The sequence below is a fragment of the Ensifer sp. genome (assembly GCF_035999185.1).
Taxonomy (GTDB): domain Bacteria; phylum Pseudomonadota; class Alphaproteobacteria; order Rhizobiales; family Rhizobiaceae; genus Ensifer.
In genome coordinates this window covers 172,529-287,871 of sequence record NZ_DASYHB010000205.1, presented here as the reverse complement: position 1 = coordinate 287,871, position 115,343 = coordinate 172,529, and the positions used below count along the sequence as shown (strand labels likewise).

Here is a 115,343-nt window from a genome sequence, read left to right as displayed (position 1 = left end):
ATCCAGATGAGGTTGACATACATCATCGGGTTTCCACCAAGGTCATTGGTGAAGAAATTGAAGCCGAGATAACGGTCGAGCGACAGCAGAGCGAGCGTTGCCGTCAGGATCGGGAAGGTCGCAACGATCAGGATGTTGGTGCAGAGCGAGGTCCAGGTGAAGACCGGCATCTTCATGAAGGTCATGCCCGGAGCGCGCATCTTCACGATGGTCGCGATCAGGTTGATGCCTGAGAGCGTCGTTCCGACGCCCGCCACCTGCAGGCCCCAGATGTAATAGTCGACACCGACGCCTGGGCTGTAGTCAGCGCCTGACAGCGGCGGATAGGCCAGCCAGCCGGTGCGCGCGAATTCGCCGACGAACAGCGACATCATGATGATGACGGCGCCGCCGGTGGTCATCCAGAACGAGAAATTGTTGAGGAAGGGGAACGAGACGTCGCGGGCGCCGATCTGCAGCGGCACCACATAGTTCATGAAGCCGGTGACGAAGGGCATCGCGACGAAGAAGATCATGATCACGCCATGGGCGGTGAAGATCTGGTCGTAGTGATGCGGGTTGAGGTAGCCCTCGTTGCCGTTGAACGCGATCGCCTGCTGCAAGCGCATCATCAGGGCGTCGGCAAAGCCGCGCAAGAGCATGATGATCGCCAGGATGATGTACATGATGCCGATCTTCTTGTGATCGACGCTGGTAAACCACTCGTGCCAGAGATAGCCCCAGAGCTTGTACTTCGTGACCAAGGCGAGGATGGCGATACCAACCACCGCCACGACCGCGAAGGTCACAATGAGGATCGGCTCGTGATAAGGGATCGCTTCCCAGGTAAGTCGCCCGAAGATGAGTTGTGTGAGGTTGGTGTCACCGAACATGGTTCGTCCAATATGTCTCGAATTGTGGCCCAAGCGGCCATGGCGCTCGCGGGACGGGAGCCTGCGAGCGCGCGAAATTCCTAGTTCGTCTTGTGCATGTCGTGGTTCATCGGCGCAGGCTGCTCTTCCTTGACGCCCTCGGCCGGTTCCTCGCTCTTGGCGGGATTGCCGGTTTCAGGGAAGGTCGCGGCTGGAGCGGCGGCTTCCGTCGCGCCGCCGACATGGCGGTTGTCATGCTCGAGCTTGGCGCGGTTCTCATGGCTTTCGACGCCTGCTCCGCCCATCATGTCGATGTGCATCATGTCCTTCATGCACATCTGACCGGCCCGTACGCACATGTTGAGCACCGCCTCGTAAAGGCCGTCTTCGACCGAAGCGTAGTAGCGCACCGGCTCCTTGATGCTCGGCTTTTCGAGCTTCAGGTAAGCGTCGCGGTTGAGCATGGTGCCGTTCTGCTTCACGCGGTCGACCCACTGGTCGAAACCAGCCTGGTCGAGGCCGTGGAACTTGAAGCGCATGTGGGAGAAGCCGTCGCCGCTATAGTTCGACGAAAGGCCTTCGTACTCGCCTGGCTTGTTGATGACGGCGTGCAGCTTGGTCTGCATGCCGGGCATGGCGTAGATCATGCCGGCGAGCGCCGGAACGTAGAAGGAGTTCATCACCGAGGATGCCGTGATCTTGAAATTGATCGGGACATCGACAGGTGCAGCCATCTCGTTGACGGTCGCAATCCCGTACTCCGGGTAGAAGAACAGCCATTTCCAATCGAGGGCAACGACCTCGACCGTGATCGGCTTCATCTCCTCGGTCACCGGGCGCGCCGCATCGATCCGGTCGAGCGGCCGATAGGGATCGAGCTTGTGCGTGCTCACCCAGGTGATCGCGCCAAGCGCGATGATAATGGCGAGTGGCGCCGACCAGATGATAACTTCGAGACCGGTGGAATGGTGCCATTCCGGGTCATACTTGGCAGCTGTGTTCGACTGTCGATACCGCCAGGCAAACAGGAAGGTCAGGAAGATCACCGGAACGATGATCAGCAGCATCAGAAGCGTTGAAACAACGATCAGGTCCCGTTGCTGCGCGGCGATATCGCCGGACGGTGACATGACGACCATGTTGCAGCCCGAAAGGGTCAAAAGCAACAGGAGTGATATCGCCGATCGTCCGGCTAGATTAAATGGCTTCGGCATTGCGGCCTCAACTTGCGTTTTGTCTAGTCGCAATTACTCGGGCATGCCTGCGCATGGAAGTGAGGTCGTTCGTCGCAGCGCAGCATTTTGCCGCAGTGCAATGGCGACGACAGGACTATCCGTCCATGCGCATTTGTACTAGCGCAGAAGGCGTTGTCGGCTCATAGGCGATCGTTCTGGCCGCCGAGAGACATCAACTCGAACAAGGCGAATGCGCAAGTACGTGCGCGGCATTCTTGATATCAGACGCCATTTGGTCAACACTCTAACGACACGGCGCTGGTTCGTTGGAGAATTTCATGGTTTCGGTTGCTAACCCAACATCGTCTGGTCTCGAACGAGACGCCCGCCGCATTCACGATGACGACAAGCCTTTGTCGCCTGGTAGCATCGCAATTGGCGTGGTGATCGGCCGAACTTCAGAGTTCTTCGACTTCTTTGTCTACGGTCTCGGCTCGATTCTCGTTTTCCCGAAGCTGATCTTCCCGTTCGCGTCCAATGCAGTGACGGCGACGCTGATGTCTTTCGCGCTGTTCCCGCTGGCCTTTCTTGCCCGGCCGGTCGGCTCTTTCGTATTCATGTGGATCGACCGCAACTACGGACGCGGCACGAAGTTGACCGTGGCTCTGGTCATTCTCGGCGGATCAACGGCGTCCATCGCTTTCTTGCCCGGCTATGACACGATCGGGTACTGGGCTGTCGCGCTGCTGGCGCTCTTCCGTCTCGGACAGGGATTTGCGCTCGGCGGCGCCTGGGACGGGCTTGCGTCGCTGTTGAACCTCAACGCACCACAGAATCACCGCGGCTGGTACGCCATGATTCCGCAGCTCGGTGCTCCCATCGGGTTTGCGCTCGCGAGCATTCTGTTTGGCTATTTCGTCACCAATCTCTCCGAGGCGGATTTCCTTGCCTGGGGTTGGCGTTATCCGTTCTTCGTCGCCTTCGCGATCAACGTCGTGGCGCTGTTTGCACGTCTGCGCATCGTTGCCAGCAAGGAGTTCGGCGCGGCGATGGAGGCGCAGGAGTTGCAGGCGCGGCCGATTTTCGAAATGCTGAGCAAGCACAGCATCGACGTCGTACTTGGCGCCTTCGTGCCGCTCGCAAGCTTCGCGATGTTCCACCTCGTCACCATCTTCCCCTTGAGCTGGGTGACGCTGAACGGTGGCCAATCGGCGTCGGAATTCCTGTGGGTCCAGGTGGCGGGCGCAGCGCTCGGCGCGCTCGGCATCGTGCTTTCGGGCGTGATCGCCGACCGTGTCGGCCGGCGCAACCAGTTGATGATTGGCGCTATCCTCATTGCGATCTTCAGCTTCTCGGCACCCTTCCTGCTTGATGCGGGCGAGAGGGGCCAGGATGCCTACATCCTGATCGGCTTCGCCATCCTCGGGCTTTCCTTCGGGCAATCTTCCGGCGCCGTGTCCTCGCGCTTCACCAAATACTATCGCTACACCGGTGCAGCCTTGACCTCGGACCTGGCGTGGCTCGTCGGTGCGGCCTTCGCGCCGCTGGTAGCGCTCGGCCTTGCCACCAGCTTCGGCATTATCTTTATCGGTGGATATTTGATTTCCGGTGCGATCTGCACGATTGCTGCGCTCAGCCTCACGCGGGCACTCGACCAGCAGTAAGCGCAGTTTAAAGGACGATGTGACCGCTCTGGACGAGCGCGGACCCGAGTGACGGCCGCGCTCGATTGCGACGTCAGAGGCGAACCTCAACCTCGAACCCACTGATCTGACCCCGCGGCGGCGATGCAATCGACAATTGGCCGTGCATTTGCTCGACCAGCCGCTGGACGATCGCCAAACCAAGGCCGGAGCCGGACGCCTCGGTCGGGCCACGGGCAAAGCGCTTCGTGAGGTTCGCAAGAACGTCCGCTTCTATGACCGCGCTTTCGTTTGCCACGCGAATGCCGTTGAGGTCGACATGGACCCTGACCCGGCTACGCGCCGGACTGTGGATCAGGGCGTTTTCCAGGAGATTGCGCAGGACGATCGCAAAGGCATCTGCGCGGATCGGGCGTTCGAGCGTCGTGCCCGCCTCGACGTGCACATCAAGTCTTCCCGCTCCGAGAGAGGATCGCTCCAGATCCTGTGTGACGACCATCAGCACCGGCAACAGGTCCTGGCGCTCGTCCGAAATGGCAATGCCCGCCTCAGCCCGCGACATCTGCAGCAGCTTTTCGGCAAGCCGTCCGAGATGAAGGAGCGCGCGCTCGATTTGCGCGGTTCGCTGGCGGAAACCCGGCGGCACTTCGCTCAACAGCCTCTGCGTTTGCGCGAGCGCGCCGGCGATTGGCGTCCGAAGTTCGTGAGCACTGTTCGATGTGAACTCGCGCTCCGCCTCGAGCGCCGATTTCAGCCTCGCCAGCAACAGGTTGACCGAGCGGGCGATTGCACGCAATTCCTTCGGCAAGGCGCTTTCGTCGATCGGCGCCAGATTGCCGCTGTCTTTCGTATGGATCTCGTCGCGCAGCTGCGCGACCGGCGAAAGCGTGGCGCGAACCACGAGAATGATGGCGAAGATGCTGCCCGGAATGAGAAACAGCAGCGGCAGCAGCAGCGCCGTTCCACCTTCCATCAGCGCTTCGCTGCGGTGTTCCAGCGCATCGGCAACCTGGACAAACAGAGATCCGTCAGCCGTGCCGGCCGTATAGATCCGATGCGTGGCCGTCTGCGAGAAACCGACGGCAAGAGGGACCGCGAAGGGCTCCGGCGCGCCGTCTTGCGACAACATTCGGCCGGTGCGATCGCGAACCTGGTAGGTCAGGTATTGCGAATTCAGCGCAGGGATCATAACGGCGGTGCGCGTTTCCCCACCAGAACCATCGCGCGAGGCATCTCGGGCGACGATTTGCAGCAGGCGCTCCGCAGTTTCCTGGACGCCGCTGTCGAAGATTTCGGTAAATTCGTCCTGCATGACATAGACGCCAAGTCCGAGCGCCACGAACCAGAAGACCGCGACGACGCTTGTGAGTGCTATTGCCAGTCTGCGGGTCATGCTCGCCGTTGTGGGCATCCGCTCACCTGATGCTGTAGCCGAGGCCGCGCACGGTCTCGATCCTGTCGGCGCCAATCTTCTTGCGCAGGCGGCTGATATAGACCTCGACCGTGTTGCTTTCGATCTCGGATCCAAACGCGTACAGCGTATCGTGAAGCTGCTCCTTGGAGACAAGCGCGCCCGGACGGGCGACCAGCTTGTCGAGAACGGCCCATTCGCGCGCACTGAGGCTCTGGCTGTCGCCGTTGACGACGATCTTGCGATGGATCTGATCGATTTCGATGCCGGGGAGCGTCACCTTCGGCACGGCGTTGCCCGCGTAGCGCCTGGAGACGGCGAGCATGCGGGCCGTCATCTCGTCAAGATCGAAAGGCTTGACCAGATAGTCGTCGGCGCCGCTGTTCAGCCCTTCGATGCGATCGGAAACCTGATCGTGCGCGGTCAGGACAATGACCGGCGTTCCGTCGCCGCGCCCGCGCAATGCCTGCAGAAGCGTCAGTCCGGCGCCGTCGGGCAGCCGGAGGTCAAGCAGGATAAGGCCGTAGGAAACCGTGTCGGTGGCGGCGGTCGCGTCCAGGATGCGCGTGAACCAGTCGACCGCGTGTCCCGCCGCCGCGACGTGGTCACGCAGCGCCTCCCCCAGAACCTGATCGTCTTCGACTAGTAGGACTCTCAAGATATCACCGGACACTTGTTCGTCCTTGCTATTGTCGATTGGGGATGGGCGTCAAGTCCCTGAGCGATCATGGGCGTGGCCGAGGGCAGCATTGACCGGAGGGGCCAGGGGCCGACGCCGCAGTCGGATGCGAGTGGGCTGTTCTATGACGCCATCCGTTCGCGGAAGGCGCCGCGTTTTTTCATGTAGCTGATGATGGCTGTGGCAATGCCGACCAGCGCCATGCAGATACCGAGCGCGACCATCACGCCGGTGTTGCGGCCGGCCTGCTCGAAGCCGGCGAGCTTGTACATTTCGGTCGCAAGGATCGCGAGCATTGCCGCCGAGACTGTCGAGTAGTCCTTGCCGATGACGCGCCGGACATTGAACGTCATGCCCTCGGTCGAAGCTGCGAAATTCTTCAGACGAAGGCCCCAGCGCGGTACGTCACGACAATAGGCCTCGTACGCCTGGCCGAAGGTACGGTGGAGAAAAGCCTCCTCGGCATAGACAATGCACTCGTACATGAAGGCGAACAGCCCGACGCCGATGACAACGAGAAGCGGGTTCCCGTGTAGCAGGAAGACGCCGCAGTAGAGCAGCATGTTCCCGACATAAAGCGGGTTTCGGCAAACCCCGAACATGCCTTCGGTCACGAGATCCTTGGCATAGACCTTCTTCTTCAGGCCCCCGCGCTGGATGTATTTGTAGCCGACCACGGTTGCGCGCAATGCCAGACCGGCAAGGATGACGAGGATCGCGGCGGCATCCTTGGCGAGCGTGAGCGCGGGATTGTCCAGCACCAGCGTCGGAGGCGGCATCAGCAAGTACAGCGCCACGATGATGGCCGGGAACAGCTGATTGCGAAAGCGGAACAGAAAATTGCCGATGGCGATCATGACCATGGTCCTACTTGATGGCGATGATGCCGCAGAAATTGTACCAGCGGAAAAAGACCTCGACGCTGCGGAAGCCGACTTCCTTCAGAAGCTGGAAGTTTTCCTCCAGCCGATAGGGAATGAGCACGTTTTCAAGCGCCTCGCGCTTCTTGGCGATCTCGATCTCGGAATAGCCGTTGCGGCGCTTGTAGTCGTAGTAGTGCTCGATAAAGAGGCGATTGAAGGTCGAGTCCTCGCTGGTGAGCTTTTCGACCAGCAGCAACGCTCCGCGTTCATTCAAGCCGTCATAGATGCCGCGCATCACCCGCTCGCGATAAAGCGGACGCACGAACTGCAGGGTGAGCAGCATCATCACGACGCTCGCATTGTGGATGTCTACCCCTTGATGGAGGTCGCCACCCCTGAGGTCGATCGCCCGGTTGGTGTCGGACTGGGTGATCTTTTCACGCGCCTTCTCGATCATGTCCGGAGCGTTGTCGATGCCGACGAACCGCACAGAAGGGTGGACCATGCCGTCCAGGCCGAGCAGCGTCGTCGCCGTCGAGCAGCCGATGTCATAGAGGTTGGTATCGGGCTCGGCGAAGTCTTTCGCCAGTTCGCAGACCATGCGCTGGATCTCTCCGTAATAGGGAACGGAGCGGCTGACCATGTCGTCAAAAACGGCAGCGACAGTCGCATTGAATGCAAAGTCGCCAACATTCTGGTCGGGTGCGGCGAACACCTCATCCTTGCGAAAGCTATTGTCGTGAACGTGTAAATGCGGGGCCTTGGCTACCATTCGCACTTCCTTTTTCTCCGGGGCATGGCCAGCGGCTGCCGGTGCTGCCGTTACGGTCGAGGTGCCACAAGGCCATCGAAACCTGACACGAACCTGAAAGGGAACTGCAAGACGCGGATCGCATCGTTGTTCCTTCACGGACGCCGCCCATTGGCTCGGCGCGAAACTTCACCGTGCGATCACGCGATTTTGCGGACAGGTGACCACGCTTTTGTCGATAATCGGGATCTTTGGGGGAGGCCCGCCATGCGCTTTCTATCGACCGGCAGTGTTTTGACCGTCTTCCTCATCCTGGCGACGGCGGCGCGGACCGAGGATCTCCCGCGCTCGGGGCAGCCGGTCTTCGACCGCGTCATCGAACTGGTGAATGCGAACTTCTACGACGCGGCGGCGATCGACCGTTTCAACGCCGCGGCGCGGGCGCAGATCAATTCTGGATCCGGGCCGCGATCCGGGGCTCGCGCGCCCGCGCAAGCCACGGAAGCGATCACATCGGTTCTCGCGAACCTTGGGGTTTCACACACCGGACGCTTCACGCCCGATACGATCGATTACTTCGAACTCTCCGATATCTTCCGCTTCGCTATACGCGATGACGTAAGACGCCTTTTTGCACCCGATGGTGAGGTGCGCTATCCCGGTATCGGCATGGTGACGCTCGCTGTCGGTGGTCGACGTTTCGTCAGCGACGTCTATGACGGCTCGGCAGCAAAGAAGGCCGGACTGCTCGTCGGTGACGAAGTTCTTTCGGTCGATGGCCTGCCCTATCGTGAAATAGGATCGTTCAGTGACAAGGTCGGCCGCAGCGTCGATATCCGGTTGCGGCGATATCGCGATGCGGAGCCGCTCTCGGTCCGCGTCGAGGTCGAACGTCTGAGGCCGTTGCCGATGTTCGAGCATGCCATCGAGCAGAGCATGGTTCTTGACGAACGCGATGGCCGAACGATCGGCTATGTGCGCCTGTGGACGCTATCAACGAGAGATGGTCTCGATCTCGTCGCAGAGGCGCTGTCGCGGGGGCGGCTGAAGGATGCAGAAGGTCTTGTTGTTGATCTGCGCGGGCGCTGGGGCGGCGGGTCGGCCGACGCAGCCGAGTTCCTGGTCGGCGGCACGCCGACATTCCGGTTGGTGTCGCGGCGCGGAGACGTGACACTCGCAAACTTCCGGTGGCAGAAGCCGGTGGTGGCGCTGATCGACGAAGGGACCCGCAGCGGCCTTGAGCTCTTTGCCTATACCCTGCGGCAAAATTCGGTTCCGCTGGTGGGCGAACGGACCGCCGGCGCCTTGCTGGCTGGTCGCGCCTATGTTCTGCCCGACGACAGCCTGCTGGAGTTGGCGGTGTCGGACGCGGTCATCGGCGACGATCTCAGGCTCGAGGGGGTCGGCATCGCGCCAGATATCTCCGTGGCGTTTCCGTTAGCCTATGCGGCGGGAAAAGATCCGCAACGGGAGGCGGCGTTGCGCGTAATGGGTCAGCTTCTCGACGCGGGAACGAAGGGGCGAACAATACCAAGCTCCGAGCCGGCAATGACTCGGTGACGTTGCGGTCTCGTGCCATAACGGATACCGACATCGCTGCTGTCCTCGCCCCCTGTCCTCAGTCCGAAGAGCGCGTGCCGACAATGATCGTCGCGGTTGAGCGCAATTCAACCTTGCCTGCGCGCATCGACTGGCTCGCCAGTTGCAGAACATCGCTTTTGATACGGGCGCGCGTTGCGTCATCCGCCTGCGAAAGGCCGGCGACCACAGGCGCTGCGATCTCCGTCATGAAAGCCCAGTAGTCCTCGGGTGTGGCGTGGACCATCGTGGTCGTGATTTCGTCCTCATGGACGTCGCGCAGGCCCGCTTCGGCAAACACTGCCGTCATCATACCTGCCGGAGCGCAACGGAACAGCCCGGGCGCGCCTGTTGGCGGTCTTGGAAGCTCGATGTGGCGGGCAATCGTCCCCATGATCGTCGTGGCCCAGGCGTTCTTTTCAGGCGCGCCCCAAACGGCTGCGCAGACGCGGGCGCCGGGTTTCGCCACGCGTGTCAGCTCTCGCGCTGCCGCGGCAACATCGGGAAAGAACATGAAACCGAAACGGCACAGAACGGCGTCGAAGGTCGCATCGGCGAAAGGCAGCGCACCGGCATCGCACGCTCTGGTCTCGAAATTGGAGAGGGCACGGTTCCTGGCATTCTCGGCCGCGACTGCGAGCATGCGCTCGGAGAGGTCCGTCACGGTCACACGGCCATTTGGAATGGCGGAAGCGACGGTCAGTCCCGGTTCTCCGGTCCCGGCCGCAACATCCAGTACCCGGTCCCCGTCCTTTATCGCAGCCTGGCGGATCATCGCCTGTCCGAAAGGATGAAGCCAACCGAGCACCAGCTCGTCCCACTTCTTCCAACCGGCGGAGAAGCGGTCCCAGGTCTCTCTTTGCTGGTCGCGTATTTGCTCGAGATGCGCAGACATGCACGGTCCTCCCTTGTGCTGTTTCATCGCGTTTCATGAACTATGAACCCGCGATGGCGGGTTACAAGTCACTTCCTCGGCCAATGGCCGGGCACCTCGGGCCGGTTTTTGCGGGTGCGCCGCAGTTACCGTGGGAACGGCTTTGTCAGGGGGGCGATGTAGACTGACGCAATCCGGACTAGGGAGAGCGCGCAAGGCGGGTTATATTCTCATGGAGGAGACCGGGAAGGAGAGATTCGCACCGATGTCGAACCGGACGAACGGCGTATTTGGCGGCCGGCCAGAAACCAACGACGAACAACCCCTCGGTGATCAACTGCGAATGATGCATAGGGCCTTCATGGCCTCGCCGCTGCGCAACAAGATCATCTGGCTGAGCATAAGCATCATCGTTGTCATCGTTGTGACAGCCTTCGGTCAGATCATCCTCAATCGATGGTACAAACCTTTCTACGACACGCTTGAGCGCCGAGATTTGCCGGCCTTTATGCATCAGCTCGTCGTCTTCGCCCAGATCGCCGGCGTCCTCCTCGTCCTCAATGTTCTGCAAACCTGGCTTGGGCAGGTCATCAAACTGCGCCTGCGCGAGGGGCTGACCCAAGATCTGATCAACGAGTGGATGCGCCCGACGCGCGCGTTTCGCCTGGCCAATGCCGGGGCGATCGGCATCAACCCGGATCAACGCATCCACGAGGACGCACGCCACCTGACGGATCTGTCCGCAGGGCTTTCGATCGGACTTTTCCAGTCCGGCATTCTGCTGGTGAGCTTTATCGGCGTACTGTGGTCGCTGTCCGATGGCTTCGTCTTCCATGTCTCAGGCTACGCCTTCGCAATCCCCGGCTACATGGTCTGGGCCGCCATCCTCTACGCCGGCACGGCATCCTGGCTCAGCTGGCTCGTCGGTCGGCCGCTGGTCGCGCTCAACGGTGAGCACTATGCCCGTGAGGCGGCGCTGCGTTTCTCGCTGATGCGCGTCAACGAGCATATAGAGGCCGTGTCGCTTTCGTCCGGCGAAGCCAACGAGAAGAAGCGGCTGCAGCGCGACCTCGCTTCGGTTCTCGAGATCAGCTACGGCCTGCTGCGCGCCGTGACGCGGCTGACCTGGGTGACCGGCGGCTACGGTTGGATTACCGTCGTCGCACCGATCGTCATTGCCGCGCCTGTCTATTTCGCTGGAGATTTGAGCTTCGGTGGGCTGATGATGGCGGTCGGCGCTTTCAATCAGGTGCATGCATCGTTGCGCTGGTTCGTCGACAACATCGGTGCGATCGCCGACTGGCGTGCGACGTTGTTGCGGGTGGCAGCCTTTCGGTCTGCGCTGTTGATGACGGATGAACGGCACGAGGGCGACAAGCGCATCGATTTCAAGACATCCGACACCCCGCAGATGAGTTTCGACAACATCGAAATCGTCTCGCCAACCGGCTGCATCAAGCTTCGCGAACCGAGCGTCACGATCAATCCCGGGGAGCGCGTGCTTGTCACCGGAGCGCCCGAAGTGGAGAAGGCTCCGTTCTTCCGGGCGATCGCCGGACTTTGGCCCTGGGGCTACGGCCGGATCGCGCTGCCGGTGGATGACGGTCTCGCCTTCATTCCGAAATCGCCCTATTTCCCGCCGGGCACACTTGGTGAAGTGCTCGCCTACCCGAGCGCGCCCGACAGCTACGGCAAGGGCGAGCTTGCCGCAGTCCTCTCCAAGGTCGGCCTCGGCCGCCTGTCAGGCCGCCTCGATCAGGATGCGCGAAAGCAGATGAACCTCAGCGAAGCGGAGCAGCGTCTGCTCGCGATCGCCCGGCTCAGCCTGCACAAGCCGCGCTGGCTGATCATCGACGAAGCGCTCGATACGCTGGAGGACGACGCCTACCAGCGCGTCCTGTCATTCCTCGACGAAGAGCTCGACGGCGTGGCGATCGTCAATATCGGGCGCACCGAGCGCGGCAACGAGTTCTTCACCCGCGTGCTGCACCTCGATAAAAACCCGACCGGCAACACATTGCGGCGACTGCAGCCGCGAAGCCTGCAACCGGCCGATCCGCAGTTGGTGGATTGAAAGGCTCCAGCGTCTCGGCTGGTATCTCAGCCGTTGCTTGAGAAAAACGTTATACAGGGCTGAAAGCAATGAAAAACCGCGCAAACACGGGATTGCGCGGTTTTTGTTTGACCTAAGGTCAGGCGCTCAGCGCGACCGCAGCTTCATGTGGCGGTTCACGTCCTTGTAGAGCAGGTAGCGGAATTTGCCCGGGCCGCCGGCATAACATGCCTGCGGGCAGAAGGCGCGCAGCCACATATAGTCGCCGGCCTCCACTTCGACCCAGTCCTGATTGAGCCGGTAGACCGCCTTGCCTTCAAGGACGTAGAGGCCGTGTTCCATGACATGGGTTTCGGCGAAGGGGATGATCGCGCCTGGCTCGAAGGTGACGATGGTCATGTGCATGTCGTGGCGCAGGTCCGCCGGATCGACGAAGCGCGTCGTCGCCCACTTCCCATCCGTGCCGGGCATCGGCGACGGCGTGATTTCGGCCTCGTTGGTGAAGAAGGCTTCGGGCACCGGCAGGCCGTCGACGTGTTCATAGGCCTTGCGGACCCAATGGAAACGAACTGATGCTTCGCTTCCATTGCGTACCGACCAGTTGCTTGCGGGCGGAATGAAGGCGAAACCGCCCGGCTGCATCCGGTGCGCCTTGCCGTCGAGCGTGACGGTCAGTTCGCCCTCCACGACGAAGATCGCGCCTTCGGCGCCTTCATCGAGTTCAGGCCGGTCGCTGCCGCCGCCGGGAGCGATTTCCATGATATATTGTGAAAATGTTTCAGCAAAACCGGAGAGCGGGCGGGACAATATCCACAGCCGGGTCTTGTCCCAGAACGGCAGGTAGCTGGTGACGATGTCCATCATCGTCCCCTTCGGAATCACCGCATAGGCCTCGGTAAAGACCGCGCGATCCGACAGGAGTTGTGTTTGCGGCGGGTTGCCGCCGTGCGGGGCATAATAGCTACGGTTGGTCATGTCTTCCTTCAGTCCAGGTAGAGGCACCGCCTCCTCTTGAAATGCGGTGCAATTGGGTTCGTGCATCGGGCGTCAAAGCAGCGCCGCGCGCAGGTCTCTTGGCAGGTCCTTCTCCTCGTCCAGGTCCAGTTCCGCTTCGACGTGGTTCAGGTGTTCCGCCATTTCGCGGATCGCGCTTACGGTGTCGCGGGCGGCGATGTGTTCGACCACGGAGAGGTGTTCGTCCGGACCGCAATTGTGCAGGTGGTTGGAGCGGTACATCGCGGTGATGAGCGAGGTGCGCGAGACAAGGTCCCGGAGGATGCCGAACAGAAACGCCGAGCCGGAAAGTTCCGCAAGCAGCAGGTGGAAGCCGCCGGAAAGGCGAACGATATCAGAGAGATTGCCCGATCGGCCGGCAATGCGTTCCTCCTCGATATGGGCGCGGAGCCGGACGATATCCTTGGGATTGGCGCGCTCGCAGAGGCGCTCGACGACGCGCTGTTCGATTGCCCTACGGGCAACGAAGACGTCGCGGGCCTCATCGACCGATGGTTCGGAGACGAACGCGCCGCGGTTCGGCATGATGGTGACGAGGCCGTCGCGCTCGAGCGCCGTCAGTGCCTGGCGAATGCGCGCCCTGCTGACGGAGAAGATCTCGGCAAGCTGCTCTTCCTTCAACCGCGTTCCCGGTCGTAGTCGCCGCTCCGCAATTGCAAGCCAGATCTTCTCGCAAATGATTGCTGTCGGCGCGCCGGCGGCCTCGTCCGCGTTGTACATGAAATCTCCCTTAGCCGTTCGCTTACTCTCGCCGTGCGGCGCTCAAAGTCAATTCCATCCGCTGCAGTTAGATATTGACTACAAAATTGTAGACAATATTGTGTACCGCAACTTGATCTGCAATGGCAACTGCTTAAACACGACCGCCTTCCCTCAAAATCCGGGGACGCGGCGCCTCTTGAGAGCTTCGATGGACTTCGACTTCACCGAACGACCGGCCCAGGGCCACTGCCGCCGACTGGCGAAATTCACCCGTCCGTGGCCGAGCGCGCGCCCGCACATAAGAGGCGATCACACGGGCCACGTAACTCCTAAAAACTCTTCGCGGAAATCGAGCTGATCCATGCGCCTCCTGCTCATCAATCCCAACTCCACCCAATCGATGACCGAACAGGCCCACCGCAGCGCCGAGCGCGTTGCAGCGCCTGGGACCCAGCTCGAATCGATCAACCCGACATCGAGCCCGGCGAGCATCGAAGGCCATGCCGATGAAGCAATGGCTGTGCCTGCGATGCTTGCGGAAATCCGGAAGGGCGAGGCCCGCGGCATCGACGCCTATGTCATCGCCTGTTTTGACGACCCCGGTCTGGGTGCTGCGCGCGAAATCGCCCGCGGCCCTGTCATCGGCATCTGTCAGGCGGCGGTGCAGGTGGCGATGAACATCGCGACCCGCTTTTCGATCATCACGACGCTGCCCCGCTCCGTGCCGATCATCGAGGATCTCGCAGACGCCTATGGCGCCGGTCACCGTTGCCGCAAGGTTCGCTCGGTCGACATGCCTGTCCTCGCGCTGGAGGAGGATCTTGCCCACACCGAAGAGATGCTGGTGAAAGAGATTCTGAAAGCGCGTCAGGAAGATGGCGCCGAAGCGATCATCCTCGGTTGCGCGGGCATGTCCGAACTTTGCGACCGCCTGAAGGCGCGTACCGGCATGCCGGTCATCGATGGCGTGACTGCCGCGGTGAAACTGGCCGAAGCGCTCGTCGGCGGCGGTTACTCCACCTCGAAGGTCGGCGCCTATGACTACCCGCGGGCCAAGGAAGCGGTCGCCTGCCGACTGGTCGACGTCGCCGACTGAAGCGACGTCCGACGAAAAGCGCCTAGCGCGGCAAACGCCCCGCTCGGTTTTCCGAGAGTGCTGCCGCTACTTGGTCAAGGCGTCAAGCTGTTGCTGCAGCGCGGCCACCTTCAGCTCAAGCGCTTCCAGCCGTTCCTCAAGCGCTGACAGCCCGCCACCTGCCGATGCCGGCGCAAAGGCGGTACGCTCCGCGCTTGGCTGCTCCACCTCACCGCACAGAAGATGCGCAAAGCGATCCTCGCGCTGGCCCGCGCCGCGATTGAGTTGGACGATGAGCGGCGGACGGCGGCCGATCATGAGGTCGAGATTGTCCTTGAGGTCTTCGATCGAAGAGAACCGCGCCATGCGCTCGCTGCGTGCCCAGAGTTCGTAGGCCGTCTGCGGCCCGCGCAGCAGGAGAAGACCGAGCGTGACGATTTGCGGCGATGTCAGCGAGAAGCGGCTCGCCACCATGTGCTCGTAGCGTTCCACCCGTGACGCAAACGCCTGCCTGACCAGACCTTTTTGCCCGAGCGATGCCAGCGCGCGATGCACGTCCACCTGTTCCAGCGCCATGATCGGGTCGCGCGCAGTCTTCTGATTGGCGGCAGCATGCGCGGCGTTGAGCGTCAACGGATAGACGTCGGGCGTCGTTTCCTTCTTCTCGATCAGGCACCCGAGGATGCGGGCCTCGACGGCATTGAGGACGGGAAAATCGGTGTCGGCGATCGTGTTCATGGGGTCACTCTTCAAATCAACGCACTTGGTCGCGGCCGGGTCTCCGGATAGAGCATCGCCCGCCTGATGGCCCCTACCCTAACGTGAGTATCGAAGCCCGGAAATGGTCATCGCCCTATTTCGTTGCTTTCCCGTTAGCGGCCGACCATCCGCCTGACGCCGACGATGAAACAGGTTGGCTACTCGCGTTGCGCGCCCTGCCGGCAGCGAGGCAAAAAAAGAGGCTCCGCGACTGGCACAGCACGGAGCCCAAGGCTCAGGGAAAGATGTATCACTCCGAGCGCCATGCGCTCGGATGAAGCTGGCAGGCTCTAAGCGGCCTTGACCGCCTTGACCGTTTCCTCGACGCGGTGGCAGGCGGCGCGGGATCCGTCGGCGAAGCTGCGCATCGCCGGTCGTTCGCTTTTGCAACGCTGGTCGGCAAGTGGGCAGCGCGGATGGAAGGTGCAGCCCGATGGTGGGTTCAGCGGGCTCGGAACCTCGCTGGCGGCGATGCTGCGCCCGCGTTTGGGATGCGTGATATCAGGGATCGTCTCCAGCAGCAGCTGCGTATAGGGATGCCGCGGGTTGGCAAACAGCGTCTCGGTATCCGCCTCTTCGACGATGCGGCCGAGATACATCACCGCGATGCGATCCGACATGTGGCGCACCACGCTCATGTCGTGGCTGATGAAGAGATAGGTCAGCCCCATCTCGTCCTGCAGCTTGCGCATGAGGTTGAGGATCTGCGCCTGGACCGAGACGTCGAGCGCCGAGGTCGGCTCGTCGCAGACAAGGAACTCAGGCTCGCCGGCCAGCGCCCGGGCGATCGAGATACGCTGGCGCTGCCCGCCTGAAAACTCATGCGGGAACTTGCTGCCGTCCGAGGGTGCAAGGCCAACGATCGTCAGCAATTCGCCGACGCGCTCCATGATTTCCGCTTCCGTGTTGCGGAGCTTCAATTCGCGCAGCGGCTCAGCGATGATGTTGCGCACGCGCCAGCGCGGATTGAGGCTGGCATAGGGATCCTGGAAGATCATCTGTGCCGACAGCTGCTCACCGTCCTTGCCCGGGGCAAACCGCACCTCGCCTTCGCTTGCGCGGTAGAGGCCGGTCACAAGTCTTGCCACCGTCGACTTACCGCAGCCGGATTCACCGACGAGGCTCAGGCAGCCGCCCATTGGCACGGTAAAGCTGATGTCGTCCACCGCACGGACGAACTGCTTCGGTTTGCGCTCGATCACGCGGTTCAGCCATGGGGCGGAAACATCGAAATTGCAGGTCAGGTCGTTGACCGTCAGGGCATCACTCATAGAACTCCTCCTGCATTGAGCCAGCACGCGCTGACACCCGTGCCAACCGGAACCGGCTCTGGCCGTTCCTTGCGGCAGCGAGGGCCGGCGTCGGTGCAGCGCGGATTGAAGGCGCAGCCAGTCGGGATCGCGTTCAGCCGCGGCATCGAGCCGTCGATCTGGTTCAGGCGCTCGACACGGCGGCCAAGCGCCGGGATCGAGCCCATGAGGCCACGCGTGTACGGGTGACGCGCATTCTTGATCACCTCGGCCACCGGCCCGATCTCGACCAGCCGCCCGGCATACATGACGGCAACGCGATCGGCTGTTTCGGCGATAACGCCCATGTCGTGCGTGACCAGCATGACCGCCGTACCATGATCGTCGCAGAGACGGCGCAGCAGTGAGGTGATCTGAGCCTGGATCGAGACGTCGAGCGCCGTCGTCGGCTCGTCGGCGATGATCAGCTTCGGCTCGGCGGCAAGTGCCAAGGCGATAACGACGCGTTGACGCATGCCGCCCGAGAACTGATGCGGATAGTGGTCGTAACGGGCCTCGGGCGCGGGAATGCCGACCTCCTTCAGCAACTGGATGGCGCGCGCCTTGGCATCGGCCTTCGAGAGCTTCAGGTGGAGGCGGATGGTCTCGACGAGCTGCGCGCCGACCGTGAAGAGTGGGTTGAGCGAGGTCAGCGGATCCTGAAAGATCGCGCCGATCTGTCGCCCCCTCACCTGCTGCATCGCCTTGTCGTCGAGTTGGTCGATGCGGCGACCGCCGAGCCAGACCTCGCCGCCGGAAATGCGGCCGGGCGGCTCCAGCAGTCCCTGGACGGCCAGGCCGGTCATCGACTTGCCGGCGCCTGATTCGCCGACGACACCCAGGATTTCGCCCGGGCGAATGGTGAGCGAGACGTCGGATAGCGCTTGAACCGTTCCGTGGCGGCCGGGAAATTCGACGCAGAGGCCGCGCACATCCAGCACGGCTGATGAGACGTGTTCAGTCATCGCGGCACCTCCAGCGGATAGCTTGGCGGGAAGATCTCGTTGACGGGCGGATGACCGAAGCTTCGCTCCGGATACTTGGCGACCAGACCGTCGAACTGGGTTTGCGCCTTCGCGCGCGCGGCGTTCATGTCGAAACCTGCCACTTCGCCATTGCACATCGACAGGCGACCATCGACGAAGACGGCCTTGGTGACGCGACCCGAGCCGCCGACGACGAGCGTCGTGATCGGATCGATCGCCGGCGCCATGTGATGGTCCATGAGATCGAAGACGGCGATGTCGGCGCGGGCGCCAGCTTCCAGTCGGCCAAGGTCGGGCCGCTTGAGTGCCTTGGCGCCGCCAAGCGTTGCGGCATCGAAGAGATCGGCGCAGCTGACCGATGACGGGTCGTTCTCGACGACGCGGCAAGTGATCAGGCCGACAAGCAGGTTCATCAGCATGTCCGGCGGCGTCGTGTCCGTTCCCATGGCAATGTTGATGCCGCGTGCCTTGACCGAGCGGAAGGAGTTGAGCGTGCTGCCGCCGCGGGCAGAAACCAGCGGACAATGAACGATGCTGACACCGTGTTCGGCATAGAGGCCCAAATCGCTGTCGGTCGCTTGCGTCGCATGCGGCGCAATCAGCCGGTCGCTGAGGAACCCGAAGCTCGCGAGCCACTCAGGCGCGGTTTTGCCGTGCAGGCGACGAACGGTATCGACCTCCATCGTGCCCTGCGCGGCATGGAGCCGGATCGGGCAGTCGAGGTCGCGGGCGGCGTCTGCCGTGCGAACGAGCAGCTTCTCGGTGCAGGTTTCGACGCGGTCCGGTGCAAGCAAGCCCTTGACGAGCCCGCCGTGGCGGCCTCCGTGTTCACGGATGAAACCGATTGCCTCATCGAGGCCCTTGAGACCACGCGCCTCGTCGAAGATGGCCTCGAGTTGCCCGGGAGCCGTGACCATCATACCGCCGGCGCGATAGGCCGGGCTGAGATAGACGCGCAGACCGAGATCGCCCGCAGCATCCGAAGAGGCCGCGAATTCCGCAACGGTCTCGCCCCATTCGCGATAGAAGAGCGAGGCAATCGGGGCGGCCGTCGTGATGCCGTTGAGCAGGAGCTGCGCGAAGGCAAAGCGCTTCTGGAACGCCAGTTCCTCCTGCGTGTACATCTCGTAAGGCCCGCGCTCGATGTAGGTGCGCGGCCAGACACGGCCCTTGGCCCAGCCGGGCTGGTGATCGATCGAAAGCACCGTCGTATCGAGATCCGAGAGCGCGTCGAGATCGATCAGGCCGGGGCTGATCATCGCCGCGCCGAGATCGATGCGGCGGGCCACCTCGCCTTCAAAGCGCGGGCCGACATAGAGCAACGCGCCGCCTTCGATGACGACCTCGCCGTTCGGGATCAATCGATGTGAACCGTCGCGGTGGCCGAGCACCCATTGTGCCGTCAGAAGCGTGCGCCCTTCGGGCCGATGGCCGAGTGTCAGATCCTTGATGCTGTTCATGGGATGGCGACCTCCGAAACGCCGTTACGGGCAATGACACGACCGCGCTTGACGACCAGCGGCCGCGGGGCGACGTCGACGACGGCGTGCGCCAGCGTCTCGCCGGCAAGCAGGGTGAAATCAGCGTTGCAGCCGACATCCAGGCCGTAGCCTTCGATGTCCATGACCTCGGCGCCGCCTTTCGAGCAGACATGCAGCGCGTGTTCGAGATCGATGTCGCGGCGAAGCCCGTTCTTCATCCCGAGGATGCGGGCGCGGTCCATCATGTCAGGCTGACCCCATGGGCCCCAGGTGTCGCGGATGCCGTCGCAGCCGGCAGCAACCTTCACGCCCGCTTCCTTCAGTCGAAGGATCGACGGCACGGTCGAAGACGGGGAACCAGTGGTGACGATGCGGATATCGAGTTTGGCGATCTGTTCGATCAGGCCGCCAACCCGCAGGTAGTCAGGAGCGCCCAGCGCAAATGCATGGCTGATGGCGACCTTGCCCTGCATGCCGAGCGCGCGGATGCGCTCGAACATCATCTCCATGCTGAAGGCGCCGAGCTCACCCTGTTCGTGCAGGTGGATATCGATCGGTTTGGCATGTTTGTCGGCGAGGCCGAAGATCGCGTCGAGGTGACCCTTCGGGTCGCGGTCGATGCCACAAGGATCAATGCCGCCAAGGACTTCAGCGCCATTGCTCAGAGCCTGGTCGAGCAACTCGACCGTACCGGGGCGTGTGACGAGACCAGACTGCGGGAAGGCGACGATTTCGATGTCGATGACGCCATCAAGTGCCTTTCTGGTCTCGATGATGCCTTCCATCAGCCGGAGGCCGTGGGTGGTGTCGATGTCAACATGGCTGCGGATGTGGCTGGCGCCATTGGCAGCAAGCATGATCGCCTGCCGCATGGACTGCCGGTGCGGCTCGATGCCGATTTCAAGCCGCTGCTCGCGTTCGAAATCGATGCGTTCGCGCAGTGTCGCAGACTTGGCATTCACATGCCAGGGCATGCCCCATACCGACTTGTCGAGATGGGTGTGGGCCTCGACCAGTCCGGAGGTGACGATATGACCGTTACCGTCTTCAATTGTCACTCCGTCGGCCACCAGCCCCTTGCCGAAGGCGGCGATCTTGCCGTCGCGCACGAGAATGTCGGTCGCTTCGCCGGCATTGGGTCTGACGTTACGGATCAGGAGATTGGACATCATTCACCTCAATTTCGGATTGAGCGCATCGCGCAGCCAGTCACCGAGCAGGTTGACCGAGACCACGAGAAGGCAAAGCTGGACGACGGGGAAGAGCACGACCCACCAGATGCCCGAAAACAGGAACTGGTTGCCGAGGCGGATCAACGTTCCCAGGCTCGGCTGGCTCGGCGGCATGCCGATACCGAGGAAGGAGAGCGTTGCCTCCGTCAGGATCGCCATGCCGAAGTTCAGCGTGGCGGCGACCATGATCGGCGTCAGCGTGTTGGGCAGGATGTGCTTCAACATGATGCGCCGTGCCGGCGTCTTCAGAAGCCGGGCGGCCTGCACATATTCCTTGCCGCGCTCGACGATCGTCTGGGCGCGTACGGTGCGGGCATATTGCACCCAGGCGCTGAGCGTGATCGCCAGCACGAGCACGGCGGCCGAGCCGACGTCCCGCAGTTCCGGCGGCAGCATCTGACGCGCAACGGCACTGACGAGGATGGCGATCAGGATGGTCGGGATCGACAGAAGGACATCGCCGATGCGCATCAGGAGGTTGTCGACGAAGCGGCCGAAATAGCCCGCGACCAGGCCGAGGCTGAGGCCGACCGCAAGCGACAGCGCAACCGAGGCGACGCCGATCAGGATCGAGATGCGCGAGCCGTAGAGGATCGCCGAGAGCATGTCGCGGCCTTGCGTGTCCGTGCCGAGCACGTAGGGCCACTGACCATCGACCTCCCAGATCGGCGGCAGTTCTGAATTCCAGAGTTCGAGCTGGGCCGGATCGAAGGGGTTTTGCGGGGCAATCAGGGGCGCGGCGAAAGCGGTCACGATCAGGAAGGCCAGCAAGATCGCGCCGATGATCGCCGAGGGCTTGTGGGTGAAGGACCACCAGAGGTCACTCTGGCGAAAGCGGGCAAGCCTGGAAGGCTGGCGCGGCGGCGTGGTTTGCTGGACGTGATCTGTCATGGCAGCGACCTCAGCGGGTGGCATCGCGCAGACGCGGGTCGATGACCGCATAGGCGATGTCGACGAGCGTGTTGAGCGTGACGAAGATGAAGGAGACGATGCAGAGATACCCCGCCATGACAGGCATATCGAGGAAGGTCACCGCCTGGATGAAGAGCATGCCCATGCCCGGCCATTGGAAAACGGTTTCGGTGATCAGCGCGAACGCGATCAACGAGCCGAAGTTCATCGCCGTCATGGTGACGACCGGCATCAGACAGTTGCGGAGCGCATGGCGGAAGTAGATGCGCCAGCGCGGGACACCGCGGGCGCGCGCAAACTTGACGAAGTCGGAGCGCAGCACCTCCATCATCTCGGCGCGCACGAGCCGCATCACCAGGGTGATCTGGTAGAGGGCGAGTGCCAGAGACGGCAGGAGCAACGATGCGCGGCCGGAAGCCGTCAACAGACCGGTGCTCCACCAGCCGAGTTGCACGACATCACCGCGTCCGAAGGCGGGCACGAGGCCGAAGGTGACTGCAAAGACCAGGATCAAGAGGATACCGACGACGAAGCTCGGCAAGGAGACGCCGATAATGCTGACAAACTGCAGCCCCTCGGAATACCATCGCCCTCGATGGATCGCCGTGATGACGCCGAGCGGAATACCGATCAGCAGCGACAGGATGGTTGCGACAAGCGCCAGTTCCATGGTCGCCGGGAAGCGTTCGGCAATAAGCTTCATCACGTCCTGGCCGTTGCGATAGCTGATGCCGAAGTCGCCCTGTGCGGCATTGACGACGAAACGGCCGAACTGGGTCACGAACGGATCGTTGAGCCCAAGCTTTTCGCGCAGTTCGATACGGTCGGCCTGCGACATCTGCTCGTTGGCCATCAGCTCCACCGGATCACCGGCAAACCGGAAGATCAGGAAGGCGAGCAATGCTACGGCGAGCATGACCAGCACGGCGTTGGCCAGCCGCTTGATGAGAAAGACAATCATTGGGTTTCTCGCTGAATGAGAAGGCCCGGCAGAGCGAACTCTGCCGGGGCAAGGAAACTCAATCGCCGATACGGGTCAGCCAGTGTCGCGGCTTGTTGTCGGCCCGAATGGTCACATCCGTGACGTTCTTGGACATCGCCCAGGCCATCGGCTGCTGGTGCAACGGGATCATGATAACCTCGTCCTTGGCGAATTTCAGCGCTTCGGTTTCGATCGCCAGGCGCTTATCGTGGTCCATCTCGAGCGCGGCCTTTTTCACCATGGCGTCGAGTTCCGGATAGGACCAGCCGCCGTAGTTGGCAACACCGGCCGCACCTTCGCGGGTCGAGAGCACCTGCACCAGGATCGAATAGGCATCGAGCGTCGGCTCGTTGGCCCAGCCGATCATGTAGGCGTCGGACTTGCCGCCGGCGCGCTTCGGTGCCTGCACGGCGCGCGGGCCGATGTCGAGGGTCGGCTTCAGGCCGACGCGTGAAAGCATCGAGACCAGCGCACTGCACACATCTTCCTCGTTGACGCTCTCGTCGTTCATGCAGACGAGCGTGAACTCCTTGCCAACGGCACCTGCCTCTTCAAGCAGCTTCTTGGAGAGTTCCGGATCATAAGTCGTCGGCACGTCGAGTTCGGCGCTGTAGCCGGGGATTTCCGGCGCTACCATCGTGCCAGCGACATGCGACTTGCCGCGCATCACCCGCTTGAAGATGAGCTGACGGTCGATTGCGTGATCAATCGCCTGGCGTACCTTGATGTTGTTGAAGAAATTCTCGCGGCCGTCGGCGAACGTCTCGTGGCGGTTGAAGACCATGTGGACCGTGCGCAGGTCGGTGCGCTCGACCACCTTGAGGTCCGGCGCGCTTTTCAGGCGCTCGAGATCCTGCACGGGGGCGCCATCGGTCAGGTCGATTTCGCCGGAAAGCAGCGCTGCGACGCGGGTTGCGGCCGAGGTGATCGGCATGAACTCGATTCGGTCGAGGTTGTGCTTGGGCGTATCCCACCAGCCGTCGTTCTTGACGAGCACGGTCTTGCTGTCAGGGACCCTGGACTCGACCTTGAACGGGCCGGTGCCATTGGTGTTGTAGGTCGCAAAACCTTCGACCTTTGCGCCAACGTCGGTCGGAAGCTCGGACTTGTTGTCGACCAGCCAGTCCTTGTCGAACATGAAGATGTTGGTCATGTCGTTGAGGAACAACGGGTTCGGCGAATTGACCGCGATGTCGACCGTGTAGTCGTCGACCTTGGTGGTCGAGACATAGGCCGGGATGTTGCCGCGCAGCGGCGAGGTCGGGTGGCTGACGCGGGCCATGGAGGCAACGACGTCGTCAGCGGTGAAATCGGCGCCGTTCTGGAACTTTACGCCCTTGCGCAGATGGAAGCGCCAGACCTTGTCAGAAACCATTTCCCAGCTGGTGGCGAGTGCCGGTTCGACCTTGAACTCCGGCGTATATCGCGTCAGGCCCTCGTAGACGTGGTTCAGGAAAGCCAGGTTCGAGGTGCTGCCGTAGGAGTACGGGTCAAGCGAGAAGATATCCCGCGGGCTTCCCCAGCGCAGCGTTTCGGCGGATGCGGCGGATGCGAGGAAGGTCAATGCCAACCCGGCCAGGAGATGCTTTCTCAATTTCATGTCGTTCCCTCTGTTTTTCGTCAGTCGCCCTACCCCGGCGACGGCGATCGCTCGTGAGCAAGTGGCCCTAGATTTGAAGCTGCCGCTGACAATGTCAACTATTTTGTCGACAATTTTGTATGCATGATTGTTTAAAATCGAATGCGATTGAAAAATGCTCGCCCGGGCGGCGGCGAAGCCGGGTGCAGGATCAGGCGTGAAACTACAATCTATGGGCGAAAAATGGTTGGTCCGAGCCCATAGGGGCCGGATCGCGCGTGCGGCCAAAAAGGCTTGGACTGCCGGCACTTGAGAAGTGGAAGGCGAATTCTTCGCGTCCGAAGATGTGCGGCGGATCATTCCGCCGACACGTGTCCACGAAGTCGATCTTGCGGGGCGTCTGATTGACCCAATTGCTGCCGCCGAAAAATCCATGGGCAAGAAGCCCTGGACGTCTAGGCGAGGCTGCGGCGCTCTCCTAGATTGCCTCCTCACGTCGCAAGGAGGAATGAGCGTGAAAGTCTATCTCGCAGGCCCGGAAGTCTTTTTGTCCAATGCGGCCGAAATTCAGAAGGCGAAGGCGGCACTCGCGCGCGCTGCCGGCTTCACGCCGCTGGTTCCGGGCGATCTCGAGATCCCGCCGGCGCGCACCAAACACGAGCGTGGTCTGGCGATCTATGCGGTCGACGAAGGCATGATGCTGGCGTCGGACATGATCATTGCCAACCTGACGCCGTTTCGCGGCATCAGTGCCGATGTCGGGACCGTGTTCGAGCTCGGCTTCATGTGCGGCCGCGGCAAGCACGTCTACGCCTACACCAACACCGCACGCAGCTATTATGAGCGCATCCTGAACGACCACTATCGTGGCAATGCTCAGTTGCGCCCGGACGACCGGATGGCTGGTCCCGACGGGCTCAGCATCGAGGACTTCGACATGGCCGACAACCTCATGCTGGATGGTGGCGTGCTGAGGCGCGAGGGAACGCTGGTGCAGCGTGAGGTGCCGGAGGCAAGCCGCCTGACAGACCTTGAAGCCTTCAAGGAGTGCCTGGCAATCGCCGCGAAACGACACCTGAGCTGAGGCTCCGTCGTTCCGCGATTTCACTGTGACCTAGAGGCCTAATAGACCTCTGCTGCCGCAATGAGCCTCAATCTGTGGGGCACGGCCAACCGGCTGGTGCATTAAGACCTGCCGGCAGCTTGGTCGAGCCGTCGCCACAGGTCATGTCGACCTGCTCCTGTTCCAATCCGGTGGCCTCCGACAGGTTCACACCCTCAATGCGCGTCAGGAACATGAAGGCGCCCTGAAAATCAATCGGGCCGGTAAAGCTGGTATTGGTCAGATCGGCCCGCGAAAGATTGGCGTGCGTGAACCGGGTTCCGGTCAGTTCCGCCTTGTCGAAGTTTGCCCGGCCGAGTTCGGCCTTCTCAAAGCTCGCCCCGGTCAGCGTCGCGCCACTGAAGTTGGCGCGCTGCAGTTCAGAGTTGACGAAATTGGCCTTCTCAGCGGCGATGTCAGCGAAGTTGCAGCGATAGGCCTCGATCTTTGAGAAATTCGCACCGTTGGCGGTGGCCCCGGCTATCGAAGAGCGCACGAGCGTTGCTTTTTCCAGGTTGGCGTTCGTCAGATTTGCGCCGCGCAGATCCGTCAGAGTGAAATCCGTGTTGACGAGATTGGCGCCTTGAAGGTCGCTGCCGCCGAGCATAAGCGCTTTCTTGTTGCAGTCGGCCCAGTCGGCGCCGGCCACGGCCGAATCCTTGCAGCTTGCTGCATGCCCGGCTGTTGGCGTCATCAGCGAGACAAGGCAGGCGGCGACCGCCGGTAGCAGCAAGCCTGCCATCGTGCGCCCCATCATCGTCAGGGTTCTCTTCTGCGTGAAAGCGGGCTGGCATGGCGCGTTCCGTCCACGGTCGAGATCTGTCTTGAGGATGTTCATGGCGGCACTCCGGGACCCAAAGGTCTGATCAATGGCATTTCAGATGGACCACACCTCGTTCGACGATCGGCATCGCCGGTTGCAACGTGCGTCTGAGGTAAACGTATGACGTTGCAGCTCTTTATGCAAATAACAGAAATGAAAACGCGTCGTTTCACATCGCGGCCGTCACCAGCCACTCGAGCAGCAGCGCCTGTGGCCAGTGCGCACCAATGGCGACCGGAGAAAGCAGATGGTAGGCCGAACCGTCTTCGACAAAACCCAGCGGCGCCGCAAGGATACCATTGTCGATTTCATCGCGGACGAGCTGCCACGGACCGATCGCGACTCCGATACCGGCGATCGCCGCCTGGAGGCTGATGTAGAAATGCTCGAAACTCTGGGCCTGGTGCCCGCGCATGCGGGCCCCCGTGAGACGGGTCCACGTCTCCCAGGCGTCCGGGCGAGTGTGCGTGTGCAGAAGAACGGCGTCCTTGCGCAGCGTGGCCGGCCCTCCTGCATCGACGTGATCGAACCACGCTGCGACCCTGTCGGCCCGGCACACCGGCCCGATTCGCTCTCGAAATAGCGGGATCGCATGAATGCCTTCTGGCCGCGCGAAATCGTCGCGCCGAATGGCAAGATCGATGCCACGCCCCAACGTCACCGGCCCGCCCCCGGCGACCAGGTGTACGCCAAGATCCGGATGCCGCCTTTGAAAGTCCGCGAGCCTCGGAATAAGCCAACGCATCAAAAGGGTCGGCTCGCAGGAGACCACCAACGCAGGTGCCTGCGTCTGTGCCCTGATATCGCGTACGGCAGTTTCGACCAGTCCGAACCCCTCGCGCACCGCCTGAGCGAGTGTCCGGCCGACGGGCGTGAGAAAGACGCGACGGTTGCGCCGCTCAAACAGCGCGACCCCCAAATCGTCCTCGATCAGCCGTACCGCCCGGCTGACTGCTCCATGCGTCAAATGCAGGACGTCCGCAGCGCGACTGAAGCTCTCCAGCCTGGCTGCGGCCTCGAAGCAGCGTAGCGCCGCCAGCGGCGGAAGTCGTATCGTGTCGATCTGTGATCTGAGATCACTGATGTCGTCAGAAATCATCGTTATTCGCCGCCTCGCGACTGCATTATTAAGGCGCCATCCGAGATGGCGAGCGAGAAAGACAATGACGGAACTGTTAGCTGTAGTCACCATTACAATCATCGCTGTGATCAGCCCCGGCCCCGATTTTGCGATGGTGACCCGAAACAGCCTGCTGCTGTCCCGGCGAGCCGGCGTGTTGACTGCCCTTGGAATCGGAGCGGGCGTCTGTGTTCACGTCACCTACACCCTGCTTGGGGTCGGTCTTGTCATCCGGCAATCGGTCCTGCTGTTCGATATCCTGAAACTGGTCGGCGCCGTCTATCTGATCTGGCTTGGAACGAAAATGTTGCGCGCAAAGCCGGCCGGACAACTCGCTGCGACAGAGGTCACTGCGATTTCCGATCTCGGTGCATTGCGCATGGGGTTTTTCACCAACGCGCTCAATCCGAAGACAACGGTCTTTGTCGTCAGCCTTTTCATGCAGGTCGTCGAACCAACGACGGCCCTGTCCATACAGATCGGCTATGGCGCCTTTATCGCGGCGGCTCACGTGATTTGGTTCACCGTGGTTGCGGTGTTCTTTTCGTCAGGTGCGGTGCGGCTCCGCCTGCTCGACCTGCGCCATTGGATCGATCGCGCCTTTGGCGCGCTGCTCGTGGGCTTCGGCGTGCTGCTGGCTACGGCGAACCTCACGCGATAGGACGTCGTTTCGTCGCAGGCCGCTTCGTTTTATGGGTAGCACTTGCTCAGCATCCGAAAAACATGCAATATCCATACAATGAAGATTTGAGGTATTGCTATGGCGGATGCGCGAACTGAAATTTCTTGGCAGCCCTCGATCCGAAAATCTGACGGGCCGCTCTATATCGCCATCGCCGATGCCATTGCCGCAGATATCAGCGAAGGGCGCCTTTCCGAAGGCATGCGCTTGCCGCCACAGCGCGCGCTTGCGGGTGCGCTCGGCATAGACTTCACCACGGTCAGCCGTGCCTACAATGAGGCGCGACATCGTGGCCTTGTCGAAGGTCGGGTCGGTCAAGGGACGTATGTCAGGGCCCGGCGGCCACGAGCCGCGCGCTTGACAACCGGCGGCATCGTCGACATGAGCATGAACCTGCCGCCGCTCATCAACGATCCCGCACTGGCCGCGAAGCTCTGGGACGACATGGCGGCATTGCAATCCGATCATGGGCTTGAGCTCCTGATGCGTTATCAGGCGCCCGGCGGTTCAATGCACAATCGCGCTGCCGGTGTCGAATGGCTCAAGCCCCGCCTCGGTCATCTTCCGTTGGAGCGTGTGGTGGTGTGCGCCGGCGCGCAAGGGGCGCTGCTTGCGATCGCCAGCAGCCTGGCAAAAGCGGGCGAGACGATCTGTGCCGAGGCGATCACCTATCCAGGACTGCGCGCACTTGCGGCGCATCTCGGCATCAGGCTTCAAGGCATTGCCATGGATGGCGAAGGCCCTATTCCAGAAGCGTTTGAGGAGCTATGCACACGAGAGACGCCGAAAGCGCTCTATTGCAATCCGACGCTTCACAATCCGACAACGACGACACTTTCCATCGAAAGGCGCCACGCGATCGTCGCGATTGCAAGGCGGCATGGTGTTCCAATCATCGAAGACGATGCGTATGGCGCGCTTCCAAAACTGGCGCCGCCGCCGCTGGCCGCACTTGCGCCCGATCTCGTCTACTATGTCGGGGGCCTTGCCAAATGCCTGTCACCCGCCCTGCGCATCGCCTATCTCGTTGTCCCGGATAGCCGCAGTCCGGTCCAGATGGAGGGCGCAATCCGCGCGACCGTCGGCATGGCCTCGCCGCTCGCGGCGGCAGTCGCTGCACGCTGGATAGAGGACGGCACGGCGGACGCCGTTCTTGCGGAGATCCGCCGCGAGACTGCGGCGCGACAACAGATTGCCGCCGAACTTCTCGCCACCAACGTTGCGCGGACGGATCCGCATGCGTTTCACGTCTGGCTGCAACTGCCGCATCCGTGGACGCGCGGCGAATTGAACGCACGGCTGCAGGCGGCCGGTATCAGCGTCGTGGCGAGTGACGCGTTCGCGCTCGGCGTGCCGCCGGAGGCTGTGCGCATCGGCCTTGGTGCGCCGAAAACGCACCCAGACCTGCGGCGCAGTCTTTTGACGATCACCGACCTCATCGGCCAGTCCCCAATTGCCTCCAGCCTCGTCGTCTGAGTGACGTCTGGGCGAAATTGTCGCAGCAATGTATGCATACAATAAATTGACAATGTATGTTTTTCAGCGCCTAATCTGAACAGGCCTGGGGCGGCGCAGTGCAAAGGCTGCCGCGGATCCAGGCATTGTCGGCGCCGTTTCGAGCGCCAAGCAGGACGCCTGAAAGGAACGAAAATGTCTTCGGATAACGAATGGCCGCCGATCTCGCCCATGCAAACCGGTCTGCGCGGCCGGTGCCCGCGGTGCGGGCAGGGACACCTGTTCAGCGGATTCTTGAAGATGCGTGCGGAGTGCGAAGTCTGTGGCCTCGACTATTCCTTCGCTGACCCGGCAGACGGCCCCGCATTCTTCGTGATCTGCTTTGCTTGCGTGCCGAGTGTTTTTCTCGGCGTCTGGCTCGAGGTCCAATACAGTGCACCGCTTTGGGTGCATCTGCTCGTCACCGGCCCCTTCATGTTGTTGACCTGTATTCCGCCACTTCGCCCCTTGAAGGGCTGGCTGGTCTCGAGTCAGTTCTTCTACAAGGCCGAAGAAGGCAAGGTCGTCAGGCGCAACGTTGATACTACTGTCACAACAACACAGTAAGGCCTGCTTCGGCCCTCATGCCGATCCACTCGCCGTCACCATACCCCTTAAAAACAATAGCGCCGCCAACTGTTGATAGTTGACGGCGCCTTCACCGGAAGCCTTTCTTCTCAAAGGCAGCCCTACGTAGGATAAAGAATATCTGGCGTCAACGCGCAAACTGTGAAGATTTATTCGGGAGAAAATCGTCATACAGGAACTTCGCATTTAATATTGTTCGGATTTATTACTTTCTTTTTTTAGTGTTTTTTATTTTAGAAATATATGCGTGTTGCGATTTCGCAACAATTTATTGCAATTGTCGCCAGTAAATCGCCGAAGCGCGTTTGTTGCATGACTGTCGTGTTTTTTATGCTAGCGGTGTGGCCGCTGCCCGCTGCGAGTCATCGTTGCCGGTTCATTTCGTAGCAGCGCGAGCGAGGTAGCCGATAAATCTCTGGGGGGACACCAGGGGGCGTGCCTTGTTGACCTTGATAACAAAAGAGAGATCGATCGCATGAATATCAAAAGCCTTCTTCTCGGCTCCGCTGCTGCTCTCGCAGCAGTTTCCGGCGCCCAGGCAGCTGACGCAATCGTCGCAGCCGAGCCGGAGCCCATGGAATACGTTCGCGTTTGCGACGCTTTCGGCACTGGCTACTTCTACATCCCGGGCACCGAAACCTGCCTCAAGATCGGCGGCTTCATCCGCTTCCAGACCTCCTTCGGTCCGAACGAAGTCAACGGCCGTCAGGGCTGGGGCAACGCCGGCACGTCTGACTGGGATTCCTTCTCGCGCGCTTACATCTCGTTCGACGCCAAGAGCGACACCGAGTACGGCACGCTCACCGGCTTCTTCGCTGCTGAGTTCAACGCCGACAACGACACCGACGCTGGCGACAGCCGCATCGACGTTGATGAAGCCTACATCCAGCTGGGTGGCCTCAAGGCCGGCTTCTTCTACAGCTGGTGGGATAAGGGCCTGAACGGCGAATCCGACTCGATCGGCAACGTCACCGAATTCAACTCGATCGCCTACCTCTACGACGCTGGTTCGTTCCAGGCCGGTATCGCGGTTGACGAACTCGAAGGCACCTCGACCAAGTCGAACGGCGTTGGCGTTGAAGCCATCGTTTCGGCTTCGCTCGGCGGCGTTTCCTTCGACCTGCTCGGCGGTTACGACACGGAAGTTGAAGAAGGCGCAATCCGCGCTCTGCTCTCGGCTGACCTCGGCCCGGGCACGCTCCAGGTTGCTGGCGTCTGGGCTTCCGACCCGAACGCTTACTGGAACGCTTCCGAGTGGACCGTTGCTGCTTCGTACGCCTTCAAGGCAACCGACAAGCTGAAGATCACCCCCGGCGGTCAGTACTGGAGCGATCTGCGCGTCGGCAACACCTTCGACAGCGGTCTCGACAAGTGGCGCGCTGGCGTGACGCTCGACTACGCGATCACCGAAGGTCTCGCGACCCGCGTTTCGGTTCAGTACAACCAGGAAGACCTGACGGCTACGACCGACCGCGACTACGTTTCGGGCTTCGTACGTCTGCAGCGTAACTTCTAATCTGACGATAGTCGGATGAAGGAAACCCGCAGCTTCTTCCGAAGCTGCGGGTTTTTCTTATGCTAGTAAGGTAAATGGCTTGAGATTGCTTGCGTTGAATTTCTTGCGGTCCGCGCAATCTAGTTCTGAGCACGCCGATCTGGTGCCTCACGTCCGTGATCACCGGTCCGGCCGTATCAAAGACCGTAACCCAAGTGGAAACGTCTCGCCTCAGAACCAGCCTAGGGCCAGGGGTGACGGCGGTCACAATGGTGGCATGGCGGGTAATCGGCGCTGACGCGTGCGATGGGTCGCGTCGCCTACCCGGGTCGACCTTTCGCAAGCGCACGCAAAAAGCCCGCCACTTCTTTCGAGTCGCGGGCATCTCTATTGCCAGAACCAAGTCTGTGGCAGGTCGCGGTTACGGCTAGCTAGCCGGTGTTGGTTCGCCCAGCGACAGCATCAACCGGTTTGCCCAGTTGAAGAACGCTGCTCCGTGGATGACGTCGGCAATCTCCAGTTCGTCCAGGCCGGCGGCCGCCAACCGGGCGATATGGTCCTCGGTGAAGACGGGCGGCGTCGCTGTCAATGCGACCGACGCGGCGACGATCGCATTCCAGCGCTCGCCGAGGTCGGCGTCAACGCCTTCGTCGAGCAGTCTTTGCACGTCTTCGCCCCGCTTGGAGTGATGCGTGGCGAAACGCGAATGAACGGACGCGCAGAAGATGCAACCGTTGAACCGCGATGCTGCCGTCGCCGCGAGTTCACGCTCCGCACGCGGCAGGCCCGAGCGGGTGTTGTAGAAGATGTCCTTGTCCGTCTTCGTGCGCGCCTCAAGCACTTCCGGATCGCGCACCAGCAGGCGGAAATATGGCGACTTTGCACGCGCGGCCTCGACCAGCCCCTTGAGGTGCCGCTCGGTCAGGTCGTCCTCGCCCAAGGGGGGCAGCCATGGCGTCCAGCCGATTTCATCCTGGGTAAAGGCAACCGGCGGATTGGCGACTGTGGGGGTAATGGCACGTTCGGTCATTCACAAATCCTCTTTAAATCTTACGCTGCCGCGCGCTTCGTTGCTGTCGCCAGCAGGGAAAGACCGGCAATCACGCGAATCTGAAACGCAACGAAGGAAACCAGCTGCGACAGGGTAACGATGCCACTCGTTGTCCAGCCGGCGTCCAGCAAGACTTGAAGGGCCTGGGGATTTGCTTCGCGCAGGCGGAAAACCAACAGATGGGCATGCTCGAAAGCGGCCGTAAGCTTGGGGCCGAGCGCCTCGCGGCTGGCCGCCGAGACCTTGTAAATCGGTCCAGCCACATTCTCGGTGCTCAAGGGGCCATCCGGGTAGCTGCCATAGGGACCGGTTGCCCGCCCCGCCCCGATCTCCGCCTTCAGCAGTTCGACGAGCCAGCGACCGGCGACACTTTCCTCAAGCGTGTTCACGTAGAAATCAAAGACGTCGGGCTGACGATGAAGGCCGGCAACAAAACTCGCCACGGCGTGTCGTTCCGTGAGCGATACGTCACCGAACTCCTCCGGTTGAAACAGTGCAAGATAGCTCTTCTGCGCCTGTTCGCGGGTTTCCGGCCGTTGGGCGCGGATGCGGTCGAGTGCTGAGCCCGGCGAGATGCCGCTGAGCAGGTCGATGACATCGGGTGACGCGAGGGTCATGCTTCGTCTCCTTTGGTAGATGGCAATGTGCAAAGATCCGGCTGGATCCGATCTCAACCGACGGCCCCGAAACGGCGCGCATGGAATTTTTCCTGCGGTGCCCAGCCAAGCGCCGGCGCGACCTTGGTCGCGATGAGCTCAATCGATCGCAGGATCAACGGGTGCGGCGGATCGATGGAATGGACTTGGAACACCAGATCGGTGACCCGCTCCAGCGTCTCATCGGCGCTGAGGCTTTCGATGACGTCGTCCACCGTTCCGACGTGTACGTCGAAGGCGGCAATCAGATCGGCGAGAGAGGTACCGTTGACCCTGTGGCCGGCGGCAATCAGGCGCTCGGCCCCGCGGACAAGCCCAACCTCCGCAAGCCGCAGCGCTTCTGCGCGACTGTCTGCAACAAACAGACTTCGTGAACCGAGAATGCGTGGCGCCCGTGCCGACGGGAGTGCGTGCAGATAGGCGTCGATGATCGGGTTCTGCAGGTCTGCCAGAGACGCGTTCGGCTTATCGTCCGGGCGCGGCTGTGTTCGCGACAGCATCAGGCCGTCGCCCGCCCGGCCTGCGCGTTCGCCGCCCGCGACCGAGAAGGTCGCCTGCCAGATGCGGTTGAGCAATTGCGGTGCTGTGGGATAGAGGCGATCGCCGCCGGCAAGCCCCCGCCCCGCCCAGGCATCGAGGACGGTTTGCAGATGTCGGCCAAAAACTGCACCGCGGTCGGCGCTTTCCAGGCCGAAAGCGGTAAACGACGACGGCGTTCCGCCGGTTCCGAAGCCGACTTCCAGCCGCCCGCCGGACAGCAGATCGAAAACGGCAGCATCTTCGGCAACCCGGATCGGGTTTTCCAGCGGAAGCGTAATAACGCCGGTGCCAAGACGGATGCGCGTCGTCTCGGCCGCGACATGGGCGAGGAACACCAAGGGAGCGGGCAAACCGCCTTCGTCGGCGTGAAAGTGATGCTGGGCCACCCAGGCCGTATCGAAGCCGAAACGCTCGGCCGTCACGATCTGCTCCTTGGCATAGTAGTAACGCGTGCCCGGCGGAACGTCGTCGAGCAGCCGTGTGAAGAAGCCGAGGCGCTTGCGTGGGATCGTCTCTGTCATAGTCAGTCCTGTTTGTGGTTCCAGCGCGTCAGGCCGCAGCGCGGCGCGTTTGTCCGGGGATGGCGTTGATCAATTCGCGGGTGTATTCGCTGCGCGGAGCTTCGAAGACCTCGGAAACCGCCCCACCTTCGACAAGGCGCCCATCCTTCAGAACCGACACGGTGTCGGAGATCTGGCGGACGACGGCGAGGTCGTGGGAGACGAAAAGGTAGGTGAGGCCGAGGTCACTCTGAAGCTCGTCGAGCAGGTCGAGGATGCGCGCCTGGACGCTGACGTCGAGGGCGGACACAGCCTCGTCCAGAACGACCACTTGCGGATCGAGAACGAGAGCCCTCGCGATCGCGACGCGCTGGCGCTGGCCGCCGGAAAGTGCATGCGGCCGACGCAGCAGCGCGTCTGCGGGCAACCCGACCCGCGCGAGGATCGCCCTGGCTTTCTCGTCGCGCTCGGCGCGGGTAAGCCGCGAGAAGTTCAAAAGCGGTTCGGAGACGATTTGCAACACGCTCTGGCGCGGATCGAGGGAGCCGTAGGGATTTTGATAGACGAGCTGGATCTTGCGGCGAAATTGCCGAAGATCCTCGCCCTTCAGGCCGGAGATCTCGGTACCGTCGACCTCGATCCGTCCTGCGGTCGGCCTGTCGAAGCCGACAATGCTACGCATCGTTGTCGTCTTGCCGGAGCCGGACTCGCCGACGATTGCATGGGTCGTACCGCGGCGGACGCGAAAGCTCACGTCGTCCACCGCGCGAAGGCGCTCGCGACCGCCGTCCCGTAGGAATTCGCGGACCAGGCCTTCGACGACCACGACATCGTCCTCAGCGCGGCTATCCGGCAAGCGTGCCACAGCCGGCAATCTGGATGGCGCCGTGAAGGACGGTGCGTCCGCGAGCAGCTGCCGCGTATAGGGGCTGCGCGGTGCAGAGAGAACGGCAGCCGTTGCCCCCTGCTCCTGGATCCGGCCCTTTTGCAGCACGACGATCCGGTCAGCGCGGTCGGCCGCGACACCGAGATCGTGGGTGACGAGAAGCACGGATGTTCCATATTCGGTCCGCAATTCGTCGATGAGATCGAGAATGCGCTTTTGCACGGTGACGTCGAGTGCGCTCGTCGGCTCATCGGCAATGATCAGCTGCGGTTTCAGGGCGATGGCGATCGCGATCAAGACGCGCTGGCGCATGCCGCCTGAGAGTTCGTGCGGATATTGCTGCGCCCGCAGCGCAGGCTCGCTCAGGCCGACGCGGGCAAGAAGCGAAATGACGCGGTGATCGATTTCCTCTGAGCGCAAAGCGCCATGGATCCGAAAGATCTCGCCAAGCTGGGCGCCGATGGTCTTGACCGGGTTTAGCGAACTTCCGGGATCCTGCGGCACGAGGCTGATCTTTGCGCCGCGCACCGTGTCCAGCTGGCGGTCCGACCAGCGGGCGATATCGGTGCCGTTAAGCCTGATGCTGCCACTCTCAACCCGGCCGTTCGCCGCAAGCAGTCCCATGATCGATTGCGCGGTCGTCGTCTTGCCGGAACCGGATTCGCCGACGAGCGCCACGACTTCGCCGGGGTTGATGCGAAACGACACATCGTGCACGGCGCGCCTCTCGGCCTGACCGTCGCGATAGGCGATGGAAAGACCTTCGACCTCAAGGACCGGGGGAAGCGATTCAAGTACCACAGTCATGCTGGCGCCTTTCCGAACGATTGGCTGACGCGATTGGCGGCGAGCACGACGACCACCACGATGACGCCCGGGGCAGTTGTCAGCCACCAGGCCGTCGAGATATAGTTGCGGCCCTCTGCGATCAGCAGACCCCATTCCGGCGTCGGCGGCGGCGCGCCGTAGCCGAGAAAGCCGAGCGTGGAGATCTGCAGCACGGCTGATCCAAATTGCAGCGACGCGAAGGCGAGAACAGACGTCAGCGAGTTCGGCAGGACATGGCGCCATAGAACCGAAGCAAATGTGCCGCCGCTGCCGAATGCAGCTTCGACATAGTCACTGCGGCGAACACGCACGACCTCGGCACGTGCGAGCCGGGCAAAGCCTGCAACCGAAGTGACGCCAACCGCAATCGCGGCGTTTACCGTGCCGAAGCCAAGCAGGATGATGATGCTGAGCGACAGCAGCAGCGGCGGTATCGACAGGAGTACGTCGACGACGCGCATGATCGCATCGTCAAAGCGACGTCGGACCGAGCCGGCAAGCACGCCAAGGCCAGTGCCGACCACGAGACCAAGTCCGACAGCGACGAAGGCGCCAGTCAGCGAGTGGACAGCGCCATAAACGATGCGCGCGTAGAGGTCCCTACCGAGGGCGTCGGTGCCAAGCAGATGTTCGGCGCCGGGCCGTTTCAGCTGCGCGCCACCGATGCCTTCAATCGGGTTGTAGCCGGTAAAAAGCGATGGCGCGACGGCCCAAAGGAGCGCTATGCCGAGGATAAGCCAGGACAGAGCCAGCCCTAAAGGCGCGCGGCGCAAACGCGTTGCCGTGTCTGCTCGCCATCCGCCTTGCCGGTTCGCATCCGCGGCAGCTTCGTTGTGAAGCGTATCGAACGTTGTCATGCGGCAACTCCAGCTTTTGTCCTGAGGCGTGGATCGAGCACCGGATAGAGGAGGTCCACGACAAGATTGATGATCACGAAGGCGAGCGCCGAAATCACGACAATGGCTTGAAGCACTGCCGTGTCCTGGCTGCCGACGGCGCGCTCGGTGAGGCCGCCGATGCCGTTCAGCCCGAAGACGGTTTCGGTCACGACGGCTCCGGCAACGAGTTCACCGAAGAGCACGCCGGCAATGGTCAGCGTCGGCAGAAGAGCGTTCTTGGCCACGTGCCGCCAGAGCACCCAGAACCGTGTCGCGCCTTTCGCGCGCGCGACGACGACGAAGGGGCGCGTCATCACGTCGTCGATATTGCGCACCAGCACCTGGGCAAGTGGTGCCGAGATCGGCACGGCGAGCGCCATGACGGGCAGAATCAATTCCTGCCACGGAGCAGGATTGATGACCGGTACAAGCTTGAGGCGGAAAGAGAATATTTGGATCAGCATGATCCCGAGCCAGAACGTCGGGACCGAAATGAAGAGCGACGGGATCGATTGCAACGCGCCACGCAGCCAGGCGAAACGGGTGAGGCTGGAGACAAATGCAATGAGGATCGCCAGAACGCCGGCCAGGAGGAAACCGAGGGTCGCAAGTTTCAGTGTCGCGGGCAGATGCGCAGCAAGCAGGGTACCAACCGGAACGCCGGCCTGAACCGAATAGCCAAAATCACCGGTCAGAAATTTGCCGATCGTGCGCACGTATTGCACCACGAACGGGCTATCGACGGCGTAGGACGCGCGGATTTCGGCAACCTGCGCGGCGGTTAGGCCAAGGTCGGGGTTCTGGAACTTGATGAGGACCGCGTCGCCGGGCATCGCCTGCAGAAGGACGAATGAGACCGTGAAGGCCGCCCACAGGACAAATAGGGCCTGCGCGACACGATTGAGCAAATAGGCGGACATGATCCGTTCCTCTGCGGCGGATTTCAGGAATGGCGGCCGCCTGATTGCGGCGGCCGCCGGATCGATCAGTGTTCTGCAAGCCAGGTGCTGTAGAAGCTCGGCCGGCCAACAGCCTCGAACGCGACACCCTGGACATAGGGAGCTCCGGCATAGGCCTGCGGCTCCTCGAAGATCGGGATCGCGTAGGCCTGGTCGACCACGTAGTCCTGGATTTCGCCGGCAATCGCCAACCGCTTCTGCCGATCCGGCTCCGAGGCCAAGGCTTCGAGCAGACCGTTCAGCTTTTCGTCGACGAAGCTCTGCACCTTGTCGCTGAGCCCGCCCTTCTGGCGCAGCATGTCTCGGTTCTTCGGATAGTACTGGCTCTTGATGACATCCGGGTCGGCTCGACCGACCATGGCCGGCGACACCGGCGTCTTCAGCGGATCGAGATCGTCGACAGTCTTGCTGCCGCTGTCGCCGGCGAGCACGCTCAGCTTCACGCCGACCTTGCCCCATTGCTGCGCGACCAGTTGCAGCGTTTCCTTGTTCTGCGGTTGCGGCAGCGACTCGTACGCCGTCAGCACCAGTTCCCTGCCGCCCTTTTGACGGAGACCATTTGCGCCGACCGACCAGCCGGCCTCGTCGAGCAGGGCTTTCGCCTTTTCAAGATCGAAGGCGAGCTTGGCCGAAACATCCTTGTAGCCGAGTGCTGACGACGCGATGATCGATGTCGCCTGCGGGTAGTTGGCCGAGAACAGCGTCGTTACGATCTCCTTGGCGTCGGTCGCATGCAGCAGCGCCTGACGCACTTTCACGTCGGCCACCAACGGGTTGTCCGGACGGAAGACGACGCTGTTGTTCACGCCGCGCGTCGACGGAGCGTAGATCTGGTAATCCTGGGCCTCGACTTGGCTCTCGTCATAGGCCTGCACCTGCCGGATGAAGTCCGCTTGCCCTGCGAGCAGCGCGCCGATCCGCACACTATCTTCGCCGGTAATGATATACTTGACGCCGTCGAGATAGGCACGGCCTTGATGTTCAAGCTTTGCCGGACCCCAATTGTATTCCTCTCGCGCCTTGAGGTTCAGTTCCTTGCCGATCGTTTCACTCTCCACGACGAAGGGACCGGAGCCGATGATCTTCGTCGCGTCGCCGAGCTGTTCGAACGGAAGTGCAAGCGTGCTCGCAGCAACAAGGCCGGATCCGATGACCGACGTACCCTGCAGGAAGCCCGGAGACGGTTTCTTGAAGTAGAATTTTACGGTCAGCGGATCGATCACTTCGCTGCGCTCGTAATTGTTGATGACTTCGGAAACCGGTTGCTTCAGTGCCTTGTTGCCAAGTCCGAAGACATCATAATTCCTGGCGACGGCGGCTGCGTCGAGCGGCGTGCCATCCGAGAACGTGACACCCGGCCGGATCTTGAACGTATATGCCGTCGCATCCGCGTTGACCGTCCAGGACTCGGCGATCCACGGCTCGATCTCGAGCGTCTTCGGGTTCTGATAGGTCAGCTTGTCCGTGATCTGGTTGAGGATGCCGCCGTTCGGATAGAAGCCGCCGGCCGGCGGGTAGAGGTTGGTGTGTGCCTGCTGTTCCAGGTAGATCAGCGTGCCGCCCTTGACCGGTTCATTTGCCTGCGCATGAGCGCCGGGGAGCGCCAGACCGGACGTTGCGATCGTCGCCAGTGCGAGAGCCAGCCGTTTCAGTTTCGTCGTCATGAGTGCCTTCCTTCGAAAATCTGGAGGCTATCGTACGAATGCAGGCGGCGTTATCAATTAAATCTAGTAAATTAATATGCTATATGTTTCGGCCGGATGGAAAGAAGCATCTAGCGCATCGCATCGGCTGAGATATTTGTCCCCACCCGTGTTTTTCCCACTGAATTCGGTGGGTGCGGGGCAAAGGCGTTTGTGGAAAGAAACACACTGATAACCACCGCCACACACGCGACACGGACACGTGCTTGATTGCGCGCGGCATTGACAACATTGTCATGATCCGTTGAAAAATCTCGGCAATTCCTTTGAACCTCCCAAGGATCGTAAGCATCATGGAAAGCAACAAAGTCCTCGTGGTCGGCGGTGCCGGCTACATTGGCTCGCACACCTGCCTCGAACTCGCCAACAAGGGGTTTGAGCCCGTTGTCTATGACAACCTGTCGAACGGCCACGAGGAATTCGTCAAATGGGGCGTGCTTGAAAAAGGCGACATCCGCGATCGCAAGCGCCTGGACGAGGTACTTGCCCGCCACAAGCCCCGCGCCATCCTGCATTTTGCCGCGATGATCGAGGTCGGCGAATCCGTGAAGGATCCGGTCTCTTTCTACGACAACAACGTCATCGGCACGCTCACCTTGCTGTCGGCTGCCCTTGCCGCTGGTGTCGAGGCGTTCGTGTTCTCATCGACCTGCGCCACCTATGGCTTGCCGGAGAGCGTACCGATCGACGAACAGCATCGCCAGGCGCCTATCAACCCTTATGGCCGCACCAAGTGGGTGTGCGAGCAGGCGCTGAAGGATTACGGACAATACAAGGGCCTTCGCTCGGTAATCCTGCGCTATTTCAACGCCGCCGGTGCGGATCCGGAAGGCCGCATCGGCGAATGGCATGAGCCCGAAACGCATGCCATCCCGCTTGCGATCGATGCAGCTCTTGGCCGCCGCCAGAGCTTCAAGATCTTCGGAACCGACTATGACACGCGTGACGGCACCTGCGTGCGCGACTACATCCATGTGCTCGATCTTGCCGATGCGCATGTGCGCGCGGTCGAACACCTGCTTGCAGGCGGCGACAGCGTCGAACTCAATCTCGGCACGGGTACGGGCACGACCGTCAAGGAACTGCTGACGGCGATCGCCGATGTTTCCGGACGTGAGTTCCAGGTCGATCTCGTCGACCGTCGCGAGGGTGACTCCACGACGCTGGTCGCCAACAACGACAAGGCGCGCGATGTCCTCGGCTGGGTGCCGAAGTACGATCTCACCGACATCACCCGCACGGCCTGGAACTGGCATTCGCGCCGCAACCTCGGCGCCTGAGTTTCGGTGATACCCGGTGCGGCCGCCAAGTGCCGCACCGGGGCGTTTCAAGCGCGTCAACCCGCTCGCTGCGCGGGCTTCGAATAGGAGCGGGACCGCAGGCGTCTTGCCAGAGGCCTTTCGAGCAGCAGAAAAACGACAACGCCAAGAGTCGTCCCGGCGCCGACGGCGAGTAGCGCCGACGTAAACGGGCTTACGCCGGCCAGCCCGCAGACCTTGACCACGACCGAAATGGCGAAGGCGTGCCAGAGATAGATCGAATAGGACGCGTCGCCGAGAAGCATTGCCAGTCCACCCGAGCGGAACCAGCCGCCTCGCTCGAGCGCCAGCGTGCCGACGACAAGCAGGACGGCCAAGGGCCCGAGCACGAGCTCGTCGAACGGCAGGCCGAGCACTGCGAGGGCGGCAAAACCTGCAGCGGCGGTCGCAATCAGCGCCAGACCGAAGACTGCGCCCGGCACGCCCCCCCGCAACCAGAACTCGGCGACGATCATGCCGGCCACAAACTCAAGAAGAATTGGCCTTGTGTAGGTGATGAAGAGCGCATTGTCGCTGTCGAACAGCAGGCCGATTGCAACCAAAAGTAGGAATGCGGTCGTCATCGCGATCAGTCGCCGCGAACGGGGCAGCAACAGCATCAACGCGAAGACGGCGTAGAAGAACATCTCGTAATTCAGCGTCCAGCCCTGCACCAGAACCGGCCAGATTTCACCGTTGCTCGGGGAGTGCATCGGAATAAACAGCACGGAGGCAAGAACGTGCCCGGTGGTCAGGACCAAGTTCGGAAACAGGCCGGCAACGCCGCCAAGAACCATGACTGCAGTCGCGAGCCAATAGATCGGAACGATGCGCTGGAGGCGATCACGCAGGAATGTCAGCGGTGACATCGGCCGGCGCGCGCTGATCACCCACATGATGAAACCGCTGATGACAAAGAAGACGTCGACGCCGGCAGCGCCGATTGCGAAATGATGGCCAGTCCGCTCGGCGGCGTGAAAGATGACGACGCCAAGTGCTGCCACTGCCCGCAGATACTGGATGCCATAGATTGTGGGTATGGCGCCCCCGTTCCCGCGGTTCACCGGTACCTCATACGTGGCGCCATCCGAGGGGCGCTGCGAACCGGCACGTCCTCCGCCGGCCGCTTCGTTCGACCTTGCGGCAGGGTCAGTTTGCCGGCCGCAAAATAGAGCAGGAACGAACCAACGTGATACGGGTTCATGATGTCGATCTCCACGAAGGAGCGCATCAGAAGCAGCACGGCGATACCGAACAGCACGGAGGACTGGGTATCATGGTCTTCGGTCAGCAGGCGCTTGGTGTGGCCAAGAACCGTCGCCAGCAGCACGGCTGACAGCAAAGCGAGCCCGATCGCGCCGGTTTCAACCATCGCCTCGATGAAGGTGTTATGGAAATGAAAGCCTGAACGAGTGGCGATATAGAACTCTTCCCAAAGGCGTTCCGGCTCGGAAAATCCCTGAACCCAATAGGCCTGGTAGCCAACGCCGACCAGCGGCGAAGCCATGGCAGCTTCGACCCCCTGTTGCCAGAGGTAGGTACGCCCGGTCAGAGTGGAATCCTTGCCGAAGAGGCCAAGCACAAAGTCGATGCCACCACCATAGACAGCCGCGACCGCGATCATGGAGCCGCAGACGATCGACGCGAGGAACAGGCCCTTTCGATGGCGTGGCGACAGGAAGCCGACCATGCGCATCCCGAGCCAGATCCCGATGATGACTGCGGTCGTCAGCACGGACGTCGCGGATTGTGACGCGACGAGACAATAGGCAGAAAGCAGTCCGACCATGCACGAAGCCACGAACCACAGGCCCCGTTCGCCAAGCGCCATGGGTGCCACGAAGGCGAAATAGATGCCCAGTGATGCATAGAAGCCGAGCTGGTTCTTGGATGCGAATGCGCCGACGAAGCTGTAGGTGCCATCGAGCGGGTCGAGGTGATAGACGCCGAAGAGCAGGGAGTAGACGAGCAAGATGCCGGTCCCTGCCACCGCGCCGCGGACCAACGTTCGGATGCTGACCAGGCGCATGGCGATCAGGGCGCAGACGACATGGGATAAATACTGGATGCCGGCACGTGCCGTTGTCGCCGGGGCTGCCGACCAGAAAACCGAAAGACAGGCGAATAGGGCAAAGCCGAGGATCCAGAGACGGCTGTTATAGCTGCCGATCACACGGCGGTAGTCGACGAACACCAGAGGCAGCCACAGCCCGTAATAGACGAGAATGGATACCTGCCCGAACCGTGCGGAGTAGGCGAAGACGAAGAAGGACAGCGCGATTGCAACGGTGCCATAGGCACCATTGCGGTCAGGAGAAATCAAACTCGCCTTCGCAATCTTCACGATCGATCCTATTGCGTCGCCAGGTTGGCTTCGACCTTGATGACGTCGCCCGGCAGAACGGGCGTGTTTTCATCGGCGACAATCTCGGTCGATTTGCCGTCGCGCTCCCGGACGATCGAATAGGCGATCGTCGCCTCAGCGTTGTTGTCCTTCGACTGGGCCGCCTCCGTCGACTGCAGCAATGCCTCGGTCATCAGGTCACGGCTGGTACCAAGCTTGATCGACAGTGTGTCGAGTTCGGCCTCGGTATTTTGCAGATCCTGCGCCAGCTGCGCGTCCCAATCGTTGCGCAGATTGGTTTCGTCCTGCGTCGCCTTGCTCACATCCTGCTTGGCCTTGAGGGATGCCGTATCGATGTCGAGAAGTGCGGCCTGCAACTCGGCAACCCGTTGTTCCAACTGCAATTTGCGCTGACTGAGCGCCAGCCCCTTCTCGGCGAGACCTTCGATCTTTTCGCGATCCTCCATAACGAGGCCGAGTTGACGGTTCTGGGTTTCCGACTTTTTCGACAGCGACTGGATCTCGCTCTCCAGCAGCGATTTCAGGTCAGCAAGAGATTTCAACTGGAGTTTCTGCTTGCGATCACGCGAAGCCATCAGGGCCGTTTCGCTGGTCAAGATCTTGTCGATGTCCGGGACGCCTTGCAGGTCCTTCGGCAGGTCGATCCCTTCCTTCTCCGCAATCTCGGCCTGGAGGCGCGCGCGACGGATCAACAGCCTGTTGCGCTCGGCCGTCTGGACGCTCGAATCACCATGGGCGTTGATGTAGTCGCGCGCAAAACGCTGGCCGTTTTCTGCGCGGCGCAATCCGCCGCCAAGGCTGACAGCCTTCAGAATGGTCAGATTGGGTGCAAAAGGATATTCGCCGGGCTTCTGCACCTCGCCCGAGAGATAGACGGGGCGGTATTGTGCAAGCTCCACCGAGGCGGACGGGCGATCACGCAGACCGAACAGGGTCTGCATCTTTTCGCCGATCGCTTCGCCGACTTCCGCGGTGGTCTTGCCGGCTGCCGGCAAGTCGCCGATGAAGGGCAAGGACAGGGTACCGGACGGGCCAACGGTGTATTCCCCGCTGACAACCGACCAGTCGCGCACCGCCCCTTCGGCGGTCTGCCATTCGGCAACGCGAATTTTGAGCTTGTCCATCGTGCCGAGCTGGTAATCCTCGGCGCGAGCTTGGGTGGCGCCGAGGATCAATGCGATCAACACGGAAGCATGGAAATGCACCAGTGTGCGGGAAATGCGCGACTTCCCTGTCAAATCGTGATGTGTCATCTGGGCGTCCCGAAAATGAGGCGCCGGCCCCGCATGCGATCCCTATCGATCGTGCCGAGGCCGGAGACGCTGTTTCGTCAGTAGCTGCCGCGCGAAAAGCAAACGGCGGGTATCGTTCTCACGACGATGGAAAAATCGCTGAGCATCGACCAGTTCTGCACATAGTGCATGTCGAACGCGACGCGCGCCTCGTAGGAAACGTCGTTGCGTCCGCTGATCTGCCACAGGCCGGTCAGACCCGGGCGAGACTGCAGATAGTAGACGGCAGCGCTGTCATAGAGTTCGAGCTCATCCTCGACCACGGGTCGCGGGCCGACGATGCTCATTTCACCGCGAATGATATTGATAAGCTGCGGCAGCTCATCAAGGCTCAGTTTGCGCAGAACGCTGCCGACGACAGTCACCCGAGGGTCGTTCTGCAGTTTGCGCGTTGCACGCCATTCCTCATAGGCGGACGGGTTGCGCCTGAGATGGTGTTGCAGAACGCGATCGCCATCGGCCCGCATGGTGCGGAACTTTAGGCAGCGGAATGTCCTTCCGTTGTGACCCACACGACGATGGCCGTAAAAGACCTTGCCCCCATCGGACAATTTGATGAGGGCCATCAGCATCAGAAATAGCGGGCTCAAGAAGGCGAGCGCCAGCGAAGCGGCAAGAATATCGAAGCCACGCTTCGAAATACCGCCCAAGGGCGGAAAGGCCGCAGTCTCTGCGGCACTGAAAAACGGCGAACTGGCCGATCTGGTCGCAGACTTCATAGAGATGACTCCATTTACGTTTGGCGATTGGTCGGTCTCCCCAGGCAGGGGCCTCTAGCCCGAGCGGGCGCATTCATTGCGAAGAATGAACGTATGGTTAGGATTTGCCTTTTGAAGGCGAAATAATGGCGGGCGTCGCCTCCGAGCACGCGCGCCATACATCATCACTTTCGAATATGTAGTGTTTAAGACGGTCCTGACAATCGTATTGTTGTGCCATAAAGACTAAAATTGCGCGTACCACTGTATTGTCCGCCCTATTCAGAATTACATTCTCATCTCGACGAGCGAAAAAAGCAGTTCTTTGTTTTCTTTAAGCTTTGGATGAACGCCTCTATGGCCAGAAAGATTGATCGCCGTTTATATCCCGAAGAGAATGCTGCGGCGCACCAAGCTTTCGCAGCGCACACAATCGGAGGAAGAGGCAGACAACCTTGTAACAAAAGTTGATCAGCCGATTTTCTCCATGACAACCAATGGGCCGCCTTTGGATGGCACTCTCCTGCAGCGTGTAGAAATCCGATTCGGACGCATTTTGCGTCGGCGCGGCTCATCAATTGCGTGCTCAAAAGTTTTTGATTGGCTTAGCCCCGGTTTAAACGCGACATAAACCGTTCGACAGTCAAACGCGCAATATGACTGTCATCCATTGGCGGTTGAAGACGACAGTCGACGCCAATATATTGAAATCGGGAGCAGGAGGGCCCGCAGCAGCAATGATCCACCCAGCGATGTATTCGAGTGTGAGTTGATACCATGTATGGACCACGCGTCTTTGTCAGCATGGTTGGCGCTCTAACGGTTTTTGCCGTTGTCACATACTTCCTCAATGGCTCGCTAACGCCCACCTTGATCCAGACGGCGATCTGCGCGGTTCTGATGCAGATTGGCTACTTCATCGCCATTCTCTTCCTTGTCTGGAAAAAGGCCCGGGAAAGCGAAAAGCAGGCAGCCGAAGCGTTGCGTGCGGCTGGAGAGGAAAAGTCGGGCACCAAGACGCCACCGTTGAACCGTCCGGGCCACCTCAACCGTTGAATGTGACAAGCTCGTTTCCAGGCGAGCTCCTCAAAAAAGCCCCTCCCTTGACGCGATCGCGACACGATCGCCCGGCATTGTGCCGACGCCGCCGCGCAACGCACGGGCAGCGACGTCTGTGCCGCTGTACGTCCTCGAGACGATAACAGGCGCTGCTGAGACACGATGCTGGAGCCTTCATGAACACAGCCGTAGAGACCAAGGTCTGCGTTATCATTGCTGCCAAGGACGCGCAGGAAACCATAGGCCGCGCGATTGCATCCGCGCTTCGTGAGCCGGAAACTGCGGAAGTGATCGTTGTCGACGACGGTTCCACAGACGCGACCTCTGCGGCCGCGCAGGACGCCGACGATGACACGGGGCGGCTGACAATTGTTCGTTTCGAAAACAACCGGGGGCCTGCGGCTGCGCGCAACCACGCGATTTCGATCAGCCGGTCTCCGATCCTGGCGATCCTCGATGCCGACGATTTCTTTTTTCCCGGTCGTCTCGCGCGTCTTCTTTGCGAGAGAGATTGGGACTTCATTGCCGACAATATCGCCTTCATGGACGAAGCCGCCGCCGACAGCGCGGCAGCTGTCGTAGAAGACTTCCCGCCGGAACCGCGACGGCTGCATCTCGTCGATTTTGTCGATGGCAACATTTCGCGCAGAAATGCGAGGCGCGGCGAAATCGGCTTCCTGAAGCCGTTGATGCGGCGCGATTTCCTCGAAGCGAACGGCATCCGCTATCGGGAACCCCTGCGGCTCGGGGAGGACTACGATCTATACCTGCGGGCGCTGACCAAGGGCGCCCGCTACAAGGTCATCCATAGCTGCGGCTATGCCGCAATCGTGCGCGGCAACTCGCTGAGCGGACGTCACCGCACGGAAGACCTCAAGCGACTCTATGAGGCCGATCGCAACATCCTTGCTGCGAACAACCTCGACAGCGAAGCGGCGGCCGCGATCCGCCGACATGAGCGTCATGTCCGCGGCCGCTATCAGCACCGGCATTTCCTCGATCTGAAAAAACAGCGGGGCGCGCGGGCCGCAATCGGTTATCTGCTGTGGCAACCCAATGCAGTTCCCGCCATCGCGATCGGCATTCTTGCCGACAAGACCGAGCGTTTCAGGCGTTCCCGCCATGCGGCGATCAGCGCCGCCGGAACGGGTGGCCTGCGCTACCTGCTCTCCCATCGGCCGGAGCAATCCTGAGCGAGACCGACACCAGGCTTCGGGCAGCATCGCGCGGTCAGAATGGCTAGAAATAGGCTCGGCGCACCGCCGCAAGCGCATCCTGAAACTGCGCCTTGCGGTCGGCAAGACGGCTGTCGTGGCTTAATTGGGGGGCGGCTCGCGTCGCCTGCCAAAGTGCAAGCGTCGACGGCGCGGCAAGTACCTGTTTCGCCGCACTGCGAAGGAAGGTCTGCCTCGGCTCGCGCAGGGCAACGTCGTCATCGTTCGACCGCCGTTCAACAGCCTCCGACCGCTGCGATTGCGCCTCGACATCCATGCCCCAGAACCGCGCGCCCTTGATCAGGGCTTCGGCGCGGCTCGACACCGGCACGTGACGTGGCTGGTAGTCGACCCCGACGGTTCTTGCCCAATCGTTCCATTTGAAGCTGTTGATGCCGTCGGACGTGGTGACCGCCACCCAGGGAACCCGGAAAGCATCGGCCAGAATGGCGCCGTGCATCGATTCCGCGACAATGAATTCCGATTGCGCAATTTCCCGGATCACGCTTTTGGCCTCTCCGCGCGGATCGATGTAGTGAAGGCCGACCGTGCCGCAGGTGACGGGCCACATGCCGGCGATGGCACTTTCCCAGTGCGGAATGAAGCTGCGCTTGTGCAACTTCGGCAGGTTCTGGAATTCGGGCATGTCGGCGACCATGACCGCGGGGTCGATGATGCCGCGCTCCGGTGCAAGCCCGATCTTTTCGGCCGTCAACGGGCCGCGGACGCAACGCAGGTCCCATTCGGCGGCGTTTCGCATGTCCGGCAACGTGCCGTATCCGAAGCCGCTGCCGATAACGAGCTTTCGACCTCCGTCCGGCAACAGCGCGCGATTGAGGACCGTGCCGACGCCGACAAGCAGGATATCCTCATGGACGTCGCGAAACCCCGGCAACAGGAAATCCCAAAGCCAGAGATTGAGGTCGTCGCCGAAATTGCCGTGCTGCGATTCCCAATAATAGGGGTTCATAGGCGGTCCCTTCCTTCAGAATGCGATAAATATTCGATGCCGCGCCTGGCGGACTTGCCCTTCCTCCACGAAGACGTTCGTGATCCGATCAGTGTGACCGGGAAAATTTTCCGACAGCGAGCGCCAACGCACTTTGCAACAGCCTCGGATCGCGCAGGACCCATCGCGCCAGCAACTGAAACTGCGGCGACTTGCGCCGCTTGAGCCGGCGCGCCTGGCTCCACAGCGCCTGGCGACGCGCCGTGTGTTGATAGGAGCGGATAGACGCAATCGCTGAGGGCTTGCGCGAAAAGCGGCCTTCCAGCGTTTCGAGGGCGACGAAGGTATTGAATTGCTGCTGCAGGAATTCAGGTGAATCGTTGTCGATCGAATGGAAGATGTTGATCCCCTCACCCCGTTCGGCACCCGCTGAGTCACACAGAACGACGCGACCGGCGGCAAGAATGCAGTCGCAGAAGAACAATACGTCTTCCGCCGCCAGACGCAGGTCCGCGTCGAAGCGAACCGTCTCGAAAAGGCTCCGCCCAATCACCATGCAGGAGAGATGCAGGAAGCTCCAGTTCTTCAGCATGACCTCGGTCAGCTCAGGTATTTCGACGACGAGCGGTTCGTCCTGCAGCCGAACGACGGTGGCGCTCTTTTCCAGATCGGCGATGCCGAAATGGTAGTAGAACGCATCACCACCGGTGATCGACGCGAAGTAGCAGTCGGCGCCAAAGTTGCTCATGCCGTCATGGGCATTCTTCAGGTGATCCACGGTCCAGACATCGTCGGAATCGAGAAAAGCCACGAACGCGCTATCGGCCGGCACATGATCAAGACCGGTGTTGCGCGCACCACCCGGACCTTTGTTGGCCTGCCGGATCACTGATATGCGCGCCCGTTCGTCTTTGCCGAGCGGATTCAACTCCTCATCGATCGGATAGGGCGATTCGTCGTCTACAACCAGAATGTGAAAGTCCTGGTAGCTCTGCGCGAAGACCGACGCCAGCGCGCGCCGAAGAATACCCGGCTCCTTCTGATAGTAAGGAATAATAACAGTCAGCTTCGCCATCTTTTCGCCCCTGCGGTTTCTCTAAAAGAGTCTTGCTCGGCCCCGTCCCACCGGGCTGCGACTTCAAGTCTAGCGCTTGCCCTTTGTCGGAAATCCTTCAAAGGCCTCACAGGATGCTCATCATGCCTTCAAACGTAAACGCCAAGTCTGTGACTCGGAACGTCGGCTGGAGCGTCCTTTCAAAGACAGGCACATTCGGGCTGAAGTTTGTCACCGTGCCGATTCTGGCGCGTATCCTGACGCCGGAAGAGTTCGGAACCGTCGCCGTTGCGCTGACCGTCGTACAGTTTCTCGCCATGATCGGCGGTGCGGGTCTCGCCTCGGCACTCATCGTCGCGCGCGACGAAGACATGGTTCTCATACACTCGGCCTTCTGGGCCAATCTCGCCGTCTCGCTCCTGATGGCACTCGGGCTTTTTGCCTTCGCCGATCCGCTCGCAAGCCTGCTCGGCGCTCCGGAGGCAGGCTATCTCCTGCAGATCATGAGCCTGCTCATTCCGCTTCAGTTGGCGGGCGACGTCGCCTATTCGCTGCTCGCCCGACGGATGAATTTCAGCAAGGACGCGATCTGGACGATGCTTTCGGAGATCCTCGGTGCACTCGTTGCGGTTGGGGCGGCGCTTCTGGGGTTCGGGGTCTGGTCGCTGTTGGCGCAGCTTTTCGTTTCCGCCTTCATTCGCCTCGCCGGTCTCTACGCCGTTTCAGGCTACGTTCCACGGTTCGTCTTTTCTCCCGGGCGGGTGCTGTCGCTCAGTCGTTTCAGCTTTGGGATGATGGGCGCGGAGATCGCCAATTTCGTCACCTTTCAGTCGCCCATGGTCGTGATCGGCCGCAATCTCGGGCTGGCGGATGCCGGCGCCTATTCGGCCGCGAACCGATTTTCCAGCATCCCCAACCAGATCGTCCTTTCCGCCGTCATGGGCGTCCTCTTCCCTGCGTTCAGCCACATGAGCGAGGACCGCCAGCGACGTTCGCAAGCATTGATGCTCAGCACGCAGGTGACGACGGTCCTGCTGGCGCCGATGATGTTCGGCCTTTGGGCTCTTGCCGAGCCGGCGATGCTCGTGCTTTTTGGCCAGCAATGGGCTGCGGCCTGGCCTGTGTTGGGACTTCTCGCTCTGTCCAAGGGACTGCTGACGCCGTGCAGCACCTATATCCCCTACCTCAAGGGCATCGGCCAGGGCACAATACTCTTCTGGTGGGCCGTCATCCGCGCCGTCGCCACGACCGGCGCCGTCGCCTATGGCGCAATCGGCGGTTCGCTCGTCGACGCCATGATTGCGCTCTGCCTCGTCAACCTCGCGACGCTCGTCGGCTATTCCTGGGTCGTTTTCCGTGCCGATCGCCTGCCATTCCTGCGAGGCTTCTTCACCTCGATCCGGCCATTGGCCTCGGCAATCGTCATGGCAATCGTCGTCAGGCTGCTCCTCCAGTCCTATGGCTCGATGCTGCCAAACGCCCTCCTCCAACTCCTTGCTGGAACTGCAGTCGGATCGTTGATCTACCTTGTCCTGGTGCTGCTTACCGAGCAACCGCTGCTTGCGAAACTGAACGACCTGGCGCGCTCACGCGGTGCTTCAGGCTCAATGACGACTGCAGCCGAATAGGCGCGCCCTTCGAGGCCGCCTCATCTTTGCCACAATTCGGCATGGAGACGTGCCCTTGTCGCACTGCTCACCGAGAATTTTAACAAATATCGCACACTTTTTCAGTGTATTTCCAATTTTCACACTAGCAATGACATCGAAACATCAGCACCCGCAAATATTCTTCAACTAACGGGGAAGACTGTCTTTTCTTTCCCGCACACGTCCACACCCGCTCTATTGGGGCTGAGTGAAAAACATCCTTGATGCTGCGCCGCAACAGACATCGGTCGATTCGATTGTTGCGACGCCATATTTTCATCCGCACCCGAGCCTAGCTTAGTGATCGCGGGCTCTGGTCTGCTCTGTTGAAACGGCCGCTTCAAAACGTGCTGCCAGATGGGGGTGACGGACATCGTGGATGTAAACGCGAACATTTCGTCGCGGATCAATCTGATGCGTATCGTACTGATCTCGGGAATCGTGTTCGTTCACGTTCCCTACGATCCGGCGACCAGTCCTTATGCGGCCAACTATGGCGGCTTCGATTGGTTGCGGGTCTTTCTGGGTGACAGCCTCTTCCGTGTTGGAGTGCCCTGCCTCAGCGTAATTTCCGGCTACCTCCTCTTCCGTCGCGGTCTCGACAGTTTCGATTATCGCAAGACATTGACGACAAAGGCGCGAACCGTCCTGTTGCCTTTCCTCATCTGGAACTTTGCGTTCTTGCTTTCGGTCTTCATCGCTCAGAGCAACGAAATGAGCACGGGCTACTTGCCTGACGTTGCGCACGCAAACCTACGCGAATGGTTGAACCTCGCCTTTGCGCTCGACGGTATGCCCATCAATCTGCCGCTCTACTTCTTGCGCGACCTGTTGCTCTGCATCGTGCTTTCGCCGGTGCTCGCCTGGCTGATCAGGCGTTATCCGGCGCAGACGCTTGCGGTGCTGTTGGCCTACGTCGTGCTGCCGTTCCCGAGTGGGGTTTTCCTGAAGAAGTCGATCCTCTTTGGATTTAGCGCCGGCATTTACCTGAGCCTGCATGACGTCGACATCCGTCGTTTCGACCGTTTCGCCTGGCCGATCGTCGTTGCGCTTATCATCTGTACGCTGCTGCTCTCACTCCTGCTTTACCGATACGGACCGAACTTTCCGATATGGCTTGAGATGCTGCGGGGACTGACGGCGCTGTTCGGCATCGCCGGTTCGTGGGCCGTCTCCGCACTTCTCGTTCGAACCCGGGCCGGCGCATCACTTTCCCGCGGAAGTGGCCTCAGCTTCTGGATCTTTTGCACGCACTTCCCGCTGCTGATCCTCCTCTGGATGATCTGGAACCGGACAGGCGTCGGTTATTACCCGGCCTTCTACTGCACGGTCCCGTTCATCGTGATCGCATCACTCGCCTTCGCCTACAGCCTTTCCCGGCGCTGGCTGCCGAACTTCACTGCCCTGCTCACCGGCAGCCGAACCGGACCTGCCCGCGACGCAACCGCGCCGGCAAGGGCCGTTCGCTCCGAACCCTCCCCTCAGCAAAGGACCTGACCATGAGATCCCCAAGACCTCACCGCCTCGCCCTGATCACCCTGTTTGCAACTGGCCTTGCCGGTCCGACAATGGCTGAGGGAACCAATACGGGCACGTCCTTCATCGACAACTTCGACACACTGGACACGGCCATCTGGTACGTCTCGGACGGTTGGAACAATGGCGCGCACCAGAACTGCACCTGGTCGAAGAAGCAGGTGAGAGTTGAGAACGGCATTGCAGAATTGACCTTCGAGCAAGGCAAGCTCGGCGAGCGCAGCTACGCCTGCGGCGAGATCCAGACGCGCAAGCGCTTCGGCTATGGCACCTACGAGGCGCGCGTCAAGACGGCAGACGGCTCGGGACTGAATTCCGCCTTCTTCACCTATATCGGACCTGCGGACAAGAAACCGCATGACGAGATCGATTTCGAGGTGCTCGGCAAGAACCCGGCTAAGGTCCAGGTGAACCAATATGTCGCCGCCAAGGGCGGCAACGAAAAGCTCGTCGACGTACCGGGCGGTGCCAACCAGGGCTTCAACGATTATGCCTTCGTCTGGGAAAAGGAGCGGATCCGCTACTATGTCAACGGCGAGCTCGTGCATGAGGTCACCGATCCCACGAAGATCCCGGCCAACCCTCAAAAGATCTTCTTCAGCCTTTGGGGCACCGACACGCTTGCGGATTGGATGGGTACCTTTGCCTACAAGGGTCCGTCGACCATGCAGATCGATCGCATCGCCTTCACCGCACCTGGCGCTGATTGCCAGTTCGCCGAATCCGTCGCCTGCCGAACGAACTAGCAGGCGGCCACTTCCTGCGCGGCAGATGCGCCGCAGTCGCAAACTCTAAACCGTCTCCGGGTCAAGCCGGACAGAAAACCGGATCTTTATGCTGCAAATACTCTATCTCGCTCAGGATCTTGCCGACCCCGCCGTTCGCCGACGCGTATTGATGCTGCTTGCCGGCGGCGCAAAGGTCAGGCTTGCGGGATTCCGGCGGGGCACCAACGCGCTGGCGACCATTGAAGGTGTCGAGCCGATCGAACTTGGCCAAACCCATGACGGACGCTTCTTCCAGCGGATCGGCGCCGTGGCCAGAAGCTGCCTTTCGCTCAAGCAGTCGCTTCGCAATGTCGAACGTCCGCACCTCATTATTGCACGCAATCTCGACATGCTGGCCATCGCCAGGAAGGCTGTCTCGGTGCTTGGCGGCGACGTACCTGTCGTCTACGAGTGCCTCGACATTCACCGTTTGCTCCTGCGCTCGGACGCAACCGGCCGGACGCTCCGGGCAAGCGAAGCGTTTCTCGGCAGGGATGTCCGGTTGCTGATCACCAGCTCTCCGGCGTTCGTCGAGCACTATTTCCGTCCCCTGTCCGGTATCGCAGCACCCATGATGCTGCTCGAAAACAAGGTGCTTGAACTCAACGAGGCACAGCGGGAGGCATACGGGCGGCCTTCGGTCGCGACCGCGCCCGAGAATGGCCCATGGCGGATCGGCTGGTTTGGCGCCCTTCGCTGCCGCAAGTCGCTGGCGCTGCTTGCCGAGTTCTCTCGCCGCATGGAGGGCCGCTTCGAGATCGTGCTGCGGGGCCGGCCGGCCTATAGCGAGTTCGATGACTTTGACGGCTTTATCCGCAACGAGCCGTTCATGCACTTCCACGGTCCCTACCGCAGCCCCGAAGAACTGGGTGCGATTTACGACGATGTGCACTTTACCTGGGCGATCGATTTCTTCGAGGAGGGCCGCAACTCGAAATGGTTGCTGCCGAACCGGCTTTATGAAGGTTGCCGCTTCGGTCGGGTTCCGATCGCAATGCGTGGCACCGAGACGGCGCGGTTCCTGGCGATCCGCGGCCTCGGCATGCTGCTCGACGACGCAGAACCGGAAGCGCTTGTGGGTGTCGTCGGATCGATGACGCCCGAACGTTATGTCGAGGCATCCCGGCGTATTGCAGCATGCGCGCCGGAAACCTGGGTTTTCAACCGGAACGACTGCGAAGACCTCGTCCGACGCCTTGCGGCAGTTACCTCGGCCGCCCCTTCCCTTGTGACGCCAAAGCGCGCGCCGAAGCCGCGTAACACCCAAACACCCCAGAACGAAGGTGGATTGTCATGAGCACCAAGACGCTTGTCTCGACACGAGCCCTCATCGTCATACCCTGCCTGAACGAGGCGGAGCATCTGGAGCGCCTGGTACAAAGCCTGCGGCCGGCGGCAGCCGCGCTCAACGGCGCGATTGTGGTCGTCGATGGCGGCAGCACCGACGGCACCCGCGACATCGCGATGCGTCTTGCCGCGGCCGTTCCGCAGGTGCTTGCCCTCGACAATCCCAAGCGCATCCAGAGCGCTGCGATCAACCTTGCCGTCGCTCGCTACGGTTCGGCCTATGACTATCTGATCCGGATCGACGCCCATGGCACCTATCCGGACGACTACTGCGAACGCTTGGTCGATGAGGCCCTGCAAACCGGCGCCGACTCCGTCGTCGTCGCAATGCAGACCGTCGGCTTTACGCCTTTCCAGAAGGCGACCGCCTGCGCCCAGAACTCCAAGCTCGGCAACGGCGGCGCCAAACATCGCCTGGGTGCGGCGAGCCACTGGGCCGACCACGGCCATCATGCGCTGATCCGCATCTCTGCCTTCCAGGCGATCGGCGGCTACGACGAAATCTTCAGCCATAACGAAGATGCCGAATTCGACTATCGCTTCCATCAGGCCGGATTTCGCATCTGGATGACGGACCGGACGAGCATGATCTACTATCCCCGCGCCAAGGTCGGCCCACTCTTCCGCCAATATTTCGCCTATGGCCGAGGGCGCGCGCGCAATGTGTTGAAACATCGAGCCCGGCCTAGTCTCAGGCAACTTTTGCCGCTTGCGGTCGCACCGGTCGCGGTCGGCGCCCTGCTCGCCGTCATCAATTGGCTCGCGGTCGTGCCGGTCGTGCTCTGGGCGGCGGCCTGCATCGGCTACGGCATCTGGATGGCGCTTGGCCAAAAGAACCCCTACGGCCCGCTCGCGGCTCTGTCGGCGATGGTCATGCACTTCGCCTGGTCTGCGGGCTTCTGGCGCGAATTGCTCGCTTCGAGAAAGCGCGGGGTGGCGCCATGACCGACCCGCGGACCACTCGCCAGATTGACATTGCGGTATGCACGTTCCGCAGGCCGGAGCTTGCGGAAACGCTCCATTCCCTCGCCCTTCTTACCATCCCCGATGATGCCGACATTCGCGTCATCGTCGCCGACAACGACATGACGCCGAGCGCCGAAGCGCTGGTCAACCAGATGCGCCTGACCACGCCTTTCGAGATTCTCTACGTGCATTGTCCGGCGTCAAACATCTCGATCGCCCGCAACGCCTGCCTCGATGTCAGCCGCGGGCACTATCTCGCCTTCGTTGACGACGACGAAACGGTGTCGCGCACCTGGCTCGTCCAACTGCTCGACACAGCCCGCGATACAGGTGCGGACGTCGTGCTCGGACCGGTAAGGGCGGAATATGCCCTGTCGGCGCCGAACTGGATGCGCCGCGGCGATTTTCACTCGACCCGTCCGGTTTGGGTCAATGGCGAGATCCGGACAGGCTACACCTGCAATGTCCTCATCGACCTCACCCGGCCGGCGCTCACGGGCAGACGGTTCAACCTGGCGCTGGGGCGCAGCGGCGGCGAGGATACGGAATTCTTCCGGCATATGCATGCGGACGGCGGGCATCTGGCTTACGCGCCTGATGCGCTGGTGTTTGAGCCAGTGCCTGAAAAGAGAGCGCGCCTCACCTGGCTCGCAAAGCGCCGCTTTCGTTCCGGGCAGACACACGGCCGTCTTCTGAGCGCTCAAGGTCAGCCGGGCAGCAAAATGGTCGAGATTGCGCGCGCGGCGGCAAAATCGGGCTACTGCGCGTTCGCGAGCCTACTGCTTGCGGGATCGCCGGTCGCACGCTCGCGCTACGCTTTGCGCGCGGTCATGCATGCGGGTGTCGTCAGTGGACTTTTCGGCGTTCGTGAACTCCAGCAGTACGGAGCAATCAGCGCCAGATGACCCGATCCGCACCAGACGTCAGCTTTGTGATCGCGGCCTACAACGCCGCCGACACCATCCGGCGCGCGATCGACAGCGCGCTTGCGCAGGAGGGTGTCGATGTGGAGGTGATCGTGATTGACGATTGCTCCAGTGATGACACGTGCGCCGTGGTGGAAGACGTGGCCGATCCACGGGTGCGACTGCTGCGACTTGCCAGAAACTGCGGTCCGGGCGGCGCCCGGAATGCCGGACTGGATGTTGCCCGTGGCGATTGGATCGCTATCCTCGACGCCGACGACACCGTCAGTCCACGGCGACTGAAGCGCATGACCGAACTTGCGTCTGCAGCCGCGGCCGAAATCGCCGTCGACAATATTGATGTTGCGAACCTGGATGGCCGGGTCGAGCGCATGTTCACCGACGCCATGCTTGCGCGCCATGGAACGTTGACGCTCGAAGCCTTCATCGGTTCCAACGTCCTTTTCCGCTCGACATACAATTTCGGGTACATGAAGCCCGTGTTCAAACGCCAGTTTCTGAACACCCCTCGACTGCGCTTCGAGGAAGGCATCCGGATCGGCGAGGACTACATCCTGCTTGCCTCGGCGCTCGCCCTTGGCGGACGCTGCGTCGTCGACCCGTCCGCTGGTTATTGCTATCATGTCCGCAAGGGTTCGATCTCGCGCGTGCTTGAGATCAGCCATGTCGAGACGATGATGGCCGCCGATCGGGACTTTGTCGCAAAGCATGCGCTTGGTCCCAACGCAATGACGATGCAGCACCAGCGCGAGCGAAGCCTCCGCGAGGCGCGTGCCTTCCTTTGTCTCGTCGAGCATTTGAAATCCAGATCGTTGATCGGCGCCGCCCGGGTGGCTATGAGCAACCCGATGGCGCTGCGGCATCTCAGAATGCCGATAGCCGCGCGACTGCGCCGCTTGCTGGCGCCATTTGCGCATACCGCCACGCCGACGTTGTCGGGCAAACGACCCCCATCGGGCGAAGCCCCGCACGCGCGGAAAGGGTAGAACCATGGACCGTGTCAAAACCGTCAGCACAGCTGAGAGCCGGGTCGCTGGCACTCGCGAGGCGGCCCGCGCATCGCCCAGGGACACCGTCGTGTCTCATGAAGGCCGCATCCGCGCGGCATAACTGACTCTCTGGCGCCCGCAGAATTCTGGGCGCCAGCCTTTGGACCAAAGTGAACGGACAGAGCGCCAATGAACCAAAGAAGCCTCCCCTTCAACAGCGCCGCACAACGAAACGCGGACGAGCCCGATGGCTTCATCGACCTCGACCGCCTCTACTCGGCCATTGTGCGCCGCGCCCGAATGGTTGCGCTGTTCGTCGCGCTCTTTGTGGCGCTCGGCGTCGCTTACCTGATGTTTGCAACGCCGCTCTACACCTCGATGACGCAGATCCTGCTCGACGAGAACCTGTCGAAATTTGCGGAGGAGCAAACGACGCCGCAAAGCGCCCAGTTGCTCGATACCCAAATTGCGAGTGCGGTGGAGATTTTGAAGTCCGGCGAACTCGCCCTGCGCGTGGTCGACAAGATGAAACTCGCAGACAACGACACGGTCCTTAATCCACCGCGCTCGCCGTTCGACGTCGTGAAGGATGGGCTGAAATCCGTCACCAACCTCGTAACAAGCGAACCCGAGATTACCGAGGATATGGCCCGCAGCGGCCGGCGCCAGAAGGCGGCAGCGCTCCTCCAACAGCAGTTGGCGGTAGAGCGTGTGACACGCAGCTCCGTCGTCTCGCTTGCGTACCGCTCAAGCGACCCGCAGCTTGCGGCCGGCATCGTTCGCACCTACGCCGATGCCTACCTCAGCGACCAGTTGAACGCCAATTTCGAGGCGACGGAACGCGCATCGGTGTGGCTGCAGGAGCGTTTGGCCGACCTCAGACAGCGCGCGCAGGCGGCGTCCCTCGAGGTTGAGAAATACCGCAGCGAAAACGGTCTGACGCTCGCTCGCGGCGAGTTGATGTCGGAGCAGCAGCTTGCGGATCTCAACAGCCAGCTCATTATCGCCCAGGCCGATAGCGCGAGCGCGTCGGCACGCTACAAGCAATTCCAGGCGATCATTGATCAGGGCCCCGAGGAGGCGGTGAAGAACGCGACGATCTCGGCCAAGGAGGGCGACAATTCTGTTATCCGGGACCTGCGCACGCGTTACCTTGCCGTCAGCAAGCGCGAACAGGAAGTGACGCAAAGCTTCAGCGCGGACCATCCCCAGGCCGTGTCACTGCGCCGGGAGAAAACCGATATCGGCCGGCAGATTTTTCAAGAGTTGCAACAGCTGACCGCCAGCTACCGCAACGAATACGAGGTGGCACGTTCGCGCGAGGCTTCGCTGCGCGAAAACATCGAAGGCACCACTGGACGCAACGCGGACGCGAACGTCTCGCTCGTGCATCTGCGTGAGCTTGAGCAGAAGGCGGCCGCGTTAAAGACCCTCTACGAGACCTATCTCAACCGCTACGAACAGGCCTCGCAGCAACGCTCCTTCCCGATCGCCAAGGCGCGGGTGATCTCTGCTGCCGGTCTCCCGGTCTCCCCGTCCAGCCCGAAGAAGACCCTGGTGCTGGCGCTTTCGGCCGTGCTTGGGCTGATGGCGGGCGGCGCGTTCGCCGCCTTCCAGGAGTTTCGTGAGCGCACGTTCCGCCTGGAGAGCGATGTGCGCGCGATCCTGGGGCACCGGTCGTTCGGCTATGTCCCGCTTGTTGGTGCGAGCCAAACGAGCGCGACGGATCTCGTTCGCGCCAAGCTGATGAAAAGCAAGGCTCCGCAGGCATTGGTCGAGGGCACTCCGTCCTTCGAGCGCCTCAGCCGCATCGTGCTCGACGCCCCCCGTTCGTCCTTTGCGGAAACCTTCCGCAATGCGAAACTGGCCTGCGACCGGATGCTGAACGGCAACGGCTCGCGGGTGATCGGCATCGCTTCGGCGGTACCGGACGAGGGCAAGTCTATCGTGGCGGCAAACTTCGCTGCCCTTCTGGCTGCAAGCGGCAAGAAGACGCTTTTGATCGACGCAGACATCCGCAAGCCCGGCTTGAGCAAGATGATCAACCCGCCGCCGAAATCGGGTCTCGTGGAGGCGCTGACCGGTCAGGCCACTTGGCCGGCCGGCATCAAGATCGACCAGCAGACGAAGCTCGCAATTCTACCGGTTGGCGGTGAGGTCGCATCGGCAAGCAACCCGCACGATAGCCACGAGTTGCTCGCATCTGCGGCCATGGCCGAACTCATCGACAACGCCCGCAAGTCCTTCGACTACGTGGTCGTCGATCTCGCAGCCATCGCCCCCGTGGTCGATGCCAAGGCTTTTTCGCCGCTCGCGGACGGCTTCATTTACGTTGCCGAGTGGGGGCGCACGCCGTCGCGGCTGGTGCGCGATCTGCTCAACGCCGAGCCACAGATCGACTCGAAGATCCTGGGCGTCATCCTCAACAAGACTGACATGCGGGAACTGGCGAAGTACAGCGACTTCGGTGGCGCGGAGCACTATCGCCATCGGTTTGAGAAGTACTACCTGGAAAGTTCAGGAATGCACCGCAAGAGCGAGGCGGCCTGATGCCCGATGGGGCCGAGCGAGTGCTGCCAGTCAGTCCTTCCAGAAGAGCGGCGTCAGGATGACGAGTACCGTCAGGATTTCCAGACGGCCAAGCAGCATCAAGACGGACAACAGGTAAAGTGCCGGGTCCGTCAATGTCGAAAAGTTGCCGGCCGGTCCGATGATCGGGCCGAGCCCGGCGCCGACATTGGACAGTGCGGTGGCGACGGCGGACACTGCCGTGAGGAGATCGTAGCCCATCGCTCCCATCGCGAGGCTGCCGAAGGCCCAGATGAACATGTACGCGGTAAAGAACATGAACACCGTGCGCTGGACGTCGATATCTACGAGGGTCTTGCCGTAACGCACGGTATGCACCGCATTGGGGTAGATCAGTTTGAACAGCCCCGCACGGATCGAATTGAAAATGATGATGAAACGGTAGGCCTTCATGCCGCCCGCGGTCGAGCCGGAGCAGCCGCCCATGAAGGTGGCCGCGAAAGCAAGGGCGACGATGAACTCGCCCCAGAGCATGTAGTCGTCGCTGGCAAAGCCGGTTGTCGACAGGATCGACGACACGGTGAAAAACGCGTGCGCAAGCGCGTCGTTGGCAGAGACCCCGTTGACCAGCCGTTGATAGAGGCTGGCGGCAAGGGCGAGCACGGTCAGGTAGGACAGGAAAACGATGATCTGCGGATCCTTCAGCGTATCGAGGCGCCCTCGAACGATGAAGAGAATGAGCACCGAAAACGGCAGGCTGCTCAACGTCATGAAGAACGTCGCTACCCAGAGGATCGGCAGGCTCTTGAAGTATCCAAGCGACGCGTCGTGGGTCGAGAACCCGCCGGTCGCGACCGTCGACATCGCGTGATTGACGGCATCGAAACGGCTCATGCCAAGATAGGCATAGGCGATCGTACACGTCACCGTCATGACGACGTAGATGAGAATGAACGCGCGGGTGAAGGTGACGATACGGGCGAAGGGTTTCTCGGTCGTATCGGAGGATTCCATCTTGAAGAAGGACATGCCGCCGACCCGGAGATAGGGCATGACGAAAAGTCCGAGCGCCACGATCCCGATGCCGCCAAGCCAGTGCAGCAGAGAGCGCCAGAGAAGGATGCCGGGCGGCGCGTGATCGAGGCCGCTGATGACGGTCGAGCCCGTTGTCGTGATCCCGGAAACCGACTCAAAAAATGCCTTGGCGAAGTCGAGCTTCAGCGACGACAGCCAGAAGGGCATGGCGCCAACCAGAGAGACAACGACCCAGAGAAGGTTGACGACCAGAAAGCCCATCTTGCGGCTGAAGACCGGTGAGCCGCCCTGCGTTGCAGCAATTGCCAGGAGCGACAGCCCGCCGGTGACAAACGCCGAACCGGCAAAGACCTTCCAGTTGGGATGACCGTAGACCAGATCGATGGCTGCCGGCAGCAGCATTGCCACCGACAGATAGAACGCAGCCTTTGCGGCTATGTTGATTGCGGTCTGGTAAAGAGGTGCATGCAACGGTCGATCGCCTCAGCGCTTTGCAGAAGACCGAATCGGTCATTGGAGTTTGCGGCATTCAACCTGAAAGGCACGCGAATTGCACCGGCCACGCTCCGAGAATGACTTGATGATCGGCGATCAGCCCCAGTTTCCAGCGCCTTTTTTGCGTTCAGCAGGTTGGAACGGAGCCGAAAGTGCCGGAGTTTGCACGTGGAGACCACTCGGGCGCATGTTGCAGTGCGGCATTTTGCCCATTCACACCTAACTCACGAAAAGATCAGACCTTTTGGGCATGGCAAGTCATCACCTTGACTTAATTCCACGTGTAAAGGCTGCTTTATCCAATCCACCTACAACCTTGAGCATGAATGATGACCCCCGCCCGTTTTACCCAATGCCTTCTTGTTCTTCGTTGGACGCCGATCAATCTGGCGAGCGCCCTTCATTGCAACCTGGCCTGGATCGAGGCGATGGAGACCGGAGACGAAAAGGTACCGGCGGAATTGGCGACCTGGCTGGAGGCGCTTGCCCGCACCCACGAAGAGCTCGGCATTCCGACCACCTATCGCAGCAAGGGCCTGGAGCCGGCGGCAAGCCGCGTTGCCCGCCGCTGATCCGTCTGCCAGCCGCAACCGTTCGAATTCAACCCGACGCCTGGTGCAATCGAGCGCGTCAGTTGGCTTTTTCTGGCGCGATCGCCAGGGCGCCTGCCGGGCTTAAGCCACCGCAGCGCCAGAGCCGATAGGCTTGCTGGGTGTCCCAGTCGTAATAGTAGGCTGCATCCAGTCGCTTCGCTTTTGCGTGTTCTTTGAAGACGTTTCGCATGGCGACAATCGCGCCCTCGCGTTTGCGATCGTCCACCGGGCAGGCGCGCGCAGTGTTGGCTATGCCCCATTCCGTCACCCAGCACGGACGCCCCTTGTCTGAGACCTCGCAGAAGTCGAGAACTCTGGTCACAACAGACCGGATCTCTGCCGGGTCCTTGCGCGCAGGGTAGATGTGGATGCCATAGGCATCGACGAACTCGTCCATCCCGCGCTGTTTCAGCAGTTCGATCACTTCGCCCGGATCGAGGCGTTCCATGCCTTGGCGGTCGGCCTCCTTGGCGCCCATGTCGGAGAGACCTGCGGAAATGACCTTCGCATCGCGGCTGTTGGCGCTGGCTTTGAGTTCTTCGCGCGTGATTTTCAGTGCTTCGACGTATTTGTCCAAGCCGCTTTCAAACGCGGTGGGCGCATCGAGCTCGTTGAGACGGCGCGGCGTTGTTTTCCCTGGTTTCTGGTAGACGGAAAGATCGCCATTGTAGCCGGCAAGGTTGATCTCATTTCCCGGTTCGACTGCATCAAGGCGGATACCGAGCGCATCGATACGCTTCAGGGCATCCTTGAGGCCATCGCGATAGCGCTCGAGATCCAGCTCCGACAGCCGGTTGATATCCCAGATGCGTCCGAAACCGGACCGCGGGCGCACGGTGTCGGCGTAATAGCTTTTGTTGGTAAGCTGAATTTCCAGGAGGATCCGCAGGCCAAGCCGATTGGCGATACCGAGCGCTTCGATGCTCTTGTCGACGGGCCGTGACAGGGAGAGGCGCACATGCGTCGCGCCGCTTGCGGCGATTTCGCCGAGGACGCGCTCCTGCCCTGCGCGGTCGAGCCAGGCGAGGTTGAGACGATTGACGCCGAAGCGGCCAACGCCGGCGTCCGCTGCGAGCGTCGCCTGCCCTGAGGCAAGCGGCGCCAGCAAGACGAGAGCGGCAAGAAGCAGCGCCCGTGGCGCTGCTCTCGCCGCGCGCGGATTAGAGGCCAATCTGCTTGAGCGCACTTTGGAAGTTCGCTTCGCACGCCGAGTAACGCTCGGTGACCGCCTGCGCATCGATCTTGGACAGGAAATTGGCGAGATGGGCCTTCTTGTCCGTTTCGCGGTTCCAGACGGCCGCCTCGATATAGGGGAAGCCGATGAACTCCAGCATTTCCCGCATGCGGTCGTCGACCGCGATCATCAGCGAAGGAGTACCTGCCTGCATGCCGATGACGCAGCCATGGAACCGCCGGCCGATGCAAAGGTCGCGCGACGCAGACCAGGCACGCCAGTGATTGGTATCGAAGAACACCAGAAGCTCGTTCGGCCTCTGCCACTTTTCCTGGTGCTTGTATTCGGTCTGGCCGGTGATGCGGCCGCTCGCGCGATCATAGACCGGGGCGTTGTCGTCTACCGGAAGCGTGAGATTGTACGCGACCAGTTCGTCCTGAACGACGTAGCTCGCAACACTGTCCGGCTTCAGCAGGGCATGCGCGTCAACGATCGTGTCGGCGACACTGCCGAGATAACCGCCAAGCGCGAGCTTTTGGGCCGATGCCAGGTCGGCATTGGCAAGCGACGTCAGCGAACGCCGCATCTCGTTCGGCGCAAAAAAGAGCGACGGGCAGCCGGTCGGCTTGACGAACTTCATGCCTTCCTCGCGCAGGAACTCGGCGGTGAAGTAGCCACGGGTGAGGAAGAAGCTTTCCTTCTGTTTCAACACTTCGAGGAACCGCAGCGTGCCCGCCGGCAGGTTTTCCTTGAGCCCTTCACGCTTCTGGATGCCGATCCCCATCACCAGCACCGGCATCTTCAGCTTCTCGAAGACGTCTGCTTCGAGATCGGCCGAGTAGCCGGGACGCAAGAGGTTTGCCGAGGCAAAGACGCACATGTCGAATTCCTTGTTCAGGGCTTCGTACACGTCGTTGGCGCCGCGACTGTTGACCAGGTGCCAGAAAGGCACATAGGTCACGTCATGACCGCGAAGAGCGTGGCCCGCCCCTTCGCCGATCAGGTAGTTGCCGGTATTGGCGATCTTCTTGACCTGGTCGATCAGGTCCTTCTTGCTTCTGATTTCGTCGAAATAGGGCTTGTGGTAGACCGTCGCACCGGAAACACGCGAGACGGTACGCTGGAGGTAGGACGGAATTCCGGTGAGCAGGATACGCATCGTTACACCTGAGATTTAAAGCTGAACGGCAGTTGTTCAAAAGAGCCTATTGGCCGATACCGATTTCGCGCAGCGCCGAGCGGAAGTTGCGCTCGCGATCCGAATAGCGGTCGACGAGTTCGGACGCGTTGAGGCTGGCGAGGTGACTCGCGACGAAATCCGCGCGGTTTTCGGCCTTTTCGAGATCCTGCACCTCGACCGACGGCAGGCCGGTGAAGCCCAGCATTTCGCGCATGCGGTCGTCGACGGCCACCATCAGGCTCGGCACGCCGGCCTGCATGGCGATGATCGAGCCGTGGAAACGGCGGCCGAAGTTGAAGTCCATGTGCGAGGCCCAGGCGCGCCACTGGTTGGTATCGAAGAACGTGCGCACGTCGAAGGGCACCTTCTGGCGTTCGGCACCCGGGAAGGCGAGATCGCCGAGCATCTTGCCCGAGCAGGAGTCGAAAACGCGACCGTCGGCATCCGGCTCGACCTTCATGTCGAAGTGCAGGAATTCGTCCTGGATGACGTATTGCGGCTTTGCTCCCTCCGGGTTCAACGCGATGGCATCGACGATGCAGTCGTGGTTGGCGCCGAGATAGCCCGAGAAGATCGTCTTTGCCTGGCCGATCTTGACGCTCGGCAGCTTCTTCATCGACGCGCGCATGTTGTTGGGCGCGAAATAGACAGAGGGGCAACCGGTCGGACGCACATAGGTGAAGCCCTGGTCCTTCAGGTAGCCAGCCGTCTCATAGCCACGGGTCAGGAAATAGTGTTCACGGTCCTTCAGAACGTCGAGCAGCCGCTTGGTACCTTCGGGAAGGCCGGTTTCCAGATCCTTGCGGTTCTGATGGCCGATGCCGAGCATGACGATCGGCATCTTGAGCTTGCTCAAGACATCGGCTTCGGCGTCCGCAGACAGTCCCTTGCGCAGGAGGTTCGCGCAGGTAAAGACGCAGATATCGAAGTTGTTGTTGAACTCCTCGAAGCCGCTACCGTTCTTGTGGGCGTTGTAGAGGTGCCAGAACGGAATCTGCTTGGCATGGGGCGCAATGGCGCGCAGGGCCCCCTCACCGATCAGATAGTTGCCGGTGTTACTGATGTTGCGAAGCTCCTGAAGAAACTCGTCCTTGGATTCGGGCTGTTTTTGCCGTTCCGAATAGGAAACCGACAGGCCATTCGCGCCGTTTGCGAGGCGCGTGTAATGACCAGGAATGCCCGTAAGGAGGATTCTTGGACGCATGCGAAAGTCCCTTCTTTTTAGAAAGTAGCCCGGGTCGGTCAGCCTGCAGCTGCGACGCCGGCACTGGATGTCTCACGCGCCCGGATCACCTTGGCGCGCGAAAGCGAGGAATTGTTCACGGCGCCATCGCACCAGCCGAGAAACTCCGAGAAGGAGTTCGACCAGCCGCGGCGCGCCGCCGTTCTGAGGCAACCTTCCATGATGGGTGCAAGCAGGTTGCGATCCTCTGCAACCTCGGTGATTGCCGTCACCATGTCTCGCACCACCTGGGGGTCGGAGGACGCGTCGATCAGGATGCCATCCTCACGATCGACGATGAGTTCGTCGACGGCGCCAACAGCCGTCGCAATCGGCACGCAGCCGAGTTGCTGTGCTTCGGCGATCATCAAGGGCGCGCCCTCCCAGCGCGACGGCATGACCAAGACGTCAGCCCAGCCGAGCGCCTTGATCAGGTCGCGGCTGGCAAAGACCGGCGGGCGCACATCGACGCCAAGGTCCTTCAATCGATCCGTCCAGGAAAACGACGCGTCGGCGAGAATTTCGCCGCCGATCGCACGGGCGTCGAACGGCACGCGGGCTGCGCGCAGTTCGGCAATCGTTGCGGCCAGGCGGTCGATGCCCTTCTGCTGGTCGAGGCGGCCCATGTAGAGCACCCGCAGCCGGTCGTCCTTGCGGTCGATCCGTCTCACCTGCAACACGTCTGCCAGGACCTTGGGCGGAACGGAGAAGCTGGCGCCGTTCGGGACGGCAAAGATCTTTTCGAGCGGAACGCCGAAACTGTGCAGGTAGAACTTCAACTGCTCCGAGCAGGTGAGGAACGCGTCATAACAATGTTCGTGCGCGATGGCGGCAAAGGGCTGGCCGGCCGGGCGCTTGAAGGGCGTGTTGTCGATGACGTGAAGGTAGCAGGCGGTGCGCGTGCCCTCGGAGCGCAACCGGGCGATCAGCGGATGCATCGCCATCACGTGGTTGTTGATCACGAGGTCGAAGCCCGAAAGCTGGCCCTTGAGCGCGCCCCAATCAACCTCATGATGCTCGGCGATGAAATCCTGACCGAGGAACGAACCGGATCCACCCCAGGCCGGAATGTCCTGATCCCAGAAGTGAACATAGTCGAAGCTCGAATCGAATTCGTCGATCACGTCCATCCGGCTGGTGCCGAGTACGAACAGATGCGTCTCGTAGCCTGAGGCCCTGAGTTCGCGGGAGGCTGCGTAGATGACCTTCTCAGCCCCGCCGAAAGACGCGTTTGGCACAAGCAGTGCTGCGGTCTTCTTGCCCGCCTCACTGTGGCCGAGCGGCAGCACCGGAGAGCCGCCGATTTCCGTACGCAGCGCCTTGTGAAGATCGGAATAGGGCATCAGCCGCGGCGGGCGCCAGGTCCAGCGACGGCCGGCGGTGCGGCGCAACGGGCTGGTCGCAATTGCGTTGACGCAATTGATCATCACCTGTTGCGGCGTGATCAGCGTCCGACGCGGCAAGGCCCGCGGGAATGGGAAGCGCACGTTGAGGACGGCGGATGTCGGCCAGACCTGCTGGCTGCCGATCGAGGCGAACCAGTCGAGCGCGTTGTTGCGGATCACGTCGCGCAAAAGGGCGGTCGAGATGAAAATGAGATCCGGCTGGCCGACATGTTCGGCTCCTGCGTCGAGGAACGTCGGCGCGATCTTGCGTTGCGTCGCATCGTTGCCGAGATGCACGAAGACGACGTTCGCCTTCTCGCTCAGTCGCTCCAGGTGGCAAAGCACGTTGGGCAGCATGCGCGAACGCAGGAGAAGGTCGATCGTGGCCCCGCTTCCCGCCATCACGAATGGCGGAAAGTGCACATTGTCCGGCTCGCCGGTGTTTGCCCAGAAGGCCGGGATGATGTCGTCAAGCCGCAGACGCTTCGGCTGCTTCGTCGGATCCGTGAAGAAGGAGATTGCCGCATCTTCGGTCCGCGCGAAGAGGTAGCGTGGGCATTCCTCATGCTCGAAATCGACGAGCATCGGCCGCTGGAACAGGGCGCGATGGCGCTTTCTCAAGAAGCTGACGGATGTCGCACGATCGCGATTGGCTTCCTTGAAGCGGCTTTCGGCCCGCAGGCGATACTCGAACGTCGTCTCATGGCAGGGCGTGCCGACGAAGCCGTGCTCGACGCAGGACAGCCAGAACTCCCAGTCCTCAAAGCCGTTCTGCCGGTCGTCGTTGAAACGCACGCCATCGCGGAAGACGTCGATGGAAATCATCGAGCCGGTGTCGCAGATGTTGTCGGTGATGCAGTGAACAAGCCTGGAGTAGTGGTTGCCGTAGTGCGCTCTCCAGCTCACCGAGAACGTGTCGATGTTGGTGTAGACCCACCCCGCGCCGCTTTCATGGAGGCGGCGATAAAGCGTTTCGACCGTGCCCGGCAGAACGCGATTGTCGGCGTCGAGAAAATAGACGGCCTTCGCTTCAGGCAGGTTGGCAAGCACGTAGTCGATCGCACGGTTGCGCGCTCCACCAGGCCCGGCATTGCGGCCGAAAACGACGTGGATATCGGGGTGAGCCGCAGCATAGAGCAACAGCTGATCGAAGGTTTCGTGCCGCGGGTCGCCGTCTACCGAAACGACGACAGCGATGCGGCAATTCGAAAGGTTCGATGCAAGCGCAGACTCGACCGCTTCAAGTGCCAGCGCCGCATGCCCGTAAAGCGGCATTGCGATCGCTATGAGGTCGCGAGGATCGCTATTGCTGGACATGAGACGCACCGCCCGATTGCTTGACCATGCGGAAGCCCGACACCTTGAGCCAGGAGAAATCCACCGAGTCTGTGACGGCGCGGCTCAGGATCATCAGATCCATGGGCTGGCGCACCGGTTCATCCATCTGGAAATTGATGTTGATCGGCTGCTGGTTCGTGACTTCTCGCCAACCGCTGAAGAAGGCCGAAGGCTTGACCGAGCCCTTGCGGGCGAGTTCTGCGACCTCGGAGCGCGCGTTCGAGCCGGCCGGAGCGAGCAGGAAACTGACGGCTGCCGGCGCGCCCTTGGGATGGTCGACCAGAGCGCTTGCGGAAAACGATATGGTGCCCGGTTCGACAGCGCGTCCAACGGCTCCTGCCGACACGCCATTCGCAAGCGGATGGCATACCACGGCATGCTCGTGCTCAAGGAAGCGAACCGTCTGGAACTCGGGCACAACCGGGGTGACCGATACGTCGACGATCTGACTCAGGAGATCGACAGACAGGCGATAGTCCTCGATGAAATGGCCAGTAAGCAGCGCTGTCGGTGCGATCATGTTGGGCATGCGCGTCGGCTTTACACCCGGGAGTCCCGTGTAGACACGGAAGGCGAGCGGCCTGAGGTCGAGGTCGGCGTGGCGCGTTTCGGAGCGCGCGGTGTAATGCTCGCTCGCAATGGGGTACCCCAGCGAAAGTCCGATCGTCTCGGCGCCCGCCGTCGAAATCCTCAGCCGCAATGTCTTGGCGCCGCCACCGCATGTGCGTGGCAGGGCGAAGAAGTTCCAGCTTGGCACCAGTTGCGAGAACGGCACGGCCCATTCGGCAACCCCCTCGCCGCTCTCGACGTAACTCAGGACGACGATCAGTTCGCCACCGTCCCTCGGAACCGAATTGAAGTGCAGCGCAATCCCCGCGACGCCATGGCTGGAAACCGGCAGGAGTTGCTCGACGAAGGCATTGGCGATCAGGTGACCGATCCCCTCATCCTTTGGATCGACATAGGGATCGTGGGCAAAGACCTCGGTAACTGGCTCCCAGTTGCGTGCCTGGAAGGCGTCTTCGAGTGCGCGGTAGTTTTCGAGCAGGGTTTCACGCTCGCGGCGCAACAGCGCAAGCTCCGAGGTGATGGCGGACGAAAACCGCGCAAGACGCCCCACGCCGCCATCGACCAGCGCCTGGATCAGCGCTGCACTTTCGTTGACGGCCTGCGCGCTCAACCGCTTGATCGGGATTTCGGGGATGGTTCCAAAAGCGCGAAGCGCCGCGAGCCCTTCCACGAGGTCCGCTTCACCCTCTTTGGAGAAGGCGAGCGCTATCAGCGGAAAAACATTTTCAAGCGTCGACTGCGACCGATCCCCTGCCGGAAGGAAGTGAACCAGATGCTCGATGCCGCTGCCTTCGACACTTGCCCTGTCGTGATCCGATGCCACAACCAGTTTTCGCTTCGCCTGCGAATACCTCACGCCAGAAGACATCAACTCTTGCACGCGCCACCCTCGATACGCCCGAACTCTCTCTCAAGTTGAATTCGCCAAACCGAAATAAACCGGCGAATTCAACGCTCTAGAAAAAAGCATACCAAGGTTATTTGCAGTGCACAATAAGCTATATTTGCGTTTTTCATGAAATAACACTTCAGATTTTGAAGTATTATGCAGATGAAGCCCGTAGTATTTGAGAGGTATTTACGTTCCCGATGGCTTTGTCGAGCAGCGTCATCTGCCGGGCCACGCAATCACCCAGTCGAAATCTTTGCTCGATGGTTCGCCGCGCCGCCGCACGCATATCCGCATACTTCTCCGGTTGCGCCAGCGCTCCTGAAATCGTCTCGGCAAGAGCGTCCGTATCGAAGAACGGTACGAGCATGCCGTTGCGACCGGAACTGATCACTTCCTGGACCGGCGCCGTGTCGGAACCGACGACGAGCGCGCCGCAGGCCATGGCTTCCAAAACCGACCAGGACAGGACGAAAGGATAGGTCAGATAGATATGCGCGGCCGAAATCTGGAACAGCTGCCGCAGAACGCCGTGCGGAACGGCGCCTGGGAACAGGAACCTGTCTGCAGGCACGTCCAGAGACTGCAGAATATGGTCCTTCCAGGAGCCGCCGCCCGGCGGAGGCGCACCGTAGCTGACGCCATCGCCGCCAACGAAGACGAAGAGCGCGTCGGGATGGCTGCGCGCAACCTTGGCCGCCGCCGTCAGCGCCTGCGGAAAGCCGCGGTAAGGCTCGAGGTCACGCGCCACGAATGTCACGATGGGCGGATCGCCGGCCTTGAGCACGCGACCGTCGGGAAGCTTCAGCGAGGCCGACGCATCGGGTCGGAAAACGCGCGTGTCGATACCCTCATGGCACACGGCAATGCGCGTGCGCTGCTCGGCCGGATAGAGGCTACGCTGCCAATGGGTGGGGCTGATGCCGCCATCCATGGCTTCCAGAGACAGGAGCTGCGCCATATTGCGCAGCCGTAGCCGCTTTCGCGTGTCCGAATCAGGCTGGTCGTCGGGCGCAAAACCAATATCGGCGCCCTCGGCGCGATAGAAGAACTCGCAATAGCCGAGCGCCGGGACATTCGGCAGGACGTCCTTGACGAACATCATTCCGCCCCAGCCGGTATGCCCGACGACGACATCGGGCACTTGCCCCTGCCGCGCCATGGCATCGAACGTCTCGGCCACCCGGTGGCCAATGCGAACATGATGGTCGGGCACACCGAGGTGCCTCGCCATTTGCGCGCTGGCCTGCGGACCGGGTTCGGCTCTGTGCCGAATCACGCGTGTCGACGGAATCCGTTGATCCACCGTTTCCGTCACGAGCGTTACTTCGTTTCCCGTCTGCGCCAAATGCGCCGCGAGCGCGGCGAACTGGCAGAAGCCACGCCGGTGTACAAATGCTACGTGCATATTCCCTGCCTATTGCCGATGAAAGGATAGCGGATACGCGCGCATCTCAGATGCCGTAGCGCGTTGCATTCCCCCAAACCAGCTCGAGCCGGTGCAGCGTTTGAAATGCGGTTTCGAGATTGCGGCGATCCTGCTCGCCGTGGCTGAGGACCCGCTCATAGGCGCCTGACGCCTTGCGAAGGGCGTCACAGAGCTGCTTGCCTTTCTCTGAAAGCCGAATGCGTGCCGAGCGCTTGTCGCGTTGAGACGCCGCCCGGTCGATGTATTCGCCATCGCCCAGCTGCTTCAGATAATAGGACACGTTCGACCCGACATAGTGGCCACGATCGAGAAGCTCTGCCACCGAGACTTCCGAATCACCGATTGCCAGCAGGACCATGGCCTGCGCCGGACCGATGTCGTCGACACCGAGCTTCGTCAGTTCGGCCCGCAACAGGCCGGTAAAGCGTCTGCTGGCGCGTTCCATCATCCGTGCCAATTCGAAATAGCTGACCACGGACGCTTCGCTTTCCTGGTCAATATTTTCGTGTTCAGGGCCACTTCCAACTGCGTCATCCCCGGGGCGGATGGCAACAGCGCCGCCAAAATCTGCGAACGGATAGAGAATCCTTTGATTCATCCCTCTCTCCAACTAAGCATTACTACGATATTCAAAAATTACTTCAAATTTTGAAGCAATTTTTCGCCCCCTTTACTCCCCCCGAATACGATCATCTTGAGCATTCCACCATTATTGTGTCACACTTATCACGGCAACACTGTGATTTAAGTGATAACAAACAAAATAGCTTCCTCAAGACCCCCGCGAACTTATCCAGAAAATCGCCACGCGTGACAGCAAACGAGGCAATATGATTAGCAAGAACCAAATTGGGCCAAAGACGGCACAAAATGGTGCAAATGATCCACAGCTGCTTATTTTGAAAGCACGCCGCGTGTTCGTTTTGGCACTTATTTATGCAGCCCTGCTGAGTGCGTGTATCGGCATATTGCAGCTCTCGACGCCGCTCTACATGATGCAGGTTCATGACCGCGTGCTGAACAGCCAGAGCATGGATACGCTCGTCATGCTGACGATTCTCGTCGTCGGCGCGCTGGTGATCTACGGCGTGCTCGAATACATCCGGGCGCTGACATTCCAGGCCATGGGCAGTGCCGTGGTGCGCTGGCTGAACCTGCCGGTCCTGACCGCCGCGGTTCAGGCGGCAGCCGATCAAGGGCTAACCCGGGCGACCCAGTCGCTGAGAGACCTCGTCGAACTGCGCAGCTTCCTGACGACGTCCGCCGTCAGCGCGCCGCTCGACGCCGCCTGGTCGCCGATCTTCCTCGGCGTTCTCTTCGCCCTGCATCCGATGTTTGGCCTGCTTGGCGCCATCTCTGTTGCCCTGCTCATATGCTGTGGATTGTTGACCGACCTTTTGACTCGCCGCCTGATGAAAGAGGCCAATCAAGCCAATATCGAGGCCGTCTCGAAAATTGGTGCCAGCCTGCGCCACGCCGAAGCGATCGAAGCTATGGGCATGCTGCCTGCACTGGCGCGACGCTGGCGGGCGGCGCAAATGCATGCGCTCGATGCGCTCGAGACCAGCGGCAGCAGAAGCAAGGCGATGGCCTCGATCACGCGTTCGATACGCTTCATGATCCAGGCGGCGGCTCTCGCGACGGGCGCGATTCTTGTGATGAAGCAGGAGATCTCTCCCGGCGCCATGATGGCGACAACCATCCTCGTCGGCCGCCTTCTCGCCCCATTTGATTCGATGATCGAGAACTGGCGGCAGTGGGTGACGGCCATTGCGAGCTGGCGCCGGATCGAAGCGGCCCTCGGCCAGGACCTGGCCGTGCGCCAGACGATGCCGCAGCCACGTACGCAAGGCGACCTCGTCATCGACAAGCTCGTCTATGCAGCACCGGGCCTCGACGTGCCGATCATCAAGGGTATCGGTTTTTCCCTTTCGCCCGGTGAAGTGCTCGGTATCGTTGGGCCGTCGGCTGCGGGAAAGTCGACGCTCGCCCGCCTCCTCGTCGGCATCTTGAAGCCGACCACCGGCGGCGTCTTTCTCGACGGCAACAATGTCTACCTCTGGGAACGTTCTTCGTTCGGACAGATGACCGGCTACCTGCCGCAATCCGTCTCGCTGCTTGAAGGCACGATCCGCGACAACATCTCGCGCATGGAGGAAGGCGAGCCGCAGAAGGTTCTCGAGGCCGCCCGCCTTGCCGACGTGCACGACATGATCGGACGCCTGCCGCTCGGCTACGACACACCGGTCGGAGATGGCCACCTGACGCTTTCCGGCGGACAGCGCCAGCGCATTGCGCTTGCCCGCTGCCTCTACGACCGCCCTCGCCTGATCGTACTCGACGAGCCGAATGCCAACCTCGATGCGATCGGCGAAAGGGCACTGATCCGCGCGATCGATCGGGCGCGCAACGACGGCGCGATCGTCATCATGATCGCCCACCGTCCGACCATCATGCAGGCGGCAGACAAACTGCTTGTGCTTGAAAACGGCCGCATCACGCAGTTCGGACCGCGAACCGACGTGGTCGCTTCCATGACACCCGGCGAACCGAGACGGGAAGGCGTTTCTGCATGACCAACAAACCAAAACTGCCGATCGCACGCGACACGCAAGCGGTGGTCGCGAGCGACCAGGAGGCTCGCCTGCCCGCAATCGCCAACCGGCCTCATCCATTGCACGGCCTCGACGTCGATACGGATGGCAGCGCCACAGCGCCACTGCGAGGGGTGGTCCTTGCCGGCCTGACGACGATCCTCGTCGCCTTCGGCGGCTTCTTTGGCTGGGCCTTTTCGACCGAACTCAGCAGCGCGTCGGTTGCCAGCGGCACGGTCGTTGTCGATACGAAGCGCAAAACCGTCAGCCACTTCGAAGGCGGCATCCTGAACCGGCTCCTGGTTCAGGAAGGCGACCGTGTCCTCGCCGGCCAGCCGCTGCTGAAACTGGAGGACACGCGCGCCCGCTCTGACCTCCAGGCGCTGCAAAGCCGCCGCATCGGTCTGATCGCAAAACTTGCGCGGCTGCGCGCCGAACAGACCGAACTGCAATCGATCGCTTTTCCTGGCGATCTGACCGCGACATCGGACGCGACAGCCGAAGACGCGATCAAAGCGGAAACGAATTTCTTCGACCGGCGTCGCGAAGCCAAGACCGGCCGCCTGGAGGTTCAGCGCAAGACGATAGAAGAGTATTCGGAAAAGGCGAAATCGCTGGCCGAGCAGATTCGGGCAACCGATCGCCAGATCGAGCTGATCAACGAACAGCGCACGTCGATTGCGACGCTGGTCGAGAAGGAATACGCGCAGCGCTCGAAGCTGATCGAGATCGACGCCAAGCTCAGCGAGCTGGCCGCAACCCGCGGCGAGCTCGCCGGCAACAAGGCCCAGGCCGAGAAGGCGGAAGCCGGGGCAGAACTCGGTTTGACCGGCATCGAGAACGAGTTTCAGTCGGAGATTGCCGGCGAGATCACCACGGCGCGCCTTGAGCTCTCCGATGTCGAAGAACGGCTCGTGGCCGCCAGGGACATCCTGACGCGCCTTGATGTCCGGTCGCCGCAGACGGGCGTCGTCACCAACATTCAACTGCGCACGCCGGGCAGCGCCGTCTCGGCCGGCCAGCCGCTGCTCGACATCGTGCCGGAGGATGAGCCGCTGCTTGTCGAAATGCATGTGGGTACCCGCGACATCGACAGCATCGGCATCGGCTCCAAGACGCAGATCCGGTTGACTGCCTATAACCAGCGCACACATCTGCCGCTTGATGGCGAAATTACCTATGTGGCGGCAGATCAATCGGTCGATGAGAAGTCGAACGTCTCCTACTATGTGGCACGCGCCCGCATTGCCCCAACATCGCTCTCGTCAAACCCGGACATCCGCCTCTATCCGGGCATGCCTGCCGAGGTGCTCATCGTCCACAAACCGCGTTCGGCGATCGACTACATGGTCTCCCCGATCGCCGACAGCGTGAATCGGGCGTTCCGCGAAGACTGACAAAAGACCGAGTTCATCCACGAAAGCCGGCGAAATTCAATTTCGCCGGCAATTTGTTTCTAATTTTGAATTTATTTCGAAGTAATAGCAAATCTATTACCCCTTATATCTCGGGGATAATCATCAAAATGATACAAGATATACATCGTAGGTAGCAGATAATAATACAGTACATCTGATTTTATTTGTTTTTTGCTGTTGCCATATGTTTTTTTGCAGTGCAATGTCGCCGCGCTCGCCACCGGTTTTGAGACCGGACGATGAGCGCAAGCAACAACCTAGATGACGTAAGCAACAACTAAGAGGAGTAGCATATGGCCACGTTGGAAGGCGGCGCGTATGATGACGCCCTTTTTGGCTCGCGCTTCGACGACTTCATCCATGCCCGTGGCGGCGATGACTTCGTGAACGGAGGCAATGGCAACGACACGATCTTCGGCGACGAAGGTGACGACCTACTGTTCGGCGGCAACGGGAATGATACCCTGTTTGGCGGCTGGGGCAGCGATGTAATCCATGGCGACAACGGGAATGACGTCCTGTTCGGCGGCCATGGCGACGACCTGCTTTACGGCGACAAGGGGAATGACATCCTCATTGGCGGCGACGGCAGCGACCTGTTGATGGGCGGCAAGGGCAGTGACATCCTGTTCGGCGGCGCCGGCAACGACGTCATCAACGGCGGCGCCGGTGACGATGTCATGACCGGTGGTACCGGAAGCGATGTCTTCGTCTTTGACGGCGGTGGCGGTAACGACGTCATCCTCGACTTCACGCCGGGCGAAGACCTCCTGCAGATTTCGAAGGACATCAACGGCCTCGACATCTCTTCTCCGGAAGACCTGGCATCTCGCGTCACCCAGGTTGGTGGCAATGTGGTCATCGACTTCGGCCATGGCGATACGCTGACGCTCGTCAATGCGGACGCCGACGACATCCAGGCCAACCCGAACCACTACTTCACGATCCATTGAGATTGACTGGTGCGCCCCACTTCCTCCCGTGGGGCGCCCTCCCTTCTGTCCAGGAGTAGAGCGTGACGGCAGACGACCGTATCCGAAGCTTCGGCCAAGATTTCGCAAGCGCCGCAGCATTCAGGCTTAGCTCCGACGTTGCTGTGCTGATCTGGGACACGCCCACTGAGCGACCGGCCAAGACCAGATATGCGCTTTCGGCATCGCGATCCCTGGTTCCTCTCGTCAGCATGGCGCTCCCGCGCGCCGGCGGCGGACAACGCATCTTCTGGGCGATGCGCTCGGGAAGCGAGCGTGAGCTTGCAGAGATCGGCGCCGACGGCGACATCCTGCAAACCGTCGTCCTCGAACCGGCAAACAGGCTCCCTTTCCTCGATCTGGCGGCGCAACTTGGAGACCTTCTTCCCGAGGGCCGCCTCAAGTTTCTCAATAACCTGCTGACGGTCTGGCGGACCGCATTCCGGCTTTCTCGCGATGAGTTCTTTATCGGCCTCGTCGATGACGTCATCCATGCGCTGGACCTTGGGCAGCGCCCAGCAACTGTCATCTGCCGGCTTGCGCAGGGACGTTATCTGGCAGAAACCGCGATCAACGCCGAACTGGGCGAAATCAACGCCATCTATGCGCTGAGTGCCGATGCCATTTCGCCGCTGCCGCAACAGTTTGCCATCACCGGCCGGGCCGAGCGCGGCCAGCGGCGCTTCCATTTCGTTTTCGAAGTGCCACGCAAGCCGCAGGCGCTCACCCTCATGATCGTTGGAAAACGCGGGATAACGATCCGCGAACTGGCGCATCGGGGATCCCGTTACCCAAGCCTCCAGCAGTGGTGGCCGGAACATGGTGCTGCACCGGGCCTGCGCGAATTCGTCGTTCGTTGCCTTTCGGAGGCACCCGAGAACGGCACGGCACTTGCGATCGACCTGCAGCTTCGCTCCGCCCTGCCAGCCCGGCAGGCCGGCAAGTCGCCGCTTCATCCCGGCGCGGAAATCGACCTTGCGCTCGCCTTGCCCGACGGGCTGCTCGTTGGCGGCTGGACACGCGATGTGAACGGCGTTCTCTCGGGGATCGACTATCTCCACGAGGACGGCACGACCGTTCCGCTCGACGGCAATTGTTACGAATTCCCCGGCTGGGCACGCGGGGCGGAAGAGGGCTCCAAAACCGACGTCACGGGCTTTGTCAGCTGGCTGCCGTTGCGCGAGCCACTCGGTGCGCTCCTTCAGCCACGCTTCCAGATGCGGCTTGCCTCCGGCGCGGTCAAATCCATCGTGCCGAAACCGCAACCCTTCGACCCGGCAACGCAACGCAACCGTATCCTGCGCGCCGTGCCACCGCAGCACGCGATCGACGCTGCATTTCGTACAATCCTTGCGCCGGCGCTCAAGGACGTCGAACAACGGCTGGGCAAGACCATCCACGTGGACCAGACAAAGGATTTTGGCCCCCTCCTCGACGCGCCGCTGGTCTCGATCGTGGTGCCGCTTTACCGGGTTCTCGATTTCCTGCGCTTCCAGCTCTCGGGGCTTGCGACGGACCCCTTTGTCGCCGCCAATGCCGAGATCATCTACGTGCTCGATTCACCGGAGATCCACGACGAGACGGAGCATCTGCTCGGCGGCTTTCATCTGCTGCACGGGCTTTCGATGAAGCTGGTGGTGATGAACCGCAACGGTGGCTATGCCCGCGCCTGCAACGCTGGCGCGCGTTTTGCCCGCGGCCAGGTCGTCGTCATGCTCAACTCCGACGTCGTACCCTGCGGGCCCGGCTGGCTCGAGACCCTTGCGCTCCCGGTTCTACAGCAGAAGTCCATTGGCGCAATCGGTCCGAAGCTCCTCTTTGAAGACGGTTCCCTGCAGCATGCCGGCCTCTATTTTGGCCGCAACAAGCAGGGCATCTGGCTCAACCATCATTTCTACAAGGGCATGCCTGGCGCCTATCCGCCAGCACAGCAAGCGCGTGTCGTGCCCGGGGTCACTGGCGCCTGTCAGGTCATGCGCCGGGACGTCTGGGAGCTGGTCGGTGGTTACGCCGAGGACTTCGTGATCGGCGATTACGAGGACAGCGACCTCTGCCTCAAGATCCGCCGGGCGGGCTTCGACATCGTCTATGAACCGGCCGCCTGCCTCTACCATCTCGAGCGGCGTTCGATCAGCCGCAGCCAGGATTACACGCGCGGCGTCGCCAGCCAATACAATGCATGGCTGCATACCGAGCGTTGGAACGACGACATCGCCGCTTTGATGCCGGCCTACCTCGGTGCCGAAGAAGCGGTTGCGCCGCGTATCCAGAAACTTGCCAGGAGTGCCGCATGAACCAACCCGTCCTTCGCAATGCAGACAGCCTCGAGCCGGTCTCGCAACCAAACGAAGATCGCATCGAGGGCATGCTTCAGACGGTGCTTGCCAATCGCTTTTTGCCCCAACCCGACAGCAACAGCGTGTTTGTCGGGGACGGCAGCTACAGGGCGGTCGGTGCGGAATTTCTCGGCCATTTCATCCGGATGGGTGGCTTGCAGCCGGCAAGCCGCGTGCTCGATATCGGGAGCGGCATTGGCCGAATGGCCGTTCCGCTGACGCAATACCTCGACACCGAGCGCGGCTATTATGTCGGAATAGACCCGGTTGAGAGCGGCATCGCCTGGTGCCGACAAGCGGTCACGCGGGTCTATCCGAATTTTGCCTTCCAGCACGTGGACATTGCCAACGAACTCTACAATCCCGACGGCAAGATCAACGGCAAGGCGCTGAGACTGCCCTATCCCGACCGGCAGTTCGATTTTGCAATCATGACCTCGATCGTCACGCATCTGCCGCCCGACGAAGTGCTCGTTTATCTCAGCGAAATCAGTAGGATGTTGAAGCCCGGCGGACGGCTCTTCATGACGGCCTTCGTGGTTGATCAAGTGGCAGCCAGGAACGAATCCGGCGCAAGGGATGCGCGCCTGGCCTTCAATCGCAGCGGCGACGGCCCCTGCTGGTTTGTGCCGGGCCTTCCGCCGCTTGCAGCCGTCGGTTTCGACGACGGGTTTCTCGATCGGGCACTGGAGCGCGCTGGCTTCATGACCGTGCTGAAATCGCTCGGGCACTGGCGTGGACAGGCTGCCGGCCACTATCAGGACGTCTTCGTCGCCGAGCGCCGGGGTGCTGGCGCATGACGAAGCGCATTCTGGTCGCAGCGCATAATCATCCGGCCCTCCATCCGGGGGGCACGGAGATTTTTGCGCACGACCTCTTCCGCGCTTACCAGCGCGCCGGCCACGAGGTGCTCTTCCTCGGCGCCACCAACCAGACCCATCGCCAGGTGCGTCCGGGCACGAGCTTCCAGGCGATCGGATCGGCTGGCGACGAGGTCTTGCTGTGGTCGGGCCACTTCGACCGCTTCTTCATGAGCCAGATCGACCTTTATGGCGTCGTGCCTGACCTCACCGAACTCTTGCAAGATTTTCGCCCTGACGTCGTGCACATCCACCATCTGCTGCTGCTTGGCGCCGAGTTTCCGCACATCGTGCGCCGGACCTTGCCGGACTGTCGGATCGTGATGACGCTGCACGACTACTATCCTCTGTGCCATCATGACGGGCTGATGGTGCGCACCAGCGGCAAGGAACTCTGCCACACATCATCCCCCGACCGCTGCCATGGCTGCTTCAAGGATATCCCGCTTGATCGCTTCGTGCTGCGTGAGCAGCATTTGAAGGCGCTGCTTCGGACCGTGGATCGCTTCGTCTCGCCGAGCCAGTTCCTCCGGCAGCGGTATATCGACTGGGGGCTCAATGCGGATGAGATCGACGTCATTCCCAACGGCCTGCCGCGACGCGAAACCCCGAACAGAAAGGACCGGCAGGAAAACGACCGTCCGGTCTTCGGCTACTTCGGCAATCTCAATCCCTGGAAGGGAACGACCGTTCTGCTTGAAGCCGCCCGGCAGCTGATCGACGAGGGCCTGCGTTTTGAACTCAGGGTTCATGGCGCAGCACCTTTCCAGAGCGACACGTTCAAGGATGACATCGCACGGCTGTTCAAGAAGACGGCGCCGACAGTCCAGCAGCGCGGCGCCTACCGCCGCGAGGATATCGCCGAGCTCATTGCTGCGGTCGACTGCACGATCGTACCTTCCATCTGGTGGGAGAATGCGCCGCTCGTCATCGGCGAAGCTCAAGCCCAGAAGAAACCGGTGATCACCAGCAACATTGGCGGCATGGCCGAGATGGTTCAAGACGGAGCGAACGGCTTGACCGTCGCGCCGAATGACCCGCGCGCGCTCGCCGCCGCCATGCGCCGCATCGCCGAAAACCCGGATCTCAGGCGCCGCCTTTCGGCAAGCGCCCGCAAACCCGACGATATCGACACCACTGCCCGGCGCTATCTCGCTGTCATCGACGCGATCGAGCCCCAAGAAACCGCCGCGGCCTAGAGGGAAGACCATGTCTGCAGTAGCCGATAAGCCGGACGTCGCGCCGGAACAGAACAATTCCAAGCCTTTGAAGGGCCGGGTGGACGCAATCGACCAGGGCCGCGTCTTCGGCTGGGCATTCGATCCGGAAACCCCTGAAAAACGGCTCGCCATCCGCGTGCTTCTCGACGGCAAGGTGATTGGCGAGGCGCTGGCCGACCGTAACCGGCCGGACCTCAAGCGCAATGGCATCGGCGATGGCAACCACGCCTTCGAGATTGCACTGCCGGAAATGGCGAGCGCCCGCGCCGGCGAACTTGTCGTCATGGCAGCGACGGACAAGGGCGCCGAGCTGCCGCTGCGCGTTCCCAAACCCGACGAACAAGCGGCCGAAGCGCTGATCGCAGCGCCCCTTGCCAAAGTGCTCGACAAGCTCGACGTGCTGATGGCAGCGCAGCGCCAGCTTCAGGTCTCCCAGCGCTCCGCAATCAAGCAGAAGCTCGACGACGGTAGCGAGGACGTCGAAGCGCCGGGTCTCGTCGCGATCAGCGAAGATGTCGCCAGTCTGCGCGCGGAGATCACCCAGCGCCTGACCGACCTCGACGTTCACCTGATGCGGCTTGATGGCGTGGTCGCCGGCATGGAAAAGAGCCTCAACGCGCTCAAGCAACGCTCGAACGGCGATCTGAAGCCGGCCTTCCTGCTTCTCTTCGTGCTTGCTGGCTTTGCCGCCGGCGCGATGCTCTCCCTTTTCCTGCGAACCTGAGGCGGCTCATGGCCAATTCGGAACTCGTTCTGTCGCCTGTTTCCACTCCCACGCCGCTTGCCAGGATCACGCGGGGCGGACGGGTCGTCGTATGTCCGCTTGACGACGGCCTGATGATCGCGATCGGCGCAGGCGGACCGATGCCGGATCAGGCACCCGTGGAGATGGACGAAGACCCGTCGCGCGAGATGGTCGCATCGATCGTCAGCTGGCGACTGGCCTTGCCGCAGTCTTCTGCAACGCACGGCTTTGCCGCACTGATTTCCGCCGACGACACGGCGCGCGTTCCTGCGACGGTCCGTTTCGGGGCGCAGGGCAACGGCAAACGCTACGTCGTCGCGCCACGCGCCGGCAAGTCCAGCGAAATCGTTGCGATGCTGAAGGAGCTTGCCGGTCCGCAGGCGGTTCATGTCTTAGGTCGTCTGATCGATCTGCTGATGAACCAGCTCGCCAACGACGCGCGGGTTGACGTGATCTTGTCGCTGCTGAAATCCGGAACCGCCACGGACGGCTACATCGAGTTGCTCGGCGAAAGCCACGACGGCGCCATTGCGCTCAAGGGATGGGCGCAAGACATGCCCGCCGGCAATTGCAGGGTAATCGTCAAGGCAGAGGTCGCATCCTTTGCCGAGTGTTCGATCGCCGTCTTTCCAAGAAATGACGCTCCAGATGGAGCCGCCGGATTTGTCGGCATGTTGAGCGCCAACGACCTGCCACGCCTGCGGGACATCAAGGGCTTCTATTATCGCGGCCGCGGTGCCTGGCGGTATGCGGCAATCCACGAACGCAAATTGATCGTCGGTCCGCTTGAAACCCCGGGCCACATCCGCGCGCTTCTGCTTCAAAGCCAGAGCTCTCCCCAAGTGCTGCTGCGGTTGCGCGAGGCCGCCAACGACTTCGACGGCACGGAGACGATCTCCAGCCTGCCGGTCCCCGTGCGTCTGGGTGTGGATGCCCTCTACCAGGGCGATGGCGGTGGCATGCTGATTTCCGGTTGGCTGCTCGATCCTGAAGGGCACGTCGAAAGTGTCCGCCTGCGCCGGTCGCGCAATGAAGCACGACTGGACGTCGAGTGGACGCGAACCGAACGGCTGGATGTCGAAGACGCCTTCGTTGACCGGCCGGAGTTCAGAAACGCAATTTCGGGCCATCGTCGATCGCACGGCTTCATCGGCTTCGTGCCGACGCTCGGCACTGATCCGGCGGCTTCCGTTCATCTCGAAGTGACGTTGCGCGAAGGTCGTCGGGCCCACATGCCGCTCTTTCCGGTGAGGTTGCCGCCGCGCATGGCAGCCCTGCGGCTGCTCAATTCTATCGATCCGACAAGCTGGGCCCTGCCCGACATTATCGACCGGCAGATCGTTCCTTTTCTCAACGTTGCACGCTCTGGCGCTCCGTCCATCGAGACCGTCCTGGACACAGGTCCGTTCGACCAGGCACACGGCCCTGCACTCCTTCTTCTCGCAGACGACGCCGAAGACGACTTTGCGCCCCTGTTAGGCCTTCTTGCCCTTGATCCGCATACGCGCCGCGCGCCGATCGCGCTTGCCCTTTCTCCAGAACGGTTCCGCAGGCACGCCGCACAGATCCGCCAGCTTGCCGAATTCTACCGCCTGCCGCTGCGTCTCGTATCCGTCGACGGTGCCGGCGGTGTCGCCGACTTGGCGCAGGCGGCGGCCAGGACCATGGACAGTGACGTCGTCATCCTCCTCTCGGCGTCGCTGACACCGGCCAATCCCGGGTGGTACCAAACGCTGGTTGCCGCCTACGAGGACAACAGGGGAAGTATCATCTCCCCGACGCTCGCCTACGAGGATCACTCGATCCGTTGGGCTGGCAGTACATCGCTCGATCGCCCGGATATGCTCCAGTCGAGCCGCTATGCCGGTTACCCGGTCGGCGCCGTCAGCCGGCTGAAACTGACGCGCGTCGCGGCCGCTTCACTCGACTGCTGCATCATGCCGCGTGAGGCGCTGGTGCAGGACCTGGGCCCAGCGCCGAGCTATCTCGGCTCTGCACTCAAGGGATTGGATCTCGCGCTCCGGTTAAGCCGCAAGGGGTACGAGGCGCACTGGCTGCCCTCCCTGCAGATGGTGGGATCGGACGAGGCTGCCGTAGCGGGTTCAGCGGCCACCGCAAGGTTCGTGGACCGCGTCGACCGGACCCTCTTTCGCGCCCACTGGACGTCCGCCACCGAAACCGACATCGCGCTGGTCGAGGAGGCTTCCGCATGACTGAAAAACTTCGCGTTCTCGTGGTGTCGCACGGCCACCCGACCCACTCGCTTGGTGGGGCAGAAATTGCTTCGCACGGTCTGCACAAAGCCCTCAACACGCAGGCCGGCATCGAATCGGTCTATCTCGCCCGCGTCGGCAATCCCGTTCCCCGTCACGGCGCCTCGGCACTGATGAGCCTGCGGCTTGCGACCGACGAAGTGCTCTATCACGCCGAGGATTTTGATCACTTTTTCCTCTCCAACGGCGATACGGATGCAATCCGGCGCGACCTGTTGCGCTTTGTCGGCGACATCCGACCCGACATCGTCCACTTCCACCACATTCTCGGCTTCGGCCTGGAGGCACTCTACGCCGTGCGCGACGCCCTGCCGAAAGCCCGCATCGTCGTCACGTACCACGAATATCTGCCGATCTGCCACAATCACGGACAGATGGTGAAGCGACCCTCGGGCCAGCTTTGCAACGGCGCCTCGCCGACCAATTGTCACACGTGTTTTCCGGAAATCCCCGTGTCACGCTTCGTGCGCCGCGAACAGTTCGTGCGCGGCATGCTCAACCTTGCCGACGCCTTCATCGCGCCGAGCGCTTTTCTCGCCAATCGTTACGTCGAATGGGGGATCGAGGCGGAGAAGATTTTCGTCGTCGAGAACGGTATCGTGCTTGGCGACAAGGCGCCGGCGCGCGAACTTCAGGCACCAAATGCGCGGCGCAATCGCTTCGCCTATTTCGGGCAGATGACGCCGTTCAAGGGCGTGCATGTCCTGATCGACGCGGTGTCGCGGGTGCCCGACGACGTCTGGGGCGACGATTCGAACCTCATGATTTTTGGCGGCAACCTTGAACGCCAGCCAAAGGACTATCAGGATCGCATGGCGAAACTGATCGAGGACGCCGGACGCCGTGTCCGCTTCTACGGTTCCTACCAGAATCAGGACATGCCGCGGCTGATGCGCTCGGTCGACTGGGTGATCATGCCGTCTGTCTGGTGGGAAAACTCCCCGATCGTCATCCAGGAGGCGCTCCACCACGGCCGCCCGATCCTCTGCTCCGACATCGGCGGCATGGCCGAAAAAGTCCGCGACCGCCTCGACGGCCACCACTTCCGCGCCGGCAGCGCCCAGGATCTCGCCGATCGGCTGGTCGATGTGCTGAAGACCCCGCGGGCCTGGGACAACCTGCGCGCCACGATGCGGCGGCCGATGAGCCACCTCGATTGTGCAAGGGAGCATGTCGCGCTGTATCGAAAGCTGCTCAAGGAGGAGCAGCCGTCTATGCCGAGTGCGGCGGTGGCGTAAGGTGCAACGAACGCCATGTCACACTGCTCAGCCAGATCGAGGCAGCCGGCCGAGATGGCGCCCCGGCTCAAGCGTCGTTCGAAGGCACTGCGTTATGCTCGCGGTTGCTGCCCCACCAATGATGAAAATGATGCACCGGCCCCCGCCCCTGCCCGATGGTCAGATCATCCGCCGCGACCAGCGCGTCATGAAGATAGGTTTTGGCGGCTATGACCGCACCCGCAATCGGCTCACCCTTGGCAAGCCCTGCGGCGATTGCAGCCGAGAGGGTGCATCCGGTGCCGTGATCGTTCCTGGTCTCTATCCGCGGCCGCGAAAGGTGCAGCACGCCCATATCGCTATAGAGAATGTCGATCGCGTCCCTGCCTCTGGCGTGCCCGCCCTTCATGAGCACCGAACGCGCACCGAGTTTCAGAAGCATCTCGGCTTGGCGCGAGATCTCAGTCTCGTTTTCGGCGATCGCACGTCCCGTCAACAGCGCCGCCTCCGGCAGGTTCGGCGTCAGCACAAGCGCGAGCGGCAGCAACTCCTCCTTGAGCGTCGCGATCGCATCCGAGCGCATCAGATGATCGCCTGAGGTTGCAACCATCACCGGATCGACGACAGCCAGCTTGTCGTAGCGCCTCAGACCGGCCGCAACTACCCCAATCGTCTCCCGTCGCGACACCATGCCGATTTTCACGGAGCCGACAGCGAGGTCCGAAAACACGGCATCGATCTGAGCTGCAACGACGGCCGGGGAAATATCCTCGACAGCAGATACCCCACGGGTATTCTGCGCCGTGACCGCGGTGACCACGCTCGCCCCATAGACACCCAGCGCCGAGAACGTCTTCAGATCCGCCTGGATGCCCGCCCCGCCGCCAGAATCCGAGCCTGCTATGGTGACAGCAATCGCGGTCATCGACCCACCTGCATGAGACGTAAGCCATTTCGGATTGAGGCAAAGACAGCCAGCAGCAAAGCGATCTCCCAAAAAAACTGACGGAGACCCGGCCAAAGGCTGTAAAGACGGCTTATGAGGAGATGGCCCCTTGCCGTTCCTACGCCGGTATGATCCGGATCAGGTTCAAGGGTCTGGCTCATCGCCATCTCAGCACTGTCAGTGCGCCCCTCGGCGAGAGAGATGCTAGGGGCGGATGACGGGAGATGTCAACCGGCGGAGTTAAGGACTCGGGTACTCCCGCTATGCGCAATTTGGGGAGAAAACCTTAGCTGTCAAAAACACAAAGAAGGCCCTGTTGCCGGAAGAGTGTAGAGAGACCTCGGCCCACAGTGCAAACCGCAAGCGTACGCGCTTATGTCCGAAACCGGTCAGCCGCGCTTAGCCTGAGTCGGATGCAACATAAACTCCATGGAAATGCGTCGGTACTCTTTTTGAGGATCTTGACGGTGCCATAGAAGGCAAAGCACGCGCAAGCCGGACGGAGCCCGAGTTCGCTATGAGGCCCTCGGCCACGGGAATGGATAATTAGGAGGATGGAAATCACCTGCCTGGTCGCGCCAGCGACCGGGCAATGTCGATGATATCGTCGCGAGACGCCGTCGGATCCTCCTTGTTCCAGGCGACACCAAGCCCGATCTTGAGATCGACGCCGCGCACGGGCTTGAGCTCGAAACCTCGGTTCGGCAGGTCCTTCGTCCATTCCGGCGCAAAGCCGATGCCGAGGCCGGCGGAAACGAGCGACACCAGCGAGAAAGTATCATCACAGCTATAGGCGATGTTTCCGGTCAGACCATGGGTCTCGAACATCTCGGAGAAATAGCGCTCGGAATAGGAAAGGTTCTCACGGGAAAAGGCGATGATCTTCTCGGAGCGGAGGTCATCGATGTCGATCTCGCTTCGTAGAGCCAGTCGGCTCGTCTTCTCGACGGCCAGCAGATAGCGCTCATGCGCGATCGAGAAGAATCGCAAGGACCCGATGTTTTCGACCGGACGGATGAAGCCGAGATTGATCTTGCCGTTCTCTATAGAGCGGATGATGTCGCTGGTCGAGCCGCTCGTCACATGCAGAGCGACATCGGGAAACTTCCGGCCGATCCGAGAGAGAAACCTTGGCAGGACGCTAATGGTCGCCGGGTACACGGTTCCGATCTTGACCGTCCTCGCTGCCTTGCCGGCAGCAGACCGTGCCACATCCATCGATAGCCCAACATCACCAATGATCCGGACTGCTCGTTCGTAGAACACTTCCCCTGCGCGCGTCAGCTCGACCCGGCGGGTTGACCGCTCGAGCAGCCGTACACCGAGTTCCTTCTCCAGTGCCTGGATGTGCGCACTCAGTGCCGGCTGGGCAATGCACATCCGAGCCGCCGCTCGATTGAAGTGCAACTCCTCAGCCACCGCAACGAAGAAGGAGAGTTGGCGCAGTTCCATAGATATAGTGCCTTTACATCGGCGCAAAATGACGCACTGACCAGCATTCTCGCCGGCCGCCAAAAGTTGACTAGTGATGAAAAGTTGACGCACAGTCCCACGCGCGGCTGGAAGAATCGCCGCACGTCGCCTACACCTGTAGTCGTAGTTGCTTCCGCCCCGAGCGTCAAGCGATTTCGCTACACTTGTATTCGTTTTAGGAACCGCTAATGGCTGACCTGACCCCCGAAGCTAACCGAGCTGCTCGGGCCATCCTCAAATGGTCCGTTCGCGACCTAGCGGACAAGGCAGGTATCGCATTTTCAACTGTGCATCGCTTTGAATCCACTGGATCCGCAACAGAGTCGACAAAAGCAAAGATCAAGGCCGCGTTCGCGGCGCACGATGTCGAAATCACGAACGGCGACTATACTGGCGCACGCCTCTTCTTGCACAGAGCCAAAGATTAGTCGCAACCTACAAAGCGGCGCTCCGAGTGCGGTCATAATCGGCGGCGCACGAGGGGCCCCCGCCCCTCATTCCGTTTCGTTGCGGATCACCCGCAAAATGACGCACGCGCCGATGCCTATCAGAGCACCCGGAAGATCGTAGTCGGGATTGTGCCGACGCGCATGGTCCTCGCGGGCCCGCTGGAAGAACATCCTGCTGGCGCCACCCGGCCGCGACGCCCGAAATCCTCCGAGTCCTTTATGGGCAGAACCCCTTCGCCGCGATCGCGGCTGACACCCTCCTTGTCCATGGCGCGCATCACGACCGCGACTGACGCTTCAGCATTGCTGGACTGATGGAAGACATCCTTGTAGCCGATTGCGAGCTCACCCGGTGGCTTCCACCGCCCCGGGGAGCGATGCCAATCATATGATGGGTAACCCATTGGTACTACGTCACAGATCCTTTAGTGCGACGAGAGACGGAACGACTGTGTGATTGAGAATAGAGACGCGATAGCTGTTTGGCCGGCCCTACGCCATATCCGTTCACCACGCACGTTTCGTCATCTGGGTGACAACTTTCGGCTCTTCGTTTGCCGTAGAGACGCTGCTTGCGCCAACGAGAGGGTTAATTGGTCATGGGCAGCAACTTGTTGAATTGCCCGCAAGAAGCTCCAGGCCGCCCGCAAATCTTGCCTTTGGACTGCAGCCATCCCAACTGCTACTTCGTTGAAAGCCGCTCCATGGGCGTCCCTGGCCGTGATTGCCAGAAAAGTGCGCTCACCAAACCTCTCGGCCACGGCCTTCGAGAAGCGTTCAAGCTCGCCCTTCACCTCGCTGTCGGCATAAACAACGTGGATAGCATTTTGCACATCCTTGCGACCAATCGCGTCTCGTGCCTCTGTCAGAACCTGCCTCGCCTGGAATGAAAGCGCCGGGATGTCGATCGCGAGCTTCGTTCGCAGTTTCTGCTCCTCCGCTAGGTACCTTTCCTCTGTCTGGCGGCGAAGCCGAATATAAAACGAGAGGTTCCGCGAAAGAGCGGGCACGTTTGCATGCGCGCGGACGCGGTCCTGTTTGTCAGTTCGCCAAGCAAGTAGTCCACTCTTTCCGTTAATGGCACCGAACGTCCCCGGACTAAGCTCAATCTTGGCAAGAGTTGCGCCTGCCACGTCCTCGTTTTTGAGCATAGCCTCGACATCAATCGCCTTTAGGGCCAACTGCGGATCAGCATAGACAAGGCAGAAACGCAAACTAACGTCCTCCCATTGGCGCTTCAGACTCTCATTGGACGTAAGCCTCTCCTCGATAGTCTCGGTGACGGTCCTAGAAAAGGTCTTGATCCCGGCGAGCATCGGAACCTCGACGTCGACTGCGTCGGAATGCTTCATTTGCACGGCAGCTGTGCCGAGCCAGGAGCGTTCGCAAACCGTCGTCAACCTCTGAACAAGCTCGCTCAGCCGCTGCTTCTGTCGGACAGTCCATTCGAGACGATTACAAACCAGCGTGCGTGCCACTGCCATGAGGTGCAAACCTCGAATCTCTGCAAACCGCAAGGCATGCCGGTAGAGGGAGCGATCCGTGTAGTCGAGCGTTGATTCCTTTGTGTTCGCGCGTGCCAATACTGAAACCAGCCCACCAGCGTTTTCGAACGAGCGCCGCCCGTAGTAGATCGCTAACTCTTCGCGGTGTCTCGTCATACCGACATAAGCGAGATGTCGATCGAGTGAGAGTGAAGCCAGTAGCTTTACATTATCGACCGTTGTGCCCTGACTTTTATGTATCGTGGTAGCATACCCAAGATCTACGTTCGGGTATGTTCGGCTCTCCACAGTCACAGGACGGAGAAGGCCGCGATCACCAACCTCCACCACAATCCGATTAAAGTTAGCTTCGACCACACGACCGATCATTCCGTTCTTGACGTTTAGCATTCGGTCATTTTTCAGAAAAACAACTTGGTCGCCCGGCGCGAAGTGGCGCGCTCCCTCTTGCGCAGAAAAGGGAAGCCCTTTTCCAACCATTCCACGCTCGACCAGTTTAGCACGCGCCTTCTCGTTTAATGACCGAACATCGCGACGCAAATGAGCTAGAATTAACGAGGTCTTTGTTGGATCGTAGTCTCTATTCCAATCGGTGATTAGCGCTTCGACTGCTTCGGCTTTCAGCGCAGTACTAACGATCCTGTCGTGGGCTTCGTAGGCACGGATCGCATCCCCCACTTGTCCGCGAGCAAGAGCCAATGACGCCGATCGCATCCAGTCTTGGCGTTGGCGGTATATGACGTCTAGTTCAGAGTAACCGATGCGTCCCACAATTGCGCGGAATGGTGCACCCGCCTCGATTGGCTGGAGTTGGTCCGGATCGCCAATCAAGACGAGCTTCGCGCCCGTCTTCACAACGGTCTCAATTAGAGATGCCATCTGCCGCGACGAGACCATGCCCGCCTCATCAAGAACGAAAATTGATCTGTTGTTGAGGGTGGTGCGTCCCTCTGCCCAACGACGCTCCCAAGAAGAGAGGGTTGCGGCAGCAATCCCCGCATCCTTCTCCAATCCTTCGGCAGCCTTGCCGGCGAGCGCACCTCCGACCACTTGATACCCGGATGCCTCCCAGACGCCCCGCGCAACTTTCATCATTGTGGTCTTGCCGGCGCCCGCCCGGCCAACAACCGCCGCCAGTCGCCCGCCCCTGTAACGTTGGCAACTGCTGCCTCTTGCTCTGTGGACAGTCGCGACACGCGACATAGCGCGCGCCGGTTCTTTACGGACGCGGTAGGTTGATTGACGCGCCAACCAAGCAGCACGTTCAGCCATTTCTGCTTCCAGACGGATCAGTTTCCGCGTCGTGTACTTGGCCGGGGTACGAGTACTGGTCCCAACATCTAATCGCTCGCGGTCGATTCGCAAGATCTCGGGGGATTGGAGGATACGGGCCATGAGTTGGGCAAACACCCTCTCATCGCCGGTGTACCGATGAAGAACGTTCGCGATGTCGCGTTCATCGAAAACGCTTTTTTGGCTAACGATTAGGTCAAGTACTATTTCCGGCCGCTGCTGAATGCGGCGGGCATTTTGTGCGCGTCGCGCCTCTTGCAATTCAATCGACTTCGGTTTTCGCAGGGCCGATGTCGTTTCGCTCTCTATCCTGCGCTCAATTGCCTTCGTTTCAGCGCTAAAGCGTATGCTTGGCTCAAGGTCGATGCCCTGTCGCGCGAATGACCTTCCATCAATCCGGAGATCGGGACCAGCAAGCGCCAGATGACGATTTTGGCAGGCAAACCAGCCGTCGCGAAAGGCATTGAATTCCGCAAGTCGCCCACCCAGTTGCGATACGCGATTCTGCCGTTGGACCTGCGCCGCGGCGTCCCATCGGCGGAAACTACCTTCATTTCCTTCAGTCCGAAACCAGCGACGGTGAGTGGTCGGAAAGTCATCATAAGATGAACATGAGGATTTCCAGGAGTGTTGTGGTAGACCCAATCAGCCACCATGCCGTTCGCCAAGACATGTTGCTCGACGAACTCGCGCACCAATGCAATGTTCTGATCGCTCGTAAGCTCGATTGGAAGTGCAAGCATCACATCCCTGGCAAGCTGTGCGTCCAGTCGCTCCTCGAAATTCTCAACGCGGTTCCAGAATGCTTCCGATGCACTTGTAGCCGAGGTGCCAACCACAATCGACTGCAACCACTCCGGCCCACCGACGGGAATGGCAAATTCCTCGTGCAAAAGATCACGCTTCTCCGAATACTTCGCCGTTGTGGCTTCGCGCTCGAAGTACATCGTTGCTCGATCTTTGTACGCCGCTGAAAGTAGGGCGCTTTTTCCTTTTCCACGACTGATCACGTTGACGTCAAAATGGGGACTGACCAAGACACTTCCTCCCGGCTCGGTGCGAATTCCGCGGGTTCCGGATGGCGCCATACGACTGCTTAAGGAGTGGAACCTTACGTGCGTGTCCGGCCCTGCCGAGCGCGTGCCGGAAGTGCCAATAAATGTCTGTGTTCCATACCCATTACGAAAGGGACAGAAGTGCTCACCAATTTTGCGGGTGAGCGATTTGGCGGATCAACGGTCTGGGATAGGTTTAATGGGCTGAATCCACTGAAGTCAGGCCGAACGAATCCCACCTATATCGCGCTGGTTCACAATCGAACGCGAGTGGATGCCGACGAAGTGGGAGACTGCGTGCGGCGGGATGATTGGCAAGCGAAGACGGCAAAAACGAACAGTGGCCTATCCTACCGGTCGGGCCGCGCCAGCGACCGAGCAATGTCGATGATATTGTCCTCGACACCGTTGCGTCCTCTTTGCCCGAGGCTACACCAAGCCCGATCTTCAGATCGACCCCCGCACAGGCTGAAGCTCGAAACCACCGTTCGACAGATCCTTCGTCGCAAGGAACCGATTTCTTTCGACCGGACTGATGAATCCAGGATTGATCTGGCCGTGTCCAGTCCGCGGATGATGTCGCGTGCAAAGCGACATCCGGAAACTTCCGGCCGATACGCGATAGAAAAACAGGCAGCACCCCTATGGTTGCGGGATAGACCGTCTCTATCTTTCTCGAGCGCTGCCGCCTTGCCTGCCACCGAGCGCGCCACGTCCATCGAGAGCCCGACGTCGCGATGATCCGTACGGCCGATCATAGAACACACCTTCTCTTCTCTATTCGGCGTGCTGGCGTCAAGTGCCGCGTCCTTTGGCATACTGATCTCATCGCAGGATCTCGCTTATCTCCGGGATCAGCTGTTTCCGCTCTCTCTACATGGGGTCAGAAGAATGAAGCAGTTCACTTTGCCCGCAGCGTTCTAATCGCTGAGACGATCGATACCAGGGGAGGTGCGAACTTGCTTCATCTGCCGTCCTGCGAGGGACATCACTCCGCTTTCCGCGGAACCGCTTGATGAAGGCTGCCTGGCTTACCCGTGTGATGCGCTCGGCAGCTCTTCTCGAGTCCAGTTGAACGGTGCGTTGTTGCTCCACATGCGATGCATAACTACGGCCAACCTGCGGGCCAGCGCAGTAATCGCCTTGGCCCGACTTCGCCTCTTTGCCACGCTCATCGCCCAAGCCTTGATGGACAAAAAACAGGAGATGCCGCCGATCCGTTTGCTCTCTCCGGATTCATTCAAATGCGGAGTTAGCCCCAGGACCGCGCCGACTGACTTTGAGTTCTTGAACATTTGAGGGATGTCGATGGTGCTTGAAGGCAACAGCCACAATCGGTCCTACTCCTGGAACCGTCATGAACCGTCGGCATGTCGCGTCGTTGCGCGCGATGTCCAGAACCTTCCCATGCGGTCGAGAGAACTCTAGCTTGAGCTTCGCGCGTGCCGATAGCAGGGGCCCTACGATTTCCTTGATATCAGCGATGTCGCCAATGGCCGGCTTTGGCGAGCCCCTCAAACAGCCACAGCGATAGTGGCCCTGGCTCCAGGCCAACTCGTTCAAAATTCCACATCGTCTCCTGTAGAACGGCGATTAAGTCCTCCGGGTGGCTGACGACTTTAATTTCCCGACAGACACGCCCTGCCTCATCAACGATGCAGACCGCCGTTTCTTTGACCCTTACGCCAGGCCGCTATAGTGTTTCATGCTGCACTCCTTTCCGATGCTTGTGGCTGTTGTAGAACATGACCACGCCTATCATCGCTCGGGGTGCAGCACCCTCCTCTACCTATTCAAAGCGGAGGTTCAGCCTCGAGCCGAATACCCCATCTGCCCGGGTCAGTTCTACCCTCCGGGTCGACCGCTCAAGCAGCCGAATACCCAGTTCCTTCTCCAGTGCCTGGATGTGCGATCTCAACGCCGGCTGGGCGATACACATCCATGCCGCTACCCGATTGAAATGGAGCTCCTCTGCCACCGCAACAAAGTAGGAGATTTGGCGTAATTCCATGCCGTCCCGGGTCCCCTGCATGCGCCTCGATCGCAATCATAGTTTTATAGTGCGTGGTTTTATAGGCTGCCAAATGGTGTTGTCTGCTCATGGACGTACGACAACGGGTGGCGCTAAATCTCCGACGGTTAAGGGTAGCGGGACAACTTTCGCAGAACGATCTGGCTCTTGTAGCCGGGATCCTATGCAGGCCACTTGGAACGGGGCAGCAAGAATCCGACGGTCGTCACTCTGGAGAAACTCGCTTTGGCCCGTAAACGCGACGTTTCAGAGTTAGTAAGTCGCCTCCGAAAAACGCGTCCGACATCAAGCCACTGAAAAGTGGGCGCCGAAGCTCCCTAGTGAAACGACCGACCTAGTTTGCTCAAGAGCAAGCAGAAAACGAATCCAAGAAAACGTGTGTTCCAACGGCCCAAATAGGGTTCGTGTCCAACACTTTCTGCTCGACAAATTATGGTGTGGACTTGACACGATTGGCAAGGTCACGGCAAAGGCAACTTGAGTGTGCGGCGGGCGTCAATCTGCTCTCATTCCAGAATAATGCGTTGCGGACAAAGGCATGGCAGCTAGTTCGGGCCAATCGCTAGAACTACTAAGAAAACGGCTGCAAGGAGGTCGAAGTGTCTTTTTTCGCGGTTGCGCGACGAGTGGCGCGTATTTTGTCACCGGGGAAGCCTTATAAAAGCCCTATTGAACGGCGCGTCGCTCATCTTGAGAGACTGATAGCCTATGAACCCTCTGGCGGCCGCCCCCCCACAGCAAGCACCAACCTATCTAGGCTGCGCATAACCTGGGTGATTCCCGACTTCACGCCCGGCGCCGGTGGGCACATGACCATTTTTCGTATAGCGAGCTATCTTGAGCGCTTTGGTCATGAAGTAAGCTTTCTGGTCCAAAATCCGAGCATCCATAAGTCGGGAGCAGCGGCGTTGGCAACAATAAACAAGTATTTCCAGCCGTTTTCGGGAACTGTCGAATTCTTCAAAGATCGCACCCCCGACGCTATTGGCGACGCTTTGATCGCAACAGATCGCTTTACATGCTATCCCGTGAACGCAATGCAAGGATTCACGCGTAAATTCTACTTTGTTCAAGACTATGAAACGGCCTTCTATCCGGCAGGTGCTGAAGCGCTCTTGACCGAAGCAACCTATCACTACGATTTCGATTGTCTCTGCGCTGGTGATTGGCTTCACCAGCGCATGACGGAACAGTTCGGCAGATGGTCGATGTCTTGGCCGTTGGCATATGACGCTGGGGTTTACCATCCCGGCGCAGCTCTGAACAAGCGTCATAGCAACCGCATCGCGCTGTATGCGCGCTACGTGACGCCTCGCCGCGCAGTCGAACTGGCATTCATGGCTCTTGCAATACTTCAAAAGCAAGGCGTTGACTTCGAAGTCGACTTCTTCGGTTGGAAGCTAGGTAAGCTCAACGTCGACTTCCCATATCGAGATCATGGTGTTCTAACGAGCGACGAGTTGGCGCGCCTCTATCAGACGGCCACGATAGGCGTGGTCTTTTCTGCAACAAATCACTCACTCGTTAACAAAGAGATGATGGCATGCGGATTGCCAGTCATTGACCTAGATCTAGATTGCGTCAGGTCCATCTTCCCGGCTACTACGATGGCATTCGCTCCCCCAACACCAGAAGGTATCGCCACACAAATCAAGCGGCTCCTCGAGCAACCACACGAACGCGACCGATTGAGTCAGGAAGGTATCGCATACGTGAACAATTTTTCTTGGGAGCGCTCTGCGCGCCTAGTTGAATCCGCAATAAAGGATCGCGTTGCTTACGCCATTCAACAAGGGGGCTGTGATGGCTAAGCATCGTTGCGCCATAGTAATTCCAGCCAAGAACGCGATGGCCACTCTACCCAAGGTTATAGAGAAAGCCCTCGCTCAGCAAGTTCCGTGGTCCTATGAGATTATTGTGATCGACTCTGGTTCGAGTGACGGAACGAAAGAGTTTCTTCGTGATCAATCTGGCATCCGGCTTATTGAGATCGAGCCGCATGAATTTGGCCATGGTAGAACCAGGAATCTTGGCATTGCCGCCGCGGATGCAGACCTGGTAGCGTTTCTTACTCACGACGCCGAACCCGTTGATGCAGCCTGGCTTCGCAACCTAGTGGCGGCACTAGAACAAAATCCGGATATTGCCGGTGCATTTGGACGTCATGTTGCTTATGAAACCGCGTCACCATTCACCAAAAGAGACTTAGAGTTACATTTCCAGAGCATTCAGCGAAACCCTCTCATCGTTTACCGCGAACTTGAAGCACTAAGATACGAAACTGACGAAGGTTGGCGGCAACTATTGCATTTCTATTCTGACAATAATTCAATAATGCGTAAGTCGGTCTGGAATGATTTCCCCTATCCCGATGTCGATTTTGCTGAGGATCAGCTTTGGGCACAGCATATAATTCAAGCCGGCTACAAGAAGGCGTATGCGCCCGATGCTGTAGTTTTCCACTCCCATGACTACAGTTACTCTGAACAGCTACGTAGGGCCTTCGACGAGTCTCGCAATTTCCATAAATACTTCGGCTACAAACTTTCCCCAAGCCCCATTGAAGCGCTCGCAAAGATAGTCAGATTCTCATTTGAAGCGTTCAGACAAGAGGTTGATGAATCGTTCGGCGTCGTAACGGTCGGCGATCGATTCCGGCGAGCCGGCCAACGGGCAGCTCTTGTTGTCGGTCACTGCCTAGGCGCGAATCATGAGAAGCTACCGAGATCGCTCTCAACTCGATTGTCGCTTGATCGACGGTTGTTTAGAACTTAACTGATTTCGGCGCTACGCTATAACTTAAGTTATGCATGAACCCTACCAGACCCGGACGGCGGCTTGGCATCACCTGACACCAAACGATGTGATCGTGGGCAACCAACTGATGAACAAAAACGCAACAGCACTTCGAGTGCCTTGTTAACGCCGCATCTATCCTGAATAGCCGCTCGATGGTAAAAGGTCCGCGTATTTTGTATGCGTGATTAAAGGCGCATCAAGTCTCGTGAAAACGGTGATCTGGCTGGCTTCCTGAGCACGGCGGCTGAAGTTCTGTGCTATATGGGTAGCCCTCCCAGACAATTAACAGGGAAAAGAATGAACCTGCAAGTTGACTATGCCGTTCAAGAGGCCGTCACGACGGCGAAAGATGATCCAGATGATGCGCTCGGCTTGGCAAAAAAGGACGCGACGTCCAAGCTTCTGAGCATTATCTTCAATAAAAAGAATTCTCTGGTTGCGTTTGTCCTATTTCCGAGTGCGATAATAGCTATCTATTGCTTCTTTATTGCAAGCGGACAGTACATTTTCGAGTCACGGATGATTGTACGCACGATTGGGGTTAGCGAACAATTTGATACCTCGGAAACACGAGAAGGCAGGTCCGTCATCGGCGGGGATTCACTTACGCAAGATTCGTATATTGTTGCAAATTACTTAAGATCTCCTCAGATTGTAAAAATACTCGATGAACAAATCGGTTTGCGCAACTTCTTTTTGAAAGAATCCATCGACACGCTATCGCGACTAAGGAGGGAAGCGTCGTTTGAGCAACTGTACAAATATTGGCTTGGCCACGTCGATACATATGTGGATGGGCCATCGGGCATCATAATTTTCACAGTTCGCGCGTTTTCACCGGAGGATACGGTCGCGATATCTACCGCGGCGCTGGCCGCAGCAGATCAAATGATTGACAAGATTTCCGACAAAGCGAAGGGCGACTTGGTCGCGCGCGGCGAAGGCGACGTCGTGACGAGTCTAGAAGCGTACCGAAAGGCGTTAGACGACCTTCGAAACTATCAAAACAAGACAGGGATTCTCGATCCCATTTCATCAGCGAAGATGTTAAATACCATAATTGCTAAATTGACTGAGGAGAAGCTCAGCCTGACGGTCGCTTTGAAATCACTGGAAGCAGCAAAAGCAGATGACACTGCGCGCGGCCGTCAGTTGCGGAGATCTATCGAAGCCTTGGATGAACAGATCACTCTGCGACAGAACAGTCTCGCAGGCAACAACTCGACGAACGAAACCAAATTGTCCAGTAACTTGACAGAGTTCTCGCGCTTGGAGACCCGCAGAATAGTGACCCAAGCGCTGTATGAGTCTACGGTTCGAAATCTGGACACGGCAAAGTCGGCAGCACTGAAACGAACAACATTCATGGCGGTCTTCTCGAAGTCGCAAGTACCAGAAGAGTCCGAGTATCCAAATCGCATCTCCGAATGGCTCATTCTAACCGCCGGGCTCTTCACGCTTTGGGTCACCGCTACACTGGTATGGATGTCCATCGAAGATCACCGCGTTTAACAATATGATTACGCTCGATAACGTGACAAAATTTTACAGAACCGCCGCGCATCGTCGCTATATATTGCGCAATCAGTCTGTACACTTCAGTGCCGGGCAGTCCTATGGACTTTTGGGGGTGAACGGCGCAGGGAAATCTACAACAATGCGCCTGATTTCAGGCGCAGAATTGCCCAACAAAGGACGTATTCAACGTCAAGTGCGTGTATCCTGGCCTCTTGGATTCGCAAATGGTCTGAACAGTCAATTGAGCGGGAAAGAGAACCTCAAGTTTGTCGCTCGGGCCTATGGCGAAGATCACAACCGCGTTCTTCGGTTTGTGGCGGATTTTGCAGAAATCGGCAGTTATATCAATGAGCCGTTGCGGACTTATTCATCGGGGATGATGTCTCGTTTCGCTTTTGGCCTTTCAATGGCCATTGAATTTGATTGCTATTTGGTTGACGAAATCACGGCAGTTGGCGACGCCAATTTCCAAAGACGGTGCCGGGACGCGTTCAGAGATCGGCGCTCTAAGTCTGACGTCATCATGATCTCCCATGACATGAATACAATCAAAGACTATTGCGACGTTGCAATCGTTTTGATTGACGGTCATTTGGTCCAATTCAATGATGTTGAGGAAGGCATAGCAACGTATATGCGCCTAAATCGCTAGCAGCACGTACCGGCGCGGAGAAAGATGTGAAAGACGAAAACCAGCTGATCGTGAAAACAGAAATGGCGAGCGTAGTTGGTCGCAGCCAACGGATGGCTGCCGCCTTAAGTTCCTATGCCCGCGCGCTAACGTTCGAAAACAGGAGCCGGCGCAATCTCTACCGCCTAGCCGGGCTAGCCCCGCGGGCGCGTGACCGCGTGTTTACCGCCCTTCTCGGCGCAATCTTCACCATGACATTCGCTCTCCCCATGATTGGGAGTCTCGCCTACTACGCCTTGATGGTGAGCCCCGGATACGTATCAGAGGTACGCTTCATTGTACGCTCGTCTGCCCCGATATTGTCGAGAGACCGGTACTCAACTAGTACCGTTGAGCCTAAAGCGAAAATCGTCCAAGATACGGCCGTCTTACTTAATTATCTTGGAAGCCCGTCAATAATACAGGATCTACAGAAGAATGTTGACCTGAAAGAAGTGTTCGGCCGTAAAGATATTGACGTGTTCTCACGTCTCGTGCCTGATGCCACCCAAGAAGAGACATTAGAGTACTGGAAGGACCGTTATTCGGCATCTGTGAACCCGAAGAGCGGCATCGTCGAATTGGAGGTCACGGCTTTTACTCCAGCGGAAGCGCAAAAGCTCGTAGAACTCGTACTACGGCTCTCGGAGGTACAGATAAATAATCTTAGTTCCGGTATGTGGAGTGACCTTCTTGTGTCCGCACAACAAGACGTGGAAGCAGCCACAACCGAAGTTGCAGCACTGAGAGGGAAACTCAGAGACACTCAGAACCTCACGGGCGTTTTTGACATAGATCTCTCGGCCGAAAGTATAATAACAACCCTGACGAACGTAGAATCCGAAATTGCACAACTAAGAAGCCGCCGCGAAGCGTTGAGGTTTAGCCTCGACAAAGAAGCACCACAGTTGGCCGACATGGATCGAAGGCTCGCGGCGCTTGAGGAGCAGGCTCGGAAACTCGGGGCGAAGGCTGCGGGTACATCAACAGAGATATCTGGCAATCTCGCAGATTACTCTAGCATTTTCGATAAACTAAAACTCGAACTAAAGATCGCGCAGAACAAACTAGAATCCGCCATAAGGGAGTTAGAGAAAGTCAAATTGGTTAGTTCTTTGCAGCTGATTTATGTAGATAATTTTACTGAACCGACGTTGCCCGATAAAAGTACCTCACCAAATGTTCCTCTGGCGTTATTTTTATGGTTCCTGCTTTGGGCTGCGATATGCAGCAGTGCTTGCGGTACAGTCTTGGCGATTCGCGACAAGTTGGACTAACCGGCCGAGCCCGTGTCTCACACCTAGCGATGCCACTGCCTCGGAAACAAAAGTAATGGCTGCACACGACCTGATGCGCGTTCAGGCCAGACCGCCACCCAAGGCCATCCGCAACTCCCTTGTCTGCGCTGTTCAATTGGGCCTATAACCTAACTACACGGACCAAGCAGTGCAACTCAATGAATTTTAGCGTTCATCAAGACACCGGAGCCGAGATTCACGGCTATCTCGTTCCGGACGGCTTTTCGACGAAACCCAAAGTCGTCGTGAGAATCAACGGATCGATTGAGACGATTGAGGTAGCTTGCTGGCTTTATGTTGAGGGCGCATATGCTCAGGGACTGCACGAGACCGGCAATGTGGCGTTCGTGCTGAACGAGCAAAACGTTCCTGGGATCAGTTCCGCTCCGTCAGTTGAGATTTCAGACCCAGAAACGGGTTTGGTTTTCTACCGCCGTGCGTCGCCAGGGAACATCTCAAAGAAAGTCCTTCGCGTGGAGACGTCCTACGTACCACACAGCGAAATCGACTTAAGTCTAAAGCATCATTTCCAGTTCTTCGAGCACCGCGTGGAACGGTACGGATTTGAAACTGTCCGGCAGATGCTGGAGATTCTTCACCAACCGTCGATCTATATCGCGGGCAGAATCCTACTAAAGAACTTTCGGGTCTACATCGATTACAACATCGACGTGACTATGGTGGGCCTGCGAGACCCATTCTACGAACTAGCGTTGCGACTCATCATATTTAGCCGTTACAGCCAACATAAATTTGCATTTGTGCCGGAACGGGACAAAACTATCTTCGCGCCAGTCATCGGGTACTTCAATGGCCTCGACACGCGCGACGCGTCAGCTGTGCGACGCGCAATTCGTCAAGCACCGAAGGACACCATCGGCGTACTTTCCTCGCCCTTCACGCAACAACTGGTAGCGTCGAACCCCTCGGAGCCCGCGCGTCTCGACTCTGTCGTCAGCGCGCTCGACACATTATCTCAATTCACGCTCTTCGATTCCGGCCAAGACGACAGCACTTATGCTCGGAACATTGCTGAATTACTCGGTTTGCAAGAGGGGGCGGTGCGGATGAAACCCCAGCTCGAGGCGGTACACCAATTAGCTGATATTCTGAGAGAAATTAGTACAGCTGCCCATCTGCTGGAATCGGACCTGATTCTCTTTCATTTCATTCAAAAAGCCCAATTGCGTGCCATGCGCAGTGTTTGAGTTCACTTCGAGGGCGGGACGTGCTATGCGGCTCTCGAATTGCACCGCACGTTTGAGAGTCAAGTATGTTCTTCAATAGCCTTAAAAACCTTGTGAAAAGGAATAGCCTACTTTGGGGCGAGGACGTCGCAGAGGCCTATCACGGCGCAGCGGCCCGCGATATGCAAGTGCATTGGGACCGATTTATCGAACCTGCAAGAATACGCCACCCGATCGACTACAGCCAGGTGATTGACTTCGCATGTGGATATGGTCGCAATACAGACTTCTTGTTGGCTTGGGCCGAGAAGGTCACGATGGTAGACGTCAACAAGCACAATGTTGATTACTGCAAGAAGAAATACGCTAACGATCCGAGGGTTTCCGTAAAAGAATGTAATGGATACGACCTCCGCGATATACCGGATAATCTTTGTACTTTCGTTTATACCTTTGACAGCATGGTGCATTTCCCGCCAAAGATAGTAAAGGCATACCTTCCAGAGTTTTTCAGGGTGTTGAAGCCGGGCGGATATGCTTTAGTTCATCATTCGAACTATACCATTGGCGGCTCTAGTGCGAACTTTAGAGCTAACCCGCACTGGCGAAATTATATGTCGGCCGAAATATTCTCGGATATTTCCAAAGCTGCGGGCTTTTTGATAGCCGACCAAACTGTGCATTCTTGGGGAGAGGTCTCCGACCTTGATTGCGTAAGCGTTTTGAGAAAACCGTAGCTCAATACCGGAGAAAGTCCCGTTGTTCGTCGCAACCATCCGGTCAGGGCCGCAGACTAGGCAGCCTGATGTTGTAGGGATTTCGGTGGCTGCCAATTCCATGTGGACGGCTCCCACTTGCAAGTGTTTCCTGCAGACATTTTTGATCGGATCGCTTGCGTCCATATATGTGGTCGCACATAACCACTGGCCAAGATGGTTTCCGCAACGCGTGTTCCTAGCACGGAAACAACCTTGAAAGGCGTAAGCGTCCGGTCAGGCCATTTTCGAAGGAATTTGTAGGTTCCACGGCAGAAGTTCATCGAGCCGATCAATGGGATGGTCGGCGATGTTGGTAAGGACACTGCGCAGATAGGCTTCCGGATCGAGGGCGTTGAGCTTTGCAGTCTCAATCAGCGACAGTATCGCGGCGGCGCGTTCGCCGCCTTTGTCCGATCCGCGAAAAGCCAGTTCTTGCGGCCGAGCGCGAGAGGCTGGATTGCCCGTTCAGCAGCATTGTTGTCGATCTCGATACTGCCGTCATCAAGGAAACTGCAGAGCTGTTTCCGACGGGAAAGCACATATCGGATCGCCTCAGCCGTTCCGGACTTTTGCGGCAGGCGCTTGAGGCTGTCGTCCAGCCATGATCGCAGGGCTTCGACCCTAGGAATGCTGCTAAGTTGCTGCGCAGCTTTCCGCACGTCTGGCGGCTCCCCGCGAACGGCCTTCTCGATATCGTAGAACTCACCAATCCGCCGGAGCGCTTCTTCGGCAATCGGGGCTTTGCATGAAGTCGTCAGATCGAAGTACTTGCGTCTTGCATGCGCCCAGAATGGTCGGCGGGCTGCCTGGCTAGTGCGGTTCGTAGAGGTCACGGAAGCCGTCGGAGAAGGCGACCAAATGCTGCCTGGGATGCAGTCCCTTGCGATCCGGACTGAAGAAGTAGCAGACTGCAGGTGGGCTCGTGTCACCATGGGGACGGCCGTCGCGAACATAAGTCCACAACCGGCCGGTCCTGGTCTTGCCCTTGCCTGGCTCCAGCACCGGAACGGTGCTTGTCGTCACCATGAAATTGCCTGCATTTGCATCTCTGTCCGCCGATACGTCTCGCCGCTCACCATGAGCTTCCAAGCGACACGGGCTATTTTGTTGGCTAGCGCCAGAGCCACCGGCTTCGGCTTTTTTCGTTGCAGGAGTTCGGCGAGCCATCTGGAGGCATGTCTGCTTCGGCGTGCTCTGATGTGCTGAAGAGAAGCAGTGGCACCCACCACTAATACGCTCCTCGGCATTTCATCTCCAGCACGGGTGATCACCCCAAGCCTGACCTTGCTTGCGGTCGAATGGTCTTTGGGGGTGAGCCCTATCCAGGCTGCAAAATCTCGACCAGACTTGAATATCCCGGGATCTGGGGTCTTCATCATTAAGAGCGATGCGCCAACCGGCCCGACACCAGGAATCTCCGCAAGGCGCTGGCCGCATTTATCGGTGCGATGCTGATCTGCTATGAAACTTCCATCCAGCGGTGACCAGAGCCCCGGCGCAACTGGTGTTCTGTCCCACGTTGTCCCGATTGCATTGATCTGTGATCGGCTTTCCATGGATGACAAAAGGGAGTTCCTCCATGGAAACTACGCTGGAGATACTCACGATTGGGAAGGTCGGACGCGCGAGAAATCGACAATGGCCTGATGAGTTGAAGATCGGGCTCGTTTCGGAAAGCCTGCGACCGGGCGTGACAGTCAACGAGGTGGCGAAGCGCTATGGGTTGAAGCCGAACCGCCTGTCGTCTTGGCGGACGATGGCGCTTCAGGGCTAACTCGTCTTGCCTGCGCCCGAGGATGCAGTGGAGTTCGCAGCTATGGTCGTCGAGCCAACTGCCGCCGAGCCGCGGAATAAAGAAGTCAATCGTCCAGAGATCGTCGTCTGTCGCGTCACGAGCCGCCTGGAGGAAGGCGCATCCGCGGCCCGAATCGTTGCAGTCGCGCGTGCATTTGAGGTCCCGCCATGATCTTTTCGTCGAACCGAGTGCGGATCATGGTGGCGACGAAGCCGGTGGACTTCCACAAAGGCCACGACGGGTTGGCGGCGCTGATGAAGACCGAGCTGCACAGGGACCCGTTCACCGGAACGGTCTTCGTATTTCGGTCCGCAAGTCAGATCGTTTGAAGCTGATCTATTGGGATGGCAGCGTCATGGTCACGACCTACAAGCGACTGGAAGAACACACGTTTACGTGGCGGGCATTAAGGATGGCTTGATGACATTGGGCCACGCGCAATTTGACGCGCTGTTTTCGGGCCTCGATCGGCGTCGGGTTCGCGCTGTTGAGCACGAGAGCGCCGGCTGTAGCCGGCATGGATCTGCTTTGGAAAAGAGTCCGTTTGTAATGACCGGCGCATTCCGGTATCCAAGGCTGCTGCGGGCCATCCAACGCAATTGAAGCAATCCGCCCCTCTGTGATTTGGGCGTAGGCTATGAAACTGTCACTTAAATCTTGCGGTTCGGCGATGAGCTGCAGAAAAACGGCAGTAGTGAGAAGGTTGAGCAATGCAGCCTCAAACAAGTAGAGTGACAGGCCAGCCGTCGCTTTCCGGAAAAGTCCCAATCCGTGTCGCTCTGAAAAGGCAATGGCATGTGATGCATGCAGTAATTCTCCGTGACATTCGAAGCCGATATTTCAACCATGGCCTAGGTTTCTTGGTAGCACCGCTATTCCCGGTTGCGCACGTTGGTGTTCTACTCGCCATCTATTCGTTTACTGGGCGTTCCGCAACTTTCGGCGACGACATGATACTCTTCTTTGCGACCGGGCTAATGCCCGTGCTGACGTTGACCTATGTCTCCAGGTTTATGTCTTCGTCGATCGTCGCTAACAAGAATATGCTTTCGTTCCCCGCCGTCCACCTAATGGACATAGTGCTTGCGAGGTCTCTTCTAGAGTTCGTGGCCATTGTGATATCAGTTATTATCCTTGTAATGATCCTATTAAGTCTTGGGACAAACCCCTTTCCCTATAGACCTGAGCAAGCGCTCATGTGTATGGCGGTAACTGCAATGCTGGCGGTGGGCGTTGGGATTATCATCAGCGTGATTTCGGCAATCGCACCTACCACGTCAATGATCTATGCGCTGTTCACGGTCCTCATTTATTTGTCATCTGGAGGTCCGATATATTTGGACACCTATCCAGAAGAAGTAGTTTACCTGCTATCGTTCAATCCAGCATTTCAATGCGTATCGTGGATGCGGCAGGCATACTACCAAGGATATTCGGCTCCATTTCTGGACAAAACATATCTATTCATATGGGGCGCCAGTACGATGGCCGTAGGATTGCTTATGGAGCGCACACTTAGGAAGTATGTACTGCAATGAATGCCCGCAAAGATGCTCTGGCCGGCCACACACAATTCCATCAAACAAGCTTGATCGGGGTGCTTTCCACGGAAGCCGAAGATCGATCCGCAACCCGGCGCTTCCTTGATTACTGCCTTGATCATAGCAGACAGACCATCGATACCGCGCCGCATATCGGTCATCCCACAAGCCAAGTAGATCCGCACATTTCCTGTCGGCCCGATCATGTAGACTCAAGACACGCAATCAACGATGACAGCATCTTGCGCTCAATGTCCGCCGGAACTTTCACACGGCGACCATTAAGTAGCGGGATCTTGATAGGCGCCGGCGCCCTGCCGGCCGCCGGTATCTGCCCGAGGCTTACTTCGTTGACCAGGTGGACCGGAAGGAACGTTGCTGACACATCGAAATGGCTAAGCGTTTTCCGCCATAAACGGATCTGCGCAGGATAAAATGTCATCGCGCGAGCGACGTCACCAATGCGAACGCCCGATTGATCGGCTTCAGCCAATGTCGCCAGCTTCGCTTCCTTCGACCACCGCCGCCTGCGCTCAACGCCGGAAATGATCTCCATGCGAGCCATGCCGACCTCTCAGATCGGATATTAGTATCGGCACTAATGCTGGTTCTATGCCAGAACATCGCCTAACTGGCTCGTTCAGCAAGATCCGTTCACCGGACGCTCACGCTGGATGCAGTAGCACTTCACGAGAAAAAAGTGGCAAGGCCAGTCGCCAAAACGCGCCGCCGCCGTGCATCGGAAGGCAGTGATGGGTCTTTCACAGGTGCGAGCCTGCCAGATCATATCCGGTGACCGCAAGACGATCCGCTGCGGGTCGTGCCGACCGCCGGAGGTGGCGCCGCGGGCGAACACATCGGGGAGCCACACCTTTGGGTCCACGTCATTGAGGCGGCAGGTCGTGATGAAGGTGAGCATGATTGCGGCCCGATCGGCCAAACACTGCGAGCGGCCTCATCGTAGAGCGGCCGGCGTTGACGCGACTGCCGGCTCTTCGGTGCAGGTTGGCAATTAAGGAGAATGCAGCCGAGCACGACTATCTCCAGCGAAGGTCCAGTTTTGACGGCCGAATGTTTCCTCTCGGAGCGCGTTGATTGTGCTGTGGGAGGCTTCCGACCGTGTCTGTGGCAAACGCCTCAAAGCTTTACTGCCAATCTTATTACCGCCTTGGAACGCAATGGCCATTTGACGCTCGAGGAGGAGATACGCCATAAGATCCTGTCGTTGAGCACCGCGACAATCGACCGTCTGCTCCAGATGCCGCGGCGCACCAGCAGAGCGAAAAAACCGAGATTAGTGCCAGAGCCGCAGCGGCGTATCAAAATGCGCACTCTTGCCGACTGGAACGAGCCGCTTCCCAGCAGCATGGAGATCGATCTGGTCGCTCACGGCGGGAATGTCAATCGCGGTAGCTACGTTCACAATCTGGCGCTGACCGATATCGCGAGCGGCTGGACGGGGGCCGCGCCCATCGTGGTCCGAGAAGCCAAACTCGTGGTTCGAGACACTCGAGCGTATCCGCATGGGTTTGCCTATCTTGGCGTATTCAGAACCGCCGGGGCTCTAGTCGCCGCTGGATGCAAATTCCATGGCAAATCAGCCCGGCCACGCCGAAATTGGAGAGATCGGCGAAAAACTTCTGCGCCTCTCGCTATGCAGAATTGCCGCCGGCCTTGATTGCATACACAGGGAACCGAATGATCTCATTTCGGAGTTGCCGCAGTTTCACTAACCGAGATACCTCTGCTAGATTCCCGCATCTGAAGGCTCGCGGTCAAGGAGAAGTTGGAACGGCGCAATCACCAATCTCTGTACGGTGGCTAGCGGGCTACCAGCCTCTAGCAATTCCCTAGAATTTTCCGAGCGGTACAATCGTCGCCTGCCTCTCAGCCGAACACTCTCGACAAGACTCGCCACAAAGGGGTGATCGGTGGTGGCGCCTCTTGTTGCGCCGCATCGACAGCCGGGTCGACTTCCTCGCCTTGCGGAGGCGCCGGCACGTCAAGCGGTAAGCCGCTTTCATCCGGCTCAATCTTGATCGACGTCATGACGAAAGACGTGAGGTCACTGGAGAAGTACCGGAGTTGGACGTCCGCGACGGCCTCCTCGGTCCCAAACCGTATTTGCATCTCCTTCGCCGGCAGCGTCACGTTGGCTTGAGCGATAACCTTCTCAGGCACGCCGTAGCACACCTGCAGAATACCGGCGCCTGACGAAACTACCTTCTTGTCGAGTTTCACTGTGCCGAGCCATCGGCCCGCCGGCAAATCACAGAATGGCCCGCAGAAGACCCAGTGCTTGTAGCTGTCTTCAACGACAATCCCCTGCGGCCCTTTTTCGCCAACGATCGTCCCAACCTTCGGGTCGAGCGCCGACACGTCCACACGAAACTCACCGGATCGTCGCGCCTCCCAGATGTTCGCGACGAAGGTTTCCTCCGACTTGTGGAGGACCGCCGACCAGCCGATGGAGCGAAGGGCGCCTTGGAAATACCGCTCATGGAAGCCCAATTCCAACCACCCGTTATTGCGGATGGCAAAGAGGGCTTCGCCATCAAGGCGCAGCCCCCACGGGATAGGGAACGCCGCCCCGATCGGTTCACCGCCAAAGAATATCTTGCCGCCTGGCTTTACGGCATTCTCCATCGCCCGCAGCAACCGCATGTGATCATCGCAATGGTGGAAGCATTCGAAGAAGACGACGGCGTCGTAAGGTTCTTTGACGGTCTCGGCATACATGAAGTCGCTGTTGACGACATTGATGTTGACCTTGTGTTGAATAGCACGGCGCCGGATCAATTCGCAGAACTTCTCTTCGAGATCGACGGCGGTCACCTTGAACCCGGCGAGTGCCATTTGAAGAGTCGTATTTCCCCATCCTGGGCCAAACTCTAGAATGCGACCGCCAACTGGCACTGAAGCAAGCTGGCGCATCAGCGATCCGATCGCCACCAAATGCACGCCGACGGCTTCCGGATCGTGAGACCCGTAAGGGTAAGGCCGGTAGGTCGCGGCGCTGAGATCAAAGCTGCATGCCTCGTTGGCGAGGTCGTACCGCTTGCCGGCCACCCTGCGATAAAGCTCCATCTGCTCGGTACGGTACTCAGGGCTGAACGGATCTGCTACCTCGGGGCGCCAGTTCATAGAAAACGAGGCGAACAGTTCCCTTCGCTCCATCATGCTCGGCGCTGCATTGCATTCTGCTATTTTGGCGTCCAAATTAGCCAAATTGATATGCCCACCCATCGCTGCGTTTGCTCCGCTCTTGGCTTCGGACCACAACCCTACATTTTGTGTTTTGCCTTATCAACCAAAAGGAACGTGTTTGAGCTACCACCTTTGGGCGAAGAAGTCGTCTCCGCGCCGTCTGGACACCCGCCATCGCAACCTCTGCGCTTGCTAGTATAACCGCAAACGGCTAAGTAGATCTTGGGAACCTAACCGGCAGGTTGGGCGGGAAAACGAACAATTGGGGGGATTGTGATGAGCTTGTCCAAATACCTATTGAACGACAATCAGATTTTTATTGGCTACAATTTTGGCGCCACTGAAAGGCTGAAGAAATACATGGAGCCATCCCTCACGGTAGAAAAGGGCTTTCACAAGGACTGCTTTGGCATCAAGACCCGCTACTCATATTTCAACGACATTGGCGGAGAGTCTATTTGGAGCGATTTACCTTTTCCGGACAACAAACTCTACGGAGAGATGATCGAAATTCTAGCAACTTGCTTTGCCGTCGAGGCTGGAGGTCAGGACATGGTCGTTTACGAACTTGGAGCTGGCTTCGCGCCGTGGCTTGTCTGCTCCGCAAATTTCGCACTGAAGCGAGGCGTCCAGACACTCAAACTGGTCGCGGTGGAAGCCGCCCCTGATAGGCTCCCTCTGATTGACACACATTTCGCAGACAATGGCCTCCCGCGCAGCGATCAGGCCCACCCCGTAGTCAAGACGCAGATCGTCCACGCTGCAGCCTCAGATGTTCACGGCGAACTCCATTTTTCGGCGCAAAGCATTCACGATTGGGGCGGCGGCGTTACAGAGGCCGAGACTGCTACCGACTATCGCGGGATGCATAGTCATCAGGTTTCTGTTCCGGCATTAACGATTGAAGCGCTTCTTGCCAATGAGTTGATGGTAGATCTCTTGCACATGGACATCCAAGGTTACGAGTTCAAAAGCATCGCGGCTTCTCTCGAAACCATGAATGCCAAGGTAAAGAGCATCATTATCGGCACTCATAGTAGGATTATCGAAGGTCAACTGATCGATCTTCTGAGGCAAAACGGATGGGTTCTCGTGTTCGAAAAGCCCTGCAAGTTCCATGCATCGAGCCGCCTTCCTGACGTGACTGGTGCCACCTATTTTGATGGCACGCAGTTTTGGGTCAATGAGCGGCTTTGGCCGGCCGATTATAATTGGTCTGAAGGCAGTGAGGTTTAGTATTGCGAGACACCTCTGCCAATAGGCGTGATTGTGGCCGTGCTCTGCAACTGGCTGCCGCTCGCCTTGAGCCAATGTCGCAGGGGACGCCACAATCGGACGCAGCCGCCTGAAACCCAATCGCTACGCCAGTCGTGGTCGTCTGGATTGTGAGAGTGTATCGACTTCGTTCATCTGGGCGGACCTGATTTGCGTGTCGCCCAAGACCATTTCACGATGACGCTCGATATCCGGGAACAAGGAACAAGTGCCAGCAACGTCGTCTCGTCGGCGAGTATACGTTCGCCGCATTGACGCCGTCCTCGGCAATTGGTGCAGTTCCGTTGCGGGTGATCTCTACCAGTTTGCGCCGGGCATGGGCCCAGCAATAGGCAAGCCCGATGTTTGCGCCGACGAGGTCAGGGGCGATCAGTCTGTTGTATCCGGCATAGCCATTGACCTGCAGGACGCCGAAGAAGCCCTGCAGTATCCGTTTGGGCATGAATGCCCCCCCCCTCGAGCGGAAGCGTAGGTGAAGGCGACACCTGGCGGAGCGCCGCCATTCCAAGGACGATCATCTCGCGCCCAGAAGTATCCGGTCTTGGTCTTGCGGGAGCCGGGATCAAGCACCGGCGCTCGGATCTCATCCATGAAGAGCTTGGTCGAGCGCTTCATGTCGGCAATCAGCGCATCGAACACAGGCCGCAATTCCTAGGCCGCCCGACCGACCCAATCGGCGAGCGTGGAGCGGTCGAGGTCCAAGCCCTGGCGGCTCATGATCTGCGCCTGCCGATAGAGCGGTAGATGATCGGCGTATTTGGAGACCAGCACATAGGCGACGGTCGCTTCCGTTGGCAGTCCTGCCTGGATCAACCGAGCTGAAGCTGGGGCCTGAACGACGCCGTCTGTGCAGGCACGGCACGCATATTTAGGACGACGGGTGACGATGACCCGGAACTGCGCCGGGACTACGTCCAGCCGCTCGGAGACATCCTCACCGATGCAATGCGGGCAACCACCGCAGGCGCAGAGCAGGCTTTCTGGCTCGATGACGTCATCCACTCGGGGAAGATGCTGAGGAAGTGAGCCGCGATTGGTCGCGCGTGGCCGGGTGACCCTCTTCCCAGAAGAAGCGCCCGCTTCATCCTCGGCATGGATCGCAGCCATGGCCGTTTCCAGGTCTTCCAGTGCCAGATCAAACTGGTCGGATCGGTCTTCTCGGATTTGCGCCCGAAGGCTGCCTGTTTGAAGGCCGCGACCAACTTCTCCAGCCGCTCAATACGCTCACCCTTGCGGGCGATCTGCGCAACCTTATCCGCTTCGCGTGCCGTTGCCGCAATCAGCATCGCCTTCAGGACGGCAACAACATCGGGAAGATCGGAGGTGTCCACCATGGCCAGAATCTACCAAATCCCGTGCCGATTTGTCTTTGGAATTCGCCGTCATGAGTCATCGTGCCGCAGCTATTCGATAGCCTCCGGCGCTTTCGTCTCGACGGCGCGAACCCGTCTCGAATCGAGGCCCGCGAACAGGGCCTCGAACTGGGCATGGCTCAATGTCATCAGGCCGTCCTTGATGCCGGGCCAGGTGAAGCCGGCTGGTTTTTCGACGGAGAATAAGTCCCGACGGCGCTGATCAAAACCTATACACCCAATCGCGCAGTCCGATCGACATGAACTTCCACGGCTGATTTACGAGTCTACTCCAAACCCGGCAGCTTCGAACGACAACCAGATTTCGAGATCCGTTCCGGCCGGGTATTTGGCACTAACCTGCTAGCGCGGCCGGTCGGCCAACTAAAATAGCCGTCCGGCGTCATCTGAATTTGCATCAAACTCGATGTATCCTGAGAAACTCTTGGACGTGAAGTGAAACACATCGTTCCCACGTAAACGTCTTCGCTCGATCTAAGCCGCTCTCTGCTAGCCTTTCTCGCAGCTCGGGCGTGCGCAATATACGTACCATTGCATCGAGAATGGCTCCTTCATCTAGCGGATCAACCAACAGCGCACTTTCGCCCGCAATTTCTCGCATGCTTGAACGGTTTGATGTGATCACTGGTGTCCCACTCGCGAAGGACTCCACAATGGGAAAGCCAAAACCTTCAGCTAGAGAAGGAAATACCGTACAAACGGCCGATCCGTAGAGGGTCCAGAGTTCCCGGTCATCTACGTGACCAAGGAAAGTCACCCGGTCACCGAGCATCCTGGCTTCTTCTGCGAAATCGACATTCCAACCAGACGCACCGACAACAACCAGTTGAACATCGTTAAACTCAGTTTCCCTGAGCCGCCGCATGGCCCCGATAACCGTCGCCAAATTCTTACGTGGTTCCAGCGTTCCGATACAAAGCATGTATCTCTGTGATGGGCGCAGTTTTGCAATTTCACCAGCCGTCCGAACAGAACTCAACTGCGGAACCGAAACGCCTAGGTGTGCGACAGACGTCGTCCCACGCAGCGTCGGCGCATAAGTCTTCAGCTTCTGTTCCGTTTCAGCCGAAATACAGAATATGTGCGTTGCAGAGGTCAGGTGCCGTATCTGGCGGCGGAAATTCGTTGTCGCCTCCTCCGTAAACCATTCGGGATTCGTGACCGGGAAAAGATCACAAAGTGTAAAGACGCTTTTTAACTTTAAGAAGCGCGCGTCAAATGGGTCGAACGGAAAGTATGGATAGAACGCGACGTGATTGCTCATTAGGCCAGCATCGGGTGCGGGCGCCCCGACATGTAGCTGTACTAGATCCGGATGTATTTGTGCTACCCTCTCCCAACCGCTGTTCAAACTGGGTGAATGGAATAGTCGGATTTGAACGCTATCATCGTTGCGGATGCGATCCACAAACGATTGAACGTAACGAAATACACCTGTCTTGGCACGGTTATCGAGTTGGGCCATACACAAGACGTCAGTATTTACATATACGACCGGCTTTTCTTCACTAATTGATATGCAAGGGAGACGGCCCTGAATATCGCTTGTAGGTTCCCCCAATTCGAGGCTGGGATATACTTCCGCTCTCGACCTTGCTCTCGTCGTTGAAAGGTTCTGCCTGAAACGTTGTGTGCTCGGAAGTCTTTTCTCCGTAATCAGAAAAACGCTGATCACAAAAGATGCATCCGAACACATTCGAAGAAGCTGATGCGGCACCTCCTGCGTCCACTCTTTCAGCAGAAGCGATATTTCGGGAGTCTTCGCCCTGAACGCTAAAAACTCTGGGCGTTTCATCAGATCGAGTAATACTATTCTACGCGATTCTTCTGTCCCGACATACTGAAGATAGTGGTCTTCTTCCAGCTTGTTCAGCGATCGGCGAAGGAACAACATCGCCGCCACCATCAGAAACTCTCGCCCCTCTAGTTTTAGAGCAACGTTAACGTCCCTGCAAAAATCTAATTCATCGGATCCCGATGTATAAAATCCACGCGAACCGAAATATTCTTTCGGCAGTTTTTCTGAAAGAAAAAGAGCAGTCCTAGCGAATATGGAAAGAACCCGCTGGCTCGCGTCGAACAAATATCTTTCTATGTATCGGCAAAAGGCAGCCAGACGTAGTTCACTGGGGCAGTAGTTCGCCAAGATATAAACTATCGGTTTAAGATAATTTGCTGAGCGAAGAGAAAAGTAACGCCGATTGCGAGCCGTCATGGCTCCGTCTGTCGCCTCATAAAAACGATTATAGATCCAAGCGCCCGTCGCTACATAAGAGCGTATCCCTTGCCGCTTCGCTCGCAAAGTGAACTCAGTATCTGCGTGGTAGTGCGGTGTAAACTTCTCATCGTACAACCCTATCTGATCGAAGACCGACGCCTCAATCAGGGTACCGTTTCCGCACAAGCATTCCGCTTCAACAAGGTCACTCATCAACTCATCAACGGCGTCAGCCCAAAGGTTGGCATGTCTTGTCTGAAGGAAATTTCCGCTTGCCCAATCATTGTAAGCTCCGGCCCCCCAAATGCGGCCAGGTTCGGCTGCATAGGAGATCATACTGCCAACAATCCTCAACTTCTTTGTCGCCGCAACGGCTACCAACCGCTCTAGGAACTCGGGCGGTACAACCGCATCGTCATTGATGGTTAGGATGTAGTCGCAACCGTCTTCTACTGCCCGCCGAACTCCCGCGTTGGTGCCCCCTGTCCAAAAATTGCTTGAGTCCACCGAGAGTACTTCGACTGCAGAATGCCCAAGCGCAGCGATGGCGGATGCAGTGCCGTCCGTTGACGCTGCATCGACTATGTAAATGCGTAGAAACGGGTATGTTTGCGCCAACATTTGTCGAACGAACGAAACGCTCCACTGGAGTCTGTTACGCACGGGCGTGACGACCCCAACCACGGGAAGCGGCCCCCGCTGTAAAATTGGCGGAATTCCATCTGTCAGAACAACGTCTGCGACGTCTCCAGTTGGAACTATGGGCTTCGCCCGCCCCAAATTCACTTTGCCTTCCCGAACGAACCGAGCGAACCGGTCAATAGCCTTCGTATTCATCAAAAGTCGGCCCTCGCAGTCGGAACCCGCACGAATGCATTTTCAGAACAATAAGCGCTCAAAAACTGCGTCGTACCGTGGTGCGCGTCACGGAAGTTACCCTCAGCCCTAAATACGACTCCCGGGATAACATTCCCCTTTCCGCGCATCTTCTCGAAGCGGTCAATTATCTCCAGTTCTGAAGGAGCGCCACCAATGACCACGTCCTTCAGACCTTGCTCTGAAGTGGCATACTTCGCGCTAGGGTTGTGGCGAAGACTCTGCAGCAACGCCGCTATCTGAGCCGCAGAGATCGCCTCCCGATTTCCCCAATCGATAACCATGTGAAAATCACTGCTATTATGCCTCCTCGCAAACTCCTCTACTGCAGCTTGTCGAGATGTCGTTGTCGTAGAGTCGAAAATAATCAGCTTCGCAACAGCGGCAAAAGCGCGCCTAAAATCCGCATTTTGCAGAAACGCAGCGTCGACGGCTATAGTAAGGTCAATGGCGTCCCCCAAGGAGGACATTGTCTGCACCACAGCTTCCACGTCTTCGACCCTACCAACGTCCCGCTCTTCGACTAGGAGGAGGAGAGAAAGAAGGTTCTTTTGCGGTTCACGAATGGGAGGAGAACAATAGGAATTGGATCGTTCGCTTCGCGATGAGACTGCCAATTTCGCAGCCTCAACAACCTCATTTGCCATGCGCCGGCTTGAAAAAAGCTGACCCCGGCTCCAACCCTCAGTTACAAGCTCCCTCTTCCTCTGTTCATCTGTCCAGAAACTCCATATATCTTCTGCCATCGAGATCGAATTTCTATGATTTTCTAGATACATTGCCGCAGACGCACAGATTTCAACGATCGCAGGTATCTTGCTGGCAAGTACAGGAACACCTAGCTTCATTGCATCTGCTAGTGGAATTCCAAATCCTTCGTACAGGGAAGGAAATACCAGCCCTGAACTATTCCGCATCAACTCGATAAGTTCGGGTTCAGACACATATCCTTTGAATTCCACACAATCGCTAACGTCAAGTCTGTCACTTAGATTCTGCAATTTACGTTTGTTTACTGGATGGGAATCGGTGTTGGTCAACACAAACTGAACACGCCTACCGGTGTGCTTTAGGACGGCTGCTGCTTGAATTAGAGTTTCATGGTTTTTATGCGCCCAGGGCACAGCCGGATAGAGCAGATAGGTTTGTCGGTTTGGATTCTGGCGGCCAAACACCTTACCCTGTTCTTCTATGAAGTCCTCAGCCGCAAAACCGCTAAGCGGCACGACGCTCACGTTAGTCTTGCCGTAGAAAAACTCAAGATTCTCCCGCTCATAGTTCGAAATCGCCACTAACCGA

Annotated in this window: 92 protein-coding genes, 7 pseudogenes and 1 riboswitch (2 of these 100 running past the window's edge); of the genes and pseudogenes, 43 read left to right on the top strand and 56 right to left on the bottom strand. The window is 59.6% G+C overall.

The annotated features are described in order from the left end of the window. Both cyoB and cyoA read right to left on the bottom strand, forming a co-directional pair. Nucleotides 1-872, bottom strand: the start of a protein-coding gene (gene cyoB, locus VGO04_RS28840; RefSeq protein WP_327499393.1) for a cytochrome o ubiquinol oxidase subunit I. It extends 1,132 nt beyond the left edge of the window; 872 of the gene's 2,004 nt are visible here — the first part of the coding sequence; its start codon is at nucleotides 870-872; its stop codon lies off the left edge, out of view. Between the two features lie 80 nt (nucleotides 873-952). After that, on the bottom strand, nucleotides 953-2,065 hold the full coding sequence (cyoA, locus tag VGO04_RS28835; protein ID WP_327499392.1) for a ubiquinol oxidase subunit II: 1,113 nt from the start codon (nucleotides 2,063-2,065) through the stop codon (nucleotides 953-955). Between the two features lie 299 nt (nucleotides 2,066-2,364). Here cyoA and VGO04_RS28830 point away from each other — a divergent pair, with 299 nt between their 5' ends. Then, the gene (locus VGO04_RS28830; protein ID WP_327499391.1) at nucleotides 2,365-3,690 is read left to right on the top strand and encodes an MFS transporter; all 1,326 of its coding nucleotides are present in this window, start codon (nucleotides 2,365-2,367) and stop codon (nucleotides 3,688-3,690) included. Nucleotides 3,691-3,763: 73 nt separating this feature from the next. Here VGO04_RS28830 and VGO04_RS28825 read toward each other — a convergent pair whose 3' ends face one another. The 4 genes from VGO04_RS28825 to cmoA all read right to left on the bottom strand — a co-directional run bounded on the left by VGO04_RS28825 (nucleotide 3,764) and on the right by cmoA (nucleotide 7,394). Further along, a complete protein-coding gene (locus VGO04_RS28825) occupies nucleotides 3,764-5,080 on the bottom strand; it encodes a sensor histidine kinase (protein WP_414650616.1) in 1,317 nt (438 codons plus the stop codon). Nucleotides 5,081-5,084: 4 nt separating this feature from the next. Then, nucleotides 5,085-5,738, bottom strand: coding sequence for a response regulator transcription factor (locus VGO04_RS28820; RefSeq protein WP_327499389.1), 654 nt, complete (start codon nucleotides 5,736-5,738; stop codon nucleotides 5,085-5,087). A 143-nt stretch (nucleotides 5,739-5,881) separates the two neighbouring features. Next, complete coding sequence (locus tag VGO04_RS28815; RefSeq protein WP_327499388.1) at nucleotides 5,882-6,616, bottom strand: isoprenylcysteine carboxylmethyltransferase family protein; 735 nt, start codon at nucleotides 6,614-6,616, stop codon at nucleotides 5,882-5,884. A gap of 10 nt (nucleotides 6,617-6,626) precedes the next feature. Beyond that, nucleotides 6,627-7,394 (bottom strand): carboxy-S-adenosyl-L-methionine synthase CmoA, encoded by a 768-nt coding sequence (gene cmoA, locus VGO04_RS28810; protein WP_327499387.1) that lies wholly within the window; start codon nucleotides 7,392-7,394, stop codon nucleotides 6,627-6,629. A gap of 246 nt (nucleotides 7,395-7,640) precedes the next feature. Here cmoA and VGO04_RS28805 point away from each other — a divergent pair, with 246 nt between their 5' ends. Next, nucleotides 7,641-8,933 (top strand): S41 family peptidase, encoded by a 1,293-nt coding sequence (locus VGO04_RS28805; RefSeq protein WP_414650624.1) that lies wholly within the window; start codon nucleotides 7,641-7,643, stop codon nucleotides 8,931-8,933. A 58-nt stretch (nucleotides 8,934-8,991) separates the two neighbouring features. On the opposite strand, the gene VGO04_RS28800 is transcribed toward VGO04_RS28805, so the two are convergent. Then, nucleotides 8,992-9,846: a class I SAM-dependent methyltransferase gene (locus VGO04_RS28800; protein ID WP_327499384.1), complete on the bottom strand. Its 855-nt coding sequence runs from the start codon at nucleotides 9,844-9,846 to the stop codon at nucleotides 8,992-8,994. Nucleotides 9,847-10,090: 244 nt separating this feature from the next. Here VGO04_RS28800 and VGO04_RS28795 point away from each other — a divergent pair, with 244 nt between their 5' ends. After that, nucleotides 10,091-11,899, top strand: coding sequence for an ABC transporter ATP-binding protein/permease (locus VGO04_RS28795; protein WP_327499383.1), 1,809 nt, complete (start codon nucleotides 10,091-10,093; stop codon nucleotides 11,897-11,899). A gap of 126 nt (nucleotides 11,900-12,025) precedes the next feature. Here the strand turns inward: VGO04_RS28795 and VGO04_RS28790 are convergent, their stop codons facing one another. After that, on the bottom strand, nucleotides 12,026-12,853 hold the full coding sequence (locus VGO04_RS28790) for a bifunctional allantoicase/(S)-ureidoglycine aminohydrolase (RefSeq protein ID WP_327499382.1): 828 nt from the start codon (nucleotides 12,851-12,853) through the stop codon (nucleotides 12,026-12,028). A 72-nt stretch (nucleotides 12,854-12,925) separates the two neighbouring features. Beyond that, nucleotides 12,926-13,612, bottom strand: coding sequence for a GntR family transcriptional regulator (locus VGO04_RS28785; RefSeq protein WP_327499381.1), 687 nt, complete (start codon nucleotides 13,610-13,612; stop codon nucleotides 12,926-12,928). 343 nt (nucleotides 13,613-13,955) lie between these two features. On the opposite strand from VGO04_RS28785, the gene VGO04_RS28780 reads away from it, so the two are divergent. Beyond that, a complete protein-coding gene (locus tag VGO04_RS28780; RefSeq protein ID WP_327499380.1) occupies nucleotides 13,956-14,690 on the top strand; it encodes an aspartate/glutamate racemase family protein in 735 nt (244 codons plus the stop codon). A gap of 66 nt (nucleotides 14,691-14,756) precedes the next feature. Here the strand turns inward: VGO04_RS28780 and VGO04_RS28775 are convergent, their stop codons facing one another. The 8 genes from VGO04_RS28775 to VGO04_RS28740 all read right to left on the bottom strand — a co-directional run bounded on the left by VGO04_RS28775 (nucleotide 14,757) and on the right by VGO04_RS28740 (nucleotide 23,910). Then, nucleotides 14,757-15,407: a YceH family protein gene (locus tag VGO04_RS28775; protein WP_327499379.1), complete on the bottom strand. Its 651-nt coding sequence runs from the start codon at nucleotides 15,405-15,407 to the stop codon at nucleotides 14,757-14,759. Between the two features lie 311 nt (nucleotides 15,408-15,718). Further along, entirely contained in the window at nucleotides 15,719-16,699 is a 981-nt protein-coding gene (locus VGO04_RS28770) for an ABC transporter ATP-binding protein (RefSeq protein ID WP_327499378.1), read from the bottom strand. Then, complete coding sequence (locus tag VGO04_RS28765; RefSeq protein ID WP_327499377.1) at nucleotides 16,696-17,682, bottom strand: ABC transporter ATP-binding protein; 987 nt, start codon at nucleotides 17,680-17,682, stop codon at nucleotides 16,696-16,698. Before VGO04_RS28765 ends, VGO04_RS28770 begins: the two co-directional genes overlap by 4 nt. Continuing rightward, the gene (locus VGO04_RS28760; RefSeq protein WP_327499376.1) at nucleotides 17,679-19,163 is read right to left on the bottom strand and encodes an amidohydrolase family protein; all 1,485 of its coding nucleotides are present in this window, start codon (nucleotides 19,161-19,163) and stop codon (nucleotides 17,679-17,681) included. The genes VGO04_RS28765 and VGO04_RS28760 overlap by 4 nt, the downstream gene beginning before the upstream one ends. Next, the gene (locus VGO04_RS28755) at nucleotides 19,160-20,353 is read right to left on the bottom strand and encodes an amidohydrolase family protein (protein WP_327499374.1); all 1,194 of its coding nucleotides are present in this window, start codon (nucleotides 20,351-20,353) and stop codon (nucleotides 19,160-19,162) included. Before VGO04_RS28755 ends, VGO04_RS28760 begins: the two co-directional genes overlap by 4 nt. A gap of 3 nt (nucleotides 20,354-20,356) precedes the next feature. Then, the gene (locus tag VGO04_RS28750) at nucleotides 20,357-21,307 is read right to left on the bottom strand and encodes an ABC transporter permease (protein ID WP_327499373.1); all 951 of its coding nucleotides are present in this window, start codon (nucleotides 21,305-21,307) and stop codon (nucleotides 20,357-20,359) included. 10 nt (nucleotides 21,308-21,317) lie between these two features. Further along, nucleotides 21,318-22,289 carry an ABC transporter permease gene (locus VGO04_RS28745; RefSeq protein ID WP_327499372.1) on the bottom strand — a complete coding sequence of 324 codons (972 nt, stop codon included), beginning with the start codon at nucleotides 22,287-22,289 and terminating at the stop codon, nucleotides 21,318-21,320. 58 nt (nucleotides 22,290-22,347) lie between these two features. Beyond that, complete coding sequence (locus tag VGO04_RS28740; protein ID WP_327499371.1) at nucleotides 22,348-23,910, bottom strand: ABC transporter substrate-binding protein; 1,563 nt, start codon at nucleotides 23,908-23,910, stop codon at nucleotides 22,348-22,350. A gap of 487 nt (nucleotides 23,911-24,397) precedes the next feature. Here VGO04_RS28740 and VGO04_RS28735 point away from each other — a divergent pair, with 487 nt between their 5' ends. Continuing rightward, nucleotides 24,398-24,973 carry a nucleoside 2-deoxyribosyltransferase gene (locus VGO04_RS28735; RefSeq protein WP_327499370.1) on the top strand — a complete coding sequence of 192 codons (576 nt, stop codon included), beginning with the start codon at nucleotides 24,398-24,400 and terminating at the stop codon, nucleotides 24,971-24,973. A gap of 67 nt (nucleotides 24,974-25,040) precedes the next feature. On the opposite strand, the gene VGO04_RS28730 is transcribed toward VGO04_RS28735, so the two are convergent. Both VGO04_RS28730 and VGO04_RS28725 read right to left on the bottom strand, forming a co-directional pair. Next, nucleotides 25,041-25,748 carry a pentapeptide repeat-containing protein gene (locus VGO04_RS28730; protein WP_327499472.1) on the bottom strand — a complete coding sequence of 236 codons (708 nt, stop codon included), beginning with the start codon at nucleotides 25,746-25,748 and terminating at the stop codon, nucleotides 25,041-25,043. A 235-nt stretch (nucleotides 25,749-25,983) separates the two neighbouring features. Further along, nucleotides 25,984-26,913 (bottom strand): LysR substrate-binding domain-containing protein, encoded by a 930-nt coding sequence (locus tag VGO04_RS28725; RefSeq protein WP_327499369.1) that lies wholly within the window; start codon nucleotides 26,911-26,913, stop codon nucleotides 25,984-25,986. Between VGO04_RS28725 and VGO04_RS28720 the strand changes: the two genes are divergently transcribed. The 4 genes from VGO04_RS28720 to VGO04_RS28705 all read left to right on the top strand — a co-directional run bounded on the left by VGO04_RS28720 (nucleotide 26,897) and on the right by VGO04_RS28705 (nucleotide 31,214). Further along, nucleotides 26,897-27,595 carry a LysE family translocator gene (locus VGO04_RS28720; protein WP_327499368.1) on the top strand — a complete coding sequence of 233 codons (699 nt, stop codon included), beginning with the start codon at nucleotides 26,897-26,899 and terminating at the stop codon, nucleotides 27,593-27,595. The two genes, VGO04_RS28725 and VGO04_RS28720, sit on opposite strands and share 17 nt — an antisense overlap. A gap of 99 nt (nucleotides 27,596-27,694) precedes the next feature. Then, a complete protein-coding gene (locus tag VGO04_RS28715) occupies nucleotides 27,695-29,092 on the top strand; it encodes a PLP-dependent aminotransferase family protein (RefSeq protein WP_327499367.1) in 1,398 nt (465 codons plus the stop codon). A gap of 174 nt (nucleotides 29,093-29,266) precedes the next feature. Continuing rightward, nucleotides 29,267-29,677, top strand: coding sequence for a DUF983 domain-containing protein (locus VGO04_RS28710; RefSeq protein ID WP_327499366.1), 411 nt, complete (start codon nucleotides 29,267-29,269; stop codon nucleotides 29,675-29,677). Between the two features lie 496 nt (nucleotides 29,678-30,173). Continuing rightward, the gene (locus VGO04_RS28705; RefSeq protein ID WP_327499365.1) at nucleotides 30,174-31,214 is read left to right on the top strand and encodes a porin; all 1,041 of its coding nucleotides are present in this window, start codon (nucleotides 30,174-30,176) and stop codon (nucleotides 31,212-31,214) included. A 406-nt stretch (nucleotides 31,215-31,620) separates the two neighbouring features. Here the strand turns inward: VGO04_RS28705 and VGO04_RS28700 are convergent, their stop codons facing one another. The 7 genes from VGO04_RS28700 to VGO04_RS28670 form a co-directional block, all read right to left on the bottom strand. Next, complete coding sequence (locus tag VGO04_RS28700) at nucleotides 31,621-32,223, bottom strand: alkylhydroperoxidase domain protein (protein ID WP_327499364.1); 603 nt, start codon at nucleotides 32,221-32,223, stop codon at nucleotides 31,621-31,623. 20 nt (nucleotides 32,224-32,243) lie between these two features. Then, nucleotides 32,244-32,861: a CMD domain protein gene (locus VGO04_RS28695; protein WP_327499363.1), complete on the bottom strand. Its 618-nt coding sequence runs from the start codon at nucleotides 32,859-32,861 to the stop codon at nucleotides 32,244-32,246. A gap of 53 nt (nucleotides 32,862-32,914) precedes the next feature. Beyond that, a complete protein-coding gene (locus tag VGO04_RS28690; RefSeq protein ID WP_327499362.1) occupies nucleotides 32,915-33,961 on the bottom strand; it encodes a putative FMN-dependent luciferase-like monooxygenase in 1,047 nt (348 codons plus the stop codon). 28 nt (nucleotides 33,962-33,989) lie between these two features. Further along, entirely contained in the window at nucleotides 33,990-35,633 is a 1,644-nt protein-coding gene (locus VGO04_RS28685; protein WP_327499361.1) for an ABC transporter ATP-binding protein, read from the bottom strand. After that, nucleotides 35,630-36,511: an ABC transporter permease gene (locus VGO04_RS28680; RefSeq protein ID WP_327499360.1), complete on the bottom strand. Its 882-nt coding sequence runs from the start codon at nucleotides 36,509-36,511 to the stop codon at nucleotides 35,630-35,632. The genes VGO04_RS28685 and VGO04_RS28680 overlap by 4 nt, the downstream gene beginning before the upstream one ends. Beyond that, complete coding sequence (locus VGO04_RS28675) at nucleotides 36,508-37,452, bottom strand: ABC transporter permease (protein ID WP_327499359.1); 945 nt, start codon at nucleotides 37,450-37,452, stop codon at nucleotides 36,508-36,510. The genes VGO04_RS28680 and VGO04_RS28675 overlap by 4 nt, the downstream gene beginning before the upstream one ends. A gap of 65 nt (nucleotides 37,453-37,517) precedes the next feature. Beyond that, complete coding sequence (locus VGO04_RS28670; protein ID WP_327499358.1) at nucleotides 37,518-39,155, bottom strand: TIGR04028 family ABC transporter substrate-binding protein; 1,638 nt, start codon at nucleotides 39,153-39,155, stop codon at nucleotides 37,518-37,520. A 332-nt stretch (nucleotides 39,156-39,487) separates the two neighbouring features. Between VGO04_RS28670 and galE the strand changes: the two genes are divergently transcribed. Further along, the gene (galE, locus tag VGO04_RS28665) at nucleotides 39,488-40,474 is read left to right on the top strand and encodes a UDP-glucose 4-epimerase GalE (RefSeq protein ID WP_327499357.1); all 987 of its coding nucleotides are present in this window, start codon (nucleotides 39,488-39,490) and stop codon (nucleotides 40,472-40,474) included. Between the two features lie 56 nt (nucleotides 40,475-40,530). On the opposite strand, the gene VGO04_RS28660 is transcribed toward galE, so the two are convergent. From VGO04_RS28660 to VGO04_RS28645, 4 genes are all read right to left on the bottom strand, one after another. Continuing rightward, entirely contained in the window at nucleotides 40,531-41,532 is a 1,002-nt protein-coding gene (locus VGO04_RS28660; protein ID WP_327499471.1) for an acyltransferase, read from the bottom strand. A gap of 20 nt (nucleotides 41,533-41,552) precedes the next feature. Beyond that, complete coding sequence (locus VGO04_RS28655) at nucleotides 41,553-42,836, bottom strand: O-antigen ligase (protein WP_327499356.1); 1,284 nt, start codon at nucleotides 42,834-42,836, stop codon at nucleotides 41,553-41,555. An 8-nt stretch (nucleotides 42,837-42,844) separates the two neighbouring features. Beyond that, nucleotides 42,845-44,110 carry a polysaccharide biosynthesis/export family protein gene (locus VGO04_RS28650; protein ID WP_327499355.1) on the bottom strand — a complete coding sequence of 422 codons (1,266 nt, stop codon included), beginning with the start codon at nucleotides 44,108-44,110 and terminating at the stop codon, nucleotides 42,845-42,847. Between the two features lie 77 nt (nucleotides 44,111-44,187). Continuing rightward, a complete protein-coding gene (locus VGO04_RS28645) occupies nucleotides 44,188-44,868 on the bottom strand; it encodes a sugar transferase (protein ID WP_327499354.1) in 681 nt (226 codons plus the stop codon). 756 nt (nucleotides 44,869-45,624) lie between these two features. Between VGO04_RS28645 and VGO04_RS28640 the strand changes: the two genes are divergently transcribed. Then, entirely contained in the window at nucleotides 45,625-45,903 is a 279-nt protein-coding gene (locus VGO04_RS28640; protein ID WP_327499353.1) for an exopolysaccharide production repressor protein, read from the top strand. Between the two features lie 179 nt (nucleotides 45,904-46,082). Beyond that, nucleotides 46,083-47,099, top strand: coding sequence for a glycosyltransferase family 2 protein (locus VGO04_RS28635; protein WP_327499352.1), 1,017 nt, complete (start codon nucleotides 46,083-46,085; stop codon nucleotides 47,097-47,099). Nucleotides 47,100-47,145: 46 nt separating this feature from the next. Here the strand turns inward: VGO04_RS28635 and VGO04_RS28630 are convergent, their stop codons facing one another. Next, complete coding sequence (locus VGO04_RS28630; RefSeq protein ID WP_327499351.1) at nucleotides 47,146-48,090, bottom strand: polysaccharide pyruvyl transferase family protein; 945 nt, start codon at nucleotides 48,088-48,090, stop codon at nucleotides 47,146-47,148. An 88-nt stretch (nucleotides 48,091-48,178) separates the two neighbouring features. Continuing rightward, a complete protein-coding gene (locus tag VGO04_RS28625; protein ID WP_327499350.1) occupies nucleotides 48,179-49,144 on the bottom strand; it encodes a glycosyltransferase family 2 protein in 966 nt (321 codons plus the stop codon). A 122-nt stretch (nucleotides 49,145-49,266) separates the two neighbouring features. On the opposite strand from VGO04_RS28625, the gene VGO04_RS28620 reads away from it, so the two are divergent. The 8 genes from VGO04_RS28620 (at nucleotide 49,267) to VGO04_RS28585 (ending at nucleotide 59,853) form a co-directional block, all read left to right on the top strand. Beyond that, nucleotides 49,267-50,751: a lipopolysaccharide biosynthesis protein gene (locus tag VGO04_RS28620; RefSeq protein WP_327499349.1), complete on the top strand. Its 1,485-nt coding sequence runs from the start codon at nucleotides 49,267-49,269 to the stop codon at nucleotides 50,749-50,751. 435 nt (nucleotides 50,752-51,186) lie between these two features. Then, nucleotides 51,187-52,269, top strand: a complete 1,083-nt coding sequence (locus VGO04_RS28615) for an acyltransferase (protein WP_327499348.1) — start codon at nucleotides 51,187-51,189, stop codon at nucleotides 52,267-52,269. A gap of 2 nt (nucleotides 52,270-52,271) precedes the next feature. Beyond that, nucleotides 52,272-53,054 carry a glycoside hydrolase family 16 protein gene (locus VGO04_RS28610; RefSeq protein WP_414650615.1) on the top strand — a complete coding sequence of 261 codons (783 nt, stop codon included), beginning with the start codon at nucleotides 52,272-52,274 and terminating at the stop codon, nucleotides 53,052-53,054. An 88-nt stretch (nucleotides 53,055-53,142) separates the two neighbouring features. Next, complete coding sequence (locus tag VGO04_RS28605) at nucleotides 53,143-54,372, top strand: glycosyl transferase family 1 (RefSeq protein ID WP_327499347.1); 1,230 nt, start codon at nucleotides 53,143-53,145, stop codon at nucleotides 54,370-54,372. Further along, a complete protein-coding gene (locus VGO04_RS28600; protein WP_327499346.1) occupies nucleotides 54,369-55,367 on the top strand; it encodes a glycosyltransferase family 2 protein in 999 nt (332 codons plus the stop codon). Before VGO04_RS28605 ends, VGO04_RS28600 begins: the two co-directional genes overlap by 4 nt. Continuing rightward, nucleotides 55,364-56,293: a glycosyltransferase family A protein gene (locus tag VGO04_RS28595; RefSeq protein WP_327499345.1), complete on the top strand. Its 930-nt coding sequence runs from the start codon at nucleotides 55,364-55,366 to the stop codon at nucleotides 56,291-56,293. The genes VGO04_RS28600 and VGO04_RS28595 overlap by 4 nt, the downstream gene beginning before the upstream one ends. Further along, nucleotides 56,290-57,300 (top strand): glycosyltransferase family 2 protein, encoded by a 1,011-nt coding sequence (locus VGO04_RS28590; protein WP_327499344.1) that lies wholly within the window; start codon nucleotides 56,290-56,292, stop codon nucleotides 57,298-57,300. The genes VGO04_RS28595 and VGO04_RS28590 overlap by 4 nt, the downstream gene beginning before the upstream one ends. Nucleotides 57,301-57,492: 192 nt before the next feature. Then, nucleotides 57,493-59,853, top strand: coding sequence for a polysaccharide biosynthesis tyrosine autokinase (locus VGO04_RS28585; RefSeq protein WP_327499343.1), 2,361 nt, complete (start codon nucleotides 57,493-57,495; stop codon nucleotides 59,851-59,853). Between the two features lie 30 nt (nucleotides 59,854-59,883). Here the strand turns inward: VGO04_RS28585 and VGO04_RS28580 are convergent, their stop codons facing one another. Beyond that, nucleotides 59,884-61,338, bottom strand: coding sequence for a TrkH family potassium uptake protein (locus VGO04_RS28580; protein WP_327499342.1), 1,455 nt, complete (start codon nucleotides 61,336-61,338; stop codon nucleotides 59,884-59,886). 353 nt (nucleotides 61,339-61,691) lie between these two features. On the opposite strand from VGO04_RS28580, the gene VGO04_RS28575 reads away from it, so the two are divergent. Then, the gene (locus VGO04_RS28575; RefSeq protein WP_327499341.1) at nucleotides 61,692-61,934 is read left to right on the top strand and encodes a hypothetical protein; all 243 of its coding nucleotides are present in this window, start codon (nucleotides 61,692-61,694) and stop codon (nucleotides 61,932-61,934) included. Nucleotides 61,935-61,992: 58 nt separating this feature from the next. Here the strand turns inward: VGO04_RS28575 and VGO04_RS28570 are convergent, their stop codons facing one another. The 7 genes from VGO04_RS28570 to VGO04_RS28540 all read right to left on the bottom strand — a co-directional run bounded on the left by VGO04_RS28570 (nucleotide 61,993) and on the right by VGO04_RS28540 (nucleotide 71,740). Then, nucleotides 61,993-63,084 (bottom strand): glycoside hydrolase, encoded by a 1,092-nt coding sequence (locus VGO04_RS28570; protein ID WP_414650623.1) that lies wholly within the window; start codon nucleotides 63,082-63,084, stop codon nucleotides 61,993-61,995. Nucleotides 63,085-63,115: 31 nt separating this feature from the next. Beyond that, nucleotides 63,116-64,288, bottom strand: a complete 1,173-nt coding sequence (locus VGO04_RS28565; protein WP_327499340.1) for a polysaccharide pyruvyl transferase family protein — start codon at nucleotides 64,286-64,288, stop codon at nucleotides 63,116-63,118. Between the two features lie 46 nt (nucleotides 64,289-64,334). Continuing rightward, entirely contained in the window at nucleotides 64,335-65,513 is a 1,179-nt protein-coding gene (locus VGO04_RS28560) for a polysaccharide pyruvyl transferase family protein (RefSeq protein WP_327499339.1), read from the bottom strand. A gap of 38 nt (nucleotides 65,514-65,551) precedes the next feature. Further along, the gene (locus VGO04_RS28555) at nucleotides 65,552-68,233 is read right to left on the bottom strand and encodes a glycosyltransferase (RefSeq protein ID WP_327499338.1); all 2,682 of its coding nucleotides are present in this window, start codon (nucleotides 68,231-68,233) and stop codon (nucleotides 65,552-65,554) included. Beyond that, complete coding sequence (locus VGO04_RS28550; RefSeq protein WP_327499337.1) at nucleotides 68,220-69,692, bottom strand: DUF6212 domain-containing protein; 1,473 nt, start codon at nucleotides 69,690-69,692, stop codon at nucleotides 68,220-68,222. The genes VGO04_RS28555 and VGO04_RS28550 overlap by 14 nt, the downstream gene beginning before the upstream one ends. 175 nt (nucleotides 69,693-69,867) lie before the next feature. Continuing rightward, a complete protein-coding gene (locus tag VGO04_RS28545; RefSeq protein ID WP_327499336.1) occupies nucleotides 69,868-71,121 on the bottom strand; it encodes a glycosyltransferase family 4 protein in 1,254 nt (417 codons plus the stop codon). A 46-nt stretch (nucleotides 71,122-71,167) separates the two neighbouring features. Continuing rightward, nucleotides 71,168-71,740, bottom strand: a complete 573-nt coding sequence (locus VGO04_RS28540; protein WP_327499335.1) for a MarR family winged helix-turn-helix transcriptional regulator — start codon at nucleotides 71,738-71,740, stop codon at nucleotides 71,168-71,170. 232 nt (nucleotides 71,741-71,972) lie between these two features. Here VGO04_RS28540 and VGO04_RS28535 point away from each other — a divergent pair, with 232 nt between their 5' ends. The 9 genes from VGO04_RS28535 to VGO04_RS28495 all read left to right on the top strand — a co-directional run bounded on the left by VGO04_RS28535 (nucleotide 71,973) and on the right by VGO04_RS28495 (nucleotide 84,797). Further along, nucleotides 71,973-73,718, top strand: a complete 1,746-nt coding sequence (locus tag VGO04_RS28535; RefSeq protein WP_327499334.1) for a type I secretion system permease/ATPase — start codon at nucleotides 71,973-71,975, stop codon at nucleotides 73,716-73,718. Next, nucleotides 73,715-75,133 (top strand): HlyD family type I secretion periplasmic adaptor subunit, encoded by a 1,419-nt coding sequence (locus tag VGO04_RS28530; RefSeq protein WP_327499333.1) that lies wholly within the window; start codon nucleotides 73,715-73,717, stop codon nucleotides 75,131-75,133. The genes VGO04_RS28535 and VGO04_RS28530 overlap by 4 nt, the downstream gene beginning before the upstream one ends. A 314-nt stretch (nucleotides 75,134-75,447) precedes the next feature. Continuing rightward, a complete protein-coding gene (locus VGO04_RS28525; protein ID WP_327499332.1) occupies nucleotides 75,448-76,107 on the top strand; it encodes a calcium-binding protein in 660 nt (219 codons plus the stop codon). Nucleotides 76,108-76,169: 62 nt separating this feature from the next. Then, nucleotides 76,170-78,419 (top strand): glycosyltransferase family 2 protein, encoded by a 2,250-nt coding sequence (locus VGO04_RS28520; protein ID WP_327499331.1) that lies wholly within the window; start codon nucleotides 76,170-76,172, stop codon nucleotides 78,417-78,419. A 71-nt stretch (nucleotides 78,420-78,490) separates the two neighbouring features. Beyond that, nucleotides 78,491-79,261 (top strand): class I SAM-dependent methyltransferase, encoded by a 771-nt coding sequence (locus VGO04_RS28515; RefSeq protein ID WP_414650622.1) that lies wholly within the window; start codon nucleotides 78,491-78,493, stop codon nucleotides 79,259-79,261. Beyond that, nucleotides 79,258-80,520 carry a glycosyltransferase family 4 protein gene (locus tag VGO04_RS28510; RefSeq protein ID WP_327499329.1) on the top strand — a complete coding sequence of 421 codons (1,263 nt, stop codon included), beginning with the start codon at nucleotides 79,258-79,260 and terminating at the stop codon, nucleotides 80,518-80,520. The genes VGO04_RS28515 and VGO04_RS28510 overlap by 4 nt, the downstream gene beginning before the upstream one ends. Nucleotides 80,521-80,530: 10 nt before the next feature. Beyond that, a complete protein-coding gene (locus VGO04_RS28505; RefSeq protein WP_327499328.1) occupies nucleotides 80,531-81,265 on the top strand; it encodes a hypothetical protein in 735 nt (244 codons plus the stop codon). An 8-nt stretch (nucleotides 81,266-81,273) separates the two neighbouring features. Next, nucleotides 81,274-83,499 (top strand): hypothetical protein, encoded by a 2,226-nt coding sequence (locus VGO04_RS28500; protein WP_327499327.1) that lies wholly within the window; start codon nucleotides 81,274-81,276, stop codon nucleotides 83,497-83,499. After that, complete coding sequence (locus VGO04_RS28495) at nucleotides 83,496-84,797, top strand: glycosyltransferase family 4 protein (protein ID WP_327499326.1); 1,302 nt, start codon at nucleotides 83,496-83,498, stop codon at nucleotides 84,795-84,797. Before VGO04_RS28500 ends, VGO04_RS28495 begins: the two co-directional genes overlap by 4 nt. Before the next feature lie 67 nt (nucleotides 84,798-84,864). Here the strand turns inward: VGO04_RS28495 and thiD are convergent, their stop codons facing one another. Further along, complete coding sequence (thiD, locus tag VGO04_RS28490) at nucleotides 84,865-85,701, bottom strand: bifunctional hydroxymethylpyrimidine kinase/phosphomethylpyrimidine kinase (RefSeq protein ID WP_327499325.1); 837 nt, start codon at nucleotides 85,699-85,701, stop codon at nucleotides 84,865-84,867. Between the two features lie 119 nt (nucleotides 85,702-85,820). Next, nucleotides 85,821-85,922: riboswitch (TPP riboswitch) on the bottom strand. Between the two features lie 361 nt (nucleotides 85,923-86,283). After that, complete coding sequence (locus VGO04_RS28485; RefSeq protein WP_327499324.1) at nucleotides 86,284-87,174, bottom strand: LysR family transcriptional regulator; 891 nt, start codon at nucleotides 87,172-87,174, stop codon at nucleotides 86,284-86,286. Nucleotides 87,175-87,383: 209 nt separating this feature from the next. Between VGO04_RS28485 and VGO04_RS28480 the strand changes: the two genes are divergently transcribed. Then, on the top strand, nucleotides 87,384-87,623 hold the full coding sequence (locus tag VGO04_RS28480; RefSeq protein WP_327499323.1) for a helix-turn-helix transcriptional regulator: 240 nt from the start codon (nucleotides 87,384-87,386) through the stop codon (nucleotides 87,621-87,623). A gap of 545 nt (nucleotides 87,624-88,168) precedes the next feature. Here the strand turns inward: VGO04_RS28480 and VGO04_RS28475 are convergent. From VGO04_RS28475 to VGO04_RS28460, 4 genes and pseudogenes are all read right to left on the bottom strand, one after another. Further along, a complete protein-coding gene (locus tag VGO04_RS28475) occupies nucleotides 88,169-89,128 on the bottom strand; it encodes a BID domain-containing protein (RefSeq protein ID WP_349256603.1) in 960 nt (319 codons plus the stop codon). A 69-nt stretch (nucleotides 89,129-89,197) separates the two neighbouring features. Next, nucleotides 89,198-91,389 (bottom strand): annotated as a pseudogene (gene traA, locus VGO04_RS28470) (Ti-type conjugative transfer relaxase TraA); the annotation flags it as partial. 1,139 nt (nucleotides 91,390-92,528) lie between these two features. After that, nucleotides 92,529-93,204: pseudogene (locus tag VGO04_RS28465) on the bottom strand (transposase). Nucleotides 93,205-93,307: 103 nt separating this feature from the next. Next, nucleotides 93,308-93,508, bottom strand: a pseudogene (locus VGO04_RS28460) (LysR family transcriptional regulator); the annotation flags it as partial. 830 nt (nucleotides 93,509-94,338) lie between these two features. Here VGO04_RS28460 and VGO04_RS28455 point away from each other — a divergent pair. The 7 genes from VGO04_RS28455 (at nucleotide 94,339) to VGO04_RS28425 (ending at nucleotide 101,738) form a co-directional block, all read left to right on the top strand. Further along, on the top strand, nucleotides 94,339-95,340 hold the full coding sequence (locus VGO04_RS28455; RefSeq protein WP_327499322.1) for a glycosyltransferase: 1,002 nt from the start codon (nucleotides 94,339-94,341) through the stop codon (nucleotides 95,338-95,340). After that, nucleotides 95,333-96,304: a glycosyltransferase family 2 protein gene (locus VGO04_RS28450; RefSeq protein ID WP_327499321.1), complete on the top strand. Its 972-nt coding sequence runs from the start codon at nucleotides 95,333-95,335 to the stop codon at nucleotides 96,302-96,304. The genes VGO04_RS28455 and VGO04_RS28450 overlap by 8 nt, the downstream gene beginning before the upstream one ends. Nucleotides 96,305-96,625: 321 nt before the next feature. Then, nucleotides 96,626-97,840, top strand: coding sequence for a hypothetical protein (locus VGO04_RS28445; protein ID WP_327499320.1), 1,215 nt, complete (start codon nucleotides 96,626-96,628; stop codon nucleotides 97,838-97,840). Nucleotides 97,841-97,844: 4 nt separating this feature from the next. Further along, nucleotides 97,845-98,498 carry an ABC transporter ATP-binding protein gene (locus VGO04_RS28440; protein WP_327499319.1) on the top strand — a complete coding sequence of 218 codons (654 nt, stop codon included), beginning with the start codon at nucleotides 97,845-97,847 and terminating at the stop codon, nucleotides 98,496-98,498. A 26-nt stretch (nucleotides 98,499-98,524) separates the two neighbouring features. Continuing rightward, nucleotides 98,525-99,793, top strand: coding sequence for a hypothetical protein (locus VGO04_RS28435; protein WP_327499318.1), 1,269 nt, complete (start codon nucleotides 98,525-98,527; stop codon nucleotides 99,791-99,793). Between the two features lie 179 nt (nucleotides 99,794-99,972). After that, nucleotides 99,973-101,022, top strand: a complete 1,050-nt coding sequence (locus VGO04_RS28430) for a hypothetical protein (protein WP_327499317.1) — start codon at nucleotides 99,973-99,975, stop codon at nucleotides 101,020-101,022. Between the two features lie 65 nt (nucleotides 101,023-101,087). Then, nucleotides 101,088-101,738, top strand: coding sequence for a class I SAM-dependent methyltransferase (locus VGO04_RS28425; protein ID WP_327499316.1), 651 nt, complete (start codon nucleotides 101,088-101,090; stop codon nucleotides 101,736-101,738). Between the two features lie 255 nt (nucleotides 101,739-101,993). Here VGO04_RS28425 and VGO04_RS28420 read toward each other — a convergent pair whose 3' ends face one another. The 4 genes and pseudogenes from VGO04_RS28420 to VGO04_RS28405 all read right to left on the bottom strand — a co-directional run. Beyond that, the gene (locus VGO04_RS28420) at nucleotides 101,994-102,089 is read right to left on the bottom strand and encodes a hypothetical protein (protein WP_414650621.1); all 96 of its coding nucleotides are present in this window, start codon (nucleotides 102,087-102,089) and stop codon (nucleotides 101,994-101,996) included. A 41-nt stretch (nucleotides 102,090-102,130) separates the two neighbouring features. Further along, nucleotides 102,131-102,592: an IS66 family transposase gene (locus VGO04_RS28415; protein ID WP_327499315.1), complete on the bottom strand. Its 462-nt coding sequence runs from the start codon at nucleotides 102,590-102,592 to the stop codon at nucleotides 102,131-102,133. Further along, nucleotides 102,570-102,785 (bottom strand): IS66 family transposase, encoded by a 216-nt coding sequence (locus VGO04_RS28410; protein ID WP_327499314.1) that lies wholly within the window; start codon nucleotides 102,783-102,785, stop codon nucleotides 102,570-102,572. The genes VGO04_RS28415 and VGO04_RS28410 overlap by 23 nt, the downstream gene beginning before the upstream one ends. Further along, nucleotides 102,779-103,210: pseudogene (locus tag VGO04_RS28405) on the bottom strand (transposase); the annotation flags it as partial. The gene VGO04_RS28410 and the pseudogene VGO04_RS28405, both read right to left, overlap by 7 nt. 128 nt (nucleotides 103,211-103,338) lie before the next feature. Between VGO04_RS28405 and VGO04_RS28400 the strand changes: the two are divergent. From VGO04_RS28400 to VGO04_RS33005, 3 genes and pseudogenes are all read left to right on the top strand, one after another. Further along, on the top strand, nucleotides 103,339-103,533 hold the full coding sequence (locus VGO04_RS28400) for a transposase (protein ID WP_327499313.1): 195 nt from the start codon (nucleotides 103,339-103,341) through the stop codon (nucleotides 103,531-103,533). Nucleotides 103,534-103,721: 188 nt separating this feature from the next. After that, nucleotides 103,722-103,975, top strand: a pseudogene (tnpB, locus tag VGO04_RS33010) (IS66 family insertion sequence element accessory protein TnpB). Between the two features lie 289 nt (nucleotides 103,976-104,264). Continuing rightward, on the top strand, nucleotides 104,265-105,092 hold the full coding sequence (locus VGO04_RS33005; protein ID WP_414650614.1) for an ABC transporter permease: 828 nt from the start codon (nucleotides 104,265-104,267) through the stop codon (nucleotides 105,090-105,092). Here VGO04_RS33005 and tnpB (VGO04_RS33000) read toward each other — a convergent pair. Further along, nucleotides 104,975-105,301 (bottom strand): IS66 family insertion sequence element accessory protein TnpB, encoded by a 327-nt coding sequence (tnpB, locus tag VGO04_RS33000; RefSeq protein ID WP_414650613.1) that lies wholly within the window; start codon nucleotides 105,299-105,301, stop codon nucleotides 104,975-104,977. The genes VGO04_RS33005 and tnpB (VGO04_RS33000) overlap by 118 nt on opposite strands. Next, the gene (locus VGO04_RS28390) at nucleotides 105,298-105,660 is read right to left on the bottom strand and encodes a transposase (protein ID WP_327499311.1); all 363 of its coding nucleotides are present in this window, start codon (nucleotides 105,658-105,660) and stop codon (nucleotides 105,298-105,300) included. Before VGO04_RS28390 ends, tnpB (VGO04_RS33000) begins: the two co-directional genes overlap by 4 nt. Before the next feature lie 130 nt (nucleotides 105,661-105,790). Between VGO04_RS28390 and VGO04_RS28385 the strand changes: the two are divergent. Beyond that, nucleotides 105,791-105,943: pseudogene (locus VGO04_RS28385) on the top strand (IS3 family transposase); the annotation flags it as partial. Between the two features lie 1,039 nt (nucleotides 105,944-106,982). Here VGO04_RS28385 and VGO04_RS28380 read toward each other — a convergent pair. After that, nucleotides 106,983-108,341 carry a class I SAM-dependent methyltransferase gene (locus VGO04_RS28380; RefSeq protein ID WP_327499310.1) on the bottom strand — a complete coding sequence of 453 codons (1,359 nt, stop codon included), beginning with the start codon at nucleotides 108,339-108,341 and terminating at the stop codon, nucleotides 106,983-106,985. Nucleotides 108,342-108,578: 237 nt separating this feature from the next. On the opposite strand from VGO04_RS28380, the gene VGO04_RS28375 reads away from it, so the two are divergent. After that, nucleotides 108,579-109,538 carry an FkbM family methyltransferase gene (locus VGO04_RS28375; RefSeq protein ID WP_327499309.1) on the top strand — a complete coding sequence of 320 codons (960 nt, stop codon included), beginning with the start codon at nucleotides 108,579-108,581 and terminating at the stop codon, nucleotides 109,536-109,538. Nucleotides 109,539-109,830: 292 nt separating this feature from the next. Here VGO04_RS28375 and tnpC read toward each other — a convergent pair. The 3 genes and pseudogenes from tnpC to VGO04_RS28360 all read right to left on the bottom strand — a co-directional run. Beyond that, nucleotides 109,831-110,911 (bottom strand): annotated as a pseudogene (tnpC, locus tag VGO04_RS28370) (IS66 family transposase); the annotation flags it as partial. A gap of 436 nt (nucleotides 110,912-111,347) precedes the next feature. Then, a complete protein-coding gene (locus VGO04_RS28365; protein WP_327499308.1) occupies nucleotides 111,348-114,005 on the bottom strand; it encodes a glycosyltransferase in 2,658 nt (885 codons plus the stop codon). Next, nucleotides 114,005-115,343, bottom strand: partial view of a glycosyltransferase family 1 protein gene (locus VGO04_RS28360; RefSeq protein WP_327499307.1) — the 3' portion only. 890 nt of this gene lie beyond the right edge of the window; 1,339 of the gene's 2,229 nt are visible here — the last part of the coding sequence; the start codon falls outside the window, past its right edge — the gene reads right to left on this strand; it ends in the stop codon at nucleotides 114,005-114,007. The genes VGO04_RS28365 and VGO04_RS28360 overlap by 1 nt, the downstream gene beginning before the upstream one ends.

What these genes read in the sequence shown, in the direction of transcription:
- VGO04_RS28770 (WP_327499378.1), bottom strand. Translation starts at nt 16,699, where the DNA reads ATGAGTGATGCCCTGACGGTCAACGACCTGACCTGCAATTTCGATGTT.
- VGO04_RS28815 (WP_327499388.1), bottom strand. Translation starts at nt 6,616, where the DNA reads ATGATCGCCATCGGCAATTTTCTGTTCCGCTTTCGCAATCAGCTGTTC.
- VGO04_RS28535 (WP_327499334.1), top strand. Translation starts at nt 71,973, where the DNA reads ATGATTAGCAAGAACCAAATTGGGCCAAAGACGGCACAAAATGGTGCA.
- VGO04_RS28565 (WP_327499340.1), bottom strand. Translation starts at nt 64,288, where the DNA reads ATGCGTATCCTGCTCACCGGAATTCCGTCCTACCTCCAGCGTACCGTC.
- VGO04_RS28560 (WP_327499339.1), bottom strand. Translation starts at nt 65,513, where the DNA reads ATGCGTCCAAGAATCCTCCTTACGGGCATTCCTGGTCATTACACGCGC.
- VGO04_RS28790 (WP_327499382.1), bottom strand. Translation starts at nt 12,853, where the DNA reads ATGACCAACCGTAGCTATTATGCCCCGCACGGCGGCAACCCGCCGCAA.
- VGO04_RS28760 (WP_327499376.1), bottom strand. Translation starts at nt 19,163, where the DNA reads ATGAACAGCATCAAGGATCTGACACTCGGCCATCGGCCCGAAGGGCGC.
- VGO04_RS28400 (WP_327499313.1), top strand. Translation starts at nt 103,339, where the DNA reads ATGGAAACTACGCTGGAGATACTCACGATTGGGAAGGTCGGACGCGCG.
- VGO04_RS28600 (WP_327499346.1), top strand. Translation starts at nt 54,369, where the DNA reads ATGAGCACCAAGACGCTTGTCTCGACACGAGCCCTCATCGTCATACCC.
- VGO04_RS28630 (WP_327499351.1), bottom strand. Translation starts at nt 48,090, where the DNA reads ATGAACCCCTATTATTGGGAATCGCAGCACGGCAATTTCGGCGACGAC.
- VGO04_RS28705 (WP_327499365.1), top strand. Translation starts at nt 30,174, where the DNA reads ATGAATATCAAAAGCCTTCTTCTCGGCTCCGCTGCTGCTCTCGCAGCA.
- VGO04_RS28505 (WP_327499328.1), top strand. Translation starts at nt 80,531, where the DNA reads ATGTCTGCAGTAGCCGATAAGCCGGACGTCGCGCCGGAACAGAACAAT.
- VGO04_RS28670 (WP_327499358.1), bottom strand. Translation starts at nt 39,155, where the DNA reads ATGACGACGAAACTGAAACGGCTGGCTCTCGCACTGGCGACGATCGCA.
- VGO04_RS28735 (WP_327499370.1), top strand. Translation starts at nt 24,398, where the DNA reads ATGAGCGTGAAAGTCTATCTCGCAGGCCCGGAAGTCTTTTTGTCCAAT.
- VGO04_RS28740 (WP_327499371.1), bottom strand. Translation starts at nt 23,910, where the DNA reads ATGAAATTGAGAAAGCATCTCCTGGCCGGGTTGGCATTGACCTTCCTC.
- VGO04_RS28440 (WP_327499319.1), top strand. Translation starts at nt 97,845, where the DNA reads ATGATTACGCTCGATAACGTGACAAAATTTTACAGAACCGCCGCGCAT.
- VGO04_RS28645 (WP_327499354.1), bottom strand. Translation starts at nt 44,868, where the DNA reads ATGAAGTCTGCGACCAGATCGGCCAGTTCGCCGTTTTTCAGTGCCGCA.
- VGO04_RS28495 (WP_327499326.1), top strand. Translation starts at nt 83,496, where the DNA reads ATGACTGAAAAACTTCGCGTTCTCGTGGTGTCGCACGGCCACCCGACC.
- VGO04_RS28715 (WP_327499367.1), top strand. Translation starts at nt 27,695, where the DNA reads ATGGCGGATGCGCGAACTGAAATTTCTTGGCAGCCCTCGATCCGAAAA.
- VGO04_RS28765 (WP_327499377.1), bottom strand. Translation starts at nt 17,682, where the DNA reads ATGACTGAACACGTCTCATCAGCCGTGCTGGATGTGCGCGGCCTCTGC.
- VGO04_RS28700 (WP_327499364.1), bottom strand. Translation starts at nt 32,223, where the DNA reads ATGACCGAACGTGCCATTACCCCCACAGTCGCCAATCCGCCGGTTGCC.
- VGO04_RS28555 (WP_327499338.1), bottom strand. Translation starts at nt 68,233, where the DNA reads ATGTCCAGCAATAGCGATCCTCGCGACCTCATAGCGATCGCAATGCCG.
- VGO04_RS28800 (WP_327499384.1), bottom strand. Translation starts at nt 9,846, where the DNA reads ATGTCTGCGCATCTCGAGCAAATACGCGACCAGCAAAGAGAGACCTGG.
- VGO04_RS28825 (WP_414650616.1), bottom strand. Translation starts at nt 5,080, where the DNA reads ATGCCCACAACGGCGAGCATGACCCGCAGACTGGCAATAGCACTCACA.
- VGO04_RS28595 (WP_327499345.1), top strand. Translation starts at nt 55,364, where the DNA reads ATGACCGACCCGCGGACCACTCGCCAGATTGACATTGCGGTATGCACG.
- VGO04_RS28455 (WP_327499322.1), top strand. Translation starts at nt 94,339, where the DNA reads ATGACCATTTTTCGTATAGCGAGCTATCTTGAGCGCTTTGGTCATGAA.
- VGO04_RS28375 (WP_327499309.1), top strand. Translation starts at nt 108,579, where the DNA reads ATGAGCTTGTCCAAATACCTATTGAACGACAATCAGATTTTTATTGGC.
- VGO04_RS28500 (WP_327499327.1), top strand. Translation starts at nt 81,274, where the DNA reads ATGGCCAATTCGGAACTCGTTCTGTCGCCTGTTTCCACTCCCACGCCG.
- galE (WP_327499357.1), top strand. Translation starts at nt 39,488, where the DNA reads ATGGAAAGCAACAAAGTCCTCGTGGTCGGCGGTGCCGGCTACATTGGC.
- VGO04_RS28475 (WP_349256603.1), bottom strand. Translation starts at nt 89,128, where the DNA reads ATGGCAGTGGCACGCACGCTGGTTTGTAATCGTCTCGAATGGACTGTC.
- VGO04_RS28605 (WP_327499347.1), top strand. Translation starts at nt 53,143, where the DNA reads ATGCTGCAAATACTCTATCTCGCTCAGGATCTTGCCGACCCCGCCGTT.
- VGO04_RS28780 (WP_327499380.1), top strand. Translation starts at nt 13,956, where the DNA reads ATGCGCCTCCTGCTCATCAATCCCAACTCCACCCAATCGATGACCGAA.
- VGO04_RS28710 (WP_327499366.1), top strand. Translation starts at nt 29,267, where the DNA reads ATGTCTTCGGATAACGAATGGCCGCCGATCTCGCCCATGCAAACCGGT.
- cmoA (WP_327499387.1), bottom strand. Translation starts at nt 7,394, where the DNA reads ATGGTAGCCAAGGCCCCGCATTTACACGTTCACGACAATAGCTTTCGC.
- tnpB (WP_414650613.1), bottom strand. Translation starts at nt 105,301, where the DNA reads ATGATCGGGCCGACAGGAAATGTGCGGATCTACTTGGCTTGTGGGATG.
- VGO04_RS28610 (WP_414650615.1), top strand. Translation starts at nt 52,272, where the DNA reads ATGAGATCCCCAAGACCTCACCGCCTCGCCCTGATCACCCTGTTTGCA.
- VGO04_RS28515 (WP_414650622.1), top strand. Translation starts at nt 78,491, where the DNA reads ATGCTTCAGACGGTGCTTGCCAATCGCTTTTTGCCCCAACCCGACAGC.
- VGO04_RS28585 (WP_327499343.1), top strand. Translation starts at nt 57,493, where the DNA reads ATGAACCAAAGAAGCCTCCCCTTCAACAGCGCCGCACAACGAAACGCG.
- VGO04_RS28390 (WP_327499311.1), bottom strand. Translation starts at nt 105,660, where the DNA reads ATGGCTCGCATGGAGATCATTTCCGGCGTTGAGCGCAGGCGGCGGTGG.
- VGO04_RS33005 (WP_414650614.1), top strand. Translation starts at nt 104,265, where the DNA reads ATGCAGCCTCAAACAAGTAGAGTGACAGGCCAGCCGTCGCTTTCCGGA.
- VGO04_RS28485 (WP_327499324.1), bottom strand. Translation starts at nt 87,174, where the DNA reads ATGGAACTGCGCCAACTCTCCTTCTTCGTTGCGGTGGCTGAGGAGTTG.
- VGO04_RS28775 (WP_327499379.1), bottom strand. Translation starts at nt 15,407, where the DNA reads ATGAACACGATCGCCGACACCGATTTTCCCGTCCTCAATGCCGTCGAG.
- VGO04_RS28380 (WP_327499310.1), bottom strand. Translation starts at nt 108,341, where the DNA reads ATGGGTGGGCATATCAATTTGGCTAATTTGGACGCCAAAATAGCAGAA.
- VGO04_RS28695 (WP_327499363.1), bottom strand. Translation starts at nt 32,861, where the DNA reads ATGACCCTCGCGTCACCCGATGTCATCGACCTGCTCAGCGGCATCTCG.
- VGO04_RS28620 (WP_327499349.1), top strand. Translation starts at nt 49,267, where the DNA reads ATGCCTTCAAACGTAAACGCCAAGTCTGTGACTCGGAACGTCGGCTGG.
- VGO04_RS28685 (WP_327499361.1), bottom strand. Translation starts at nt 35,633, where the DNA reads ATGACTGTGGTACTTGAATCGCTTCCCCCGGTCCTTGAGGTCGAAGGT.
- VGO04_RS28510 (WP_327499329.1), top strand. Translation starts at nt 79,258, where the DNA reads ATGACGAAGCGCATTCTGGTCGCAGCGCATAATCATCCGGCCCTCCAT.
- thiD (WP_327499325.1), bottom strand. Translation starts at nt 85,701, where the DNA reads ATGACCGCGATTGCTGTCACCATAGCAGGCTCGGATTCTGGCGGCGGG.
- VGO04_RS28365 (WP_327499308.1), bottom strand. Translation starts at nt 114,005, where the DNA reads ATGAATACGAAGGCTATTGACCGGTTCGCTCGGTTCGTTCGGGAAGGC.
- VGO04_RS28425 (WP_327499316.1), top strand. Translation starts at nt 101,088, where the DNA reads ATGTTCTTCAATAGCCTTAAAAACCTTGTGAAAAGGAATAGCCTACTT.
- VGO04_RS28745 (WP_327499372.1), bottom strand. Translation starts at nt 22,289, where the DNA reads ATGATTGTCTTTCTCATCAAGCGGCTGGCCAACGCCGTGCTGGTCATG.
- VGO04_RS28690 (WP_327499362.1), bottom strand. Translation starts at nt 33,961, where the DNA reads ATGACAGAGACGATCCCACGCAAGCGCCTCGGCTTCTTCACACGGCTG.
- VGO04_RS28480 (WP_327499323.1), top strand. Translation starts at nt 87,384, where the DNA reads ATGGCTGACCTGACCCCCGAAGCTAACCGAGCTGCTCGGGCCATCCTC.
- VGO04_RS28540 (WP_327499335.1), bottom strand. Translation starts at nt 71,740, where the DNA reads ATGAATCAAAGGATTCTCTATCCGTTCGCAGATTTTGGCGGCGCTGTT.
- VGO04_RS28550 (WP_327499337.1), bottom strand. Translation starts at nt 69,692, where the DNA reads ATGTCTTCTGGCGTGAGGTATTCGCAGGCGAAGCGAAAACTGGTTGTG.
- VGO04_RS28785 (WP_327499381.1), bottom strand. Translation starts at nt 13,612, where the DNA reads ATGTACAACGCGGACGAGGCCGCCGGCGCGCCGACAGCAATCATTTGC.
- VGO04_RS28830 (WP_327499391.1), top strand. Translation starts at nt 2,365, where the DNA reads ATGGTTTCGGTTGCTAACCCAACATCGTCTGGTCTCGAACGAGACGCC.
- VGO04_RS28795 (WP_327499383.1), top strand. Translation starts at nt 10,091, where the DNA reads ATGTCGAACCGGACGAACGGCGTATTTGGCGGCCGGCCAGAAACCAAC.
- VGO04_RS28545 (WP_327499336.1), bottom strand. Translation starts at nt 71,121, where the DNA reads ATGCACGTAGCATTTGTACACCGGCGTGGCTTCTGCCAGTTCGCCGCG.
- VGO04_RS28590 (WP_327499344.1), top strand. Translation starts at nt 56,290, where the DNA reads ATGACCCGATCCGCACCAGACGTCAGCTTTGTGATCGCGGCCTACAAC.
- cyoA (WP_327499392.1), bottom strand. Translation starts at nt 2,065, where the DNA reads ATGCCGAAGCCATTTAATCTAGCCGGACGATCGGCGATATCACTCCTG.
- VGO04_RS28445 (WP_327499320.1), top strand. Translation starts at nt 96,626, where the DNA reads ATGAACCTGCAAGTTGACTATGCCGTTCAAGAGGCCGTCACGACGGCG.
- VGO04_RS28615 (WP_327499348.1), top strand. Translation starts at nt 51,187, where the DNA reads ATGCGTATCGTACTGATCTCGGGAATCGTGTTCGTTCACGTTCCCTAC.
- VGO04_RS28675 (WP_327499359.1), bottom strand. Translation starts at nt 37,452, where the DNA reads ATGTCCGCCTATTTGCTCAATCGTGTCGCGCAGGCCCTATTTGTCCTG.
- VGO04_RS28750 (WP_327499373.1), bottom strand. Translation starts at nt 21,307, where the DNA reads ATGACAGATCACGTCCAGCAAACCACGCCGCCGCGCCAGCCTTCCAGG.
- VGO04_RS28635 (WP_327499352.1), top strand. Translation starts at nt 46,083, where the DNA reads ATGAACACAGCCGTAGAGACCAAGGTCTGCGTTATCATTGCTGCCAAG.
- VGO04_RS28410 (WP_327499314.1), bottom strand. Translation starts at nt 102,785, where the DNA reads ATGGTGACGACAAGCACCGTTCCGGTGCTGGAGCCAGGCAAGGGCAAG.
- VGO04_RS28805 (WP_414650624.1), top strand. Translation starts at nt 7,641, where the DNA reads ATGCGCTTTCTATCGACCGGCAGTGTTTTGACCGTCTTCCTCATCCTG.
- VGO04_RS28755 (WP_327499374.1), bottom strand. Translation starts at nt 20,353, where the DNA reads ATGTCCAATCTCCTGATCCGTAACGTCAGACCCAATGCCGGCGAAGCG.
- VGO04_RS28720 (WP_327499368.1), top strand. Translation starts at nt 26,897, where the DNA reads ATGTCGTCAGAAATCATCGTTATTCGCCGCCTCGCGACTGCATTATTA.
- VGO04_RS28450 (WP_327499321.1), top strand. Translation starts at nt 95,333, where the DNA reads ATGGCTAAGCATCGTTGCGCCATAGTAATTCCAGCCAAGAACGCGATG.
- VGO04_RS28680 (WP_327499360.1), bottom strand. Translation starts at nt 36,511, where the DNA reads ATGACAACGTTCGATACGCTTCACAACGAAGCTGCCGCGGATGCGAAC.
- VGO04_RS28430 (WP_327499317.1), top strand. Translation starts at nt 99,973, where the DNA reads ATGAATTTTAGCGTTCATCAAGACACCGGAGCCGAGATTCACGGCTAT.
- VGO04_RS28530 (WP_327499333.1), top strand. Translation starts at nt 73,715, where the DNA reads ATGACCAACAAACCAAAACTGCCGATCGCACGCGACACGCAAGCGGTG.
- VGO04_RS28725 (WP_327499369.1), bottom strand. Translation starts at nt 26,913, where the DNA reads ATGATTTCTGACGACATCAGTGATCTCAGATCACAGATCGACACGATA.
- VGO04_RS28640 (WP_327499353.1), top strand. Translation starts at nt 45,625, where the DNA reads ATGTATGGACCACGCGTCTTTGTCAGCATGGTTGGCGCTCTAACGGTT.
- VGO04_RS28625 (WP_327499350.1), bottom strand. Translation starts at nt 49,144, where the DNA reads ATGGCGAAGCTGACTGTTATTATTCCTTACTATCAGAAGGAGCCGGGT.
- VGO04_RS28650 (WP_327499355.1), bottom strand. Translation starts at nt 44,110, where the DNA reads ATGACACATCACGATTTGACAGGGAAGTCGCGCATTTCCCGCACACTG.
- VGO04_RS28575 (WP_327499341.1), top strand. Translation starts at nt 61,692, where the DNA reads ATGACCCCCGCCCGTTTTACCCAATGCCTTCTTGTTCTTCGTTGGACG.
- VGO04_RS28525 (WP_327499332.1), top strand. Translation starts at nt 75,448, where the DNA reads ATGGCCACGTTGGAAGGCGGCGCGTATGATGACGCCCTTTTTGGCTCG.
- VGO04_RS28730 (WP_327499472.1), bottom strand. Translation starts at nt 25,748, where the DNA reads ATGATGGGGCGCACGATGGCAGGCTTGCTGCTACCGGCGGTCGCCGCC.